This is a genomic window from Paenibacillus sp. FSL K6-3182, from assembly GCF_037976325.1.
In the GTDB taxonomy this organism is placed as follows: Bacteria; Bacillota; Bacilli; order Paenibacillales; family Paenibacillaceae; genus Pristimantibacillus.
The window spans coordinates 5864044-5979386 of sequence record NZ_CP150265.1; the positions used below are offsets into that span (position 1 = coordinate 5864044).

97 protein-coding genes and 8 tRNA genes (2 of these 105 only partly in view) are annotated in these 115343 nt (G+C 42.5%); 24 read left to right on the plus strand and 81 right to left on the minus strand.

All coding sequences use genetic code 11. The features are described from left to right. Positions 1-330 carry the 3' end of a class I SAM-dependent methyltransferase gene (locus MHH56_RS25870; protein ID WP_339204522.1) on the plus strand. 351 nt of this gene lie to the left of the window's left edge, so only the last 330 of its 681 coding nucleotides appear in the window; the start codon falls outside the window, past its left edge; the stop codon is at positions 328-330. A 63-nt stretch (positions 331-393) separates the two neighbouring features. On the opposite strand, the gene MHH56_RS25875 is transcribed toward MHH56_RS25870, so the two are convergent. The 3 genes from MHH56_RS25875 to rbsK all read right to left on the minus strand — a co-directional run bounded on the left by MHH56_RS25875 (position 394) and on the right by rbsK (position 2696). Continuing rightward, positions 394-960: a WHG domain-containing protein gene (locus tag MHH56_RS25875; protein ID WP_339204523.1), complete on the minus strand. Its 567-nt coding sequence runs from the start codon at positions 958-960 to the stop codon at positions 394-396. Positions 961-979: 19 nt separating this feature from the next. Next, complete coding sequence (locus MHH56_RS25880) at positions 980-1690, minus strand: MBL fold metallo-hydrolase (protein ID WP_339204524.1); 711 nt, start codon at positions 1688-1690, stop codon at positions 980-982. A 79-nt stretch (positions 1691-1769) separates the two neighbouring features. Next, on the minus strand, positions 1770-2696 hold the full coding sequence (gene rbsK / locus MHH56_RS25885) for a ribokinase (RefSeq protein WP_339204525.1): 927 nt from the start codon (positions 2694-2696) through the stop codon (positions 1770-1772). Positions 2697-2783: 87 nt separating this feature from the next. Between rbsK and MHH56_RS25890 the strand changes: the two genes are divergently transcribed. Beyond that, positions 2784-3329, plus strand: a complete 546-nt coding sequence (locus MHH56_RS25890; RefSeq protein WP_339204526.1) for a hypothetical protein — start codon at positions 2784-2786, stop codon at positions 3327-3329. 23 nt (positions 3330-3352) lie between these two features. Here the strand turns inward: MHH56_RS25890 and MHH56_RS25895 are convergent, their stop codons facing one another. After that, positions 3353-4633, minus strand: coding sequence for an adenylosuccinate synthase (locus tag MHH56_RS25895; protein WP_339204527.1), 1281 nt, complete (start codon positions 4631-4633; stop codon positions 3353-3355). 110 nt (positions 4634-4743) lie between these two features. Between MHH56_RS25895 and MHH56_RS25900 the strand changes: the two genes are divergently transcribed. After that, a complete protein-coding gene (locus MHH56_RS25900) occupies positions 4744-5622 on the plus strand; it encodes a LysR family transcriptional regulator (protein WP_339204528.1) in 879 nt (292 codons plus the stop codon). Positions 5623-5664: 42 nt separating this feature from the next. Here MHH56_RS25900 and MHH56_RS25905 read toward each other — a convergent pair whose 3' ends face one another. The 6 genes from MHH56_RS25905 to MHH56_RS25930 form a co-directional block, all read right to left on the minus strand. Then, positions 5665-7443: a sensor histidine kinase gene (locus MHH56_RS25905; protein WP_339204529.1), complete on the minus strand. Its 1779-nt coding sequence runs from the start codon at positions 7441-7443 to the stop codon at positions 5665-5667. Further along, positions 7440-8981, minus strand: a complete 1542-nt coding sequence (locus MHH56_RS25910; protein WP_339204531.1) for a response regulator — start codon at positions 8979-8981, stop codon at positions 7440-7442. The genes MHH56_RS25905 and MHH56_RS25910 overlap by 4 nt, the downstream gene beginning before the upstream one ends. Positions 8982-9108: 127 nt before the next feature. Continuing rightward, positions 9109-10764: an extracellular solute-binding protein gene (locus MHH56_RS25915; RefSeq protein ID WP_339204532.1), complete on the minus strand. Its 1656-nt coding sequence runs from the start codon at positions 10762-10764 to the stop codon at positions 9109-9111. Positions 10765-10841: 77 nt separating this feature from the next. Continuing rightward, complete coding sequence (locus MHH56_RS25920; protein WP_076267455.1) at positions 10842-11738, minus strand: carbohydrate ABC transporter permease; 897 nt, start codon at positions 11736-11738, stop codon at positions 10842-10844. 34 nt (positions 11739-11772) lie between these two features. After that, positions 11773-12735, minus strand: coding sequence for an ABC transporter permease subunit (locus MHH56_RS25925; RefSeq protein WP_076267454.1), 963 nt, complete (start codon positions 12733-12735; stop codon positions 11773-11775). 176 nt (positions 12736-12911) lie between these two features. Then, positions 12912-13691: a YheC/YheD family protein gene (locus MHH56_RS25930; RefSeq protein WP_339204534.1), complete on the minus strand. Its 780-nt coding sequence runs from the start codon at positions 13689-13691 to the stop codon at positions 12912-12914. Positions 13692-13990: 299 nt separating this feature from the next. Here MHH56_RS25930 and MHH56_RS25935 point away from each other — a divergent pair, with 299 nt between their 5' ends. After that, complete coding sequence (locus tag MHH56_RS25935) at positions 13991-15292, plus strand: glycosyltransferase family 39 protein (protein WP_339204537.1); 1302 nt, start codon at positions 13991-13993, stop codon at positions 15290-15292. Positions 15293-15927: 635 nt separating this feature from the next. Here the strand turns inward: MHH56_RS25935 and MHH56_RS25940 are convergent. The 7 genes from MHH56_RS25940 to MHH56_RS25970 form a co-directional block, all read right to left on the minus strand. Beyond that, the gene (locus MHH56_RS25940) at positions 15928-16806 is read right to left on the minus strand and encodes a carbohydrate ABC transporter permease (RefSeq protein WP_076267451.1); all 879 of its coding nucleotides are present in this window, start codon (positions 16804-16806) and stop codon (positions 15928-15930) included. Between the two features lie 82 nt (positions 16807-16888). After that, positions 16889-17749, minus strand: a complete 861-nt coding sequence (locus MHH56_RS25945; RefSeq protein WP_076267739.1) for an ABC transporter permease subunit — start codon at positions 17747-17749, stop codon at positions 16889-16891. Between the two features lie 335 nt (positions 17750-18084). Beyond that, a complete protein-coding gene (locus tag MHH56_RS25950; protein ID WP_339204539.1) occupies positions 18085-19782 on the minus strand; it encodes a sugar ABC transporter in 1698 nt (565 codons plus the stop codon). A 103-nt stretch (positions 19783-19885) separates the two neighbouring features. Continuing rightward, positions 19886-21526, minus strand: coding sequence for a response regulator (locus MHH56_RS25955; protein WP_339204541.1), 1641 nt, complete (start codon positions 21524-21526; stop codon positions 19886-19888). Positions 21527-21547: 21 nt separating this feature from the next. Continuing rightward, positions 21548-23263, minus strand: coding sequence for a histidine kinase (locus MHH56_RS25960; protein ID WP_076267448.1), 1716 nt, complete (start codon positions 23261-23263; stop codon positions 21548-21550). Positions 23264-23641: 378 nt separating this feature from the next. Next, on the minus strand, positions 23642-24052 hold the full coding sequence (locus tag MHH56_RS25965) for a carboxypeptidase-like regulatory domain-containing protein (RefSeq protein ID WP_339209735.1): 411 nt from the start codon (positions 24050-24052) through the stop codon (positions 23642-23644). Between the two features lie 830 nt (positions 24053-24882). Continuing rightward, a complete protein-coding gene (locus MHH56_RS25970) occupies positions 24883-25734 on the minus strand; it encodes an AraC family transcriptional regulator (protein ID WP_339204543.1) in 852 nt (283 codons plus the stop codon). Positions 25735-25979: 245 nt separating this feature from the next. Here MHH56_RS25970 and MHH56_RS25975 point away from each other — a divergent pair, with 245 nt between their 5' ends. Beyond that, a complete protein-coding gene (locus MHH56_RS25975) occupies positions 25980-29459 on the plus strand; it encodes an Ig-like domain-containing protein (protein ID WP_339204544.1) in 3480 nt (1159 codons plus the stop codon). A gap of 391 nt (positions 29460-29850) precedes the next feature. On the opposite strand, the gene MHH56_RS25980 is transcribed toward MHH56_RS25975, so the two are convergent. From MHH56_RS25980 to MHH56_RS26015, 8 genes are all read right to left on the minus strand, one after another. After that, the gene (locus tag MHH56_RS25980) at positions 29851-30024 is read right to left on the minus strand and encodes a glycosyl hydrolase 53 family protein (RefSeq protein ID WP_339204545.1); all 174 of its coding nucleotides are present in this window, start codon (positions 30022-30024) and stop codon (positions 29851-29853) included. Between the two features lie 220 nt (positions 30025-30244). After that, a complete protein-coding gene (locus MHH56_RS25985; protein ID WP_339204546.1) occupies positions 30245-30517 on the minus strand; it encodes a hypothetical protein in 273 nt (90 codons plus the stop codon). Between the two features lie 230 nt (positions 30518-30747). Next, positions 30748-31614 (minus strand): protease modulator HflC, encoded by an 867-nt coding sequence (locus tag MHH56_RS25990; RefSeq protein WP_339204548.1) that lies wholly within the window; start codon positions 31612-31614, stop codon positions 30748-30750. Then, positions 31611-32681 carry an FtsH protease activity modulator HflK gene (gene hflK, locus MHH56_RS25995; protein WP_339204550.1) on the minus strand — a complete coding sequence of 357 codons (1071 nt, stop codon included), beginning with the start codon at positions 32679-32681 and terminating at the stop codon, positions 31611-31613. The genes MHH56_RS25990 and hflK overlap by 4 nt, the downstream gene beginning before the upstream one ends. Positions 32682-32833: 152 nt before the next feature. Then, positions 32834-34897, minus strand: coding sequence for an alpha-galactosidase (locus tag MHH56_RS26000; RefSeq protein WP_339204551.1), 2064 nt, complete (start codon positions 34895-34897; stop codon positions 32834-32836). A gap of 70 nt (positions 34898-34967) precedes the next feature. Next, complete coding sequence (locus MHH56_RS26005) at positions 34968-36584, minus strand: ABC transporter substrate-binding protein (RefSeq protein ID WP_339204552.1); 1617 nt, start codon at positions 36582-36584, stop codon at positions 34968-34970. A 94-nt stretch (positions 36585-36678) separates the two neighbouring features. Continuing rightward, positions 36679-37566 (minus strand): carbohydrate ABC transporter permease, encoded by an 888-nt coding sequence (locus tag MHH56_RS26010; RefSeq protein ID WP_076267442.1) that lies wholly within the window; start codon positions 37564-37566, stop codon positions 36679-36681. A gap of 26 nt (positions 37567-37592) precedes the next feature. Next, on the minus strand, positions 37593-38582 hold the full coding sequence (locus MHH56_RS26015) for an ABC transporter permease subunit (RefSeq protein ID WP_339204553.1): 990 nt from the start codon (positions 38580-38582) through the stop codon (positions 37593-37595). Positions 38583-38778: 196 nt separating this feature from the next. Here MHH56_RS26015 and MHH56_RS26020 point away from each other — a divergent pair, with 196 nt between their 5' ends. Together MHH56_RS26020 and MHH56_RS26025 are read left to right on the plus strand one after the other, a co-directional pair. Then, positions 38779-40353, plus strand: a complete 1575-nt coding sequence (locus tag MHH56_RS26020; protein ID WP_339204554.1) for a response regulator — start codon at positions 38779-38781, stop codon at positions 40351-40353. Positions 40354-40369: 16 nt separating this feature from the next. Further along, positions 40370-42127 (plus strand): sensor histidine kinase, encoded by a 1758-nt coding sequence (locus MHH56_RS26025; RefSeq protein WP_339204555.1) that lies wholly within the window; start codon positions 40370-40372, stop codon positions 42125-42127. A 95-nt stretch (positions 42128-42222) separates the two neighbouring features. Here MHH56_RS26025 and MHH56_RS26030 read toward each other — a convergent pair whose 3' ends face one another. The 3 genes from MHH56_RS26030 to MHH56_RS26040 all read right to left on the minus strand — a co-directional run bounded on the left by MHH56_RS26030 (position 42223) and on the right by MHH56_RS26040 (position 46824). After that, a complete protein-coding gene (locus MHH56_RS26030) occupies positions 42223-45255 on the minus strand; it encodes a carbohydrate-binding protein (RefSeq protein ID WP_339204556.1) in 3033 nt (1010 codons plus the stop codon). Between the two features lie 207 nt (positions 45256-45462). After that, on the minus strand, positions 45463-46389 hold the full coding sequence (locus MHH56_RS26035; protein WP_339204557.1) for an SPFH domain-containing protein: 927 nt from the start codon (positions 46387-46389) through the stop codon (positions 45463-45465). 6 nt (positions 46390-46395) lie between these two features. Further along, the gene (locus MHH56_RS26040; RefSeq protein WP_339204558.1) at positions 46396-46824 is read right to left on the minus strand and encodes an NfeD family protein; all 429 of its coding nucleotides are present in this window, start codon (positions 46822-46824) and stop codon (positions 46396-46398) included. Between the two features lie 141 nt (positions 46825-46965). Here MHH56_RS26040 and uraA point away from each other — a divergent pair, with 141 nt between their 5' ends. Next, a complete protein-coding gene (gene uraA, locus MHH56_RS26045; protein WP_339204559.1) occupies positions 46966-48267 on the plus strand; it encodes a uracil permease in 1302 nt (433 codons plus the stop codon). Positions 48268-48340: 73 nt separating this feature from the next. On the opposite strand, the gene MHH56_RS26050 is transcribed toward uraA, so the two are convergent. After that, positions 48341-48811, minus strand: coding sequence for a DUF523 domain-containing protein (locus tag MHH56_RS26050; RefSeq protein ID WP_339204560.1), 471 nt, complete (start codon positions 48809-48811; stop codon positions 48341-48343). Between the two features lie 358 nt (positions 48812-49169). Here MHH56_RS26050 and MHH56_RS26055 point away from each other — a divergent pair, with 358 nt between their 5' ends. Next, positions 49170-49508, plus strand: coding sequence for a L,D-transpeptidase (locus MHH56_RS26055; RefSeq protein WP_076267434.1), 339 nt, complete (start codon positions 49170-49172; stop codon positions 49506-49508). Positions 49509-49522: 14 nt separating this feature from the next. Here the strand turns inward: MHH56_RS26055 and MHH56_RS26060 are convergent, their stop codons facing one another. From MHH56_RS26060 to MHH56_RS26075, 4 genes are read right to left on the minus strand one after another with little or no spacing between them, the layout of a single operon-like run. Beyond that, positions 49523-50485, minus strand: a complete 963-nt coding sequence (locus tag MHH56_RS26060) for a DUF1861 family protein (protein WP_339204561.1) — start codon at positions 50483-50485, stop codon at positions 49523-49525. A gap of 26 nt (positions 50486-50511) precedes the next feature. Then, entirely contained in the window at positions 50512-51591 is a 1080-nt protein-coding gene (locus MHH56_RS26065; protein ID WP_339204562.1) for a mannose-1-phosphate guanylyltransferase, read from the minus strand. Continuing rightward, positions 51584-52681, minus strand: coding sequence for a glycosyltransferase (locus MHH56_RS26070; RefSeq protein ID WP_339204564.1), 1098 nt, complete (start codon positions 52679-52681; stop codon positions 51584-51586). The genes MHH56_RS26065 and MHH56_RS26070 overlap by 8 nt, the downstream gene beginning before the upstream one ends. Continuing rightward, a complete protein-coding gene (locus MHH56_RS26075) occupies positions 52681-53862 on the minus strand; it encodes a glycosyltransferase family 4 protein (RefSeq protein WP_339204565.1) in 1182 nt (393 codons plus the stop codon). Before MHH56_RS26075 ends, MHH56_RS26070 begins: the two co-directional genes overlap by 1 nt. Before the next feature lie 366 nt (positions 53863-54228). Here MHH56_RS26075 and MHH56_RS26080 point away from each other — a divergent pair, with 366 nt between their 5' ends. Continuing rightward, positions 54229-54804, plus strand: a complete 576-nt coding sequence (locus MHH56_RS26080) for a 50S ribosomal protein L25 (protein ID WP_339204566.1) — start codon at positions 54229-54231, stop codon at positions 54802-54804. A gap of 52 nt (positions 54805-54856) precedes the next feature. Here MHH56_RS26080 and MHH56_RS26085 read toward each other — a convergent pair whose 3' ends face one another. The 11 genes from MHH56_RS26085 to MHH56_RS26135 all read right to left on the minus strand — a co-directional run bounded on the left by MHH56_RS26085 (position 54857) and on the right by MHH56_RS26135 (position 57328). Beyond that, positions 54857-55096, minus strand: coding sequence for a helix-turn-helix transcriptional regulator (locus tag MHH56_RS26085; RefSeq protein WP_339204567.1), 240 nt, complete (start codon positions 55094-55096; stop codon positions 54857-54859). A gap of 165 nt (positions 55097-55261) precedes the next feature. Then, a tRNA-Leu gene (locus MHH56_RS26090) sits at positions 55262-55346 on the minus strand. A gap of 49 nt (positions 55347-55395) precedes the next feature. Beyond that, positions 55396-55471, minus strand: a tRNA-Lys gene (locus tag MHH56_RS26095). A gap of 49 nt (positions 55472-55520) precedes the next feature. Then, a tRNA-Glu gene (locus MHH56_RS26100) sits at positions 55521-55595 on the minus strand. A gap of 110 nt (positions 55596-55705) precedes the next feature. Continuing rightward, on the minus strand, positions 55706-56023 hold the full coding sequence (locus tag MHH56_RS26105; protein WP_076267429.1) for a hypothetical protein: 318 nt from the start codon (positions 56021-56023) through the stop codon (positions 55706-55708). A 180-nt stretch (positions 56024-56203) separates the two neighbouring features. Next, a tRNA-Leu gene (locus tag MHH56_RS26110) sits at positions 56204-56288 on the minus strand. A 49-nt stretch (positions 56289-56337) separates the two neighbouring features. Next, positions 56338-56413: transfer RNA gene (locus MHH56_RS26115), tRNA-Lys, on the minus strand. 56 nt (positions 56414-56469) lie between these two features. Continuing rightward, positions 56470-56544 (minus strand) — tRNA-Glu (locus MHH56_RS26120). 105 nt (positions 56545-56649) lie between these two features. After that, positions 56650-56740, minus strand: a tRNA-Ser gene (locus tag MHH56_RS26125). A gap of 5 nt (positions 56741-56745) precedes the next feature. Further along, a tRNA-Asn gene (locus MHH56_RS26130) sits at positions 56746-56821 on the minus strand. A 27-nt stretch (positions 56822-56848) separates the two neighbouring features. After that, entirely contained in the window at positions 56849-57328 is a 480-nt protein-coding gene (locus tag MHH56_RS26135; RefSeq protein ID WP_076271832.1) for a SprT family protein, read from the minus strand. 131 nt (positions 57329-57459) lie between these two features. Between MHH56_RS26135 and MHH56_RS26140 the strand changes: the two genes are divergently transcribed. Continuing rightward, positions 57460-57822: a hydrolase/acyltransferase gene (locus MHH56_RS26140; protein ID WP_339204568.1), complete on the plus strand. Its 363-nt coding sequence runs from the start codon at positions 57460-57462 to the stop codon at positions 57820-57822. 80 nt (positions 57823-57902) lie between these two features. Further along, positions 57903-58055 carry a cortex morphogenetic protein CmpA gene (cmpA, locus tag MHH56_RS26145; RefSeq protein ID WP_339204569.1) on the plus strand — a complete coding sequence of 51 codons (153 nt, stop codon included), beginning with the start codon at positions 57903-57905 and terminating at the stop codon, positions 58053-58055. A gap of 184 nt (positions 58056-58239) precedes the next feature. Here the strand turns inward: cmpA and MHH56_RS26150 are convergent, their stop codons facing one another. The 6 genes from MHH56_RS26150 to MHH56_RS26175 all read right to left on the minus strand — a co-directional run bounded on the left by MHH56_RS26150 (position 58240) and on the right by MHH56_RS26175 (position 63834). Further along, on the minus strand, positions 58240-58911 hold the full coding sequence (locus tag MHH56_RS26150; protein ID WP_076271830.1) for a nitroreductase family protein: 672 nt from the start codon (positions 58909-58911) through the stop codon (positions 58240-58242). Between the two features lie 178 nt (positions 58912-59089). After that, positions 59090-59536 (minus strand): Rrf2 family transcriptional regulator, encoded by a 447-nt coding sequence (locus tag MHH56_RS26155; protein ID WP_339204571.1) that lies wholly within the window; start codon positions 59534-59536, stop codon positions 59090-59092. A gap of 103 nt (positions 59537-59639) precedes the next feature. Then, entirely contained in the window at positions 59640-61898 is a 2259-nt protein-coding gene (locus MHH56_RS26160) for a Tex family protein (RefSeq protein WP_339204572.1), read from the minus strand. A 23-nt stretch (positions 61899-61921) separates the two neighbouring features. Then, positions 61922-62575, minus strand: a complete 654-nt coding sequence (locus tag MHH56_RS26165) for an MBL fold metallo-hydrolase (RefSeq protein WP_339209736.1) — start codon at positions 62573-62575, stop codon at positions 61922-61924. 18 nt (positions 62576-62593) lie between these two features. Further along, the gene (locus MHH56_RS26170; protein ID WP_339204573.1) at positions 62594-63160 is read right to left on the minus strand and encodes a thioredoxin family protein; all 567 of its coding nucleotides are present in this window, start codon (positions 63158-63160) and stop codon (positions 62594-62596) included. A gap of 65 nt (positions 63161-63225) precedes the next feature. Further along, positions 63226-63834 carry a DedA family protein gene (locus MHH56_RS26175; protein ID WP_076271826.1) on the minus strand — a complete coding sequence of 203 codons (609 nt, stop codon included), beginning with the start codon at positions 63832-63834 and terminating at the stop codon, positions 63226-63228. A gap of 167 nt (positions 63835-64001) precedes the next feature. Between MHH56_RS26175 and MHH56_RS26180 the strand changes: the two genes are divergently transcribed. Then, a complete protein-coding gene (locus MHH56_RS26180; protein ID WP_339204574.1) occupies positions 64002-64448 on the plus strand; it encodes a cupredoxin domain-containing protein in 447 nt (148 codons plus the stop codon). A 75-nt stretch (positions 64449-64523) separates the two neighbouring features. Beyond that, on the plus strand, positions 64524-64835 hold the full coding sequence (locus tag MHH56_RS26185; protein WP_339204575.1) for a dehydrogenase: 312 nt from the start codon (positions 64524-64526) through the stop codon (positions 64833-64835). Positions 64836-64929: 94 nt separating this feature from the next. On the opposite strand, the gene MHH56_RS26190 is transcribed toward MHH56_RS26185, so the two are convergent. The 18 genes from MHH56_RS26190 to MHH56_RS26275 form a co-directional block, all read right to left on the minus strand. Then, positions 64930-65112 carry an H-type small acid-soluble spore protein gene (locus MHH56_RS26190; protein WP_339204576.1) on the minus strand — a complete coding sequence of 61 codons (183 nt, stop codon included), beginning with the start codon at positions 65110-65112 and terminating at the stop codon, positions 64930-64932. A 41-nt stretch (positions 65113-65153) separates the two neighbouring features. After that, a complete protein-coding gene (locus tag MHH56_RS26195; RefSeq protein WP_076271822.1) occupies positions 65154-65336 on the minus strand; it encodes a hypothetical protein in 183 nt (60 codons plus the stop codon). A gap of 130 nt (positions 65337-65466) precedes the next feature. Next, positions 65467-66891 carry a cardiolipin synthase gene (gene cls / locus MHH56_RS26200; RefSeq protein WP_339204577.1) on the minus strand — a complete coding sequence of 475 codons (1425 nt, stop codon included), beginning with the start codon at positions 66889-66891 and terminating at the stop codon, positions 65467-65469. Between the two features lie 196 nt (positions 66892-67087). Further along, positions 67088-68059, minus strand: coding sequence for a glycosyltransferase (locus MHH56_RS26205; RefSeq protein WP_339204578.1), 972 nt, complete (start codon positions 68057-68059; stop codon positions 67088-67090). Further along, positions 68049-69455, minus strand: coding sequence for an undecaprenyl-phosphate glucose phosphotransferase (locus tag MHH56_RS26210; protein WP_339204579.1), 1407 nt, complete (start codon positions 69453-69455; stop codon positions 68049-68051). Before MHH56_RS26210 ends, MHH56_RS26205 begins: the two co-directional genes overlap by 11 nt. Positions 69456-69555: 100 nt before the next feature. Then, a complete protein-coding gene (locus MHH56_RS26215; protein WP_339204580.1) occupies positions 69556-70506 on the minus strand; it encodes a glycosyltransferase family 2 protein in 951 nt (316 codons plus the stop codon). Beyond that, positions 70503-71351 carry a dTDP-4-dehydrorhamnose reductase gene (gene rfbD, locus MHH56_RS26220; protein ID WP_339204581.1) on the minus strand — a complete coding sequence of 283 codons (849 nt, stop codon included), beginning with the start codon at positions 71349-71351 and terminating at the stop codon, positions 70503-70505. Before rfbD ends, MHH56_RS26215 begins: the two co-directional genes overlap by 4 nt. Before the next feature lies 1 nt (position 71352). Then, on the minus strand, positions 71353-72375 hold the full coding sequence (rfbB, locus tag MHH56_RS26225; protein ID WP_339204582.1) for a dTDP-glucose 4,6-dehydratase: 1023 nt from the start codon (positions 72373-72375) through the stop codon (positions 71353-71355). A gap of 9 nt (positions 72376-72384) precedes the next feature. Next, positions 72385-72942, minus strand: a complete 558-nt coding sequence (gene rfbC, locus MHH56_RS26230) for a dTDP-4-dehydrorhamnose 3,5-epimerase (protein WP_339204584.1) — start codon at positions 72940-72942, stop codon at positions 72385-72387. Between the two features lie 16 nt (positions 72943-72958). After that, positions 72959-73702, minus strand: coding sequence for a sugar phosphate nucleotidyltransferase (locus MHH56_RS26235; protein WP_339204585.1), 744 nt, complete (start codon positions 73700-73702; stop codon positions 72959-72961). 163 nt (positions 73703-73865) lie between these two features. Next, positions 73866-74903, minus strand: coding sequence for an acyltransferase (locus MHH56_RS26240; RefSeq protein WP_339204586.1), 1038 nt, complete (start codon positions 74901-74903; stop codon positions 73866-73868). Positions 74904-75305: 402 nt separating this feature from the next. Continuing rightward, on the minus strand, positions 75306-76301 hold the full coding sequence (locus tag MHH56_RS26245; RefSeq protein ID WP_339204587.1) for a glycosyltransferase family 2 protein: 996 nt from the start codon (positions 76299-76301) through the stop codon (positions 75306-75308). 52 nt (positions 76302-76353) lie between these two features. Further along, positions 76354-77646 (minus strand): glycosyltransferase family 39 protein, encoded by a 1293-nt coding sequence (locus MHH56_RS26250; protein WP_339204588.1) that lies wholly within the window; start codon positions 77644-77646, stop codon positions 76354-76356. 66 nt (positions 77647-77712) lie between these two features. Then, positions 77713-78807, minus strand: coding sequence for a hypothetical protein (locus tag MHH56_RS26255; protein WP_339204589.1), 1095 nt, complete (start codon positions 78805-78807; stop codon positions 77713-77715). 11 nt (positions 78808-78818) lie between these two features. After that, the gene (locus MHH56_RS26260; protein WP_339204590.1) at positions 78819-79841 is read right to left on the minus strand and encodes a glycosyltransferase family 4 protein; all 1023 of its coding nucleotides are present in this window, start codon (positions 79839-79841) and stop codon (positions 78819-78821) included. Continuing rightward, complete coding sequence (locus tag MHH56_RS26265; protein WP_339204591.1) at positions 79841-82285, minus strand: methyltransferase domain-containing protein; 2445 nt, start codon at positions 82283-82285, stop codon at positions 79841-79843. Before MHH56_RS26265 ends, MHH56_RS26260 begins: the two co-directional genes overlap by 1 nt. 12 nt (positions 82286-82297) lie before the next feature. Then, on the minus strand, positions 82298-83551 hold the full coding sequence (locus tag MHH56_RS26270; protein ID WP_339204592.1) for an ABC transporter ATP-binding protein: 1254 nt from the start codon (positions 83549-83551) through the stop codon (positions 82298-82300). Between the two features lie 12 nt (positions 83552-83563). Next, entirely contained in the window at positions 83564-84361 is a 798-nt protein-coding gene (locus MHH56_RS26275) for an ABC transporter permease (RefSeq protein WP_339204593.1), read from the minus strand. Between the two features lie 444 nt (positions 84362-84805). Between MHH56_RS26275 and MHH56_RS26280 the strand changes: the two genes are divergently transcribed. The 3 genes from MHH56_RS26280 (at position 84806) to MHH56_RS26290 (ending at position 88740) form a co-directional block, all read left to right on the plus strand. Then, entirely contained in the window at positions 84806-87067 is a 2262-nt protein-coding gene (locus tag MHH56_RS26280) for an O-antigen ligase family protein (protein ID WP_339204594.1), read from the plus strand. A 207-nt stretch (positions 87068-87274) separates the two neighbouring features. After that, the gene (locus tag MHH56_RS26285) at positions 87275-88288 is read left to right on the plus strand and encodes a peptidoglycan DD-metalloendopeptidase family protein (RefSeq protein WP_339204595.1); all 1014 of its coding nucleotides are present in this window, start codon (positions 87275-87277) and stop codon (positions 88286-88288) included. 5 nt (positions 88289-88293) lie between these two features. Continuing rightward, on the plus strand, positions 88294-88740 hold the full coding sequence (locus MHH56_RS26290) for a polymer-forming cytoskeletal protein (RefSeq protein ID WP_339204596.1): 447 nt from the start codon (positions 88294-88296) through the stop codon (positions 88738-88740). 83 nt (positions 88741-88823) lie between these two features. On the opposite strand, the gene MHH56_RS26295 is transcribed toward MHH56_RS26290, so the two are convergent. The 5 genes from MHH56_RS26295 to gltB all read right to left on the minus strand — a co-directional run bounded on the left by MHH56_RS26295 (position 88824) and on the right by gltB (position 97914). Further along, on the minus strand, positions 88824-89618 hold the full coding sequence (locus MHH56_RS26295; protein ID WP_339204597.1) for a DUF2705 family protein: 795 nt from the start codon (positions 89616-89618) through the stop codon (positions 88824-88826). Then, a complete protein-coding gene (locus tag MHH56_RS26300) occupies positions 89611-90531 on the minus strand; it encodes an ABC transporter ATP-binding protein (protein WP_339204598.1) in 921 nt (306 codons plus the stop codon). The genes MHH56_RS26295 and MHH56_RS26300 overlap by 8 nt, the downstream gene beginning before the upstream one ends. A gap of 519 nt (positions 90532-91050) precedes the next feature. Further along, positions 91051-92433, minus strand: a complete 1383-nt coding sequence (locus MHH56_RS26305; protein ID WP_339204599.1) for a sugar phosphate nucleotidyltransferase — start codon at positions 92431-92433, stop codon at positions 91051-91053. Positions 92434-92483: 50 nt separating this feature from the next. Next, positions 92484-92924 carry a PilZ domain-containing protein gene (locus MHH56_RS26310; protein ID WP_076268921.1) on the minus strand — a complete coding sequence of 147 codons (441 nt, stop codon included), beginning with the start codon at positions 92922-92924 and terminating at the stop codon, positions 92484-92486. A gap of 385 nt (positions 92925-93309) precedes the next feature. After that, positions 93310-97914: a glutamate synthase large subunit gene (gltB, locus tag MHH56_RS26315; protein ID WP_076268922.1), complete on the minus strand. Its 4605-nt coding sequence runs from the start codon at positions 97912-97914 to the stop codon at positions 93310-93312. Positions 97915-98333: 419 nt separating this feature from the next. Here gltB and MHH56_RS26320 point away from each other — a divergent pair, with 419 nt between their 5' ends. Next, positions 98334-99680: a stalk domain-containing protein gene (locus MHH56_RS26320; protein WP_339204600.1), complete on the plus strand. Its 1347-nt coding sequence runs from the start codon at positions 98334-98336 to the stop codon at positions 99678-99680. Positions 99681-99687: 7 nt separating this feature from the next. Here the strand turns inward: MHH56_RS26320 and kapB are convergent, their stop codons facing one another. Next, positions 99688-100083 carry a sporulation phosphorelay system protein KapB gene (gene kapB / locus MHH56_RS26325; RefSeq protein ID WP_339204601.1) on the minus strand — a complete coding sequence of 132 codons (396 nt, stop codon included), beginning with the start codon at positions 100081-100083 and terminating at the stop codon, positions 99688-99690. A 204-nt stretch (positions 100084-100287) separates the two neighbouring features. On the opposite strand from kapB, the gene MHH56_RS26330 reads away from it, so the two are divergent. From MHH56_RS26330 to MHH56_RS26340, 3 genes are all read left to right on the plus strand, one after another. Then, complete coding sequence (locus MHH56_RS26330) at positions 100288-101403, plus strand: glycosyltransferase (protein WP_076268925.1); 1116 nt, start codon at positions 100288-100290, stop codon at positions 101401-101403. An 83-nt stretch (positions 101404-101486) separates the two neighbouring features. Beyond that, on the plus strand, positions 101487-102902 hold the full coding sequence (locus tag MHH56_RS26335) for an NAD-dependent malic enzyme (RefSeq protein ID WP_339204602.1): 1416 nt from the start codon (positions 101487-101489) through the stop codon (positions 102900-102902). A gap of 402 nt (positions 102903-103304) precedes the next feature. Then, positions 103305-103949, plus strand: coding sequence for a VTT domain-containing protein (locus tag MHH56_RS26340; protein WP_076268927.1), 645 nt, complete (start codon positions 103305-103307; stop codon positions 103947-103949). 61 nt (positions 103950-104010) lie between these two features. On the opposite strand, the gene MHH56_RS26345 is transcribed toward MHH56_RS26340, so the two are convergent. From MHH56_RS26345 to MHH56_RS26355, 3 genes are all read right to left on the minus strand, one after another. Beyond that, positions 104011-105039, minus strand: a complete 1029-nt coding sequence (locus MHH56_RS26345) for an SH3 domain-containing C40 family peptidase (RefSeq protein WP_339204603.1) — start codon at positions 105037-105039, stop codon at positions 104011-104013. A gap of 337 nt (positions 105040-105376) precedes the next feature. After that, the gene (locus MHH56_RS26350) at positions 105377-106282 is read right to left on the minus strand and encodes a cation diffusion facilitator family transporter (RefSeq protein ID WP_339209737.1); all 906 of its coding nucleotides are present in this window, start codon (positions 106280-106282) and stop codon (positions 105377-105379) included. A 154-nt stretch (positions 106283-106436) separates the two neighbouring features. Continuing rightward, positions 106437-107435 carry an iron-siderophore ABC transporter substrate-binding protein gene (locus tag MHH56_RS26355; RefSeq protein WP_339204604.1) on the minus strand — a complete coding sequence of 333 codons (999 nt, stop codon included), beginning with the start codon at positions 107433-107435 and terminating at the stop codon, positions 106437-106439. A gap of 197 nt (positions 107436-107632) precedes the next feature. On the opposite strand from MHH56_RS26355, the gene MHH56_RS26360 reads away from it, so the two are divergent. The 3 genes from MHH56_RS26360 to MHH56_RS26370 are packed head-to-tail and all read left to right on the plus strand — an operon-like array spanning position 107633 to position 110555. Next, the gene (locus tag MHH56_RS26360) at positions 107633-108640 is read left to right on the plus strand and encodes an iron ABC transporter permease (RefSeq protein ID WP_339204605.1); all 1008 of its coding nucleotides are present in this window, start codon (positions 107633-107635) and stop codon (positions 108638-108640) included. Between the two features lies 1 nt (position 108641). Continuing rightward, entirely contained in the window at positions 108642-109688 is a 1047-nt protein-coding gene (locus MHH56_RS26365; protein ID WP_339204606.1) for an iron ABC transporter permease, read from the plus strand. 51 nt (positions 109689-109739) lie between these two features. Beyond that, entirely contained in the window at positions 109740-110555 is an 816-nt protein-coding gene (locus MHH56_RS26370; RefSeq protein WP_339204607.1) for an ABC transporter ATP-binding protein, read from the plus strand. Positions 110556-110631: 76 nt separating this feature from the next. Here the strand turns inward: MHH56_RS26370 and MHH56_RS26375 are convergent, their stop codons facing one another. From MHH56_RS26375 to MHH56_RS26390, 4 genes are all read right to left on the minus strand, one after another. Next, the gene (locus MHH56_RS26375) at positions 110632-112287 is read right to left on the minus strand and encodes an alpha-glucosidase (protein WP_339209738.1); all 1656 of its coding nucleotides are present in this window, start codon (positions 112285-112287) and stop codon (positions 110632-110634) included. 89 nt (positions 112288-112376) lie between these two features. Continuing rightward, entirely contained in the window at positions 112377-113468 is a 1092-nt protein-coding gene (locus MHH56_RS26380) for a carbohydrate ABC transporter permease (RefSeq protein WP_339204608.1), read from the minus strand. 1 nt (position 113469) lies between these two features. Continuing rightward, a complete protein-coding gene (locus MHH56_RS26385) occupies positions 113470-114552 on the minus strand; it encodes a sugar ABC transporter permease (RefSeq protein ID WP_076268933.1) in 1083 nt (360 codons plus the stop codon). 164 nt (positions 114553-114716) lie between these two features. Then, positions 114717-115343 carry the final stretch of an ABC transporter substrate-binding protein gene (locus MHH56_RS26390; protein ID WP_339204609.1) on the minus strand. Its footprint extends 765 nt past the window's final position, so only the last 627 of its 1392 coding nucleotides appear in the window; its start codon lies beyond the right edge, outside the window; it ends in the stop codon at positions 114717-114719.

Sequence of the window (115343 nt, forward strand, 5' to 3'; positions counted from 1 at the left end):
CGCGGACCAACGTCCATTTTGAATCATAGCAGAATACTACGCTCGGGAGGTACGATATTTGGTATACACTCAGGCGCGCTAGAAATGGTCAAAGAAAGATTACACAGTAATGGATTTATAAATATTCAAATTGAAGAGTTTGATCAAGCTGTTTTCTATTTTCCAGACACAATTGAATTTGCTAAGTTTCTCACAGGCATTCCCGGGAATCCTGACTATACCGATCCTTCATTAAGCAAGGATTTCGACGCCAAAGTTGCAGAGAATCAAATTAATGGAAAACTAGGCGTAAAAGAATACAAATATATTTGGAAAGCTAACAAACCTTAAATTACTATCGTAGCGGGAGCCAAGGCACTCCATTAAGCATCTCTGGCTCCTGCTTCTTTTCTATCATGATTTAACACGGAGACCGTTCAAATACGTTTGGATGACAATTTTTAAGCTTTCGTCGATAGCCTGCGGCATGCCAAATCCATTCTTTTGTTCAATCGAAGCGAATCCGTGCAGCAAGCTGCGCAATCCCCGTACACTGTGAATGGCCTTCTCATACCCAAGTTCATAATAGCTTAGCGTCTTAACGAGCAAATCCACAAGCTGCTCTCCAATTGCTGCATATTCTGCTTCATCCGCATCTGGCGAGCGCAGCGTCAGCTCATACACGCCTGGATGTTTTCTTGCAAAAGAAATGTAGGCAGAAGCAATGGCATGAACCGCTTCATCGCCTTCTTTATTTTGTAACGATTCATTTATCGCTGCAAGCAGCTTCTGTAAACCGTAGATAGCCAGCTGGATGCGCAAAGCGTTTAATCCATCCACATGGTTATATAATGAAGGAGAACGCACGCCAAGCTTCTTGGCAAGCGTCGCCAGCGTAACCTCTTCGATGCCTAGCTCATCTGCTATGGCAGCTGCTTCCTCTACAATAGTCGCCAAATCAAGCCCTCTTCTAGGTGACATAGAATCCCCCCTCTCCTATTTATTTAACCAAAGAGCGTTCCGCTGTGGCAATCGCCTTATCCAATAAACGTTTTGGCTGCAGCACCATGTTGCCATGGCCAGCAGCGAGCAACGATGGTTTCAAATCTCTTAATCTTCGAGCCGTCTCCAAGCTCGTTTGTTTATCCCAAGTAGCCATTGCTGGAAAAGGAAACAGCAGCTTTATCTGTCCTGATACTGCAACGCCTGCTCTAGTTTGAAAAGCATCCCCTACGATGAGAATGTCATTCCTCGTATCTAGAAATGCCATCGAACCAGGCGTGTGCCCCGGTGCAGCTACCGCAAGCAAAGAGCCCACGCGATCACCATCCACGAGCAAAACATCAGGTTTTGTTCGAACGTTTTTAGGCAAACCGCCACGAATCGGCAAGCTGCTCTCATTAGGATCTAACGTATGGTCACCGCCAAGCAGTCTTGCATCTCTCTTGGATATAAACACCTGTGCATTTGGAAGCCTTTCTTTTAGCCCGTCGAGCGAACCGATGTGATCCGCATGAGCATGAGTCAAAACAATACGGGTAATCGGCTTGCCTAGCTGCTCCGCTGCCCTCAGAATGGCATTGACGTTGTTTGGAAGTGCGGCATCCACTAACGTCAATCCTTCCGCCTCCTCCACCAAGTAACAATTTACTGGAAATACCTTAGGTAAATAGGTCAGCTGTACAACCGTTTTCTCGCGTGTCATTCTCATTCCAAATGGCCTCCTCAACAAAAACTAATGATATTAGTTTCATAATAAACTAATACCATTAGTTTTAGCAAGCCTATTTTTATTTTTTCTGTTCGCTTTGAAGAAAAGCTTCAATTTCTGCTTTAGTTGGGATCGATGCTTGGGCACCTTCCTTCGTAACGGCTAGTGCTGCTGCTGCTGCTGCAAAGATCAAAGCCTGCTCAGCCTGGCAGCCATCGGCGCTTGCAGCGGCGAATGCACCGAAGAAAGTATCGCCCGCTGCCGTCGTATCAACAGGTTTTACTTTGAATGCAGGAATCGTAGCTTTGTCGCCTTGCTTATTTTGATAGAAACAGCCTTTCTCCCCTAATGTAATAATGACGTTTTTTGTTCCTTTGCCCATGACTACTTCTGCTGCCGCTTGCGCTGAGGAAGCATCGTTTACCGTTAAGCCCGTAACAACAGCCGCCTCGGTTTCATTTATAATAAGAGTATCAATAAGCGGAAAAACATGCTCAGGAATAGCCCTTGCCGGGGCAGGGTTATAAAATACTTTACTGCCGCCGCTGCTAGCACTATTCATGACGGATAGCGTCGTCTCCCACGGTATTTCATTTTGAAGCAGCACGGCATAAATATCCGACCACTCTCCATAACCCGCGGCTGCATCCTTGTCTGTCAGTTGACCATTCGCACCTTCAGATAAAACAATATGATTCTCGCCTTCACCGTTCACGGTAATAATAGCGAAACCTGATGTTCCTTGCTTGCGTAATACTTGACTAGTGGAAATTCCATTATCTTGTAATGATGTGATCAATGTCTGAGCAAAAGGATCCTCGCCAACTGCGCCGATCATCACACATTCCGCACCTGCGCGAGCCGCTGCAACCGCTTGATTTGCCCCTTTGCCGCCCGGAAAAAACGAGGTGGCTGCACTAGAGATTGTTTCACCCGGGAGTGGGAATTTTTCGACCTGACTAACGATATCCATATTTATGCTTCCAACAACGAGTATTTTTTTCATAGTTTGTTCATACCCTTCCCTAATTAACGATTCAGTTCATTCTTTTGAATGCATGTACCTATTTTAACAGAAGGAGTAGATCTTCACATGATTACCGCTTTTATTATCGGCTGCGAGATAGGATTTTGGTTATTTGTACTTATCGGCTTATTATGCCGCTATATTTTCCGTTTAAAAAAGCTTGGCGCTATATTCTTGATTGCAACACCTCTCATCGATTTGGCATTGGTTATTGCTACTATTTATGATCTCCGCGGCGGCGCAACAGCTACCTTCGCACATAGCTTGGCTGCAATATATATCGGGGTTTCCATCGCTTGGGGTCATCGAATGATCAAATGGGCTGATGAAAGGTTCGCTCATCGCTTTGCCGGCGGACCTGCTCCTGCTCGGAAGCCGAAATATGGCAAAGATCATGCTCGCTACGAGCGAAATGGCTGGCTGCATCACTTGCTCGCATGGGTGATAGGCGCTGCCATTTTGTATGGCATGATTTTAATGGTCGGCGATGCGTTGCGAACGGAGGTTTTATTTAACACGCTTCGTTTATGGTCGATCATACTCGTCATTGATTTTGTTATCAGCTTTAGCTATAGCTTATGGCCACGCGCCAAAAAAGCAGAATCCAATTAGGATTCTGCTTTTCTTTTACAAAATTATCGTGTAATTAGCTGCTCACGACGCGGTCCTACCGATACGCTTGCAACTTTTACGCCAATGGCTTCTTCCACAAACTGAACGTATTGCTGAGCTGCTTCAGGCAACTGCTCAAAAGTTGTAGCTTGCGAAATATCGCAGTTCCAGCCTGGCAAGCGCTTAAGCACTGGCTTAGCAGAAGCAAGCGCTGCTGTCACTGGGAATGAATCCTTAATGATTTGTCCACCCAATTCATAACCGATGCATACTGGAATTTCATCTAAGTATCCTAGAACATCAAGATTGGTCAGCGCAACCTCCGTAGCCCCTTGCAGCATGCAGCCATAACGCGTAGCCACCGCATCAAACCACCCCATTCGGCGCGGGCGCCCTGTATTCACGCCAAATTCTCCTGCGTCGCCTCCCAAACGGCGAAGCTCATCAGCCTCCGCACCTGTCAGTTCACTGACGAACGGTCCGGCTCCAACACAGCTGGAATACGCCTTAACTACCGCAATAATTCTCGTAATTGCATAAGGTGGAAGACCCGCGCCTACTGGTGCAAAACCCGCCAGCGTAGACGATGATGTAGAGTAAGGATAGATGCCGTGATCCGGATCACGCAGCGCCCCAAGCTGTCCTTCTAGCAATATCGACTTTCCAGCTCGATACGCATCATTTAACAGCTTCGTTGTATCACAAACGAAAGGCCGCAGCTTCTCCGCTTGCTCAAGCAGCACAGTCAGAAGCTCCTCCGCTTTGATCGGCTTTTTGTTGTACAACTGCTCAAGCAGTACATTCTTGGCTGCCAAGGATTGCTCTAAACGCTGCAGCAATCGCTGCTCATCATACAGATCCGCAACTTGTACGCCAAGCTTTGCATATTTATCTGAATAAAATGGAGCAATGCCTCTTTTCGTCGATCCGAAGCCGTTTGAGCCAAGCCTTTCCTCCTCCAGCTCGTCAAATAAGCGGTGAATAGGCAGTACAACCTGTGCTCGTTCGGATATTCGAATTTGCGGCTCCGGTACTCCTCGTGCTATCAGCTCATTCCTCTCCCGCAGCAGCACTTCAATATCAAGAGCTGTGCCTGGGCCAATGACGTTCGTAATCTCTGGATAAAAGACGCCAGACGGCAGCATATTCATCGCGAATTTACCGTAGCTGTTAATAATCGTATGCCCAGCATTGCTGCCTCCTTGATAACGTACGACAAATGAGGATTTGGCAGCTAACGCATCTGTCATTTTCCCCTTGCCTTCATCTCCCCAATTCGCTCCCACTATAGCGGTTACCGTCAATTCAATCGCCTCCTAATGTTGTTATTGCCCTTTAAGGTTTATTATAATGAATGATGTGACATTAAAATAATTGATATAACTAATAGTTCATATTAGGTGGGATTATAGCTGTGATCGTAAACATGGAGTGGTATCGCGTCTTTTATTGGACGGCTAAGACAGGAAGCTTATCGCGCGCTGCAGAACAGCTTTATATTACACAGCCAGCCGTCACGCATACGATTAAGCAATTAGAGGCAAAGCTAGGCGGCCAGCTTTTTTTCCGTATGGCCAAGGGGGTCAAGCTTACGACTGAAGGCGAGGTCCTCTTTCGATATATCGAGCAAGCGTATAGCTTTATTGAGACAGGGGAAAAAATGCTCGCAGAAATGCACAACCTGCAAAGCGGTGAAATTAGTATCGGTGCGAGCGACACGTTATGCAAGCATTATTTGATGCCGTATTTGGAGCAGTTTCATACGGAATATCCAGAGATTCGCATTCGTGTGACGAATCGAACAACCCCTGAAACTATCCAGCTTCTAAAGGAAGGAAAAATTGATTTTGGCATCGTACATATGCCTGCTTCAGACAGTCAGCTAGACTTTCGGTTAAGCGTGCCCTTGCAGGATATACTCGTCGGTGGTCCTGCTTATTCATCTCTTGGTGATACCGCCATCGAGCTTGAGGATATTAGCAAGTACCCGTTATTGCTTCTAGAAAAAGGGGCGGGCACAAGAGAGTTCCTTGACGAGTATGCCGCAGCGCATGGTACAAAGCTCACGCCAGAGCTTGAGCTTGGCAGCATGGATCTGCTTGCAAAGTTCGCACGAAGTGGCTTTGGGCTGGCCTTCCTCGTTCGCAGCTATGCTGCTGATGAGCTTGCTTCTGGCGAGCTCGTCGAAATTCCGCTGATCCCGCCCATCCCCGCACGCAGCATCGGTATCGCAACGCTTCGCGGTGTGCCGCAATCCGCAGCATCCAAACGATTTTTGGAGCTGCTGCCTTAGCCGCTTGGCAAAAAACTAAATGCATAAAAAAAACGTCCTATTCTAAATAGGACGTTCTGGTTCGATATCTTTTTTTCTAGCTGGAATCGTAATCGTAATGGATGTGCCCATTCCTCTTTTGCTCACGATCCGCACGCCGTATTCCGCTCCAAAATGAAGCTTGATCCGCTCGTCCACATTCCGTACCCCGTAGCCCACATTCACTCTCTCAATAGGATCGGACATTTGGCGTAAAATCTCAGGATTAATGCCAACACCGTCATCAATGACTTGGAAGGTTATTAAATCTCCCTCCATCTTGCCTACTATTCGAATGTTAATCTGTGCTCCATACCAAGCATGCTCAAGCGCATTTTCGATAAAGGGCTGTAAAATAAGCTTTACGGTCGTAAATCTTAAAATATCAGGATCAATGTCAAACCAGATTTGCATACCGTCTTCGAATTTCGTCTTCTGAATATTGATATATGCATTAATCTGCTCCAGCTCATTCCGAATCGGAATAACGGTTCTACCTTCATTCAGAGATAACCGGTAAAATTTCGCTAAATCAAGCACCATTCGCTGCAGCTTATCTACCTGTCCAAACTTAGCCAATCTACTGATCGAGGACAATGTGTTATATAAGAAATGCGGATTGATTTGCGCTTGCAGCGATTCCAGCTCCGCTTCCTTTTTCTTCATATTTGTCATATAGACTTCTTGAATTAATCCGTCAATATTATGACCCATATCGTTTAAAGCGAAGGAAATGCGCGTAAATTCATCCTTCCCTTTAAAATGAATCTTTTTCTTGAAATTCCCTTCTTGAAAGGCATCCAGCACACGAACGATTTTGATAACCTTACGGGAATAAAAGCGAGAAATATACAAGCCTGCAAGTGAAAATACAACAAAGCAAGCCAAGCAAATTAAGAAGGTCCAAAGCTTTACCTTGTCAGTAGCCTTCTCCATAATATCGGTTGGAACGAGTGCGAGCAGCTTCCAATTCAGCTGTGGAATCTTTTCCTCTACGGCCCAATAGTTCGCCATTTCCGCTTCACTCAGCGATTCACCAATTTTAAAATGGGTATCACCGGAGGAGAACATAATTCTTCCATTCTCGTTGAGTGCAAAAATTTTCGTTCCTTGACCGATTTTCTCAGAATCAACGCTCTCGAGCAGATCGGTAAGTCTCAAGCTAATACGAACGAAACCAATTTCCTCAAGCGTAATGGGATCATTCATATTAACAAGTCTTCTGAGCAAGGAAATATGCCCGAATTTCGTATCCCCTTCGACCTGCTTCCACTGCATAGTCTCGCCATACCGCTCCACAGGGTAATCTATATACCATGACCTGTCCTTAATTCTAGAAATATGGTACAAATCAAATAATGGCCCCTCCGCATTCAGCGGATCGGTATTATTATAATTGTGATAGATTTCCGGCAATGTATTGTTATGTAGATAGACTGCAAGGCGCATTTTATTGCTTGCTGCCTCCACCGTTGTTTGCATTTTTGGAAGGAGCTGCTTCGTCGTGGCTTCGTAGCTAACCCAGCCTTCTTCATAATGACGCAAATAGGATGCAAGATTACTGTCAAAATAAAGCATGCCGGATATACGTGACACATCCTCCATTTTGTACATAATATTGTCCTTCATCTGAGCCAGCGTACCAAGATTAATCTCGCGGGTTCGCTCTTGAATGGAGCTTGTAAAAATAACATTCGCTGCATAGCCAATTAGGATCACCGGCACCATGATAAACAAGCTGTAGGTGAGCATAATTTTAATCCCAAACGGAATATAACGATGCTCCTTCTTATGTTTGGTCATTTTCGTCTAAACTCCAACGGCGTCATACCGTACATTTCTTTAAATTGTTTGCTGAAATATGGCAAGTGACGATAGCCTACTTGATCTGCTATCTCATAAATTTTCATGTTTGTTGTTTTGAGCAGCTCGCACGATTTCTCCATGCGCAGCTGAATAAAATATTCGCTGAAGTTTTTACCTGTCTCCTCTTTAAAAATAAGGCCAAGGTAGTTCGGCGATAATGAAAATTGCTCCGCCAAATCACGTAATGTAATGTTATCATGTGTACGTTCTTTCATATAATCAATCATTTGTTTAATAAGCTTCCAATTTTTTTTGTGCTTGTTTGCCTGCAAAGTTTCGGATATTTCGTAAACCCTACGTCTCAGCCACACATGAATATCGTTGATCGTCTCAAACTGCATAATGATATCGTAATTATTCAGCTCCATGCCAAGCAGCTGAAAGACATTTTCATTCGTTCTTTGCAAATAATTATCAAGCTTCATTACGATATAAAGCGCATAGTTGCGCAGCGTAAACTTTGACTTTAAGTTTTTGGCAACCTGAAATAAGTCATCCAGCTCATCATGAATGCGAACGAGCTCATAACCCGACATCGCAACAAACAATGCTTCCAGCTTTGCATCGAGATGCTTAACATCCTCTTTCTCTGCCGGCCTAACCTCACCGTGACCAATGACCTTTCCTTTGCCGTAAAACATTTTCAAATCCAAAGCTTCAACGGCCTGACGATAGGAGGCCGAGAATACGTTGATTGAATCACATAATTCACCAACGCCTGCGGTAATGGAGAAGGTATGCTGTTCGTTGACTCTATTAACGATCTTGAGTGGCAAAACATCTTTATCCGATTGCTCAATGAGAATCGCAACCCGGAATTTGCTAATTTTACAAATATGCGAAATGCCAAACTCCTTACAGATCGATACCACTTGCTGAATCTCATCCTGCTCTGCCCGCGTCTCATCGTTCAGTTTCCAAGACAAATCATCCACTTCAATTACGGCTACTAAGCCAGGATAGAGAAAACGATTCATCTCATATTCTTGACTCAATACCTCAATGGTTTTGTCATCGCTGGTTCCTTCAAGCAATTGCAGCATATATTCATTTTTTACGATCGGAACCATTTGGCCATATGTATTTTGCCGCTCTTGCTCATGGTCCAAGACATCTCGAACCTTAAGCAGAGAATCAATCAGCTCCTGATCATCCATCGGCTTTAAAACATAATTGACAGCATTAAGCGACAATGCCTGCTTAACATAGCTAAAATCTTGATATCCGCTTACGAAAATAATTTTAATATCCTTCGACATCTCGAGCGCGCGTCTAGCCAGCTCAAGCCCCGTCATATTAGGCATACGGACATCTGTTACAAGAATATCTATTTTTTCCGTATCCAGCACTTTACAAGCATCAAATCCGTTCATCACACCCGCTACGATTTCCATACCGAGATCTGTCCAAGGAATAAAGGCACGCATACCTTCCAAATCTAGCTTTTCGTCGTCCGCCAGCAATACTTTATACATGATGTTATCAGCTCCAATTAGGCAAAGGCTTTACGTACATCGAACATCTCATCGTTCTATTAAAACGAAAAAACTCGGGTACACTAAATAACTTAGTATACCCGTCGTTTTTAAGAAAAGCTATGGCTTATTCAGCTTTCATTTTTGCAAGGTTCGCTTGCCATTTTTCTGTTTTGAATGCCAGCAATTTATCATAACCAGCAGCTTGAGCATCTTTTTCGCCTTTATCAAGAACAGCTAGTACTTCAGCATCATTTTTCGCGAACAATGCTTTTGCTCTAACTTCTAGGAACAAGTCCTCAATACGTTGACGGATGATACCTTCTTCTGTATCCGGTTGTGGATCGATGTTAATGAATTCTGTTGCATTGGATTGCGTTTTCCACGTAATTTCACGTTGGTAACGAGTAGACCAGTTTTGTTGCTCAACTGGCAACGACTCTTCAAATTTAGCTTTTGTAGTATCTAGGAATACTGTGTTACCAACCCAGTTAAGGTTCGTTGTAATCGCTTGAAGCTTACCAAGACCGCCTGCATCAGAAGTGTATTTTTCTGTGAACTTCGGAGTTTCGCCGTCAGCTTCTACGCCATCCCAATAGATTCCTGGAGGTCCCCACATCAAAGCGCTTTGTCCTTCAGGACCAGTCAACCAGTCATAGAAAGCGAAGATTGCTTCTGGGTTTTTAGCGCTTTTCGTAATAACCGTTACGTTCCAGCCTAACATACCATACGTACCAGGGAATACTTTGTTTTTGTCAACGCCTTCTTTGTGAATCGGCCAGATCATGAAATATCCAGCTTCTGGATCGTTTTTCGTAAGCTCAGCATGTGCTTGCATTGCAATTTCAGTTGGGCTTGCTGATGCAAATACTGCTACACGGCCAGTCATTACTTTTTCAGTAATTTGGTCAACCGTTTGTGTCATTGCATCTTGCGTAATCAATTTTTCACGGAACAGCTTGGAAGTGTATTGCATTGCTTCACGGTACTCAGGGTCAAGGAAGATCGAAGTCAGCTTGTCGCCGTTAGGTACAGCACGCATACCTGGGAACTTCTGATCGTTTTCTTTGAATGCAGAGTACAATACGTCAAGTCCTTGTCCATCTTTTGCTAAATGCGGCTCGTAAGGAACAACATTCGGATATTTTTCTTTAACCAGCTTCAAGTAGCTGTACAGATCGTCTGTTGTTTCAAGCTTAGGTGAACCAAGCTCTGTGTAGATCTTTTTGTTTACAACATAACCAGAGTTGCCGTTAGGTTGTTTTGTATACCAGTTAGGGAATTGATAAAGCTTGCCATCTTCTGAACGAAGCATGTTGATGCCTTCATCGCCCAACCATTTTTTCAAGTTCGGATATTTATCAAGATAGTCGTCGAATGGAACAAGCAGATCAGCTGTGCGCAATTTCTCAACATCAACGCGCTCTAGCCAGATCGCATCAGGAAGCTCGCCAGTCGCGATCATCGTATTCAGCTTTTGTGGAGCCGCACCACCGGAGTGGATTGGTTTTACGTTTACTTTCTTTGTATCTCTAATCCAAGTACTCGTAATGTCGCCGCCCCATGCTGGCATAGTGTACCAGTCATAATGCCCATAAAGGGTGAAATCAAGCTGCTCCTTGCCAAGTTCATAAACCGATGCCGGCTTATTGCCGCTATTTTCCTCCGGCTTGCTTCCTGTTTCTCCGTTTTCTGTTTTACCGGAATTACCGCTACAGCCTGCCATTAAAGAAACGGCCATAAATGCAGAGACGATTGGGACGAGTAGTTTTCTTTTTTTCATCTGTTTATTATCCCCTTTCAAGCTCATTTTTATATGTTCAAAGCTTTCGCTCTAAACCACATGTCTTAAACTGCCTGCTACTCTTTCAATGATCCAACAAGAACACCTTTAACGAAATATTTCTGGACGAATGGATACACCATAATGATAGGAATCGTGGCAACCATCATCGTTGCCATAGACAACGATTTGCTCGTTACCGTTCTCATTTTGGCTAACTGCCCTTGCGCAGCAGAATCTAGCTGTGACATTTGATCCGATACGATATTAGAGTTCAAAATCTGCTTAAGCATCGTTTGTATAGGAAGCAGCTTCTCATTGGTGATGTAGATACTTGGACCAAACCAATCATTCCAATGAAAAACAGCCGTGAAAAGCGACAACGTTGCAATAACGGGACCAGAGAGCGGAACAACAATGCGGAAGAAGATACCCCAGTTGCCGCTTCCATCGATTTTCGCCGATTCCTCAAGCCCTGCAGGCAAGCCTTGGAAGAATGTTCGGAAGATGATCATGTTCCAAACGCTGACTAGTGTTGGAATAATGAATACCCAGAATGTATTCATGAGGTGAAGCTCACGAATGAGCAAGAAAGAAGGAATAAGTCCACCACTGAAGTACATCGTAATGATACACAAGATCATGTAAAACTTGCGGCCCATCAATTCTTTCTTCGAGAGGCCATAGGCGAATAATGCCGTTATAAATATGGATGCGATTGTACCGACAACCGTCCGACTGATCGAAACCAGAAACGCAGTTACCAATCGTTCATCCTTGAATACGATACCATAGTTTTCTAAAGTCCAATCACGCGGCCAAAAGGTTACGCCCCCCATGGAGGTGTCTATTCCGCTGTTGAAGGATATGACAAGTGCATTCCAGAATGGATAAAAGGTCATAAAAGCTAATAACGTTAGTAAGATGTAGATGGTCACCGTCATCACGCGGTCTCCAAAACTGAGCCTGATCACTGCATCATCCGCCTTTCCGGGCTAATTGTATAGTTTACCACAAGCTGCTGCCGGCCCTGCGTGCCAGAAAGTTCGCCATTGTCAAAAGTCCTACGCTGATAACGGCTTTGAACAATCCAACCGCTGTTGCGTATGAGTATCTAGAGCTTTGTATCCCGACTCGATAAACGTACGTATCGATAACATCTGACACGTCCCTGAGTACAGGGTTTACAGCAAGCAATAGAATGTCTTCGAAACCTGCATTGAGTAGATTACCAATCGCCAGAATCATGAAGATAAGGACAACCGGCATGATCGAAGGCAATGTGATCAAAAAGATTTGTTTGAATTTACTCGCACCATCCATAGATGCTGCTTCATACATGCTTGGATCAATACTTGCTATTGCTGCTAGATAGACGATGGAGCCAAATCCAATTTCCTTCCATACCCCAGTCGAAACGAGGATGGACCAGAATAATTCTGGAAGTGATAGAAAGTTGATCGGTTCATCGATAAAGTTCATTTTCTCAAGTACGATGTTAATACTTCCATTGTCCGTGGACAGCATCGACATAATCAGACCCGCAACGATTACCCATGACATAAAGTGAGGCAGGTAACTTACCGTTTGAACCAGCCGCTTAAACATTAGGTTTTTCACTTCGTTAAGCATAAGCGCCAGCAAAATCGGTGCCGGGAATCCAATGAAAAATTTCAACAAGCTGATAATAACCGTATTTCGCATGACCTTGAAAAACTCCGGGGAGCTGAAGAACATGTCAAAATGTTTTAATCCAACCCATTCGCTTGCCATAAAACCTTTGAAGATGCTGTAGTCTTGAAATGCCATCAATATACCGTACATTGGGATGTAACTAAACACGATGATTAGTAACAATGCCGGCAATACCATCATTTGAATGTCCCATTGTTTTGCGAAACGCAGAAACGCATTTTTAGTTTTAGGTTTTGGTTTTTTTAATAGTTCTTCATTAACCGATAGTTGCGCCACTACTCAATCCCCCTTGCTCTAGTTGTTCTACTAGTATTCTATCGCGATCATAAACGCACTAATAGCTATCTGAACAACTAAAAATGATACTTTTCAATCATTGGAGTAAGCGCAATCATTAATAAGTATAAAAAAAGCAGATCGAGAAATCGTCTCGATCTGCTTTACATTTTTTTTCATTTTGCATCGCGTCTTCCGTAGCTGGCAGCAAAATGTTTCATTTTTTTATAGGCCGAAGGATCAAGCTTTTTAAGGGGATGAAATTGCGGATGATTGGAATTCACCTCAAGAACCCATAACTGCTGCTTCTGATCATATGCAAAGTCGATGCCAAGCTCGTGCATACCCGATCGTTTTTTACTTAATGTCCGTGATATTCGCAGGGCCACCTTGCTTAGTCTGCTGATCCGCTTATCCGTTGCTTCAATAGAAAGTCCTTGCCTTTCTCCAAGTTTTTTCATCGAATAGATTGCTCCGTCTTGATAATAGTTCGTTACGATTTTATGGCGAGCTCCTACCTTTACCATTAAACCCGTACAAACCCACTTACCTTCCGGCTTCCGCTGAACCATCGCTCGAATATCGTAGGGACATCCATCCACGCGATCTAATGATATTCCTTTTTGAATAATAAGCTTACTCGATTTCATTTTCTTTATTTGCGAATAAGCTTCGGAAACGGAATTATAAAAATTTTTTATTTGTTTTTTCTTAACGATTGAATAAAGCTCATAACCCGAATTCACCCGTTTCAGCTTAAATATGCCCAAACCGAGTGAGCCAATATCTGGCTTGACATAAACGGTGTCATGACGGTTTAGCATCATCTGCAAGTGCTCACGGCTGAATGATACCGTATTCGGTACATACCGCTTCAATTTTTTATTCGCACATAAGTATTTGCAGACCCGCAGTTTTCCTCTTATATTGCGACTTGCATACTTTTTCTTATACACAAAAGTTCACCTCAGCTTACTTTATGACAGGATGAACAAGTGCAACTGTACGAACGTTTATAGACAGCAAATATACTAAATCCATTTTTCTTCCAACGGATTGGAACATTTTTCATATGATACACGTTATAATGGAGTTAATATAAGCGAAAGGTGAGCAGCAGAATAAAAACTAGGAATGATAGGAATGGTTGTAACTTGAAAGAACTCGTTTAACCCAAATAGACCCATTAGACACAAAGCTTGAGGTCACATTATTATTTATAAGTGTTATAAATCATGAAAAGCGGGGCAATGAAATGAAAATTTTTCAAAAAGTAGGCAATGAAGCACTTTTATACCGTATTATTTTAGCAGCTGTTGTTGTGTTTTTCATTGCAATAGGAACATTCATAACGTTTCAGCAAGGCAGCGATATGTATTTAGGCAATTTCGAAGAATATAATAACGATGATGTAAAATATATACGAAGTGCCGAGACATTGCTTAATGAAGGTACATTTACTTATCACAAAGTAGAAGATTCGACTGTATTTATTATGCCTGCCCTTACGATGGTGTTGGCATTTTGTATGAAGATATTTGGATATTGGAACGGAATTACCGCATTCCGCATTCTTCAAGTTTTAATGATGGCAGGAACGATGATTCTTCTTTATCAAGTTTGTCGACGATTTTTCCATGAACGAATTGGTGTCATAGCAATCCTACTGTTCGCGCTATATGCACCTAACTATATGGCAGCAAATTTGATTTTAACGGAGGCCTTTGGGCAGTTATTTTTATGGCTGTTTATTTATACCGGAATTGTAGCTGTAGATAAAAAGAAGTTGAGTTGGTTCGCCATTGCAGCAGTATGTTTAAGTATCGGGATATATGCAAGGCCAAACTTTGCACTCCTTCCGGTCGTATTTTTAATCTACATGCTAGTTAGAGGATATAAAATAAAAGAGATTATTAAACCTGCGATTGTAGTATCTGCTGTAATATTAATTTGCATTTCCCCTTGGTGGATAAGAAATGCTATCGTATTTGATAAGTTTATTCCGCTCACGCTCTCGTCCGGCAATCCATCTGTATTAGGAGCTATGATCGATTGGAGATATCCTGCTGGTGCAGAAGAGAAATTCAAAGAGGATTTTACGCGGTTAGGCGAGGCGAAAGATGCCATCGAATCCAATGAAATTCAAGCTGAGCTTGCCAAAAAAATTAGAAATTATGGATTTGAAACGGATCGCAATCGTTATATTAAACATTACACCGTTGATCGGGTAGTCGATATGGTCAAAGTACCTTATTATTGGAAGCCCGTACTTCATATTTCGAAACCCATCGTGGGCGTTTACCACTACGTGCTGCTATTGCTCGGAGTAATTGGATTGCTCATGACCGTTATTTTTAAAAGCAAACGCAAAGAACTATCTATATTGATAATAACCATTTTATATTTCATATTTACTTCGCTGCCATTTATTACATTTGAACGATACGGTTACTTCATTATGGCGTTTATCACGATATATGCAGCCTATCTCATTCATGAGCTAGTTGAAGCTGTGCGTTCGAAGAAGAGAAGTTCTTTGAGACAACCAAACCATTAGAGGGAGGAACCAACCTTTAAAGGCTTCTACCAAACCTTCAAAGGCTTTTCCAGACCTTATAGGATTAATACCGGACCTTCAAAGGACAAACACTTAAAGGATTACTACCAAACCTTCAAGGGCGTTTCGAACCCACCCAAACCCTCCCTTCCAAGGGAGGGCCCCAAGGGCTGCGCCCTCTGGACACCCGCAATTGGACTAACGTTAAAGCTAACCATGCGCTCGTTTGATCCATTTGTGTTGGAACGCTTTCGTCCCTTTGGGACACGCTTTACTTTGGGTGCATAATTCGCTGATTACTTCTATAAGGAACTGTATGATGCTTATTTTGCTGAAAACTACTTTGCTAAAGTTCTAACGAATCCTAGGGACGTTATCTCATGTTATTTGGGGTGATATGTGTTACTTTTCCCGAAATAACGATCCTGGGGTTCGTTAGATTGTTAATCTAATACGAAACGCTTGAATAAGAACTGCTCGGTTCGTTAGAGTTGGCAATCGCGTCGCTCTGCCTAAACTTCATCCATAAAACACAGAAATACAGAAGGGGCTGTTCCTAGCGTAGATAAATCTACGTTTGGAACAGCCCCTGTTTATTCGTTGGATATGAGTGAGTGCGTGCTGCGTTTACTCGATTACTCTTTGACCGAACCCATTACCAAGCCTTTAACAAAAAACTTTTGGAGGAATGGATATACGATAAGTATCGGGAGAGCGCCGATGAAGATTTGGGCTGATTTTACTGTTTTTTGTGAGATTAGCGCTAAATCAGCTGGGTTCATGCTCATCGAGCTCATATCGCGCTGGATGATGACCGTTTGAAGGAATGTGGCCAGCGGATAACGCTTTGGATCTCCGATATAAAGCAAGCCGTCAAACCATGAATTCCAATGAAAGACCATGCTGAACAAAGCGAGCGTTGCAATGGCCGGTAAAGAAACGGGTAGATAGATGCTGAACAATGTACGGAAATGTCCTGCTCCATCAATGAGCGCTGCTTCCTCCAGCTCCTTGGGTACTCCGCGGAAAAAGTTGAGCATGAGGATGGTTAAGAAGACATTAACCGCTCCTGGAAGCACGAGCACCCAAAAGTTGTCCATAAGGCCAATCTTTTGAATGACCATATAAAACGGGACAAGTCCCCCATTAAAGAGCATCGTGAATACGAACAGCCATGCATAAATATTTCTCCCGCGGAATGCGGTGTTTTCTTTGGATAGCGGATAAGCAGCCAAGAAAGCTAACAATAAAGTCAACAGCGTACCGATTACCGTCCTCTGAACGGCGATCCACATCGAGTTTAGAAAGATTGGATTGCTTGTCGTTTTTCGGTAAGCATCCAACGTAAAATCGACCGGCCATAGACCGACGATATTGGCATCCGCTGCCGCCTTTGCACTTAGCGAAACGGCAAGCACATGTAGCAGCGGAATCACACATAGCAGGGCAAGAACGATCAATAGGATCGTATTAAACGTGTTGAAAACGCGATAGGATGGTGATTTATGATACATTCGGCAGGTCCTCCTTTGGCTAGCGTAAACGGCCATCGCGTCCTCAGACGGCTAACTCGTTTCGCGATCTTGCTTATATTTTTTAAAAAATTCTGTAATTGGCTAGTTTGTAAGCAAGGCGATAGGAGATAACGACTAAGACAAAGCTGATCACCGATTTAAACAATCCGATTGCCGTACCAAAGCCCATTTCGCCGCTTAAAATAGCTGTGCGGTATACAAACGTATCAATAATATCGCCCTTCGCGTAAACCAAGGAATTATAAAGGTTGAAAATTTGATCGAAGCCCGCATTCAGCACGTTTCCGAGCGCCAGTGTACCGACTACAATAGCAATCGGAATCATCGACGGAACCGTAATATGAAGCGTCTGCTTCCAGCGGCTTGCGCCATCCACCTCTGCCGCCTCATAAAGCGATGGGTTTACGTTGGCAAGCGCTGCAAGGAATACAACGGTACCAAAACCAAACTCTTTCCACACATCAGAGAGGATAACGGTGAAGCGGAACCAGTCGCCATCGCCTAGGAAGAAGATCGGCTCAATTCCGAATATTCCTGTTAGGAGACGGTTCACCAGCCCGCCTTCCGTCGATAGAAGATCTGTAAGAATACCGCCCAAGATGACCCAAGATAAAAAATGCGGCAGATAGACTAACGTCTGTACAAAACGTTTGACAAGCTGTTTTCTAATTTCATTTAAAAGAATAGCGAATACGAATGGAGCAAAAAGATTCAGTACCATTTTGAAAATAGCGATGATTAGCGTGTTCCAGATCACCTGCAAGCTGTCTTGCCTCTCGAACAAATAGCGGAACTGATCCAGTCCAACCCATTCCGAGCCTGTCAGGCCTAGCCATGGTTTATAATCCTGAAAAGCCATTACAAGTCCACCCATTGGCAAGTATGCGAAGATGATTAGAAAGACGAGGGATGGAAGCACCATAAGATGGAATGGCCATTGCTTTATGAGGTAATAAAACAGCGGTTTTCCTTTTGATTTGACAACAGATACCGAAATGTCATCTTGTTGAATTGTTTGCTGCTGAGACATGTTTTGTTCCTCCCGCTGGATGAAATGCAGAACGCAATCAGCCTTTCACGGCACGTATGCATCGCGTTCCTTATATAAAAATTATATCAGCGACGGAAAAATTGAAGTAGCTAACAAACCCAACATTCATGGCACAAATGCAACCACTTTTGCGATCCAACATGTGAATTTAGCTTGCTGCATAACACAAAAAAATGCGGCCCCTCAGGGACCGCATTTCGTCAAGCTTATTTCGTTAAACTAGCATACCACTCATTAACTTCTTTCGTCATATCGTCGCCGCCGGATGACTTCCAGCTTTTCACGAATTCATCGAAAGCTTCAGCCGGTTTAGCGCCATAAATGATTTCGTTAAACGTTTGAGCTTCAATTTTTTTCAAATAGTCCATGCGTGATTTCATTGTTTTGGTAGGAGGTCCTACAAACATATCCTTCTTGGAAATCGCATCTTGCTCCATAACGACAGTTGCCGCAAGTGCCGTTTCCGGTCCATACTGTGCAACAACTTCCTTCTCGCGATAAGTTTTTGCTTCTTTACCGTCAGCTAGGTTAAGCAATGCTTTAAACTGTGCATCAGGAATACGCGCACCATCGCGTACAATGAAATAACGTAGTGGAGCCGTAATGGCACCGCCTGGAACATCATCCAAGTACAGCGGTTTGCCGCTAGCATCAAGAGCGTAATCATAACCTTCAAAAGCGCCTAGCTCGAACGGGCTTCCTTCTTGCGGGTCCGCTAGGTTGTCGAATAGATAGTTCTCGTAAGTGAAGAAAGCTTCTGGATTTTTCATATCTTTATTGATCAGAATAACGCCATTTACAAAGGAAGTGCCGTGACGCATTGCTTTACCGTCTTCACCAGTTGGAATCGCATAAGGCTTCCATACTGCGCCTTCAGCATTTTTTGCTGTATCCAGCAGCGGCCAGCCGCTCATCCAGTAAGGTCCAGGGATAATGCCTGCTGTTCCAGCTACAGCTGGTTCAGACGTTTTATTCTCATCCCACAGTGCTGCTTCTTTCGGAATATAACCTTTGTCGCGCCATTCTTTAAGCTTAATTAGGCCTTGCTTCATTCCTGCGTTCGTAGAACCGTATTCCAAAGTTCCATCCGCTGCCACATTCCATTGTGCAGGAAGTGTGCCATATGCGCCAAATACCCATGATGGATCACCCATCCAAGTGTTCATCGACGTTTTAAAGCCAACGCTTAGTGGAACAACTTTTTCTGGCGACAATCCTTGTGGATTATTGTTTTTAAAAGCTTCCATTACCGTTTCCAGCTCAGCAATCGTTTTTGGAGCTTTCAAATTAAGCTTATCCATCCAGTCTTGACGAATCCAGAGCACATAGTCGTTGTTGTAAGCATAATCAAGTAAAGGGATACCGATTCGTTTTCCATCACGCATGTAAGCATTCCATACGCTGGTATCAAGATTCATTGCCGCTTTCCATTTCTCGCCGGCATATTTATCGAACAGCTCGCCTGCGTCTTGGAACATGCCGGAGTCAATTAGATCTTGTGCCAGCAGCTTGTCGCCAACGACAGCAACATCCGGCATTTTTTGCCCTGAAGACATCGCAAGGCGCATTTTTGTTGCAAATGCTCCATTTGTATCTGTCACAGACCAAAGGGAATCTACTTTAATACCAAGCGTATCGAGCGCCCATTTTGTTGCCACGTTGTTTTCAATCGTTTCTCCCTCACGGAAGGTTAGCGCAGGGTCGACTCCCCATACAGTGGAAATCGTAACCGGCGGATCGTATTTCTCTTTGTAAGGGTTTTCCTCATTGCCCGCGGTAGTGTTATCGCTTGGCTTATTCGACGGCTCTGCCTTGTTGCCGCTGTTCGAGCAGCCAATGATGGCTGATACGATTAGAAGCATACAAAGCATGAACGTGAACCGTTTCTTTGTTTTCATATTCATTGTAATCCCCCTCATGATTATGTTCTACATGCTTAATTATAGGCTTAGGGGCAATTTCAGCCTATGACACAAAGCGAACATATCAGCACCTTTTACAACCACTTTACTGTTCGCGAAACTCCTGAGGTGTCATACCATAATATTTTTTGAACGTTTTGCTAAAATATTGCGGATTCTGATAACCAAGCTCACTCGTTATTTCATATATTTTTTTGTTCGTATTTTTCAGCAAATAAAGCGCCCGCTCCATCTTCATTCCGATGATCCATTCACTTAAGCTTTCTCCCGTTTCCGCTTTAAATACTTTCGAGAGATAGACCGGATGAAGAAACACGCGATCAGCAATCGTTTTTACAGTCGTATCTAAGCTAAGGTTGTTCGCAACAATTTCCTGCACCTGCTTAACGATAAAGCTTTTGGAGCTCTCCTCTTTCACTGAGAGCACGCTTTGCAGCTTATGCAATACACCAATTGACCAATCTTCCAGCCGATCAGGCGATAGTACAACCGTTTGATCCAAAATAAAATCGATACCCAGCTCATTGATTTGGGATACGTATTGGCCCTGTCTATGCGTAATATACATAAAAGCATTGGTAAGCGCTAAGTATACCTCGTATAGATGCTCTCTTGAGAATCTTGTATTTTTCAAATCGGCAAAAACATCTTTAATTTTCTGCTCTACCGCATCCCAGCGCTTCGACTCCAGCAAGGTTATCATCGTAGGCGGCTTATATAAGCTTTCCATCGATTTAACAAAAGTGTTGTCCTTGCCCGAGCGATCCTCCAAATAATGAATAGAGTGCTGTTCTTCATTTGCAATCATGAACATCGCCCCTAGACCTGAACGATACGCAGTCGTAATCGCACTTGGAAACTCGAACCAATCCGTAACGACAATGGAGATATCTCCTTTGAGATAGTTGCTCACATTTGTACGAAGCTTCTTGGTTGCTTCGGCAAGTATCGTTTTACGTAAATTGCGGCTTTCCACACTATATTCTGACTTCTCGCCTGCTTCCGTTTTAGGCTGCGCCATAATAAGCAAATATTCATGTGGCGCTTTGCAATGCCATACATGGAAATGCTGAGCAAACGACTCCTCCGCTATATTCCCTACGGCAAACTCCATAAGTGAGGAAGAGCTATAATCCAGATGTGAAAATTGTTTGCCCAGTTGGACGAGCATCATGACGGTTGGACGTTCTATCTCAAGAGAAATTTCGTATTGCGTCAGCTTCTCTTTAATCGTCTTTGGCGAAAGCTGTCTGCCTAATACCAAGTCGACCATAAAATTGGCGCGCAGCACCTTGAAATCAGATTTGCGATCATACAGCAGCTGCTGATATTTCTCTGCCTGCTCCCATTCATCCTTTAACGCTTCGATTGCTCCCGATATCGTTTTCACAAATTCATCGTCATTTACCGGCTTTAATATATAATCAAATGCTTGAAGCTGAACGGCCTTTTTGGCGTATTGAAAATCAGAATGCCCTGTAAGCAAAATGCATTTGATGTTAGGCCAGCGCTGGCTGATCTCTTGAACAAGCTCAAGCCCGTTCATTTCCGGCATCGCAATATCGGTTACGACAATATCTATCGAGTTTTCTTCAAGAAGCTCCAACGCTTCAAAGGCAGATGTCGCTTGATACACGCTTTTCACGCCAATCGAGAGCCAGGGAATGGTCTTCTCCAAGCTTCCTGTAACATACGACTCATCATCAATCAATAAAATTTCAATCATTTGAAAACCCCTTTTTTTTATCTAGCTTGGTGACCAAGTAATCGTGACTTTTAGACCTCCAAGATTTGAGGATGAGAAGCTGACCCCTGCTGATCCGCGAAATCTTAAGTGCATGCGCTGATGAACATTCCATAGCCCGCAGCCCATTTGCTCATCCATTTGATTTTGCATTTTGTGCTGAAGAATAAGAATATCCTCCATGCTCATCCCCTTGCCGTCATCCTCTACGACAAGCCGTGCTCCTTCTTCATGCCACTCTCCCGTTATTTGAATAATAGATGCATCCGTCCATGCCTCAATACCATGAATAACTGCATTCTCAACGAGCGGCTGCAGCATCAGCGGCGGTATTTCAAGATGGCGCATATCCGCAGGCAAGCTGATCGAATACTGCAGTCGCGGCATGCGCATTTTTTGAATTTCCAAATAGCTGGTCACAAAATTAATTTCCTCTGACATCGCAACAAGATCGCGTTCCTGCCTTGTCGTATAACGGTAATAGTTGGACAAATGATGCGACATGGCAACGACTGCTTCATTCTTTTCAAGCTTGGCCATACTCGAGATGAACGAGAAGCAATTATAGAAGAAATGCGGATTAATTTGTGATTGCAGCTGTTTTAAACGTGCTTCCCGCACATGAATTTTTTCCAAATATACCGTTTCAAACAGCTCTTGAATTTGAGCGACCATTAAGTTGAAGCGCGTATAAAGAAAACCAAACTCGCTCCTGCCGCGCGGCTTCATTCGAACCGAATAATCACCATTTTTCAGCTTCTGAAAACCAACGATGAGATGCTTAATAGGAACCTGTACCTGCGCATATAAAAGATAAGCAGCGATGCAGCATAACAGCAATAAACCTGCCAAAGATACATAAAATAATTGATTAGTTTTTTGAATAGGCCGAATGATTTCGGAAATCGGAATATAATCAATCAAATGCCAACCAATCGTTTCTGACTTCACGATATTGACCAAATATTTTTCCCCGCCCAAATCAATCGTACGGCTTTCCAAGTCCTGAAGCGGCTGTTGCTTCAACAAATGGATCACGTTGTTCGTCAGTTCCTTATCTGCCGAGCGATTATAAATAACGCCGACGCCTTCCAAATAATAAAATGGCTCTCGGCGGCCATCGCTCTTGAACTTGTCCAGCATATCTTTAATGTTCGAGCTGTCGAACTGCACCTCAATGACCAGGTTCGAGCTGCTTGGGTCCAAGTAACTGGAATACGGTGTTACCGCATAACGAGAGAAAACAAATTCATTATTTTCAGCAGCCTTCACTTGCCAGCCAGGCTTTAATCTTTTTTTCAAATCGGCGTCATCATAAAGCACAACGTCATTATCCGAAATATCTCTATGGAGAATCGGTGAATAGATATGAAGGCTGCTTCGCCACTTCGATGAATTTTGCTGAATGGCCAGCTTCGTTTGAATTCGTTTGATCAAAGTAATCATGCCCAGACTCAGCTCCGGCATTTCCGTAAAAATATCGCGAAGCGACGAAATATCTGGGTCCTGTATCAATAAATCAGGCCAAAGGGCCATCGAATCGATGCTTGTATTGACTTGATTCTGAAAGAATAGGAGCTGATTCGTGTTCGACTTGTTAAGCTCCTCGCCAAGAATGTCGGTGCTGGTCTTATTAGAGTAGAAATAGAGCAGCATAATCGGAACCAGCATAATAATGATTAAAGCGACGATTTTAGTAAATAAATTAATTTTAGGCATATTGCTTTGCACCTCTGCTGGATGTCATTTGGGCTGCTGCTTAAAAATCATTTTCTTCCTCTTCACCATACGTGGACATTCCATTCAATTCAACCCGTAAAATCGAAATGTATGTTATGTTTTTACAACCACTTTATTGCACAACATTTCTATTCTTTCAAAAAAAGAACCGGATTATCGGTTTTTACTCCGACATCCCAGTTCTTTCGTTTACGTTAATTGTTATATTTGTACGCAAACATGGAGGGCAGCGCGTTTCCTTCAAAATCAAACAGCGTCGTGTTTATGCTGGGCTTATATACTCCTTAAATAGATTAGGTGCTAGCGAAATCGTTGTAATACCCGTATTGAAGATAATGGATTGCAGGTCCTCTTTGGCTAGATCGGCAATCTGTTTGCTTCAATATTGGCTACAATACCAGTAGCTCCCGCTGTCGGCAGCGCGTTAACCGTGATCGTGTGATCTTTATCGTTCATCGCTCCCTGCTTCAAATCCACCTTTACAACCTGCGTTGTTGGCGTAGGTTGTGGCGTCACTGGCGTAGCCAGCGTCGTTGGTGTTGGCTCTGGCTCAACCTCTTCTGCCAGAACTATCGTCACTCCCGATGTAGTCTGTTTATCGGTCACAACGATCCCAGCTGCTGTATTTGATTGATAACCTGCTTTGCTCGCTTCAATCGCATAACCTGTTCCTTGCGGCATATCTGATAAAGTGAATTCACCTGATGCATTGGTCACTGCCGCATATTTCACTCCGTTAACTACGGTTCTCACGACAGCATTCGCCAGCTTATTGCCCCTTCGCCTTTTACCTCACCGCTAATCGCTCCGGTTCCTTCACCTAGGAATCCTAAGGCAACAGCATCAATTAATGCCCAGTTTACAGTATAGGCATCAGCGTAGAAGCCAATAGTAAGCTCTCCATGCTCTGAGGTGAGCTCGTATCTGCTGAATATGGTCCATTATCGTTCAGTTAACCGCACGCATTTGGTCGAGACGCTTACGTTCCTTCTCAGATAGTTCATTCATATTTTGAAAAGACCTGAATGTGGTATCGAATACGACATTGTTTGATTTTGAGGGTAAAGTATTGCCTGCTCATGATGCATACAAGCTGAATACTGAAGGATCTACCGTTAATTTTGAAGGAGCGACAGTCAAAGGTAACTGAAATATTGATTTGGCTGATAAAGCGAAAATGAGCGGTCAAGGTATAGTCGATATTAATGCCATTCAATCCGGAAATTCACAACAAGACGGACATACAAAAGATCAGATTATTTGAATGTTGCAGCAAACCCTGAAGCGACTTTCACGGTCAAATCCTTCGAGAATTTTCCTATGGAATGAAAAGAAGGAACGAAAGCAACCTATACGATGAATGGATCAATTACTTTACGAGGAATATCGAAGTCGTGACTTTTGAAACAGAAGCATTATATAGCGATCACTTAAATTAGAAGGTAAAACGGTAGTGACCTTTAATGATTTCAATATGAAAAATCCACATACCATCGTACTTGATACGGAGAATGATGTAACCGTTCAGTTCCAGCTCAATTTAAAGAATAGAATTTTGACTCCACGCCAGCTGTAATCACAGCTGTTTTTTTGTGTGATTAAGTTTTCTCACTGGTTCGGCTCAATTTTCGATATTGAAGTGGTGAGATTCCAACCGTACATTTAAATATCCGTCCAAAATGAGTCAAGTTTTCAAATCCTACACGAGTAGCTATGTCTAACACAGATAATTTGGATTCCTGTAGAAGAGAACGAGCTTCTTTCATGCGAATGTTATTTAAGTACTCAATACATGTAAATCCAGTAACTTTCTTAAACGTTCGACTTAAATGAGAAGAACTTATACAAAAGCTTTGAGACAAATCAACTAATGATAAACGCTTATCATAGTTAAGATTAATAAACTCCAAAATCCGATAAATTTTGTTATTTGCTCGATTCGACTCAATCTGGTAGTCGTTTAAACCCATATCTACTTTTCGTTTGAGAAACAGTAGAAGTTCCGTCAATAAGATTTTTTGGTAATAATCATAACCAGGTAATTTATTCTTATCTTCCTGAATCATTTTATTAAAATGATTTTCAATAAAGCTTTGGTCATATCCCCCTAGTTTAATTGCATTGGAATGGGAATGAAAATAGGAGAAAAGATTGCATCCTTCGTTTTCAATAATAAAGGTACTAAGAAAGTCTTTTTTAAAAACTAAAGTTACTCTTTCGAAGGCAGCACCATTTAAATTAACCAGCTTGTGTAAGTCATTCATGTTGATAAACAATAAAACTCCACTCACAATTTGGTAGGTTCTATTTTCGATATAATAGTAAATTTGACCTGAGATTAAATAGATAATTTCATAGGCATCGTGATAATGAGCAGAGGATATGCTGGAGTGAGTTTTCTTCTCACGGCTAATGTAAAACGGTAGAGATTCATAAAAATTGATTGCCATAGACAACCACTCCCTTTTTCAGTTGAGAGTAATATTCGAGGGGAAATCAAGTTTTGAAAACATTACATTTAGATCTACTGTTCATAGTATAACATCTTTCTCATTTCAAAAAAGGTTGTGCAAAGAAAATAGCAGTATACGTAGAAAATTAACTTTTTACGGAAAATAGGAAGAGATTGTATGTTCTATACTGCGATATATTGCAAATGAGACTTTCAAATAAAAATGGAAAAGAGGTAATACGGATGAAAATTAAAATTTTTTTGAAAAGGAGATTACATTACGTCCTATCCGTTCTACTTGTTCTTGTTTTGATGCCATTCCATGCAATAGGAGCTGCAGTCGCATATGAACAACCAGTTGAGATGGGAATATCATCGCTTCCTGAAGTCATTGCGGAGTGGAACTTTACCAGCGCGGGATCGCAAGGGATAATACCAGCATCGTCTGGTGTGAAACAACAAGTCTCTACCATTCAGGCAATTGGAGGTCCTACCTTCGAGGCACTTGTATCAACGGACAATAGTATTAAATATCAAGGCTGGAACAATGGTGCAAACACGAAATATTGGTTAGCTACGCTATCTACGAAAGATTATGAGAACATTACTTTATCCTCTGAGCAAACGTCATCAGGGTCAGGCCCTCGTGATTTTAAAGTTCAAATGAGTACGGATAAACAATCATGGACGGATGTAACAGGTGGTGGGCTAACTTTAATAACGAGCAGTTTTAACTGTACAACATGTAAACTACAGGATACACCTTTTCAGGCAAGCAATCAGAATTTATTATATATCCGCTGGCTGGTTACTTCTACTCAAGCCACGAACCCAAGTAATCCAGCTGTTGGTGCTTTCGGTTCAAGCTTACTAAAAGGTGTAATTGTTAAAGGTACTCGGATCGATGTCGGTACTGAAACACCAACAAACGATGTAAACAGAACACCTGTAGAAAACGCTAGCGGTCAAACAGAAGATGCGCTCGTCTCAATTAAATTTAACAAAGGCATTAGCCTCAACACAGGATATAACCCAACAATTATCGATAACCAAGGAACGGCATTAAATGGCCTAACGACAGCTGTGACTAATGATACTTTGATCATTAATCATCCTAATTTTGTGAATGGAATGACCTATACCGTAACGGTTCCTAAGGAACTTGTGAAAGGCGTTGATGGTGTAGCCCTTACATCCAACATTACGTGGAACTTTTCAATTAGAAATAATGCTACCAATGAGCCAATTGCTCTAGCAGAATGGATATTTGCAAACGGAGGGACCAACGGTAGTTTTCCAGCTACGAGTGGTCTAAACAAATCAACATCCACATTTACAAACGTAGGTGGCGTATTTGAAGCTTACGATAGTGTCAATAAAGCGGTCAGCTATCAAGGCTGGAACGGCAGTGGAAGTAAATATTGGCTTGCAGCCGTTTCTACATTGGGTTATGAGAACATCACTTTATCATCCATACAAAACTCTTCAGGAACGGGACCACGCGATTTCAAAGTCCAGACGAGTACAAACAATCAGACATGGCAGGATGTACCAAATGCAAATCTAAAGATGGTAATCTCAAGTTTTGATTGTGGCGGTAATACATGCAAACTATTAAACGTTCCGATTCCAAATGCAGCAAATCAGAATATGTTGTACATTCGTTGGTTAGTAAGTTCAAATGTAAATACCAAAGGTGAAGTGGGTTCTATAGGCAGCTTTGGTTCCAGCAGAATTAAAGATATTCGCGTAAAGGGGAGTCTAATCTCAGGAACTAATCCAGGGACTCCAACCATAGATGAAGTTGTCCAACCTGTAAACGGTGCAGTAAATGTCCCAATTGGTAGTCCAGTTACTGTAAAATTCAATAAACCAATTAGCCTTGTTCAAGGGTACTCGGCAATAATTAAAGACAGTAGCAGCATCCCATTAAGCAACGTAACTTTTGAAATCACAAATAACAACACTCTAAAAATGAATCATCCCAACTTTGCAAGTGGTAAGACATATACAGTATCAGTACCTAAAGAACTTATCAAAGGACAAGATAATTTACCTCTGATTCGAGATGTATCTTGGAGTTTTACCGTTCAGAGTTCGACTACTACACCAGTTATTCCGAAGTTAATCAATATGACATTTAATGGAGATCCGAAAACAAGTGTTGCACTTGCCTGGTATACGGATGTAATGACGGACACGGTCGTTCAAGTGATGCCAGCTTCTGCAGTACAGGGCGGTGTGTTCCCAGAGGTTGGTGCAACTACTTATCAAGGAAACTCGGAGAAAATTGAAACTTATGTGATCAAAGCAGACAGAACTACAAAGAAGAAAACAAATTATTACGCTCATAAAGCTATCGCAAACAACTTAACCCCAGGAACTGCTTACAAATATCGTGTAGGTAATGGATCTTCGAACAGCTGGAGTCAGATCGGCTCATTCACAACTGATACTTTAGCAAATCAACCCTATCATTTCATAGCAGGCTCAGATTCTCAAGCCTCTAGTCGATCCGGTTTTGAACCATGGGCAGATACTTTCAAGAAAGCGAAATTACAAATAGGCGATCCTAAATTTATTATTAACGCAGGTGATTTGGTAGACAATGGGGATTTGGAGGAGCAATGGCAATGGATGCTCGGTCTAGCACAGAATGAACTTACAACTGTGCCAATAGTTCCAGTGCTCGGAGGCCATGAAGTCGAGGATTATACTGGAGATGAGACCACACCAAACAATAACTTCTATAATCATTTTAACTTACCTAAACAGGTTATTACTGGTACTGACGATGGTTCTGTTTACTCTTTTGAATATGGAGATGCACTATATATCATATTTAATTCACAATATGAAGGAGGACTTAACAGTAACGGAACAGTGAAGTGGGTAGATCAACAATATTTGGATCAAGTGAAATGGATGAAAAATGTCGTTGCAAAAAGTGATAAGAAGTGGAAATTCGTTACATTCCACAAAGGTCCTTATGGAGCAGGAGATAATTCTGGACAATATGAAGACGAAAGGGTTCAATTTTACAAGAAACATCTTGTACCTGCCTTTGATGAGATGGGAATTGATATGGTGTTTGAAGCTCACGATCATATGTATATGAGATCTTTCCAAATGTATAATGATCTAGTTGTTCCACCATCACAAATTACAAAAGATAGTGAAGGAAATGCAATTAATCCTAAAGGCACAATCTATCTGATGTCGAATGCATTTGGAAATAAATTTTACACGAAGTATCCAGGTTATAATGATTATTTCGCAGCCAAAAATTTACAACCTAACAAAAAAATGTTCACCGATGTTTATGTATCCGATCAAGTGCTTAAATTTACAGCTTATACAGCTGCAGTAGCAGATGAAGGATCGGGCAATAATGGCGTAAAGGCATATGATAATTATGGGATTAGAAGAACAGATGTTAAGCCAACGGTCGTTACGAATGCTAGTGTTGTACGAAATGATACTAACGCCGTTATTTCATGGAGCCCTCCTGTAGGAAGTACAGAACCTGTTAGAGGTTTTAGAATCTATGAAAAAAATGACAAGGCGTCCAAACACTGGAGTGAGTATATCCCGGTAATAGCAGGTAGAACGCAGTACAGTTTTACTGTAAACAACGTGAATTCGACTACGAAATACGATTTTATCATTAAAGCAGTGGGTTCGAGATTAAATTCAGATCCTGTCGAGGTAAGCACAAATTAACGAAAGGCAAGGAAAGCTACGATGATTACTTCGAATCGAAATCATACTGATAAATAATTTCTCAAAAAATGGTCGATGGGAAGCATTAAAGCTTACTTTTAGTGAATAAGATTAACTGAGTCACTTTAATATTGAGTGGCTCTTTTTTTTGTATTATTCATTGATCCAGCAGATGATCAAAAGCTGCCAAAGCAAACTACTATGGGCGAAAATGAGCGCCATGCGTGAAGCAAATTTCAAATAACTTTACTTCACAGAATACAGGTTCTATGAAGTGAAAAAAATAGACCGTAAAGACAACGGTCCTTGCATAACCAAGTATATATCGATGTAACAGAATGTTACAAATCAAATAAGATTCTCATTATTTCTTCATCACATTTTCGTTGCTTTATATCAGGAATATCTGATGTTCCTTCTCTATGTACAAGGTATAAATATACTTTTGTATCATCCAAAGCTTAGCGCCATTCGTCCAGTAATCGCTATAGTGGAAGGACAATTGAATTTGCAGACCTGCAGTTCTAGTGCGCTTCGCAAGCTTCAATATGTCCGATTGATCCATAATGCCTGCTGGGCGATAATAACTCCCGTCGCCGTGCCTTGCGATTCAACATAAGTAAGCTCTGAGACGTCGTCGCCCTTGCCTCTGAGGAACCCATATAACGGGCCAAAAATATAATTGGCATGCTGACCGCCGCTTTTTTTGCGACCATACTGTTAACGTGTAATAACCGTTCTCTAGTCCAGAAATCGTCTGTGAGCTTGTTACCTTATAATCTCGCTCAGAGGCAAGAGCCGATCTCCAGTGTTGGCCCTTCCGTTTGTAAGCTCCAATTGCCAATCGCTACTCCAACAGGCTGCAGCTCAACTAACTCCTCTTTAACAAGTGTAATCAGATCGATGCCGAGCCATTTGTCTGCCGCTCGATCTGCGTAGAAACCGATCGTTACCTGATTGTTTTCAATAACGACATGCATGCTAATTTTTGTCCACGAGGATGAGCTGACCGGAATATTAACCTTCGCTTCCGATCTTCCCGATCTTACTCTACTCAAAATCTTCGCCCCTTCATTCCAGTTATTGATCCTTGTGTCATGTACAGCCTAAATAAGGCGCTGTCATTTTCTAAAAGAATTAATCGCTCTACTGAAGGTGCATCTATAACTTTAAAGCAAATGAATCTTTTTAGTAGCAACACAAATGCAATATTTAAGCAGGTTTCATAGCCAATTCGGCATCTTCCAACAAAAAAATCCCCCCTCGCTTCAACGAAGGGGGATAACTGCTATTGACCTAATAGTATTTTTGCATAAGGTGAATCGATAGGCATCATAATAACTGGCTCGTTTTTCAACGTCGTTGCATAGCTCTCCAACGTCCGATAGAAATTGTAGAACTGCGGGTCGCTGCCGTATGCTTTATTATAAATCACGGCTGCTTCACGCTCGCCTTCAGCGACGATTTTTTTGGCATCAGCCTGCGCTTGCGCTAATAGTTCCGTAGCTGTACGATCCGCTTTGGAAGTAATCTTTCGCGACTCCTCATCACCTTCGGACAAGTAGCGTGCTGCGATCGATTGACGATCTGAAATCATCCGGTTGTAAACGCTTTGCTTGTTTTCTTCCGGCAAATCGGTACGTTTAATGCGAACATCGATAACTTCAATACCATAATTATCACGAGTCAACGCAGACACAACATCCTTCGTAATCTCATCGTTTATATTGCCGCGCGCTGTGTTCTCACTAATGATATTATCGTAGTTGACCTCTGAGAGCTTACGGCGAACAGAGTTGTACACGGCCTCATCGATCCGCTGTATACCGCCGCTGACCGACTGCACCGTTCTTAAAAACTGTGATGCATTTGTAATGCGCCATACCGTATAGTTGTCTACTACGATAGGCTTCTGATCCTTCGTTAGAATCGTCGTCGGCGTGCTTTCATATGTCATTTGATATTTCGGCAGCGTCGATACGTTCTCAATAAACGGAAGCTTAAATTTAAGGCCCGGCTCTGGCACAGCTCTCATCGCTTCACCAAATCGAAGCACAACCTTATATTCGCCTTCCTTCACGATATACATCGAGCCTGAGCCCAATATGACAACAATCAGTACAACTATAATTGTTAACCATTGGTTTCTTTTCATTGTGCGTCACCTCCTTGCGGAGCTTCTGTGACTGGCGGCGGCGTTGTTGCCGGCGGAGTCGTCGTGCTGCCGCTACCGCTGCGCAGCAATTCATTTAGTGGCAAATAATTTACGGTATCGCTGTTCGAATTCGTAATAAAGATTTTCGCGTTCGGCAATATTTTTTCAAGCGTCTCCAGCACCAAACGACTTTGGGTAACATTCGGATTTTTTTTGTACTCGCCGAATATTGCATTAAACTTGGCAACGTCACCCTCGGCATTCAGAATCCGAGATTTCTTCTGTCCTTCGGCATTTTCAAGAAGCGCTTGCGCCTCGCCGCGCGCTTTCGGAATACGGTCATTCTCATACTTCGCAGCGTTATTAATTTTGGTATTTTTCTCCTCGCGTGCATTCGTTACCTCACGGAAGGCCTCAGCCACTTGACCGCTTGGCGGCTCGATATCCTGGAACTTGATATCAATGATTTGTATGCCGGTTTTGTACTTGGACTGCAGCTCAATCAGCTTCTCCCGAACCTTGTCTTGGATCACTGTCTTACCGTCAGTAATGGCGTAATCAAGCTTCTCCGAGCCGATTACTGCACGAATCGAGGAGCTTGCTGCATTTCGCAGAAACTGCTCCGCATCGGAAATATTGTATAAGTAATCATGAATGTTGCTTATCTTCCATTGTACAACTGCATCCGCGGAAACAATGTTTTCATCACCCGTGATCATCATCGCTTCTTCATCATTTGGAATGGCTTCTGAGCCCACTTGTCGATAACCGATATGAATCCGCTGTGTCAGCTCCGCTTTTACAATTTTGACATCTTGAATCGGATAAGGCCATTTAAAATGCAAACCTGCTGAAGTTTCATTCGAATACTTGCCAAAGGTTAAAATGGCTGCCCGTTCCTGCTCCTGTACTGTGTAAAAGGAGGTTGTTCCTAAATAAATGACAATAACTGCGGCGACGATACCGAATACGATTTTTTTAACCGTACTTGGCTTTAGCTCTGGCGGCCTTCGACCGCTCATGCTGTGATTCTCGCCTAGGTTCTGATTTTGATCTGTAAAGCTCAAAGAAATCTCCCCTTCCAAGCATCTTTTATATGGCTATAGGGGATAATACGCGAAAACGATGAAAAAGTAACCGATTTTGTCATATTTTTCTTAGCTTTCGTATTAAATAGCTCATTTCCTGCATTTTACTTGCTATTAATCCATTTTAGTCGCTATTGCGCCTGTACATAGAGCAGCAGCTTAGACTCCGATGGTGCCAGCTCAATGCGATGTCCATCGCCCGCTGTCACGGCTTGCCCCTCCTGTCCACTCCACAAATCCCGAACGACTATCCCCTTAGAGGAATCTATGCCCATTCTTTCAAATGATGCGTGCAACAAGCTTTCCTTCTCTACTTCGAAATTAAAAGCAGCGACGTAAGTCCCTTCCACAGCACGCAGCATGAACAGATTTTCACTTTTGTTCCCACTGCTGCACTCAACGGGACGGAAGGTTACACCTCGCTTAGCTAACGCCATGATTTCTGGATTTGTCATCCATTCTTTGGCTCGCCGCGCTGCCTCCTCCATTCGGTAATCATCGCCGAGCAGTAGCGAGGTACCCGCAATCACTGCACTGTTCAAACGGCTTCTCCCTTCATGCTCGCTAATCGCACGCTGGTTGTCGCTTTTATAGAGGACAACATGATCGGGGTCGTTGAAACGATACAAGCTATCGTTAATCCACCAGCCATACGTTAACGCGTTAAGCATATATTCGGTATCATCGATCGTTCCGAATGCATCACAGGATACACGGCGGCTGTGTGCATAGCCATGCGGAAATAACGGAGCAATAGACAGATTAATTAAGAACGGTCTGCCAATTTTCTCAGGATTCAGTGTCTCACGTACACAAGCCATACCTTTGTTGTACGCCTGTATTCCTGTTCTTATATTGGGGTCATAGAAAACGCCTTCCATTGCGCCATGCGTCAGAAAATCCAGCTTAACATAATCAAAGCCCTGCTCTACAAAGCTCTCCAGCCTTTTTCTAATTCGCTCCAGCGCGACTGGATGCGATGGATCTATCGCAAAAGCGCCATCCAGCTTCGGCAGCGGCTGTCCGGCTGCATCCTTGATCAGAATCTCACGGTAAAGCACTGTCCCATCTGTTCCTTCTACGGGCGTATCCGGATCGTTGCCCCAGAAAGCGAATGGCGTATAATAAGTGCCCGGCTTTTGACCGTTCGCCTTTACCCGTCTTAGTGCGTCCTTTAGCTGCTCTTCCGATAAATTGTCCCAGAAGGAGTCGAAGTTGACGTAAAGGCTTCCCTGATCGTCAGCAAAGCTGTTTTGCTGCAAATGTTTGGAGAAAAAATCAGATGTATACGTATACACATCATAATCAAGCTTGCCCATGACGGCTGACCAGCTGTTCCAGCCCATCGGTACGCCGCCTTCCCAACGAAGTGCTGGTGTCAATACGGCATTCGCCTTGCCATACACTTCAAGCCCATCGCGGTAATCCGAGAACGCACCGACAAAAATCGTCGGAGAAACAATGCTTTTACCGCGAATTGTTCCGTGTGCAATTGTATCTCTTGTCTGCATATCAGCGGCTCCGCCATAAACGCGCAGCCTGCCCAGATCCTCAGGGAACGTCCCTTCCACAATAACGCCTGTTTTCCAAGTATCATGTGTGACTGATCCAATAACAAATCCGTTTCTGCTTTGCGCACGATAAATGGCGGTTGTCTCATAGCTGTGTACGCTGCAAGGAATAGCATGTGAGGCAAAACGAACCCATTTGTCATTATCGAATGGAACGAATAACGCCCTGATTTCCTCGCTGGCACCTGCATCTGCTCCAAATTGTGCAATACTTCCATCATTTAAATATGCGGCTAGCGGCGTGATTTCATTCGTTTCCCATTCGAGCTCGCTTTCCACTTCAAGCTCCATCAACAAATAAGGCAGCTGCTCGTACATACGGAAATGCTGACGCATGAATGGCTTGCCAAGCTCTTCATGCTCAAAGCTCCAGTGCAGCCCTTTGCCAAATCCATCCTCAATGGCGTGGGTAGACGTTTCGTTTACAACATGCTTGCTGTAAAAAGTAGAGCGAAGCTGCTCCAAACCATAACGTGCTTCGGCATAAAGGCCAACCAGCGCCGCGCCGCTGCTCCACTTCAGCGATACATGCCCATCCGTCAAATGTACGGTTGCCTGAATGACTCCGTTATCAACAACATATTCCTCCATGCGCTGCTCCAGCTCGAATTGCCCAATCTTCATCTCTCATCCGCTCCTCTTTTATAATGGAAGAAGGCCGGCAGCGCCGGCCTCCTTTATGCTTGCATTATGTTTATTTCCAAAGCTCAACACGATTTTTGAAGTTGGTTGTATAAATCGCTTCAACCTTTGCATCTCCAGCAGCCTTCATGTCACTAAGCATTTTATCAAAAATGCTGTTTGCTTCTTCAGGAGACTTCGCCATAATCGCTTTCGTCAGCCCCTGCTTCACAATATCATTAACCTTCTGCTCATTTAGTGCTTCAGGCGTTCCTCCCTGCGGTCCAAGACCATCGTAGAGTACGGAGTCATACACCGAGTCAGACAAGTTTTTGAGTGCCATCTTATCGACAGCGCCACGTTCGAAGCGGCCCGCTAAGTCATAAGGTGTACCGTCGGAACCATTTCCGTTTTTGATAAACCAAGTCCATTTGCGAATGCCAGATTCCTTGGTATAGGCATTCCAATCGTCTTTAAAGCTTTGCAGCACTTCTGGACGCGGCGTATGCTTGCCATCCTTCATATCCCAGTGCTGGCCTTCAATTCCCCACATCAACAAATATTGTCCTTCTTCGCTCGCGAGGAAGTTCATAAATTTCATCGTGCGTTCCGGGTTTTTATTTTTCTTAGTAATCGTAATCGCATCCCAGCCCAGTGAGCTGCGTCCGCCGTATGTCGTTTTTGCAGGATCTATGCCATCTGCTACAACCTTGTAAGGAAACAGCTGTGATTCTTCACCACGATCCTTCTTCAGAATCGTGTTTGCTCCTCCAGCATCCCAATACGCGCCTGTTGAAGCAAATACAGAGCCTGTCGCTAGTTTTTGTTCCCAAGCTTGCTTCTTGTTAATCGCCCATTCCTTATCGATCAGGCCTGTGCTGTACAAATCATTCATGTACATAATCATTTTGCGGTATTGCGGGTCTTTCACATCAAACTTCAGCTCACCATTCTCATCATAGAAAGGCAGCATGCCGAACATCCCTTTGAAAGTGCCTAGCGTACCGCCAAAGTTTTCTCCATCCATCGATAGAGCGATCGTTTCTTTACCGTCCATCGTAGGATATTTCGCTTTAAAATCAAGCAATAGCTGCTTGAATTCCGTTTCCGTGAAAGGCACTCCGCCTTCTGCTTTATCAGGAGCCAGCTCCTTCAAAATATCTTTACGCATATTGAAGCCAAATACAGGCTCATTCTCAAACCCATACCAGTTGGAAAGGTAATAGTTTTTACCGTCTTTATAACGCGTTTTGTTAAGCACATCGCCATACATTTTTGCTACATCTGGGCCGTTTTTTTCAATTAAATCATTTAGTGGAATGATAGCACCCGACTCAATGTATTTGTTAACCAAATCACTGCTTCTCTCAAACATGATGAGATCCGGCAGATCATCACTTGCAAGCATCAGATTCAGCTTTTCCGCAGGATTGCCGGTTGGCTGCTGAATTTCTACTGTGATTCCTGTCCGCTTCGTAATTTCTGCCGCTACCGCGTTGCTGAATTTATCTCCCGTATTTTTATCGAAAAAGGTTATGGTCAGCGGTTCGTTAGACTTGTCATTTCCAGCGCTATTCTCGCCAGCACTTGAGTTGCCGTTTTCTTTAGCATTATTGGAGCCGCAAGCTGATAAAACGGAAATGACAACGATCATGCTTAAAAATAATACGATCCATTTTTTAGTACGCATAGTATAAATCCCCCTCGTAAGTGATTCTATTATAGTACATTTTCATCCCTATTTAAGCGTGATCGGCATCACCTCCAACAAAGTTCCCGCTTCATTAGCTTTTTACTGCACCAAGGGTCATGCCTTTAACAAAATATTTTTGTAAAAATGGATAAACCATTAATATCGGAAGCGTTGCTACCATAGTTGCCGCCATCCGAATCGTATCCGGAGACACGGCCAGTCGTTTCGAAGCATCAGCGAGCTGCTGTGCATCGCCAACCATGGAGCTGGTTTGATACTGATTCAAGATTTTTACGAGCACGGCCTGAAGCGTCTTAAGATCAGAGTTATACGTGAACACATAGGAATCGAACCAAGCGTTCCAGTGGCCAATGGCCGTAAACATGCCGATCGTCGCGAGCACTGGTGTCGTTAGCGGCAATATAATTTTGAAGAAAATTTGCATGTAATTAGCGCCGTCTATTTTTGCTGATTCATCCAGCTCCTGCGGAAGCTGCTGCATGAAGGTTCGTACAATAATCATATAAAAGACATTCATCATGCCCGGTAAAATAAACACCATAAAGCTGTCAATGAGATGCAAGCTTTTGAGCACCATGTAATATGGAATGAGCCCGCCGCCAAAGTACATCGTGAACACAAAATACAGTGACCAGAACCGATTTCCAACGAGCTCGCGTTTACTTAGTGAATAGGAAAGCATACTAATGACAATAACCGCGAGTGGCGTTCCGATTAGCGTCCGCAGCACCGTAACTTTAATGGCTGTCCAAATCTCGCTATCGGATAAAATTTGCTTGTAGCTGGCTAGGCTGAAATCTCTTGGCCACAAATACAGATTTCCTCGCAGCGTATCTTCAGCACTATTAAACGAAATGATAAATATGTTCCAGAAAGGATAAAAGGTTACGATAAACACCGCGATGATGAATAAGTAGACAATCGACATAAACAGAAAATCATTTTTAAATTTTGCCATGAAGTGTTCTCCTTTTCTTGTTTGTCCTAGAACAACGACTGTTCATTCATTTTTTTGGCCATCTTATTGACGCTTAGTACAAGGATAAACGCGACGACCGATTTGAATAATCCAACAGCTGCTCCGTAAGAGAACATTCCGTTTTGCAAACCATATTTGTACGTGTACGTGTCAATAACTTCCGAATATTGGAGCACCGTATTATTTTGCATCAAAAATTGCTGATCAAAACCTGCATTCAATATTCCGCCTACCGCTAAAATGGCAAGAATGATAATGGTCGGTTTAATAGACGGTAGCGTGATGTGCAGCATTTGCTTTAATCGGCTTGCCCCGTCTACCTTCGCCACCTCGTACAGCTCCGGGTTAATAGCTGAGATAGCGGCCAAATACATAATGGCGTTAAAGCCCATGTCCTTCCATGTGTTGGAGAAAGCGATAATCCACCAGAACAGCGGACCATTTTGCATAAACTGAATCGGCTCATCGATAATTCCAAGCCCCGTCAACAAATTGTTGATGACACCGCTTGAAGAAAGTACCGTGATAATAATATTTGCGGCAATGACCCAAGAAATAAAATGAGGCATGTAAGATACCGTTTGAAACGTCCGTTTGAACCAGCCATTTCGCATTTCATTAATCATTAAGGCAAGAATAATCGGCATTGGGAAACCGAATAACAGAGATAGAAAGCTTTGTGCCAGCGTATTTCGCATTACTCTAACGAAATCGCCATTCGTAAAGAAGTAGTTAAACCACTCCAGCCCTACAAACTCTGTTGTAAAAAACTGTCCGAAAAATGATCCTCCGCCTGGCGAGTAATTAATGAAAGCCATGTATAAGCCAAACATGGGAACGTATGAAAATATGAGTGTGACGATTAAAGCCGGAAGCATGAGTACAAATAACAGCCGCTGTTCCTTCAATCTCCCCCATACATTTGAATTTCCAATGCTGCGCTTCTTTTGGGGTGGAACAGATTTACTTGATTCCGCTTTCATTATGGATTCCATTTAATAACCTCCTGCCAATCTTGCGTTGCTTAGTGACTTCATTATAGGTCGGCCGCCCTGCCCATTCTATACAAGCATTTACCGATTTGTAACGCAAAACGACACACTTCCATATGCTCCATTGTTGAAATGCGGTATTGCAGATAAACTAAATAAACATTCAAAAACAGATACATGATAAAAGGTGGGAACAAGCATGTACAGCATTTTGATAGTGGATGATGAAGCCATTGAGCTCGAAACGATGGAGCATTATGTGCCATGGGACAAAATCGGCATTACGGTCGTGGGGACGGCGCGAAATGGCAAGGAAGCGCTTAGCAAGCTGGCTGAATTAAAGCCTGACATTATTTTGACAGATGTCCGTATGCCCATTATGGACGGGCTGGAATTCGGAAGAAGAGCAAAGCAAATCGATAAGAACGTAAAAATCATATTTTTGAGCGGACATAACGAGTTTCAGTATATTAAGGCAGCGCTGAACATTGAGGCGACTGGCTACTTGTTAAAACCGATAGATATGGAGGAGCTGATCGCGTTAATTGAGAAGGTTAAGAAAAAGTGCGAGGAGGAACAGTTATCAGATCAGGGCGGAGAATGGCTGCGTGAAAAATGGATGACCCGTATTATACGCGAGCCAAATGAAGAGAAGCGAAAGGATTGGATTCGGAAATGGGAGCTTAGCTCATCTGATTTCAGTGCAAGCAGGGAGTTTACAGCCTTTTATGCAACGATAGATGCGCCGGCAGACTATCCGATTTCGGCGCAGCCAGCAAGCGAAGCCTCTCCCGATAGAGTGGAGCTATTGCGGACTATTGCCCGGCAGTACCTCGATTCCTTTATTGTTGTTGAAAGCGAGCCACATGCTTTATTCGTTCTCTTTCAATGGCGAAATGAGCAGAGAGCCGCAATAGCTACAATGGGTTTCTGGGAAAAGTTCCGAGAGGAGCTCTCCCTCTCCTTCGGCGCACAAATTACGATAGGATTGTCCGCGCCGCATACCGGGTTTCATCTTATTTGGGATGCCTACTTGCAGGCGCGAGCTTGCAATGAGGAGAAGTTTTTCAAGCTCGGCGGAGCCGTCATAACGCCGGATGATTTATTGCCTACCAAACAAACGGATGATGATGGCGAGCAGCTTGCAGCTCGGCTTGCTTCCGCCTTGCAGTCAGGAGACGCCAAGCAGGTAACCATGCAGTTAGAAGCGCTCTTCTCAACGATTCGCGTAGAACGTATCCATCGAAATTTTACTATTCGAGCCATTATTAGGCTAATGGCTGCATTAGAGCAGCATTTCTCCATGCTGCTTGCAGGCTCGCTCAAGGACTTGCTGCTTGTGGACCATTGGAAGGAAATCTCGTCGATGAGCTCATCCTCACAGATTCAAGCTTATGTCATGCACTTCTGTGAAGAAATAAGAAAGGCTTTAAGCGAAAGAGATGTTGACCGCAATCAAGCCGTAGCCGACCAAATCGTTAAGCTTATTAGTGAACGGTATCATTTGCCGCTTACGGTCGAGGAGATTGCCAAGGAGGTCTACTTATCACCCAACTATATTCGAAGCATTTTTAAAGAAAAAATGGGTGAGACGATTCTTGATTATATAACGAAGGTTCGTATGAACCGGGCAGCTGACTTGTTAAAGGACAAATCCCTTAAGGTGCGTGAGGTCGCTCACAGCGTCGGGTATGAGAACGTCTCTTATTTTTGCTCCATCTTCCATAGGCACAAAGGCAGTACACCTAATGAGTTTCGGAAAATGTATCTATAGGCTGGAGTGAGAGCGCATGAAAAAGGTAACAGGCTGGCTGACGAGGCCTTTTAACAATTTGCGGCTAAGAGAAAAGCTGTTTGTCATGTTTTTACTCGGGGCCATTATTCCTTTAGTGTTTTTTGTTCTATATTCTTATCAGACGATTAAGAGCGAGCTTTCTGACCAAATGTACACGAACTCCGTTGCGTCTGTTGCTCAAATCAATTCAAATTTAGAAAATAAGCTGGATACGTACACAAAGCTTTCAGCAAATCTTTATTTAAACAATTCGCTGCGCGCTTACTTAACGAATAACTATACAGAGGAGCCCTCTCTGTTTGTTGATGCCTATCAATACATTAATAACACCTTTTCGAATATGCTGACTACAAATCCAGATATTCATTCCATGTCTATTTATATTAATAACGATTCGCTACCAGCTGACGGCATTTACATTAAACGAATGGATGATGCGTTCAAACGGTCGACTACGTACCGCTCATTGCTTAACAGCTACGGAAATGTTCGGTTTGTAGCAACGCCCCCTGTTGTTGACCAGCCTTCCATGTTTACGCTGACACGCATGCTTAATATTAGCAATCTAGACAATGCCTATGGAATTTTGACCATCAACATTTTGGAATCGGATATTTTCCGTTTGATGGAGAAAGAGACTTCAGAGAAAACGATATTAATCGTCAATGATAGCGGCCTTATTATGTCCGCTAAGGACAAAAACATGTTAAATCGTCCGCTTAATCAATTTGTGAAGGAGAAATTTCCGAGCGCCAGAGAAGGAAGATTCGACAGCAGCTTTAATGGAGAAAAAATGCTAGTCGTCTATAATACGACCAAATTCGGTTGGAAAAGCATCTCGCTGGTCCCTTACAGCAGCTTCCTTACCAAAGCAAATAAAACAGCTAAGCGGATTTTAATTTTTGCATTAATCAGCTTTGGGCTTATGACGCTGTTCATCTACGCCACAGCCAGACAATTTACGAAACGCGTCGATTATTTAGTCGGCATGATCCGGCGTATCGAAAGAGAGGAGTTCGATCTCTTCGACATAAGGCCGCTTGGACGCGATGAAATTGGCCAAATCGGAAATGTGCTGCGGAAGATGGCGCAGCGGCTCAGCAATTTAATTTCCGACGTATACAAGAAAGAAATCGATAAGCGAGAAGCCGAGATGAATGTGCTGCAAGCGCAAATTAATCCGCATTTTTTGTACAATACACTCGCCTCCATATCGTCGCTTGCCATTCGAAATTCAGATCAGCGAATGAACAAAATGGTTACAGATCTAGCAAAGTTTTACCGGATCTCGCTCAACAAAGGGAAAAACAAACTTTCAATCCATGAAGAAATTCAGCTTACCCGCTACTACGTTGCCATCCAGCAGGTGAGATTCGGCGAACTCATTCGCGTGCATTATCAAATCGAGGAATCCGTACTGCCCTGCCCAATCGTAAAGCTAACGCTGCAGCCATTCGTTGAAAACGCGATGAACCATGCCATTTGGGACGACACGCTCGGAATTAACATTATGATAAAGGCTTATCGCGACGGCCATGATATCATTCTCAAAGTTATCGATGACGGCATGGGCATGCATATGCGCGGCCATAGCGGAGAAGAGCTGCCGGTTAGCAGCGACAACTTGTCTGGTTATGGCATTCGCAACGTCGACAATCGAATTAAACTTTTGTACGGCGAATCCTATGGCGTCTCTATTTACAGCAGGCTTGGAATTGGCACAACGGTAACGATAAGAATTCCTGGACGTTAACATGCTAGACAATAAAAAATCCCTCAAGCACTATTGCTTGAGGGATTTTTCGGTTTCACAGCCATAGCTGCTTAGTCATGATTCTTGCTTCTGGTTTATTTTACGGTGATTTTGTAAAGCTTCGATTGCGCGCCATTCAAGTCCACTCTAAGTTTACCTGCTGCCTGACTGGATGCATTCGTCCATAGGTCCGTAATTTTTACTTTGGAGGACGATGGAATGCCAACACGCGCAAAATCTACCGTTTTCGACACTGGGGCATTCGTGTAGTTAAATACAGCAAGATAGTAATCCTTCCCTTCTTGCATGATGAATGTATCCGCAGCCCCTGTACCTGTGTTGCCCTCGACAGGCTTGAACGCCTGACCTTTAAGTGCAACCTCATTCACTTGCTTGTTAGTGAGCAGCTTCTTCATCAATTCTTGTGCTGCCGGATTGCTGACATCGTCTGAGCTTAGAAATACAGTACCGGAAATTGCCGCTGAATTGACCCGAGACTGTGCAGCATCAAACGAACCGCCCTTCACAAGCGTCATATAATCTGGATCGGTATACGGATAGATCGTTCCGTTCTGCCACCAGCCATAGGTAAGATTGTTTAGCTGATATTCCGTACGGCTCAGTGAGCCGTCAATATCACATGAGATCCGTCTAGCGTGGGCGTATTGACTCGGAAATAAAGGAGCAATAGAGGCGCTGATGAACATTTTTCCGTCAAGCACCTTATTGATATGAGCCATGCCTTGATTGTAAGCCTGAATGCCTGTTTGGACATTAGGGTCATAATGTTTGCCCTCGAAGGAGCCATGGCTTAAGAAATCGATTTTAATATACTCATATCCGTAATCAAGAAACCGTTTGAAATAATATTCGATCCGCTGCTTAGAGCCGGGATGAGTCGGATCGATCGCGTAGGCGCCGTCTACTTTCGGCAGCGGGCTTCCGCTTTGATCCCGCAAAATAATATCTCCATACGTGTATTTCCCGTCTGTACCCTCTACGACCTGACTCATGTTATCGCCCCAATAAACAAAAGGGCCATAATAAATGCCGGCTTTTTGCCCGTTTTTGTTAATAACCTTAACTGCTTGCTTCAGCTGCTCCTCGGACAGATTATCCCAATAGGAGTCCAAATTAATATAAACATTGCCTTTGTTCGAGAAGGAATTTTTCTGCAAATTTTTCTTGAAGAAATCAGACACAGCGACTACTTTATCGTAGCTTAAATCACTTTCGTATGCGCCCCAGCTGTTCCAGCCCACAGGCACACCCTTTGGCACACCGTGCTTAAATGCAAGCGGCGGAGCAACTGCAGCGTTCGCTTGACCGAAGCTCTCAAGGCCCTGGCGGTAGTCGGAATAGTAACCAACGAGAATTTGCGGTGAAGTAATCGTCGTTCCCGTTACCTTTCCATGTGGAATCGTATCATGCGTCGAGGTAGGGGAAGAGAAACCGCCGTATACCTTGAGCTTGTTTAAACGATTATCAGAACCGCTCCAATAGATTCCTGTTTTCCATTTATCATGTGTGACTGAACCAATAACCAATCCATTTCGGCTAGTATTATCATAAATAGCTGTCAATTCTGAGCTGACATAATTATTGTTGTTCAGACTTGTATTTATCGTCCGCGCTTGATATCTAGACCACGCGTCATTATCGAACGGAGCCACCAGCACCTTATTATCCGAGTAGCTTCCAAAATCAATTCCACCCTTGGCATTAAGTACAAGAGGAGCCATATCATTTGTGCTGAGTGTGTCTTTCCCCGTAACTTGTTGACTAATTAGAAAATAAGGCAAACGCTCATAAATTTGATAAATTTGCTTCATCGTTGGCAGACCGGACTCACGATTCTCAATCGTTAACCGAATGCCTTTGCCATGACCGTCATTTATTTTTTCAACTTTTTTCATGGAGAACAAATGCTCAGCGTAGTTTTTGCTGTCGAGCTGCTTGTCCAATTGGATACTGCTGTACAACCCTTTGGCGATCGTCTTATTGTTCCATTCGAACGCTGAAAGTCCAGACTCCGTGTTATAAATGATTTTGTAGACGCCGTTTGTTAAAGTGACGCCTGACTTATGCTGCTCCACTTTAATCGAGCCAAATTTACTGGAATCGATTTGCTTGCCAATATTGCCGATCCCATCCACATCACCCGGATTTTCGCCTGGTGCCTGCGAGCTGATGATTTCGATTTTATCAATATCCGGCGACCATCCGCCATTATCGTCAAATAAAATAGTATTGCTGCCCGCTTGCAGCTGTACCTCAATACTGAACACGCCAACCGTATCCCAGTTCGCAGTCGCAGGCGGGGAATAGGTCTCTTTCTCGCTATTGTTCACACGAATGGAAAATGACCGAGGATCGCCGGAAATATAGCTCACCTTCAAGGTATAGATCCCCTCTGCTGGAGCAGCAACCTTCTGGAAAAGCAGCGTTGAGCCGCCCCAAATGTCGCCGACCTTTTTTCCACCGGAGCATTCCGTCTCCGCTTTGCAGGAGCGTACGGCAGAATTGCCGGTTAGCTTATTGTCCTGCCCTTCCGCTTCATACACTTGTCCGCTTCCAGCAGGCGGCTCATTCGGATCTGTACCCGGACCTGCATTCAGCAATTTCAGCTCGATCTTGTCAATATCCGGCGCGTATCCGCCTTCATCATCGAAACGAATGACGTTCTCGCCTTGACGGAGCTCCAGCTGGATCTCGTAAGTCCCTCGCGTGCTCCAATCTGCCGTTTTCGGCAAATCATAATGATCGGTTCCGCCGCCGTTCACACTGACGGCTAACGATCTCGGATCGCCCGATATGTAATGCACCGTCATCGTATAGATCCCTTTAGTATCCACATTCACTGCGTTGAATTGCAAAGCAGAGCCGCCCCACAGACTGCCTACCAGCTTATTGCCTGAGCAGCCAACCGCAAGCTCACAGTCCTTAACCTCTGCTTTACCGCTAAGCTGATTAACGGCTGCCTCAGCCTCATAGGATTGGCTGTTTACAGCAGCACCCGGCGTCTGAGCCTCAGCAACTATCGTATTCGCACCGACCGCCGTTTGGAATAACACAAGCAATGCAAAAATAATGGACCAACCTTTCTTGAATTTAAAACTACTCAACATTATTTCCTCCTCTTACTCGTTTAATATAAAGCGCTTTCTTTTTAAGTTTAAGGGTGAATCTCATGTTGAACTATCCAAGAATATTATGATTCGTACTGCAAACCCACTGACTTTAGAAAAATATAATATCGGATATTTACGATTGCAAAAAAATATCCCAAAAGCAGAATACACTGCTCCTGAGACATTTTTTTGCAATCACTATATTTATTTGCTCGCTTTAAGCATTTCCCCAATGGCCCCAATGCTGCCAAGTGTATCGATTGCCCGTGTTGGAATGAACACTTTATTCGCAGCTCCCTGAGCGATATCGGATAATGCCTCGAGTGAGCGGTACGTCAGTACATTCTCATCTAGTCCTGCAGAGCGTATAAGCTCAATTCGATTTTTCTCAGCTTCAGCGATGGATTGAATGGCCTTCGCTTCACCAAGCGCTTCCAGCTCCTGCGCATGGCGTTGACCCTCCGCTTGACGGATTCTAGCTTCCTTATCGCCTTCAGCCTTCAATATTTTACTTTGCTTGTCGCCCTCTGCCCGCAAGATCATATCCTGCTTCGCCGCCTCAGCATCAAGCACCATTGCTCGTTTGCTTCGCTCCGCCTTCATTTGCTTATCCATTGCATCTTGGATGTCCGCTGGCGGCTGAATATCAATAACCTCTACGCGCTCGATGCGCACGCCCCACTTCTCTGTCGCTTCATCAAGGGCGATTCGAATGTCGGTCGATATTTTCTCACGGCCTGATAATGTTTCATCAAGCTCCATTTTACCAATAATTTGCCTCATTGTAGCTGTGCTTATATTTCGCACCCCGTATACATAATCAGATATGCCATATGTAGCCTGTTCTGGGCCGGTCACTTGATAAAAAATAATCGTATCGATTTTGACTTGTACGTTATCCTTCGTTATGACCGTTTGCGGCGGAACGTTCGCCTGCTGAATACGCAAATCATGATACGTTCGTACATGATCAATAATCGGAATTAGAATATTAACCCCCGGCGTAAGCAGCCGATTAAACTTCCCTAGACGCTCGACAACGCCTATCCTTTGCTGCGGTACGATTTTGATCGATAATGATACAAAAACGACAACGATAACCAATAAAATAATCGCAATAATATAACCCATATCTAGTTAGCCTCCCCATTTCTCAACTTGAAGCACTGCACTTCCGCGACTGACAACCCTAACTGTATCACCCTTCAATAACCGTTCATTCGATGCTGCACTCCACGTTTCATTTCCCACCTTGACGATACCGGGTACATCTGCCGCAATATCCTCAAGCACAATTCCTTGTTTGCCGACGAGCTCGTCCACGGCATCCTTAAAACCTTTTGAGGAATGGAAACGACGAGTAATTGGACCTGTGAAGATAGTCAAGATAAGGACAATGATACACCCAGCCACCAGCTCCACGACAAATGAGCCCGGCCAAAACCAATCAATGACGGCAGCGACTATAGCACCAATCGCAAGCCAAAGCAAATAAAATGTAAGCGTCAGCATTTCCACGACGATCAGTATGCCAGCGAGAATAAGCCATATCACCCACAATTCCATCCTTTCACCTCCCCTTCTTCATTAATGTATTCGTATATGACCAGCGTATGATAAGAAAACACTTGTCAAACCCCGCTTCACTATGTAGAATCAACAAGGGTCAAAAATAGACAACCTATTAAATTGAAGGAGCTTATTCTCATGAAAAAAGCAATTGGGGTTCATGAAAGACCGCCTGCCCTGCAAAGCGCACTGCTAAGCTTGCAGCATTTATTTGCTATGTTCGGCTCTACCGTGCTCGTACCGAATATTCTCGGTGTTGATCCGGCAATTTGTTTGCTTATGAACGGAATCGGAACACTTCTTTATCTCTGGATATGCAACAATAAGATTCCAGCATATCTCGGATCCAGCTTTGCATTTCTCGCTCCAGCAGGCGCCGTAATCGGCGATCAAGTGGGCGGAGGCAGCTATGCAGCCGCATTAGGCGGATTTATTATTTCAGGCGTTATCTTTACGATTGTCGCTCTCATCATTCAAGCAGCAGGCACCGGCTGGATCAATGTTGTATTTCCTCCAGCAGCGATGGGGGCAATCGTCGCGATTATAGGTTTAGAGCTCATTCCAGTTGCTGCTCGGATGGCAGGCTGGATTATTCCGACTGATGCCGATCCTGCCGTCGTATGGAGCCCGGATCCAAAGATCGTAATCCTATCTACCGTCACCCTTGCCGTAACGGTGCTAGGTTCCGTCTTATTCCGCGGATTCATGCGCATTATTCCGATTCTGATCGGTATTACTACAGGTTATGTACTCGCTCATTTCATGGGCTTCACTGATTTCAGCAAACTCGCTGAGAATAGCTTTGTTCAATTGCCGCATTTCACATTCCCTGAGTTCCACTGGTCGGCGATTATTGCGATTGCACCTGCGTCGCTTGTCGTCATTGCCGAGCATATTGGGCATTTGGTTGTTACAGGCAATATCGTAGACAAAGACCTATCGAAGGACCCAGGTCTGCACCGCTCTATGCTGGGCAACGGTATTTCCACCATTCTATCAGGTTTTGTAGGCTCTACGCCGAACACGACCTATGGCGAAAATATTGGTGTGCTAGCGATCACAAAGGTTTACTCCACCTTTGTCATTGGCGGCGCGGCTGTCATTGCGATCGTCCTTTCCTTCTCTGGTAAATTCTCTGCACTTATTTCCGGAATTCCAACGCCAGTTATGGGCGGTGTATCCTTGCTGCTGTTCGGTGTTATTGCTGCTTCCGGCTTCCGGATGCTCGTTGAGTCCAAAGTGGATTACAGCAAACCGACCAACCTGTTTTTGACAACCGTCGTTCTTGTGACTGGACTTAGCGGCGTAAAGCTTACAATCGGAGACTTCTCGCTTACTGGGATGGCGCTTGCAACTGTAGTAGCTATTATACTTAGTCTATTGTTCAAAGTATTTGACGTACTTAAGCTATCCAACGACCACGAATCATCAGGTCACTAAACACGAAAGACGGGGCCTCCTAAGAGGCTCCTTTTTATTTATGGCTCTATTATTTTTCAAAAATTTATTTCTGCTAGAAACTCATTTCCACCAAAAATCCCCCAAGCTGCTCTTCGGATATCACTCTAATGCCGTTTCTTCTAAGCAGGGCGGTCGTAACCCCATTTCCAGTCCTCTTATTGCCTTTAAACTCTCCATTATAAATCATGGCGCTGCCGCAAGAAGGGCTGTATTCCTTAAGTACAATCACTTCCGCATTTACTTCCTTCGCTTTTTTGAGCGTAATGTGTGCACCTTCCACATACATCGCCGTTACGTCCCTGCCCGATTTCTCTACTACTCTAGCTGTACCGTTCAACACATCATCGCCGTCGCCGCCAACAATTTCGGCTGACTCTCTTGGAGTAGAGAAACCGCCCAGCAATTCAGGACATACAGCAACGGCTTTCTTTTGCTGCACCAATTGTTGAATGATTTCATTTACACTATGCGTAGCATTATATCTTACCTCATATCCAGCTAAACAAGAGCTTACTAGGATCATAAACTGCACCTCTTTAAGAAAAATCATGATGTTCATTCATCTATTACTTTTATTGTACCATAGAAGCTGAGCAAGCTAATCTTAAGGAATCGTTACGATCCGCAAAAAAGTGCCTGCTTGCTTCCTTAATAGCATCAAGGTACATTTAACTTCTCTAGCAGATGTAAAACAAGCGCATAAACAATGTGAGGGAAAACGAGGGCGAGGCAGAATATTGCTAGAGTTATTGACTATAAAATAAAATGACCAAAGAGCCCTAGGAGACATCCTTAGGCTCTCTTTTTTTTGGTGCGCCTAAATCCTTTGAAGCAAACCGCTGCCGCTCTACATAACATAGGAGAAAAGGAGTGAGTCCCCCATGCCCGACTACCGTATTATCATCGATCTTTCCGATCGTCAGCTCTATCTGCTGGACGGCGACGTCGTCACTCAAGCTTTTCCCGTTGGCATCGGCAAAATGGTAACTCAAACGCCTACAGGTGAATTTACGATTATTAATAAGCAGCCCAATCCCGGCGGACCGTTCGGCGCCTTTTGGATGGGGCTCTCGAAGCCGCATTATGGCATCCATGGCACAAACGATCCTTCTTCCATCGGACATATCGTCTCACACGGCTGCATCCGAATGTTTAACGATGATGTACTCGCCTTGTCCAAAATAGTGCCTATTGGCACGCGTGTTACCATTCGCCCTTAGCCTAGCAGCCAGCTTTAGCTTTCAGCTTCATCTTGCTTCATCGCTTCGTACTCCGTGAACGGGTCTGCAATATCGATGTAATGCGCCTCCGTGTCACTAGCTCCCACAAAGAGCTCCGCACGGTTGTTAGCCTTGCGGACCAGTCCACCGCTGAAGATTACATCAACTAAATTCGGGCGTTTAGCCGGGCCCTCAGGGAAGTCGCTTCTTGTTGCTATGATTTTGACCGGTGACTTCTCTCTCGTCCAAGGATTGAGAACAAATGACATCGCATGATAATGTAGATTGGACTCCTCATCCGTATAAGAGATGTGGCCTAATACGCCGAGATACCCATTTTTGAGCAAATGAATTTCATTTGCCCCTCCCCATTCATCCTTTAGAAATTGATCACGAAACAATGGAGCGTTAATAATAGCTGTTTCGGACAACTCCTCAAAGGAATCAATAATGCTGAAGCCGATTACAGCTCTCGTGCCTTCAATCCCAAATGGTCTCGAAAAAATACCGATCTTCCCATCAGATAATTGTGTTAAGCGAATATCCTTCATGTTCCAAGGGCCTGTTGCAGCATGTACAAGCTCATGCAATTTTTCTCCTCGGTAAAGCACGGTTTTCCAGCCTATGATCGACCTCGATGTTTCAGAGTCAAAATAAAGATGGACACCGCCGAAGATCCATTCGCCGTTAATTTTCGTAATAAAGGGATCCTGCAGCTGAAACTTAGGCAAATCCAGCTTCGGAGTCCAGATTCCATCTTTGCATGTAAAAAAGATAATCTCGGATTCCTCCGAATGGCGATCTTCCACACGGCCGGCAATATAAAGCTCCCCCTCATTCAAGAATGGAGCAGTAATATTGTAAACATCGCGGTCCCCAACGCCAGCAAAATAAAGCTTCGTGCCTTGTTTTTGAGCAGGCTCATATTCTAGCAGCAGCTCTTTGCATGTTTTCGTTATCCATTCGAGCTTCATCATGGGGTTCATTTGAATGTGAGCCTTTCTTAGGCGTATTCGTGCATTCCCTTATCCTTCAAAATTCTAACGATTTCCTTTACCTCTTGCGCCTTGTCTTTGGCACATATCAGCAGCGCATCCTTGGTATCCGCAATAATCAGACCATCAATTCCAATTGTAGTGATGAGCCGGTCATCACCGTAGATGATGGAGTTCTGTGTGTCGATGCCTACGTAGTTCGCTTTGACAATGTTTCCATGCTCATCTGGAGGAAATATCGCGCCGAGCGCATCCCAGCTTCCAATATCATTCCATCCAAAATCGCCTTCAATAACGACAACCTCGTCACTGCGTTCTAAAATACCATAGTCGATTGAAATGTTTTGCAGCAAAGGATAAATCTCATTAATCATTTCTTCTTCGCGCTCCGTCCCCATATACGCAATTAAAGGGAGCATTGTTTTAAAGAGTCTTGGAAGAAACCTTTTGAAATTATCAATGATGCAAGAGGTTTTCCAAATAAACATACCGCTGTTCCACAAGTAATGACCGGATTGAAGATAGGATTGTGCTTTTGCGAAATTAGGTTTTTCGACAAATTCGGCTGCCTCATAAACATGACAAGGCTCCTTAATGAAAGAGTCTTTCTTGCAAGAAATATAGCCATAGCCAGTTGAAGGAAAGGTAGGCTTGATGCCAATCGTAACAATCTTGTTTGTCTCCATAGCCACGATGCAAGCATCATTCAATGTTTTCTTAAAGTTATCCGATTCGGTAATATGATGATCGGATGGAAATACGACCATAAGAGAATCACCATGGTTTTTCTCAATAAATAAAGCCGCAAGGAGTATGCTCGCTGCCGTATTTTTGGCAACCGGCTCTACCAGAATGTTAACGTGCTGAACACTCTTATGCATGATCCTCTCGAGCAGCACCGCTTGGGTGCGATTCGTTACTACGATCGTGTTTTCCATCGGAATAACGCCGTTAAAGCGTTCAATCGTATCATTGAGCATAATGTCGGTGCCGCTTATATTGATTAGCTGCTTCGGCAGCTCCTGCCGGGATAAAGGCCAGAAACGTGTTCCGCCTCCGCCTGCGAGAATCGTAGCAAATTTATTCATTGTGCATCACCTCATGAGCCATGCAGTATGAAACAATGTTCTCCGAGCCTTGATTTAAATTCAGGCCGCTTGCATGTATGCCATCATAACAGCCGCCGGTCTCTGCATCTATTAACGATTCTTTACGGGAGTTCCGCCCATGAAACCATTCATAACATAAGGAAGCTTGCTCGCGATAGGCTTCCTTCCCTAACGTCTTGTATGCCTCTAAGCAGGCTAACAGCATCTCGCAAGCTTCTATCGGCTGCTCGTCATATAACGCTGCTTCTCCGCCTCTATCAAGCCAGCCATGACTGCCCACGGGTTTGAAATAACCTTCTTTTGCAAAAGTTATTGAGGCTAGAAAGTCCAAGCTTTCTTTAGCGGTTTGTCTGAATGCTTCTTTATGCGAAAAATGTGATGCTTTGAAAAGCGCCCAAGGCAGCATCGCATTGCCGTAAGCAATACGATCCTCAAACCACGGCCAGCCCTCTCCTTTATTGCTTTGATACTGCGTATGCAGCCTCATCGCTAATTCCTCAATTATCGAAACGATTTGAGCCTCTGGAAGAAAGGCTGGGTCATCGCTTTCCATATTCGGATATGGGAACTTATAACGGAGCGCGTTCTCCGTCTGCATCATGGAAGTTAAGCCGATAATTGCATAAGCCATCGCTCTTGGCGATCTCAAGCTCCGCACATGCGGCAGCGCCTGATTGATCATATATTTACATGTATTTTGCACATTATGCGGGACGGATGGCTCCGAAAGTGTAAATCCGAGCGCCCACAAACAGCGCCCCAAACAATCCTCCGAGCCTGTTTTTTCTATGAACAAACGGTTGTAGTCCATAAAGTTTCGAAAGCTGCCGTCTTCATTTTGAGCATGATGAATAAAGGCCAAATACGTATTTATAAGGTTCAAGGAATCCTTGTCTCTAATGCGCTTATTGAGCATAACTGCCGCAATCAAAGCCCTTGCATTATCATCGGAGGTATAACCTTTGGAACGGTCTGGAATGCCGAATTTAGTATGCTGGAAGATGCCTGTATCATCTGTTAATGAGCGTAAATAATTCATGGATAACGGCTTGATCATACTTACTCCCATTAAACCGCACTCCCTTTTAACACATAATGACGTGCCATCGTTTCACGGAAAAGTACCGCGTAAGATTTGGCGACTTCATTCCACATCATTGTACTGCCTAAAGCGAGCGTCTTGCTCTCCATCTCCGCTTTTAGATCCGGATCGTCCAATATCGTTACAATATGGTTTTCTAATGATGCGGAATTGTGGAAATCTGCGAGCAATCCTCTTCCGTCAGCCAGCATCTCAACAGCGTAGCGATATGGAGTCGAAATAATCACCCTGCCGTAACCAATTCCGAATGCTAGCGTTCCACTTACAGCTTGATCCTTGCCAAGATAAGGCGTCATATAAATATCCGACAATACAAGAGATTGAACAACCTCCTCCTGCGTCAGATGCTTATCAACAAACGTAACATGATGCTGAAGGCCAAGCTTCTCTACTAGGTCTGTCAGCTTCTTTCTGTACACTTCTCCAACCTCTTGTTTCACAACAGGATGCGTTTTGCCTAAAATCATATAAAGTGCTTCCGGATGCCTCTTCACTACGCCGCTCATGGCCTCTATGGCATATTCAATTCCTTTGCCTGGGCTTAAAAAACCGAATGTTGAAATGATTTGCCGATTCGTATACCCTAACCTTTCTTTAAGCTCATTTCTAGATTCGGTCGCAACGACCGGAACTCCATGATGGAACATCTCTATCTTTTCAAGCGCTATGCCGTAAACCTCATGCAAATCCTGTATTTTGTTATGGGCCATCGTAATGACCTTATAGCTTAGCTCCGCCAGCTGCTTCATAATTAAACGCTGCTTCTCGCTCGGTTCAGACAATACGGTATGAAAAATAACGATAAACGGAATTTTGAGCTTCGCTGCCAAATCCAAAACATATTCTCCGCTTTCCCCGCCGTAAATACCGAACTCATGCTGAATGACTAATATATCGATATTAGATTGATTTAGATCAATTGCTATTTTGCTATAATCTGCACGATTGTGCTGTCCAATCTGAGCCATCACTTGATTACCGTACGCATAGGACTTATTGTTGTTAACGGCAATCATGCGTGGTGCATTAAAATCTTGAATTTGTTCGATCTCATTCATCAGATCCTGAGAAAAAGTAGCTAATCCGCATTCTCTAGGCAAGCTCGTTCCCAAAAATGCTATATTCCGCTTGATTAAAACCTTTTTCAATGAAATCTCTCCCTTATTTTAAAAATATTTACAAATGAAAATAAAAAAAAGAAATAAAGATGTCTTTATTTCCGAGATTAAACGATATGCTTTTGGTTTTTAGCTATCCCAGTGTTACCACTTAACAGCTTTCAGTTGCTGCCTTTTCTTGCAATTCCGCTCCTATCTGCTGTTTAAACCTTAACACGACCATATTTTCTTGTCAATCGAACGGGATTTGTGCTGATTTGACAAGTAGAGAACTTGTGATAAAATTAACATATGACAAGAAAATATGGTCGTTAGCGGGCTGATTAGACATTCTATTGCTAATCAGTCTTTTTTATTGTCGGTTTGACAGTACCCCATTCGATTAGGAGGCAACAAATGATGAGCAATACTATCCAGTTAAACGAACGGGTCGATTTAAGCAAATCTAAGATTAATCTATTAAGAAAGCAAGGACAGGTACCAGCTATTGTATACGGCAAGGATGTCGGCAGCATTTCTGTTATCGTCGCTGAGAAAGAAATATTATCAGTCATAAAGCACAACCCGCGCGCCATTTTAAATGCAGCTATTCCGGAAAAAGGGAATAAGCCAGTATTAATTCAAAATATACAAAGAGATCCGCTAAGCAATAAAATTGTTCACGTTGATTTCTATCAATTGAATATGAATGTGAGTTTAGATTCGAAAGTAACGATTCATTTCTCCGGAGAACCAGCAGGTGTCAAAGAAGGCGGAATGCTTCAAGTTGAGATGTACGAAGTAGAGGTTCGCTGCATGCCAGACAATCTGCTCAGCGCATTCGAGGTAGATATTAGCGGCCTTAAAATAGGAGATCATTTACTAGTGTCTGACCTCTCCTTCCATGAAGGCATCGAGGTTTTGTCCGATCCTGGTGCGATGTTAGTTAAAATCTCGCAAGCACAAGCCGAAGAAACAGTCGCTTCCGCATAATTATCATATAAATAGTAAAGGGAACCCTATACAATATGTACAGGGTTCCCTTTTATTTATCCGGATCTATATCTTTATCATCATGAACGACTACAATAAACTGTCCAGGACTTACATCAAAATATTTGCATAACCTCCATAGCAGATCCCGCGGATATTGAACCATCTCATCCTTATACATCTTCCGAACAGAATCAAAATGATAATCAATATCTTTGGCAAGCTGCCTTATCGATAGGTTTGGATCTTTAGCTCTCATGATTTCTTTTAAATTACTATGAACCCCCGGCATTTGTACACCCCCACTTCGATAAATATATAACGGTCAGAATATATAATCAACTATTCCAACCTCTAGTATTCCCACTTTTTAAATATGACGATAAGTAGAGCTTTTTTTTTGTTAGAACACACAAAAAAACGGCTCTATCTCTAGAGCCGTACGATTTATATACTTTGGTGCGGTAGACAGGATTTGAACCTGCACGTCCATTGGACACTACCCCCTCAAGATAGCGTGTCTGCCGTTCCACCACTACCGCACATTGTAAATTGTACGATCCTTCACTCACATCTTCTTACTCTAGAAAATGGTGAGCCATGAAGGACTCGAACCTTCGACACCCTGATTAAAAGTCAGGTGCTCTACCAACTGAGCTAATGGCTCTCGTGTGATTGCAACGAGCTCCATAGAGCTGGTACACTTTGAGGATTAATGGTGACCCGTAGGGGACTCGAACCCCTGTTACCTCCGTGAAAGGGAGGTGTCTTAACCACTTGACCAACGGGCCGTCTGGAACTAAGAGAACAAATATGCTTGAGACAACAAAAATGATTATATCAGCTTATCATCAGAAGTTCAAGCATTTTTTCTCAAGTTTTTTAAAATATAATTTTAGCCTTACGATTCAATCGTTTCAGCCTTAAATACATTGTCTAACTTGTCTTCAGGCGTAAGTCTTTTCTTAAGCGGCACCTTAACGTCTCTTCCCAATTCTTTGAAGAAGGTTTCAACGTCACATTCGATTTTGTCCACAAATACGGACAATTTGCCTCTTTCGATAATCGCTTCATTGCCTTCTGCAGGTACAGTTACTTCGATTGAGTATTTTTTCATTAAGGTATTGCTGTACCGTGCGAAAATCTCAAGCAATTCCTCGTTGTTAAATTTGCTAATCGCTGCTTGTCCCTTGTTCGTAAAGTTTAAGTTTATTTTCATGTTTACAGCTCCTCATCTCTAATGATGCATCTGTTTTCACGGCTCGAGCAACTTATAACGAAAAAACCACTCTCTAGTCAGATTTATGATCTGAATATAAAGTGGCATCATCTATCAGAAAAGTGCATGCAAAATGACACCTTCTAAGTTCACCTATATACATCGGCAAAGAGTAAGTTATGGTGCGGTAGACAGGATTTGAACCTGCACGTCCATGGGACACTACCCCCTCAAGATAGCGTGTCTGCCGTTCCACCACTACCGCACATTTATAAGTCGAACGTTCATCGCTCTCATCTTCTTAATCAAGAAAATGGTGAGCCATGAAGGACTCGAACCTTCGACACCCTGATTAAAAGTCAGGTGCTCTACCAACTGAGCTAATGGCTCTCGCTGTAATTGTAAACGAGCTCCGAAGAGCTAGTACATTTTTTTGTGTGAATAATTGGTGACCCGTAGGGGACTCGAACCCCTGTTACCTCCGTGAAAGGGAGGTGTCTTAACCACTTGACCAACGGGCCATACAGAACACTTCAAATGAGATTTCCACGATGCTGCAACCACTGTGGCAAATAAAAAAGACCGGATGAACGGTCTTCCCGTTGCAAACACTTGTGAGAAAAATGTGGCGGAGAGAGAGGGATTCGAACCCTCGCACCACTTACGCAGTCTAACCCCTTAGCAGAGGGTCCCCTTGAGCCACTTGGGTATCTCTCCAAATCTGGCTCCCCGAACAGGACTCGAACCTGTGACAACTCGATTAACAGTCGAGTGCTCTACCAACTGAGCTATCAGGGAAAAGTAAAAGTGACAAGTAATAATATATCATGTACTACTTTGATTGTCAATCACTTTTAACACTAATTTTCCGCGACATTTTCCACAAGCGTATTTAGCCGGATCAATCTTCCTTTTGCGCAGATACTCCATCCCGCATTTGGTACAAATAAGCTTGTACCGAAATGGCTGCTGCTTACGCTGCGCGCGTTCAGGCAAGGACTGACAATAGCGTGAGCCGCCTACCTGAGCCAGCAGCTGTTTGAATTCAATATCGCGATGCTGGTACCCCCGCTTCAATATATGCAAGTGATAATGGCAAAGCTCATGCTTAATAATTTTCTCGGTTTCTTCATGCCCGAAAGCCGAAAGCTGATGAGGACTGATCTCAATATTATGGGACCTTGTGAAGTAGCGTCCTCCTGTTGCTTTAAGTCGGCTGTTGAATGTAGCTTGATGTAAAAACGGACGATTAAAAAAGGTTATCGAAATATGCTCAACCCATTGCTGAAGCGCCTCATTATTCATTCATTATTCTCCCCCAACTACTTGAATTTTAAAGCTGGCATAGGCTACACTGTCAAGTAGGAATTATTAAATGTGCAGAAAATTTACAGTATATCTACGGTAACAAACTAAAGGGGAGATCAATAATTATTATGGCAACTATGCGCTACGTCCTATTGAAACAAAATGACATCATCTTTTTCGTGGAAATGCCTGAATCGCACGCTTATCAGCTAAGCGCGCTTAACCTCCGGCTTCATAAAGAAATTGACAAGCTAACGGCAGAGCATGTTCCAGTATTGCCTTATGCTGTAGCTGAGTGCAACGATGTTGAGCTTCACGACAATTCCATTAATATCGTCTCGGGCCTGGATTACATCAACAGCCTTGAGAAGGATTTTGCCGGCGTTCAAGAGAAGTCCTATCCGCTTATTTCGCTTTTAACAGAAATTCGCGCTCTGCAAGCTCAGCTTGAACAGTGGTACGAAGAGTATGAAGAAGAACAGAGTATATAGGTAGGACCTGCACGGACACACGCCCTTCCCCATATTGTAGTATTACAACAAGTTAGGCCTGGGGAAGGAGAACGATAGGTATGCCACAGTGGCTGTGCAATCAAATGATGCGTGCATTTCAAAAGAAAGACCGCAGACAAATTAAGCTGCTTAATGACTGCTGGTATTTTTACCGCAACAAACAAGGTTCAAAGGAAGAAGGCACCGGAACCGAATTCACCGAATTTCAGTAATGAATCTCTGCCCAACCACATAACCGTATACGGCTGTTGCCATACTTTGAAGGGATTAGCTCGTTTAAACGGTGAATTAAAGCAGAATGCAATGGCGAACTCCTAATTACTTATCGTTAGAATAACAAAAGCGACCCCCACTATCTGAGGGTCGCTTTTTTGTTATTGTTTGGTTATCGATAAATTAAAATTTGTTGAAAAATGTAACATCATCAACCGATAGACGAGTTGTTTCACGGCCTTCTACTGCTGCTTTGCCAATTGGAAGCATCAATGTCGGCAAATAACGATCCGAAATATTAAACAGTTCCATCACTTGATCACGGTTATATCCGCCCATAGGAACGGAATCATACCCTTTAGCACGAGCTGTCAGCATAAGCTGCATCGCCACTAGGCCTGTGTCAAATACAACGATTTCTTTCAAGCGCTCTGCTGGCAAAGCTGAGTACATTTTCGTAGAATTCGCAATAAAGTTGTTGCCCACTTCTTCAGTCATGAAACCTGCTTCAATCGCAGATCCATAAATTTTTTCGGACAACGTGTACATTTCCAAATCAGCTAGAACAATAACAATCGCTGATGCAGCAGCTACCTGCTTTTGGTTAAATGCGATGGGAAGCAGCTTTTGCTTCAGTTCAGGATCAGTTACAACGAGAAAACGCCAAGGCTGCATATTCGATGAAGATGGCGCTTTGATCGCAGTTGCAAGAATGTCTCTGATTTCTTCCTCAGAAATTACTGCACTGCTGTCGTATTCACGTACAGAACGACGGCTATTTAAAACATCAAAGAAAGTTGCATTCAATTGTTCATTCGTTTGAGTTTCTTGTGAATTGCTTTGAGTTGTTGTCATATGGTTCCCTCCAAAGGAAAATTTTTATCTGTGCAAGATTCTACTCAGTTAATCTCGCGAATATACTGTGCTTCGCAGGGCACAGTTAATGAAAGATGAACTGTATCATTTATATACACAGTATAGGTCGTGTCAATACTTTTGTCAATCGACTAACTTTAGTAAATTTAATTACTTTTTAAGAAGAATTAGGCAATGTTTTTTGAGCAAGCTGCGCAATTGTAAACTGCTGCAGTGTTTCGATCGTATTCTGTTCAATCTCATTTGCAATATCCATGAATGCTGATTTCATATTCAATCCAGCATCATGCAGGCTGATTGTATCCAGCATGCCGCTGCAGAGAGGTTCTCCTACTTTGAGAGCAATGTACACCTCAGCGAGCGATATCGCCTCTGGAGGGCGTTTCAGCCTATAACCTCCATCACGGCCTTCTCTTGTTTCAATTAATTGCCCAGCAGCCAGCTTAGCCAGCACTTTCCGCAATTGTGTTGCTTCCGAGTTCAAGCAGCCGGCAATAGCCGCACTAGGATAACATTCTGATTTGTGCGATAAAATAACGAGTGCCTGCAAAGCGAGTCCAAACCATTTTGAATGGGTCGATCCGCTTGCCTTTTCTGTCTTCATCGTCATCTCACTCCTTTTGTAGGGTAGTAGGCGATGCCCATGCACTTGTTAAATTATAAAGGGCTTGCCTCCAAACAGGCAAGCCCTTTATATATGGAAACCGTTAGTTAGGCTTGCGCATCGTCAAGCTTACTCGGCCTTTTTTCGAATCGACACTAAGCACCCATACCGTAACCGTATCACCAACAGATACAACATCCATCGGACGTTTAACGAATTTATCGCTGAGCTGCGAAATATGAACGAGCCCATCATTTTTGATGCCGATATCGACAAACGCACCAAAATCGATGACATTGCGCACAGTCCCGTGAAGTTCCATTCCTGGTGCCAGATCCTCGATATTGAGTACATCAGTATGGAAAATCGGGGGAGGAAGCTCTTCACGCGGGTCGCGACCCGGACGAAGTAAGCTATCCATGATGTCCCGCAAAGTAGGTACGCCCACGCCAAGCGTTGGCGCGATACGATCTGCGTCTAGCTCCGCAAGCTTCGTTCTTAGCTCCTCAGAGCCTAACTGTTTAAGGCTAAGGCCCATCTCACTAAACAGCTTGTCTACAACCTCATAAGATTCCGGATGAATCGGCGTGCTGTCTAGAGGATTGACTGGTTCGGCAATTCTCAAGAAACCAATACATTGCTCATATGATTTTGCGCCAAGACGCGGTACCTTCTGCAGCTGGTTTCGTTTAATGAAGCGTCCGTTTTCGTCACGGTATTTCACGATATTTTTAGCGATGGTAGCATTAATGCCCGCCACGTAGGATAACAAGGATGCTGATGCGGTGTTCACATCGACGCCAACATGGTTAACCGCTGATTCAACTACACCGCCAAGCGTCTCATCGAGGCGCTTCTGACTAACGTCATGCTGATATTGTCCAACTCCGATTGCTTTAGGCTCGATTTTAACGAGCTCTGCAAGCGGGTCTTGCAATCTGCGGGCAATCGACACTGCGCTGCGCTCTGCGACGTCTAGCGCGGGAAACTCCTCCTGAGCGAGCTTAGAGGCCGAATAAACGCTTGCCCCTGCTTCATTGACAATTATGTACTTAAGCTCAGCGCCGCCCGCTCCGGCCGCCTTGCGCTTGCCTATTAAGTCGGCAATAAATTGCTCCGTCTCACGTGAGGCTGTTCCGTTGCCTATAACGATCAATTCTACTTTGTATTTATCAATTAAACCATTGATGAGCTTCTCAGCCTCAGCCACTTTGTTGTTCGGAGGAGTTGGATAAGATACCGCAACCTCCAGCAATTTGCCAATATCATCAATGACTGCTAGTTTGCACCCGGTACGGAAAGCCGGATCAACTCCGAGCACGATATTTCCGCGAACGGGCGGTTGAAGCAGCAGATTGCGCAAGTTTTCAGAGAAAATGGAAATAGCATGCTCCTCTGCCTTTTCTGTCAGCTCGCCACGAACCTCACGCTCAATGGATGGGGAGATAAGACGCTTATACGAGTCTTCAATGACCGATACTAGCACCTCGCGTACAGACTGCGCAGTTCCGTTTCTAAGCAGCTTTCTCTGGATATGCTCATGAATGCGTTCCGTAGGAACATCAAAGGCAACACGCAGCACATCCTCGCGTTCAGCACGATTAATCGCAAGAACACGATGTGGAGGAAGCTTTCGAACCGGCTCCTGATAGCTGTAATACATCTCGTATACCGTTTCCTCAGCAGCATTTTTTGCTTCTGTCTTGATTAGCGCTTGATCAAATGTAAATTTGCGAACCCAAGCACGAATAGATGCATCATCGGCAATATTTTCGGCAATGATGTCCGAAGCTCCATTTAAAGCATCCTGAGCAGTCGGTACACCTTTTTCCTCGTTCACATAACGAGCAGCTTCAACAAGCGGATCACCGCTGCGCGGCTGTGACCACAGCCATTCTGATAGCGGCTCCAGTCCTCTTTCCTTCGCGACGCTCGCACGAGTCTTCCGCTTTTGCCGATATGGCCGGTATAGATCTTCTATCTCTTGCAGCTTCACCGATTGGGTAATCGAAGCGCGCAGCTCTTCAGTCAGTTTGCCTTGCTCATCAATTAGACGAATAACCTCGCGTTTGCGCTCTTCCAGGTTCCGCATATATTGCAGCTTCTCTTCGATTGCTCTTAGATCATTTTCATCTAGCTCACCTGTCATCTCTTTGCGATAACGCGCGATAAATGGAATGGTGTTGCCCTCATCAAGCAAGCCTACTGCAGATTTCACTTTTGTTACCGGGATCGATAACTGTGCAGCTATTCCAGTAATGATTCGCTGACTTTCGGCAGCTTTCTGTTCCACTGTCAATTTCGATTTTCCCGCATTTTCTTCTACATCATCTGTAAAATGCTGTACCTTTGTATCCGCCAAACGTCATGCCCCTTCCTCATGCTTCATGCACCCGTATATGGGTTGTTCGCCATTTCAAAACCAATCGTCGTACGTCCGCCATGTCCTGGATATACAATGACTTCTGGGTTTAGTTTGTACAGCTTCAAGCGAATGGAGTCATATAAATCACGTTCACGTCCACCTGGCAGGTCCGTTCGGCCAACTGACATTTTGAATAGCACATCGCCTGAGAACAGATGGTTGCCGTGCAGGAAGCTTACGCTGCCGGGAGAATGCCCCGGTGTATGCATGACTCGGAAAGATAATCCAAGCAGCGATAAGGTTTGACCTTCCGCGAGCGCATATTCAGCGAGATCCGTTGAGAGCGGAGGCGTTACATCCTGCCATCTCATTGAACCATTTTTACGCGGATCCGTTAGCCAGTCTGCCTCCAAGTCATGTATGTACACAGGACAGTCAGCGAGCTTTCGCACTTCATCCACTCCGCCCATATGATCGAAATGAGCGTGAGTCAATAGAATTGCCTCCACCTTCACACCTTTAAGGCGCTCAATCAGCTTGCGCGGATTCATTCCTGGATCAATCACGATGCCGCGTTCCTGCGCCTCTTCACCATTTACTGTTGCAGGCTCCTTCACCGTAATGAGATAAGCATTCGTTTGCAGGGGACCTAATGTAAATGTTTCAATCTTCATATTCTCACTCATATTCGTTTAAAATGACTCCAACAAAGTGCGGAGCTCTTTCACAATAACGGATTGATATTCAGTTCCTTCTCCATAACGACGGCCAATTTCCTGTCTTGTAATCGCCAGCTTCTCTTGATAGTCGGCTGCTTCACGGTCAGGATTTTCTTTTTTGAACGCGAGCATAGCTTCCTGAACATGAGTAGGACGCGGTCCCCACTTACCTAGCACTGCTCCGCCTGTATCCGCAACAATAACGACAGGTACAGAACGGCCGCCAAGTGTCAAAAATTGATCCATCGTGTCGAGATGCTCTTCCATAATGAGCACGTCAATCGGAACGCCGCTGTTCTCAAGCGCTTTGAATACAACAGGAATATTGCGTACAACATCGCCACACCAATCAGCCATCAAGATCAATACACGTAGATCATCACGATTGTTAAGCGAATCAAAATATTCCTTATCGCTCTCGTCGGTCCAAACGAACTTTTCCGACCAATCCAAAAACTGCTCTTTATTTTTGGTCATGCCGTCAATAAATTGTTGCGGGCTAATCCCTTTGCCCAGTTTATCTGCAATGCTTTTGCTCATATGAATCCCTCTTTCGTCTATTTAATGGTTGCTCATCAGAAAAAAATGCAAGGTTGACTGTTCTATTATACCGATTTGCGGCGTGAGCGTACAAATTTGAAAAGGACATAAATAATAAGGAGTGCAATTGCGATAAGAATAGCAGGCTGTACATAAGGCGCAGCTTTCTCATCGATTTTATCCCAGTTCTCACCAAGTGATTTGCCTAGATAAATAAACAATATAGACCATGGCAGAGATGCAAGTGCAGTCAGCAATGTAAATAATCCAAAATTCATTCTTGCCATACCGGCTGGAATTGAAATAACCTGTCTCATTACTGGGACAAAACGTGCAGTGAACACGATGCCTACGCCATACTTGTTAAACCAATTTTCAGAAATATCTACATGTTTTTGTTTGATCTTTATATATTTACCGTATTTCTCGACGATTGGCCGTCCGCCATATCTGCCAATCCAATATAAAATCCAGTTTTGTCCAATTGCACCTAACGTACCGAACAACACTGCCCCCCAGAAGGAAATATCCCCTTTGTATACGAGATAACCTCCAAAGCCGAGCACAATTTCACTTGGTATAACTTCAATCAATAGTCCGATCAAAATACCAAAGTACCCTAGACTCTCTACCCATTGCAATACATTGTCCAATACTTCATGAATAAAATCCATTCCTGTTCTCAATCCGCCTTCCTGCATAAAATATGGCTTTCGCTTGCTTTTGCTGCGCTGAAGCTATTCTAACATACGATACAGACAACCTTCCACTTTTGTCATGTGCTGACAAGCCCCTGCATAGACTAGCCTTAAATGATACGAATGGATGAGGTGAGCGTTTCATGTCAAAGGTCTTTATTGTAAGTAAACGACAAATTCAACTGTTTATTGTAGTTGCAGTCCTTATCGTATTCACCGGCGTTTACTTAAGCTGGGACAGATCAAAAGAGGTAGATGGCCAGCCGTCAGAGCCGCGAATTTTCCAGATTGTTACGGTTGAATACAAGTCACAAACTGCTGACGGCAAAGAGCATGAAATGTATCGCTGGGATCCGGGTCAAATTGTTGTCCAAAAGGATGAACTAACTGAGCTGCATATTAGTGGTGTAAGTGGGGCAAGCCATCCCTTTGTCATTGAAGGCCTTGACATAAAGGGTGAAGTACTAAAAGGCAAAACGACGGTTGTACGATTCACTGCCAAAAAAGAGGGGACTTATCCTATTTTATGCTTGACCCATACTGATATGCGCCACGGCGGACCAATGGTTGGTTATATCACAGTAGATTAGCAGGCAAACAGCTGTAACGAGTGACCTCCTTCTCCCCGGGCGCATACATATGGGGTAGAGAGGAGTCGGTCTATAATGAAAGCTAACGCGCCAAAACATACAGCCGGCTTACCGACTGCGCGTAAAATCCGCAGAGCCTGCAGCAACGAGCTATACCGCACCGTGAAGCGTTTGAAAGTTTGGGTGTCCAAAGAGAAAATGGAGCAAGCAGAAAAACTTTATTTTAAAAAGGTTATTGTCAACCTGATCTGGGTTCACGAAAATAAAGACAATCGGAAGATCCAATGCGACTGGTGGGAAGAGAATGTCAGCGCTGAAATTGCCGAGTTATGGGAAGTCGATCGCAATCAGCTTTGTATCGCGTTTAGAGAAGCTTTTGGCGGTTAAGATGGTTATTGGATAAACAAAAAAGAGGCTTTCCCATATATTATTGGGATTGCCTCTTTTTCTGTGCAGCTGCTTGTTGCTTAGCTTGTAACCATTAACCTTCTTCCTTCAATCGGTCACAGGATACCGTCTTTGTGTTCACAGGATTGTTGCCGACCATAACGGTTGCCATCCCATTCGCCTCGTCGACATTTTCAATCCAGACCGAATCCTCATCCAGATGAACTTTAACTGTCTGTTCTGATTCGTATATTTGCTTCGCGCGTGCTACGTCCATACTGCTTACCCCTCCTTTTTTATAAATTCTTTGAACAATTGTTATCTGGATTCACGTTCCATCGTATCTGTTGTTGACTCGTCAATAAGGCCGTTTTGCAGCGTTACATTGCCGCCGCCCAATCCTTCATTAACCATCCTGTCGATATCCATAAAATAATCCTCTCGACCCTCATGCTTCGGATCTGCCGCCTCTTGTTTTTGCTCGTCGTTTGTATCAGTCATAGTTATACCCTCCCATTTGTTTTGGCGAATACGTATACCGTGTAGGCCTGATTTCGCATTCGCGGCGGTAATAACAAGGTTTATCCACCTTCGAAAAATATGCCCGAAAACGCAGTCAAGCATGCATCGTTCACAGCAGCGGCGATAACATGCGCAGTAATGCTTCTGCTGCCTTTTGTCGATTCGGGCGATTCATAAAGGTCTTTTTGTCCAATTCTCGGCTATGCTTCAAATCCTCCATAAAATCCGTTTCCAGCTTCTTAATCGTCCCCTCGTCAAATAGCACCGCGTTCAGCTCAAAATTACTTAGCAAGCTGCGCATATCTACATTTGCTGTTCCAACAGTGGCCAGCATGTGATCTACAATCATCACCTTCGAGTGAATAAAGCCTTTCTCATAACGATAAACCTTCACTCCCGCTTCCAGCATCTCTTGCATATAGGATAGTGTGGCAAGCAACACGAGCTTGGAGTCCGCAATGCCCGGTATAATCAATCTCACATCTACCCCGCTGAGTGCAGCCGTTCTGAGGCCCATAAGCAGGCTGGAATCTGGTATAAAATAGGGTGTCGTTATATATATTCTCGTCAAAGCCGATGTTATCGCAGCAAACATGACCTCGTCGATCTTATGAGCATGCTGTCCTGGTTTACTTGAGACCATCAGCACCCTTTCATTTCCTAGGCAATGATGCTGCGTCATATACGCTTTACCATCCAGCTCTTCTTTTGCCGCGAAAGCCCAGTCGTTCATGAACAGCTCCTGCAGGTAATAAACGGAGTCCCCTTTTAAACGCAAATGGGTATCCCGCCAGAAGCCCAGCTTCGGGTTCTTTCCTAAGTATTCATCACCGATATTGATACCACCGATAAATCCTACGGCCCCATCTACTACAACGATTTTGCGATGATTGCGATAATTTAATTTTCTGTCAAAAAAGGCGATACGCGGCGGTAAAAAGCAGCTTGTCCGAACTCCTGCAAGGTGAAGCTCTTCGATATACTTATCACTTAAATGCAGGCTTCCTATCCCATCATATACGACTCGGACCTGGACTCCTTCCCTCGCCTTACTCGTTAACACCTGCAAAAAACGTTGGCCAATTTCATCATCTCTAATCGTGTAATAATCCATATGTATATGATGGGTCGCTCGCCTCAGCTCTCTCAATATCTCCTCGTATGTGTCATCACCGTTATTCAGAACGAATGCTTCATTATTACGGGTAATCGGAAACGGAGCTAAGCCAGTAAGCATGGCAAACAGTTTCTTTTGTGTCTCAACCTGCTCATTTTCCACATCCGCTGCCTCTGTAACCTGCTGGGATAATTGATTCGCATAGCGTATAGTCTCCTGCTTAAATCGTTCCAAACGCCTGCGCCTGACAAAGCCTTTCCCAAGCACGATATAGGCTATAAAACCTATGAACGGGAACATAAATGTAATGAGAAGCCATGCAGTCAACTGTACTTGACGACGATGCTCCATCACAAAAACCGCAGCGAGCTGAATAATATATACGATTAATATTGCCGACAGCCAAATGAACCCCATAGTTAAAATAACACCTCGTTTTCTCCTTACCGTGCAGAATCTTACAAGTCCCTCTAGTTTGAACGCATCCTTACATACCTATTCTTATAAAATTTTATAACATGAAAAAAAGCCCGCCGATTATTGCTAATCGGACGAGCTTTAGAATTTGAAGTATTGCAGATTAATGTTTAGTTCTGATGATTGGATGATTGGATTATTGCTTCATTGTCACGCCAGCATTATTATTTTCGATATGAGTAAGGATAAGGCGATGCATGCTAAGCCTTCTAGTTACAAACTGCGGCAAAAGGCGATAATTCATGCCCAGCTTATAGCCGATCAGCTTAGCTGCGGATTCAGCGATCAGCTTGGGAATCAAATACCATTTGCGGGTTCGATTGAGCTCATTCAGCTGCAGCTTAACGAGCTTTGAGCCTGCCTTGCCAACCGAGCTGTAAGGCGTGATCCATGTATTGCATCGCATAGAAATTCCATTATCGAAGTAACGCTTGAATTGCTGCTTTATCGAATAGTCATGCGAATGGAACACTAGAGCCTCTGCGCAGTAAGCAACCTTATAGCCAGTCAAAATGCATTTGGCAGCCATAAACAAGTCCTCATTAAAGATGACAGGCTCCTGAAACCGTCCCATCGTCTCAAACGTCTCACGCCAAATCGCTGAGCATACGTTGGAGCAAAAAAATGTTTTAATGCCAAGCTCCTTAATATCCTCATATGCTTTCAATTGCGACTGTGCCGGATAGTTATGTTCCCTTGCCAGTCGTTCCAGCACATTAGCTTCTGGTCTCGGCAGTTGCCTTGCATAGGCATACGCGACATTATTTCCAGATAAAAGTGGTCGAGTCAGCTCTTCAATGAGCTTATCGTTGCAAGGGAGAGCATCTTGCGTCATAAATAGCAAAATATCGCCGCGCGCTTGCATCGCTGCAACGTTGCGCGTACCACCGTGATCGAAGTCTCGGCGTTCAACGCGCATCACTTGGGCACCAGCCTTGAGCGCTCGCTCCTGCGTCCCATCGTCCGAGCAGGAATCCATGATGATGATTTCATATGGAGGAAGCGACTGTTGCTTCAATCGCTCTAATAGCTCTTCCAGCTCTGGTCCTGCATTTAATGTAGGAATAATAATCGATACTCGGCATGCTGAATCGCTGTTAGTAAGCATTTTTGTTAATCAAGCCCTTCAGTACCGTTTTGAAAATAATTTTGATATCAAAGAAAAAAGTCCAGTTTTCAATATAAAAAATATCAAACATAATACGGTCTTGTATGGAAGTGTCGCCTCTTAAGCCATTGGTTTGTGCCCAGCCTGTTATCCCAGGTCTAATCTGATGCTTAACCATATATTTTGGAATTTCCTCTTTGAACTGATTCACAAAATAAGGACGTTCTGGCCGCGGGCCAACTACGCTCATATGACCAAGCAGGACGTTAAAGAACTGCGGCAGCTCATCCAGACTCGTGCGACGAAGGAAGCTGCCAAACTTGGTGCGCCTTGGATCGTTCTCTACCGTCCACTGTGTATCTGATACTTTATCCGTCGATACACGCATCGAGCGGAATTTAAACATATGGAACGTTTTGCGATCGAGCCCCATCCGCTCCTGCTTAAACAATACGGGTCCAGGCGATGTCAGCTTAAGCCCTATGATAGCGAACAACATGATTGGAGACGTTATAACAATCGCTACTAATGAGAAGGCGATATCAAACCAGCGCTTTAATATCCGATTGCTCAGCTCATCGAGCGGAATATCCCTTACATTAATAAGCGGGATGCCCGCAAAATTATCAAAAAATGGCCTAGCCGGCAGTAGATCAAAGAAATCAGGAATGATTAGCGTCTTCACGCCTGTTCGTTCACACATTTCAATAATTTCCGCATACTTCGCATGCGCTTCAAGCGGCAGTGCAATGATGACTTCATCAATAGGCATCATATCCAGCTTTTGCTTCAAAGCATCAAGCCTTCCGATAATCGGCTTCATATACTGATGCTCAGGCGCATGCTCATCTTGATAATCATCCAAAAAGCCGACTACCTCATAACCAAGATCCGGGTGCTGCTGCAGATTCGTATAGAAACTGCGTCCCACGGAACCCGCCCCAACGATAAGTACAAAACGTTTATTAAAGCCTTTGCGACGAAATGAAGCGAGGATCGATTTGACCCAGTATCGGTATGACGCAATGGCGATAAAATTCATGAAAAAGAAAATGGCTAGAAATTCACGAGAGATATGTACTTCACGGGTAAAGAAGAACAAGCTAAGTAAACCTAAAAAGCTAATCGTTTGAATCTGTAAAATACGAAGCACTTCGTAGGAATAGTTTTTGCGTCGTTTGGGCGAATAAAACTGAAAGTAAAAACCGATCAGCACTGCTGAAAAGGAATAAATCGTTCCCCATAGTAAATAAGTAGAGAACGCTACCGAGTTAAAGCTTGGCAGCAAACCACTATAAAATTTAAGCCAATACGCGGCCATAAAGACGACCAATGTGCAGGATAAATCCGCCAGCATATATAATTGCGTCAAAAACCGTTGGTTTTGCCTTAGCATTCGCCGTGTTCACCCGCATTCTCTTAAATTTCGACTCTATCTGCATTGTACCAAAAATAGGATAGGAGGAGAACCCCATATTTTCCCATTTAAAATTAATTTAATGTTTAGTGTGCCGTTTATGAACTGCCTTTTCCTGAATCCATTTACGTTTTTGAAGCATGTTCGGAAGCGATTTGAAAATAGTTGACCAACAGCGTAACAATCCTGGCTCACGTAAAATGATATAACCAAGCTTCACCGCTTCCGTTGCTAGGATCAACGGCCCTATTAATAGAGAGTGCCAACCGATAGGTTCATTTTTTATAAGGGTGAAAAAACGGTTCTGATAGGAATGCTGACGTACAAACAGCGGAACGCTGCTCCTGCTTCCCTTTTTCCAGCCTCGATGGTGTACTGCGTTTGCTTCAGGTATGTAATATGAGGTCCAGCCCAGCTTCTGCGCTCGCCATGCTACATCTACGTCTTCCTTATAGGCAAAAAAGCGTTCATCAAAAAATTCACCATCAAATTCGATATCACGAATCATAGCCTTTCGATATACCGCTGCTGCACCAGATACGCCAAATACGGCTCTTTTTGTACTCCAGTCCGCTGCTTGGTCGCCTGCGGCTAGATCATATGCATTTCGAGTTCGTTTCATTCCAAGTCCTGCACTATCCATTACTTCAATATTAGACGCAAAAACAAGCCGTCCGGTTGCACTTCCAACCTCCGGCTTTTGTTCCATAAAACCAATAATTTCTTGTAAATAATTCGGGTCTAGCGTAACATCCGGATTCAACACAAGAACATAATCGGAGGATGTCTCACGTATAGCCTGGTTTTGGCCGCCGGCAAACCCATTATTGATCGTGTTCGCTATGAAATGGACATGCTCTGCAAAAGGTTTCACTTGATCAGCCGTTCCATCAGTTGACGCATTGTCGATGACGACAATGCGTTCAACAGGGAAGCTTTGTTTTAAAACAGCTTGCAAGCAGTTCTGAATGTCTTTCGCACTGTTATAAGTTACTATACAAACGCTTACTGTTGGCATTACATATATCACTCACTGTCTTTAAGATAGTGGTTAAGCGCTTCTCTCCACGGCCGCAGCATATTAAGGCCATTACTGCGGATAGCAGTATGATCCATAACTGAATATGCGGGTCTCGGTGCTGGTCGCGGAAAATCTGCTGTCGTACAAGGCTCAACAAGAATAGTTGTGCCGCTGTCTTCAAATATAGCATTTGCGAACTCAAACCAAGAGCAAACTCCGCTATTGGATGCATGATAAATACCATAATAATCAGTTTGCACTAGCTCTAGCAAAAAAGCTGCAAGATCATAGGTGTAGGTAGGCGAACCGATTTGATCTGCAACTACTTTGAGCATATCACGCTCACCAGCCATTTTCAGCATCGTCTTCACAAAGTTATTGCCATACTTCCCGTACACCCATGAGGTCCGAACAATATAGAAGCGATCATGTAGTGTCTGTACTGCTTGTTCGCCAGCATATTTCGATTTACCATATACCGTTTGAGGATTAATCTGATCATATTCATTGTAAGGAAGAGTGCTGCTCCCATCAAAAACATAATCGGTGCTTATATAACAAAGCTTTGCACCGATCTCACGAGCAGCTACCGCAACATTACGTGTTGCAGCTGCATTCACACGAAAAGCCTCGTCCGGCTCGGACTCGGCTTTATCTACAGCAGTATAGGCGGCGCAGTGTATGACAACATCAGGACGATGCAGTGCAAATAAATTCCGGCAGGCTGGGAGACTCGTAATATCAAGCTCACTACGGCTTAATCCAATAATTTCAGCTGTATCCGTCGTCCATTGCGACAATTCTCGGCCTAGCTGCCCATTCGCACCAGTAACTACGATTTTTAAAGTAGCCATATTATTCTTTCGCCTCCAGGCGATCTTTGTACTGGGTGTCATAATATTGTTGATAAGAGCCTGATGCAACCTGCTCCATCCACTCTGTATTGCTGAGGTACCATCGAATCGTTTCCTTGATTCCGTCCTCATAGTTAAATTTCGGCTGCCAGCCTAATTCATTACGAATCTTGTCAGCATCAATTGCATATCTGCGATCATGGCCAAGACGATCCTTCACGTAGGAGATCAGCGACTCAGGCTTGCCAAGCTCTTCAAGAATCGTGCGAACAACCTGCAGATTGTTCCGCTCGTTACGTCCACCAACGTTGTATACTTCACCATTAACACCTTTATGCAGTACAAGATCTATTGCGCTGCAGTGATCCTCAACATAAAGCCAATCACGGACATTAAGGCCATCCCCGTATACAGGAAGCGGCTTATCTTGAAGCGCATTCTGAATCATCAATGGAATAAGCTTCTCTGGAAACTGGTATGGACCATAGTTATTAGAGCAGCGTGTTATGTTGACGTTTAGTCCGAACGTTTCATGATAAGCTCTAACAAGGAGATCCGCCCCGGCCTTGCTCGCCGAATATGGACTGTTTGGCGCAATCGGCGTATCTTCCGTGAAAAGCCCCGTCTCACCCAGCGTTCCGTACACTTCATCCGTAGAAACTTGAACGAATTTAGTTACGTTATATTGCTTTGTAAGATCAAGAAGCGTCTGAGTACCAAGAATGTTTGTCTGTACGAAAATCTCTGGATGCAAAATGCTGCGATCTACATGAGATTCTGCTGCAAAGTTAATAACAGCGTCGATGCCTTGTTGGAATAACGGCTCCAATTCTGAACGTTTAGCAATATCTGCTTTCACGAATGAATAGTTTGAATGCAGCTCAATCGATCGCAGGTTTTCAAGATTGCCTGCATATGTGAGTGCATCAACATTAATGATTTCGTAATTTGGATAGTTTTTAATCATATACAATACAAAATTGCTGCCTATAAAGCCGGCACCGCCGGTAACTAGTAATTTCATGAGTCTAACTCACCCTTCATATACAAAGTTGATTTCCGCATCGGCAAGCACCGGATGCTTGCCATCCTTATCCGATAAAATCGGAGTAGAAGTCGGCCAATCGATTGCTAGTGCCGGATCGTTCCAGGCGATGCCACGGTCGTGTTCGGGGGAATATAGGGCATCAACTTTGTATTGAACTTCACAATTGTGAGTTAGAGTGCAAAAACCATGAGCGAATCCTTGTGGAACCAAAAGTTGAAGTTTATTGTCTGCAGATAATTCAAAGCCTTGCCATTGTCCAAAAGTAGGTGAGCCCTGTCTTATATCGATGACAACATCATAGATCCTACCCGCAGAAACTCTTACAAGCTTTGTTTGTGCCTTTGATCCAAGCTGATAATGCATACCTCTTAGAACATGCAATTCTACTGAAAGGGAATGATTATCTTGTATAAAGTCATAATTAAGCCCAAGCTCAGCAAATGTTTTAGCATTATAGCTCTCCATAAAGAAGCCACGATGATCACCAAACACTGCGGGTTCTAGCAATTTCACTCCAGGAAGATCAGTCTCTCTTACTATCAATATCAATCACCGCCTATTACAATTTGAATCTTCCAAATTCGTCACCGTAAATGAGGTCCTTTGAAAGTTCATTCGCTTTGCTATATGATACATGAGTCCCTGCGTCCGTCCACCAGTTACTTAATACATCATATGACAGCTCATTGGAAGTGATATAGGCATTGTTAACATCAGTAATCTCTAATTCTCCCCGGTTCGACGGCTTTAAGGAACGAATAATATCAAATACACGGCTATCGTACATATATATTCCGGTTACAGCATAATTACTTTTAGGGTTCTTGGGTTTCTCCTCAATCGATACAATCTTTTCTCCTGCAAGCTCCGGCACACCATACCGCTGTGGATCTGGCACCTCTTGAATGAGAATTTTTGCTCCGGACTGCTGATCTTCAAAACCTTCAACAAATGATACGATTGAATTACTAAAAACATTATCGCCAAGAATGACAACCATTCGTTCGTTGTTGACGAATCGTTCTGCCATACCTAACGCCTGAGCTATCCCACCTGCTTCATCCTGAACCTTATATGTAAAAGAAAGCCCAAACTCTTTACCACTCCCTAAAAGGTTCACAACATCACCCATATGTTCTTTCCCTGTTACTATAAGTATGTCTTCAATAGCTGCTTCTTTCAACTTAGCTATTGCGTGGAAGATCATAGGGTAACGTCCAACTGGAAGTAAGTGCTTGTTTGTTACTTTCGTCAAGGGAAATAGGCGTGAACCAGTTCCACCTGCTAGAATGATTCCTTTCATTTATAAACCCTCCTTTCTGTTATCCGTACTCGTCAATCCAAATATTATTAGTAAAAATTACATGTTACTCTGAAAAGACATCGAATGGTATATGAGTAAATAGACTTTGTTACTACTAACTAATCGAGACTTTATTAATAATCAGTCTTTAGTAGTTAATTTATTATTGCTTGCGTTTAATTCCACCAAACATCCATGTAAACGGTATTTTTGAAAATAATATCGCTAAAAATAGAGTCAGAACAATTGTTGCTATATATAGAATCGTCATTCCTTTAAGTCCATCAAGTACTATTAGAAGATCTGGATATTCAATTGAAATTATATCTTTATGAAGAAGCACTATTGGGTGCATTAAATATAAAAGAAATGAATATTTACAAACATATGCCACAATACTTTTAAATCGAGAATTTAATTCATAAGTCTGAATTCCTATTCCTATTAGTAAGAAGAAAGAAACAATGGAATAGAATGCCTTTAAATACAAATCGTTGAATTGAGCTAGTAGTGCCACATTGTTTTGTTGATAAAAAAACATAAACACAATTAGCCATACCAACATAACAAATATTTCTTTTCTATATATAATGCTACGTATTAAATTATATCTTTGATATGTAATCATACCTAAAACTAAATATACTAACCAGTTAAGAGGTTGATAGAAACCAAATATCCCTAACTTATTGAATATCAACGTAGAATAAATGTTGCTAAGAAAAAAAAGGACAATGGAGGACAAAAAGGTAATTAACGGATTCTTTATGACAACAAGTTTAATTAGTGGAAATAATAAGTATAGAAAAATCAATATTACCAAGAAGTATACATGGTATATGGTATTACCATATATTAAACCATTTAGTAATCTGTAAAAAGATTCCCCGAGACTTTCAACAGTAGGATGATAGAATTTATATATAAGGAAATAAAACACACTCCAAAATACATAGGGTAATACAATTTTAGGTAACCTCTTCTTTTGAAAAATTAAGTAATTAGTTTGTTTTCCTGATTCAGATGCCATTAAGCCAAATCCCGATAACATTATAAAAATAGGAACTGCAAATGACATTGAACTATTCCAAACTGCTGCTATAGATTCAGATGTCACATATCCTGCCGATACATGTATACCAATGACACTCAAAGTAACTATAAATCTAACTAGATCAATTTCATTTATTCGTACTCCCAAGCAGTCCCTCTCCTATCAATTTGTATTGAACCTGAAATTCAAAATAAATCCTCAAACAAAAGGAATAGGGCCTCGCATCATTAATAGAATGATGTTTGCAAATACAACATCATCCTAATAAAGGAGCACCTTTAGATGAATACTAATCTACCCCCAAATCTGATGTAAGAAACGACTGCTATTTTGCATTTCTAAAGCTTACTACTGTATACTTTCGAAATTCAGCTTGAAGATTGCATTTAAGATAATGATAACAGCTAGAGTATTATTATAGTAAACCAACTACAAAAAATATTTTAAATACAAGCATTTTCAATAAAGCCAACTTAGAATAGTATAGATCATGTATGCTTTCATTTTTCGTGATAGTTTAACAACGAATACAAAGTCCTCTAAATAGCGTTAAAAACTCCTAATGATAGACCTTAACTTTATTAAAATAAAACTAAATATAGGAAATTGCAAATAGAATATCCACCATAAATTCCTACTTAATCCTTGGCTAGGAAAATGAAGTTTAGTATATAACATACTTAAGGAGCAATTAAAATACTTTATTTTTCCTGACAATCTATAAATTTTTGATAGCTGTTCAGAACTTACTTTAAATTCATTATTGCTAATATGTTTGGCGTATGATAATAATTGCGTTTCCTTTTCAATTAGAAATGCACTTCTAAGTTGAAGAAAATCGTTATATTTTTTTGATTCATATAATTTATTTTTATTAACGATACCAATATAATTATTTTGATGTTGACGGTACATTAGTAAAGATTCATCAATAAAATCAATTCCATCTGACGTGGATGCCGCTAAAGCTAACCACGAATCATGCATTTCCACGTGATTTGGGAATGGTAGAACTAAGTTTTTTAACTCTCTCCTTGCTATAATTGTACAACCAGTCACAATATTTAGACTCAATAACAATCTCCATTGTTCCCCTTTTATTGGTTTAATCTTCTTTCTTCTCCAATACGAATCTGCTTGAGTTACTAACTGAGAATTCACGATTTCTAGATCAGAATACATTAATAATACTTCGTTATTTGAAATTGCTGTTAAAGATTTTTCAATTTTATTAGGATACCAAACATCATCTTGATCGCATAACATAAAATGTTTAGAATTTGAAAGACCTATTAACTTTTCAAAGTTTTTGATAACTCCAATATTAGAACTATTAGTTTGATATATTATTCTACTGTCTAATTTTGAATAATGTTGAATGATCTCTAAAGTATTATCATTAGAACAATCATCTGAAATAATTAATTTAAAACTTTTATATGTTTGATTCAATATTGATTCTATTTGTTCAGCTATATATTTTTCACCATTATAAGTAGCCATTAGTACATCAACATTATTCTCATCCACTTTACACAACTTCATTGTCCCTCCTTACTTTTAAGGATTTTCATGAGGTAATGAGGTAATTTAATAATTAATCCCACTTTAATCGTGCTTTAAAATGTTTTGACAAAGAAGATATGAAATCTTTGTAATGTTTAACAGATATATATATCATATATGAACCAAGCAAGATGAAGATCGGCATGATAAAAAAACCATATCTATCATTAACGATAAATACATTTGAAACTGCTATATACATGATTATCATTAAAGAAAGACAGAACACACTTCCTCTTTTTCTAAAGATAACGGTTGCGAATATTGCAGAGATGATTGTCATGTAGTGATATAAATATATTGGTTTAACAAAGAATGAATTGTTATTCATATATAATGAGATAGCTGATGGCCTTTGGAACAAATATATCGTTTTACCGAATACATACCAACTTATCCACAATGCTGGATGACTACGGAATCCTTCTTCTATGCGCAAATGTGCCGCTTCTTTTTGAGAAATTCCCATTTCATTTGCTTTGTTCATCATTTCACCATAATCCTCTAATTCGAATGGGTTAGTACCCGCAAATAAAGGATTTTCTTGACTTGAAAATAGAATAAACTCATTAAGTACTATCAAATTTCTCACTACCCAGGGTGCAATAATTAATATGGGCCCAATCAACCAAAGAATAGCTATTCTCAAACTGTTTTTAACACTATTATTATATACAATAATACCTATACCAATTAATACAAGTGGAGCAGGACTTGGTCTAAACATAAGCAATATTGAGAAGATTATTCCAAACAGAATGTGATATTTAGCATTATTTTTCTTAATTGCTAAAACAAACAAGAGTAACGATAAACAAAACAAAAAAATAGCAGGAATTTCCGTTAACAATGCTCTAAAATAATGATACTGGGGGAAATATAACATGTATCCAAATCCAGAAAGAAATCCTACCCATATTTTCCCGAAAATATTAAAACCGATGTAAAACATTAATACTGAAGTTGCAATACTAAGTAACATATTCGCTATTTTTGCAAATAATAAATGATCACCTCCTGTTAAGTCAGCGATTCCAAATATGATTGCAAGATAAACTGGTTGACCAGGAGTTACATACGCATTCGGTGCTGTAGAAGCAAAACCAAGAAACCCTTTAGATAGAAGTTGTTCCGCTGTTATTGAGTAATAAACAGCATCAAAAGAACCATACTTAAGAACTTTATCACCATATACTTCAGTTAAAGAAGCATCATATACTTCAGGATTATTAAAACTTTGTCCAGGATTATGATATAAAAAATACATATGAAGATAGCATGATAAAAAAATCATAATCACAAAAACATATTTCACCTTACTCATAGAGTTTTGCCTCATCTCTTAAATCCCCTTCAGAACTAGCTGTTTAATCACAAAAATATTTTTGTATTATATGCTATCAAATATTCCCTTTATTATTTGCGATCTTTTTTCCCAAGTGTTCATCTCAAGAAATCTTCTTATTTCGATTCTCTTTTTTTCATCAATTATTTGACTTTCGATATTATTAATAATTCCAAATAATTCTTCGTCTGTTGAATATAAATGTATAAAGTTTTCAAATTGATTCATTTCATCATACTTAATACTGATAACTGGTTTATAAAAACTTAAATATTCATATATTTTAACTGGATTAACGGATAAAATTAAATCATTTAAAATAAATGGCATAATAAAAGCATCTGCTTTTTTAGCATACTCAGGTAATAAATGATGTTCAACAGGTCCAATAACCACTAACCTCTCATGTGTAGGTATATTGAGTTCTATGGGACCAACTAATGTAATTATTATATTCGCAAATCTATCCAATAATCTCATTATTAAATTAATATCTACCCATCGAGCAACGGTACCGATATACATAATATTTAAAAAGGAATGATCATGGGTATCTGGCAAATTCATTATGTTTTGATTAATAAATATGTTTGAGATTCCATTATTGATAACTATTGGTTCACTACGTAAATATTGCCCGTATGAATTAATTAATACTTGTTTCAAGAAATTCGATGAAACAAGAACAACACTAGATTTCATAATAAGATCGATTTCGTATTTTATATTTACATGATAATTTTCCTTATTAATATCAAAAGCCATAAAGTTATCCATACAATCATATATAACTATTTTATTATCAAGAAATCCATCTGGTATTAATTGCATTATCACTGGCGATGTAATCCATATATAGTTATACTCTTTTATTCCACTAAAACTTCTGCTATTAATACTTTTTTCTAAAAATCTTATTCCGTTCGACCTTGATGAATAAGGTAATTTATATAATTCATTAACTGTATATTCATTATAACCTTTACGTTCATTATTAATTTTGTTTTTGTGGAATACTCTGTTCACATAATATAAATCAACAGAATAATGCTTTGTCATCTCTTCAAACAAAAAATGAGGTCTTTGCTTTATCCAATTCCAATGAACATGCATTAGATACAACATTTTAGGAGGATTCAAAAATATACCCCTTATGAAATTATTTTTTTGAATTCAATCATAAATTCGTCTTGAAGCATTAACGAATACTTTTCTACTATTCCACTACTAACTTCATAGTTTTCAATGATATTAAATAATTTCCCAACAGTTTTCTCTTTACTATTTCTGTCAAATAGAAATTCATCATTATGTTTTACTAAATTACTATGAGCAACGTTATTAAATAATAAAACTGGTATTTCAAACGCCATAGCTTCTGCTACAGAAAGACCAAAACTTTCATGTAATGAAGCTGACATAAATACTCCTCTTTGACTTTTTACAAATTTCAATAAATCCCAAACCTTATCGAAGTTTAAAGGAGGTAAATATATTGTTCTATCTTGTATGCCATATTTCATTAATAGTGTTTCTAGATCAATCTCATGTTCAATCACATTGCCTGCTAGTATAAGTATTAGTTGATCACCATGAATTTCATTATATTGCACAAATATTTTTAATATATCTTCAACATTTTTCAATCTATCAATTCTCCCTACATAAAGTATAGGTGTCTTCATGTATATTTTAGAATGTTGCGTACTATTACTTTGTGTATAGACGTTATTTGAGAGAACTCTAACCTTTGATTTCAAATCTAAATTCACTTCAGAAATAATACTTTGTTTAAAGTGTTCTGAAGGTACCAGTATACCTCTAATATTGGATGGAAGAGTTTTTAAATATGTTCTGTTTTTCTCATAAGATGTATGACATTCAATAAAAGTTTTACTTGCATCAACTATGTCTAATATTTCAGGCGTATCAATAGAAAATATAACGTCATAATCTTGGTTAATAACCTCTACTACATTAACTATAGAGTCCAGTCCATTGTTTGTTATGTATTCTCGAAACTTCTCTTTCCCACCACTATCATGAAAAAAAAACACATCATATTGAATATTCAAATCAGCTTCCTGTATTGCATGTGCCCTATTTAGAAGTACTCTTTCCACTCCACCCATAGTTGCCCATTTATAAACACTTAGAACTCGCTTTATACCCATTATTTATATAACCTCGCATATATATTATCCTTTGTGGATGCTAATAGTTCATTAAAACGCTCATCCCATGTAGATTCTATCAAAAATTCTGAGAGTTGATTATAATCATAATCTTCACCAGTACTTAATTCATACATTTCATTAATTAAATATCTGAATTTAAGAACATCATTTTCTGACACTTTAACTAATGGTATAGAATTTAAGTGACTAATGCCGGTTACGACAGTCGGCAAACCAAAATAAAGATATTCATAAATTTTTATTGGGTCAACTGCCTGTGATAAAGGACTGTTAATGAACGGGATAATCCCTACATGCCAATACTTCACGTAATTTTCTAATTCATTAGGTTTTATTTTTCCATAGTATTTCACATTCGAAAATGTCTTTAACTTCAAAATAGTCTCTTCGCTAGCACCATACCCTATAAGATGTAGGAATACACTTTTATCCTCTAATAAATTAAATATCAAATTCCAATCGAACCATGATTCAGTCAAATGGCCAAAATACCCTACATGCATTATGCTGTGCTTGTTCTTTTTCTTATTTACGATATTAGATTTTCCAATGAGATTTTCATAATAGCCATTACCAATACAGATTATGTCTTTACGTAAATAACTAAACTTTTCTACCAGAGGTTGTGATACTGCTACTACTTTGTCAGCTTGTAACAACATACTTTCCTCGGCAATTTTGTTATACCAAGGCGCTTGCCCAACTAATGCAAACTGCTCCCATTCGTCCATAATGTCATATACTATGCTAAAACCATTCATTCTAAGATCTTTAATAATATGAACATAATTATTTGAGGGAATATTTAAAAAAGCATACTTTTCTTTAATTACTTTGACTTCATTAAGATCAGCTAAGGAATCCATAAACGAATACATAGGAATTGTAAAAACATGAGGATAAACCTCATCATATGATTGATCAACTACCTCGTCACGTTCCCATTGCCAAACTATAAACAAGGTTGCAATTTTATTACTTGATAAATATTTAGCTAAATTAATAGTTCTTTGGTTATAAAGCTCATCAAATGGAAACGCAGATGGAATGATTGCTATCCCACGAATATCATTTTTTTCCTCACTAATAACCAATTGTTTGTAAACTTCAAGTAAACGTATCCTATCATCAGGGTTAATCTGTTGTTCATTGAGCTGTTTTTTCATTTTGTGTTTTACAAGTTGAAAATAGGATTTCATTCCATTGTTTTTTATTATTTTTAAAGATTTAAATATATGTTTTATGATTGGTGTCTTATCTCTAAAAGAATAGTATTTTCTGGAAATTTTCCAAAAATCAGATCGATATAAATTATTTAGATCCATTGACAAGTTATAATTCTCACTTTTTAGCCATTCTTCTTGTCTCTTAAAATATTCATTTTCTTCAATTAGACTCTTTCGTTCCTGAAGCAACTCTCTTGCCTTATTATTCAGGTCAACACACTCAATTTGGGCATCATTAAACAGACCAAGATTGTGTGTTAATTGGTTGGAAAGAGTTACCTTCTCTTGTTTTAGTTCTTCTATCAATAATTGTTGTTGTTCTAGCAAGCTAATTAAACGATTTGTCTCATCCTTTTCAGTTATCATTTTTTCGATTATTTGATTGTTTTGATTTATTATTCCTATCAAATCGTTGTTATGTTTTTCTGAATTTCCAATTCTAATTTCTTGTTGCTCATTTCTTTTTTTCAACTCTTTAATCATTAATTCTTTTTGTTTATTCAATTCTTTTATCTCATCATAATCTTCAGAAAGACCACCAATAAGTTGGCTCATCTTAACTTGATAACTCGGTTCAAAATCACATCGCTTGTATATTAATAAAATTTGTTTACCTAACCAAAAAATATTATCTTTTTTTGAACAATCATATTCATATGAATAAACCAACTCAAAATTTCCACGTTTCAATTCAAAATCGGAGTATTCAAATGTATAAAAGTGTTCATCAAATCTATCTCGTTCTTGAAATGGTAATAATAAAATCACATATTGTTTCGAACATTTAAGTAAATAGTCTAACATTTCAAATGGATCATAGAAGTGTTCCAATGTATTTGAACTAAATACAACATCATACTCTTCAGTGATATCTTTAATATCCTTAGCGAAAAATTTATTATTTGGAAACTGTTCAATGGCTTTTTTTATTGCTTCTTTAGAAAAATCCAATCCAACAAAATTGCTTTTTTGGTATTTTTTTGAAAATAAATCAACACCATCTCCCTCAGCACATCCAATGTCTGCTAAAGTAATTCCACTATTTAATTGTACATGCATCCAGTCCGGAATTAATTGCAATGCTATATTATAAAAATATAGTGTCTGTAATTTACCTGCATTTTCTTCCCAATTATGAATAAACCTATTATCCCAATAGTCCACACTATTAATATTAGAGCCTGTAAATTTCATTTCCATCACTCTCTACTTTCGCAATTGTTTCCTAACTGGAGTATGTATTATACCAAATAACTGTTTATCTGAAATTGATTTAATATAAGCAGCGCCCTCGATATAATCAAAATATTGCGGTTGTATATGACTTCTATCCTCAATTGCAACTACTAGTACAAAATCACCATTAACAAAAAAATTCACAAATTCAAAAGTGATTTCACCATTCACATCTACTTCAGAAATTGATATTTCATCATCATCTTTAGTTGTAAATACAAGTAGATCCAATCCCATTGTATTTTTTATGGAAAGAGCAACACTCACATTCGTGAGATCCGCTATATCTGGCAATTTAAACTTGACTTTTATCCGGATAGTTTCACCATGTTTAATTACACTCGTTTCTCGACCTTTTTCGTTAATAACCTGTACTGATTTTAATAGATTAGGTTGGCTTCCCCATCTATTGATGATTTGTTCAAATATATTAGCTTCTGCTTCTGCTTCTTCTATTTTCAGATTTTCTATTTGTAGTTTATTTACAGGTTCACTTTCATCTTCTGTATTCATAAATTCCATGTACTCTGCTGTTACACTAAGAGTATCACCAAAAGCAATTAATTTGCCTTGATGCAGCCAAATTGTTCTGTCACAAAACTTTCTAATGCTGGATACATCATGTCCTACAAAGAGAATCGTAACTCCCTGATTTTTCAGCTCTTCAAACTTTTTAAAACATTTTGTTTGAAACTTCATATCTCCCACAGCTAATGCTTCATCTACAATTAGAATATCTGGATTTACATTTATCGCTACTGCAAATGCCAACCTGGCAAACATCCCACTTGAATACGTTTTTACTGGTTGATAAATAAATTCACCTATTTCAGCAAACTCTAATATTTTGGGAAGTATGTTGTCTATCTCTTTTCTTGATTTCCCTTGGAGTGTACCATTAAGATAAATATTCTCCATTCCACTATATTCAACATTAAAACCGGCACCTAATTCTAAAATCGCCGAAATTTTACCATTTACAACTACATTACCGCTTGTATGATTGAGAACTCCTGTTAAAATTTTTAATAGAGTAGATTTCCCCGAACCATTCTTACCTACTATCCCTATTGTTTCTCCCTCTTTAATTTCAAAACCAACATCTTTCAACGCATGAAATTCTTTGTGTAATTGTTTGATATTTCCAAAAACAACTTCTTTTAGACGATGTGTTGGTGAATCATATATTTTGTATATCTTTGATAGATTCTGAACTGTAATCATATATTAGCTCCTTTAAAGTACGTCTGAAAAATGTGGGGTTAATTTTTTAAATAACCTTGCACCGACCAGCAATAATATTATTGTAATCAACCAGTAATAAGGAGTAATTTTATAATGCTCCCAAAACCATACTTTATTAATAAAGGAATCGCGATATCCTTGAACAATATAAAAAATAGGATTTAATTTAAATATCAGATCGTATTTTGAAGGAACCATTGAATATGACCAGAATATTGGTGTTAACCAAAATCCAAATTGTAATATAATCGCAATCACTTGACCAACATCTTTTAAAAAAACATTTAATGCTGAGGATAGCCAGGTTAGACCGATAACTAGTAGAAATAGGGCACCGGTGTAATAGACTACTTGTAAAAGATATAAATCCACTCCAACACCATAAAAAATAAACACTAACAAAGTAATACTTAAAAAAACGATATGTATAAAAAATGCAGATACCACTTTAACAACTGGAAGCAAATGTACTTTAAACACAATTTTTTTGACTAAGAAACTATTCTGCTCTATTGCAGATGTAGCAGACGAAACACTCTCCGAAAAGAAAAACCATGGAACTATACCAGCTAATAACCATAATATAAAAGGAAATTCACCTATTGGGAAAGATCTAAAACCTATCTGAAAAACAAACCAGTAAGTTATAATTAATAATAAAGGATGAGCGAAAGCCCAAAAGGCTCCAAGAGTTGAACCCAGATAACGTGAAGAAATGTCTTTTTTTGATAATTCGAATACAGTTCTTCTGTCTTTGTAAATATCTTTAAAGTACCTTAAAAAAGTCATATTATATCCCCTTTTTAAAAACTCATTTGAATTATTCTCAACATGATAAAAATAGTTAATGAATTAATTTATTGTTTTATATTATTAATAAAATATTTTCACATGTTTATAAGGAATTTCTTATATTTATAAAAATCTTCTTTTCACACTTCTAAAATAATCATCGTTTAAACTAAATGTACTATTCAAAAAAAACTCCGAATCCACCCCTGCTATCTTACCAAAATTCCTCCCACATTAACACCTTATTCTACCTTTACACCGAATAAATTGTAGAATTTTTCCGATTTCCTCTCTATTTCGACAAAACCTCATATTCTACAAATTTGTAAACTACATACAAATCACATCTCCTAATATAGTAATCTACTCCCCCATTTGTTAAAATACAAATAAAGCTAATTGTTTCATATCTACATAACGATGGATGAGGAGTACATACGAATGAGTGCACGAAACAAATCAAAAAGGAATACGAACACTTTAAATGCTGATTTTGCGCTTTTGAGGTGGATTGGGGCTATTGGAATCGCTCTATTTCTAGTCATCTTCCCCTATGAGAGAGCATTGTTTAACGGTTACGAATTAAGCTTTGAAGGCCCAATTTATGTAGCACTCATCTTCGCTTACGTGATGCTTGCCTTTACTGCATTTTATGTGTATCGCAACTCACAGATGAACAGTTATCGTGGAATTTTGTCGATTGCCGTCATGCTGCTTCCATTCATTTATTGGTTGTCATCATTACAGGCGGTTTCAACCTATTATGCGAAGTTTATGACTCTCGTATTTTTCCTACTTGCTGCTTTATTCATAGGCGCTCTGTATTTTGCAGAAAATAAGCTAACCCGCAAAACAATTGAATACGCGGTTATGCTCTCTTCTTATTTAATCGTTCTATTTGGTTTACTCAACCTTTTTGGTCAACTCTATTATAAGGATGCGCTATGGCTTGCACATGATGGCTACCGCCTTTCGTCGGTATTCCAATACTCAAACTCATACGCCGGCTTCCTAGTCGCTTTATTTCTAGTTAGTTTGTATTATGCAGTTCACTGCGTGCGTCCATCTGCAAGAATCATTCATGCTGCCATGCTTGTACCGATTTGGATTTCATTCATGCTCACTTATTCACGCGGTGCAATTGTTATTATTCCAGTTATGCTGCTTATTGTGCTGCCTTTCTTACGCTTAACGAAGCAAATTACATACATCGTGTTTATGGGCGTATCTGTAGTGGTTTCCATGGCTGTCCTTGGAAAACTAACAACGATTGCTGATAAAATAGCTACACTAGTTCAACCTACTGAAACGAAAGCGCCAAGTACAATTTCCTTGTTCAGCTCACTGCCTATGCAGGGCTGGGGATTACTTCTGCTCGGCCTGCTCATTGTTACTGGCCTTATTATGCTTTATCATGCCAAAGCTGCTGATTTCCTAGAAACGAAGCTTGCCAAGCTTTCTTCGTACAAATGGTCTTTTGCGGCTGTGCCTGTCATTACAATCGTACTTACTGCTGTAGCAGCGGTCAGCCTTCTTGGCAGCAGCGCTATTCGCGGCTTGCTTCCTGACAAAATTGCTGCACGCTTTGAAAATATTAACCTCCAACAGCACAGCGTTTTGGAACGTTTAACCTTTTACAAAGACGGTCTTCGTGTAGCTGAGGATTACCCGCTGCTTGGAGGCGGTGGCGGCGCTTGGCAAGCCATGTTTGAGCAATATCAGAATAACCCTTATTGGAGCAGACAAGCACATAGCTTCTTTGTACAAGTTCTTGTGGAGAGCGGTTGGCTTGGTCTACTAGCAGTCGTCGGACTGCTCGCGTTTGTATATTTTTTATACATCCGATCCTTTATTCGTTATCCCGAGCTTAGAGGCAGCCATTTTGTCTTTTTCATTTTTTCTTTGGCGCTGCTAGTCCACAGTGTGATCGATTTTGATATGAGCTATATTTATATTATCTCTCTCGTCTTTATTTCTCTCGGTTGTATGCTTGCTCCATATAGCCACAAGCTAATAATCGAACGTATGAATGGCAAGCTTAATAAATCTTGGCCAAAAATCGCATATCCAGCGGTTATGGCGTTATTGTCTATATTCCTTCTTGTCATTGCCATCCGAGAAACAAACGCAACTAGTAACTATAATAAAGCTATCGATTTGGCAGTTGGGCAGCAAACTTCTTTAGAACAACTTCTGCCTATACTTGATCGTGCCATTAAGTCTTCACCAACACAGCCTTATTATAAGCTAACGAAAGCTGACTGGCTGGAGCAGGCTTATAAGCAAACGAACACCGCTACATTCCTTGACCAAGCTCTTAGTACGGTTAAGGAAGGCAGAAAATATGATCCTTATAATCGAAGCCTTCTAATGTCGGAATATCGTTTTCTGCAAGAAAAAGGACTTTTTGAAGAGTCGCTCGCAACGATTAATGAAGGTGTCAAAAAATTCCCTTGGGATATCAATCTATATGAAGCTGCGATAACCTCATACGCTAAAGCAAATCAAACTGCACTTACAGAAAAGGATGAAGCTAAAGCAAAACAATATGCTCAGCAGGTTGTCGATCTCTCTAACGAAGTTAAAAGAAGAATCGGTCAGCTAGCTTCACTTCCAGCCGAGCAGCAGCAAGGACGTACATTTGCAATGACACCAGGTATTGAGGAAGCAGTAGCCCAAATCGAGCTTGCTTCGGCACAATAAAGTGTTGTAATGATCTCGTATTACAAAGACTGCCCGCTTGCACAATTCATGTGCGACGGGCAGTCTTTCTCGTTTCATACAAGTTTCACGCAAGTTTCTTGTATGTTTCACGCAAGTTTTATGGCATGTTTTACTTCGTTTAAGAATAAATAGCAATAGAACGTTCTGATCGTTTATAGCCAATCTTAAATAGAAAGGAGAAGTCTATTGAAACGAGTCAAGAAGCCAAAATGGTCTTTTGTCGTGCTGCGCGGCGCTGACAAAACCGTTAAACAGTTTCACGTTTCAAAGCGATCGGTCTTTGCCGCTCCAACGGCGGTAGTAATAGCGGTTACGGGCTGTATTGCGGGGCTCCAAATAAAGTCGGCCTATGAAATGAACCAATTGGAAGAACAGATGTCACAACAAGACGAACTATTTGCCCAAACCGTTTCCGATAAAAACGAAGCTATTGTCTCGCTGCAGCAAGAAATAATCGGATTGTCAGAGCAAGCAAATGAAATGAAAGAGAAAATCGATGATCTGCAGCAGCTCGAACTAAAGCTGAAGCAATTTATCGCAAACTATGGCAGTAAACTTGAAACCTCTACCTATGTGACGCCAATAGACAAAAGTGAGACAACTGTAAAAATTCTTTCCGATACTTCCTCAACAGGAAATCGGAGCTTTAACGATTCGAAGCAAAGCAAACAGTTTGTTTTGCTCGCACAGGAAACAGGACTTCATCTCGCCGATTTGCAGCGGATGGTCGAGACGATGGAGGATTCATTAACGTTGACGCTGCAGCTCGCACAAGCGACGCGAGTCTCCGTTGATGCTTATCCTTCCGGCTGGCCGACACGCTCCAAAATGCTGACCTCTGGATTTGGTTATCGAAGAGATCCTTTTACCGGACGAACGGCTTTCCACGCTGGACTAGACATCACTGGCAAGCTAGGAGATCCCATATTTAGCGCAGCAGACGGCACTGTATCGGACACTGGCTTCAATAACTCACTGGGCAAGTATATTATCATTGATCATCTCGGAGGCCTGCAAAGCGCTTATATGCACTTAAAGGAAATCGAAGCGAAAGAAGGCGACACCGTCGTTCGAGGCGAAAAGATCGGTTTGCTCGGATCGAGCGGCAGAAGCACTGGCCCGCATTTGCATTTTCAAATTATGCAGAAAAACGAGCCTGTTAACCCTTTACCATTTTTGTCATTAATAAAGGAGGATTAATGTTTATGTTCAAGGACCATAAGCGGCTGGCAGCCACTGATACATTAATTGGCCAAGGCACGATAAGCGAGGGCCGGCTAATTTGTGAAGCAAGTCTTCGCATTGAAGGGGAGCACCGAGGCGATATCGAATGCAAAGCTGACGTCATCATTGGAGAATGTGGTCTTGCTCGCTCGAATATTACGGCGCGTGATATTACCATTGCAGGAAAGGTTTTCGGAGATATCGTCACCAAGGGGAGGCTGATCATTACTTCCTCCGGCACGTTAACGGGGGCAATTACAACCCAAACACTGATCATTCAAGATGGCGGCAAGCTGAATGGTAACTGCTACATGGAGCAAGCAGCTGACAGCAAAAATCGTGTGCCAGTAGAATCCGATCCACCACACATCACCGGTAAAGAAACAGTAATTAAAGAATCCAAAGAGAAATCTCGACAAGCAGGATAATACAGCAAAAAAGCCGTTCTACACGTGCATGTCTTCCGAAGAAGCAGCATGTATAGAAACGGCTTTTTTAATTCATCTAAAGTCTAAGCTGCAACATCGCGTTTCTTAAAGGTATACCATGTAATGGCGATGAAAAGAGCATAATAAACACCGAGCACCACAAGCGAAAAGCCTAAGGTCATGCCCTCTCTCATCGGATTTCCATCCAAGTATTGCGTTAGATTCAAATGAATAAACAATAGATAATCGATCCAATTGTAATCGAGCATCGCAATTAAACCAATAAAGCTGTTCACGCCTAGAAGAAGAAACAATGCCATACCAATTGCTAAACCGCTGCTGCGGAATACAGTAGAGAGCATGAACGCAAGCGTTACGTTAACAACAAGCGAAATTAACGTTAAGCCATAATACTTAAGCATATACGAAAATGGATTTGTTCCTTCATCTCCAACGAAGGTTGGCTTTATATCCGGCGACGCATTAATGCCGAAGCAAATCCAGTTCACGAATATCGTCGTAGCAAACAGTACAATAGCAAGCAAAAGAGCGAATATCATGATCGAAATATATTTAGACAACAATATTTTCGAGCGTGACCAAGGTCTGATAAGCAGAAGCTTGATGGTGCCACTCGTAAATTCCTCAGCAACGCCGCCAGCAGCGATTACTACGGTAAAGATCGTAACGAGCAGAAACAAAATGGAGGATTCCATAAAAGCAACATCCCACATCGAGGCATCTCTTCCACCAAATATTACCCATAAAATAGAAATAGCCAGTACTAACAAAATCAATATGCCGGTCATCACCCATGTGCGAGGACGACGGTAAATTTTCATGTTCTCATTTTGAATAAGCGGCAAAAAATTACCCAATTCGTTCCCCTCCTGTCACTTCTAAAAATTGGTCTTCAAGTGTCTTAACCTGTACGCGAATGCCATAAACCTTGATTCCAGCATGAACGAGAGAAGCATTAATGGCAGCTGTGTTTTCCTTATCCGTTTCAACTGCTATGGCATCTTTGCCTTCAAGCACCGCAGTAAAGCCAGATGTGAACAGCACATCCATCGCTGCCTGCTGACTGTCCACTTCAATAATAACACGGTTATGTACTTTAGCTGCATGCTCGCCCTTAATGGTTCGCACGTCTATGAGCTTGCCATTTTGAATGATCGCGACACGATCACACATAAGCTCCATTTCAGATAATAAGTGGCTCGATACAAATACAGCAATACCTTCTTCTTTGGAAAGCATGCGCAAATAGTCACGTAGCTCTCTTATCCCTGCCGGATCCAAGCCATTTGTAGGTTCATCCAAAATAAGCAGCTGAGGTTTATGCAAAATAGCCTGTGCTACGCCAAGCCGCTGCCGCATGCCGAGCGAATAGGTTTTCACCTTATCCCGAATTCGCCCTTCAAGACCAACGAGCTTAACAACCTCATGAACACGATGCTCTGTAATGCCTGGAATCATTCGTGCATAATGAATTAAATTATCATAGCCGCTCAAGTATTTGTACATTTCAGGATTCTCAACAATCGCTCCAACATGGCGAATTGCCTTTTCGTATTCCTTCGTAATGCTATGTCCTCCAATAGTGATTTCACCATCTGTGAGCGACATTAAGCCAACCATCATTCGAATCGTAGTGGTTTTACCCGAGCCGTTGGGACCAAGGAAACCAAATACTTCCCCAAGTGGGATATCAAGCGTTAAGCGATCAATAATCGTTCTGCCGCCGATTTTTTTGGTTACATTTTTTAATTTAACAATAGGCTGATCCATATTTGTGCTCCTCCTTCAAAAATCCAAATCCTATTCATTATAAACGATTAAGGAAACAATTGGTAGTTTACAAAAAAATACACCTCCACTCTACAGTTAAACTGTAGGGCAGAGGCTCTCATTATCATTTGTGCGATAGGGCTGTATAACATGTTCGGCAACTTTCGCATCTGCACGAAGGAACATTTTATAGTCATAGTTACTGGTCTTACCCGGCGATCCTACTATAGCATCCAGCCTATCCTGCTCCACGCTGCATGTTAAGCAATAACCCATTGGATGTACCACTCGGAAAAATCCTGTTCGAAACAAAATATCTGCTTCAGGACTTAAAAGCATCTCCCCGCAACTAACACAATAAAAACGGTCCTTTGAACATATCATTCGATAGATCGCTCCCTCTCTCTTTCGTAATGATTGTATCAACCTCAACATTAAAAACGGCATTAAGCGTTAAATGGCAGAAGTTCTATCATAACGTCGATTTGCAATCCATCCCAAACATGCTTTAACAGCATATTATACACTATTTAATTGACTAGTGATTTCATCCCATGTCGTTCCAAGCCTTATAATGTCATCCTCATTAATCTGTTTGCCTGTTTGAACCTCAATTAGCTCAACGTCTGTAATTGCCCGTAGGCTGTGCCTCGTTCTCTCTGGAATCGATACGGTATCGCCTGGCTCAACGTGACGGTACAGATCATCCAGAATTAGCACTCCCTCTCCTGAGATAATGGTCCACGCTTCTCTTCGCTTAAAATGCATTTGATAGCTTATATTTTGGCCAGCTGCAACAAAAACCCGCTTTGTAACACAATGAGTTCCTGATGACAAGACAACGGAATCAACAATTTTGGAATGCCCCCACCTGCGCTCCTCATACTTTGGACGCTCATTCATGAGCTTAAGCTTCGCATCGAGCTCATTACTTGCATTTTTGCTAGTAACCAAAATGCCGTCGGGACTTGCCGCAACAATCACATTCGTAAGCCCAATAATGGAGATAGGAATGTCCAGTTCATTGATGAGCTGGGATTGCTCGCTGTCATCCGATATTTCGCCCATGCCTAGTCGTTCAAAGGCCAGCTCCTCGGATAATGTTTTCCATGTGCCAAGATCTTTCCACTCACCGTCGTAGCAAATAACTGAACGAGAGGTTTCTTTTTGCGATACTTCAATTTCGAAACTTGATTTAGGAATTTTCGTATACTGTTTATATAGTTCATCATAATGGATAGGCAGCCTGCGATTCATGAGCAAAGTAATCATATAATCAAGCTTGAAAGCGTAAATACCGCTATTCCATAACGCTCCGCCTTTTATTAATTGATTAGCTTCAGCCTCATACGGTTTCTCTTTGAATGAATGTACTCTACGTTCATAGCTGTCATCCTCATTACTGTGCCGATTGGCTTCTGGAACGATATATCCATATTGCTCTGACGGATAACTTGGCTTAGTCCCAACCATAAGCAGCTCAGATTTGCTTTCTCTGATCAGCTTTGGAAGTCCTCTTATACATGAGAAAAAATCACAGCTTACATAAGCATCAACTGGTATGACAATGACCGTTTCATTTAAAGATACGCCCGCGATTGAATACAAATAAGCAGCGGATAACGCTATCGCAGGAAACGTGTCACGCTGCTCAGGCTCAATGATAAGCGGTGCTTTTACACCAACCTGTCTTTGTAAAATCTCCACCTGCTCACGGCAAGTTGAAATGCGAGTATGCTCCTGCAAATCCGACTCTTCCAGCTGGCGCCATATGCGCTGCAGCATTGATTCCATGCCGCCGTTTGGGCTCTCCAATACAGTTAAATATTGTTTTGCTCGACTACTATTCGACAAAGGCCATAATCTCTTTCCAGATCCGCCTGATAACAAAATAATTTTCAAAGCATGTCCCCCTTCTAAGTTGTTATTGAATTCTACTTCCTATCAGATCGTTAACTACTGTAATACAGCCGTTTTGTATTCAATAATCTGCTGTATAAATAATGAATTTTTTTCTGCTGTGGCTGACTTTCTAATATTTCTTGGTTCATGACACCAATAATAAGAGAGCGAAGTGTATTCGAGCATTCAAATAACACGCCATGAGCGAATTGATTATCTTGTTTCAAATTCCAAACGATCCGACCGCGAATCATAATCTGTACATTCGAAATCGTCATTCGAAATTCAACAAGATAATTGGATTGAATCGGTAATTGCAAGCCGGATAAGAAGCATAAACCATTTTGGCTTAAATTAAGTAGAAGTACTGTAGTCGTAGATGGTGTCAACAATTGTCCATCTTTACTAATTAGCCGCAGCTCTGCCTTAACGCCTTCTGTGAAGCGTAGCCTAATGTGGTTGCGCGAGGCATCATTTGAATTCATCGCCATGCTTAATTCCTCCATCATACCTAATAGCAATAACAATCCTTGTTACAGCTCAAATACTGGACTACATTTCTATTCATGCCTATTTATCTAGCAAGAAATCTATTTCAAGTACAGTGACGGCTGCGTCCCAAGCTCCCTCTCCGCTATCCATCTCTACTTTATCTCTTAACCTCTGACCAACTACATATAAATTACTAATAATGATAGATATATTAACATCATTATACCCGAGTCCGCGGATGGAATATGTCGGTTAATGGGCGCGGCTTTCTTCTAATTTGGTGGCATTTTGTCGAAAAACAAAAGGGACTGTCGTCTGAAGTAATGAAGCTACTTCAGGGACAGTCCCTTTACTCGTATATACGATTTATAAAATAAGTCTGAATTACTTGCCGCCTGCGCGTGCAAGCTCTTTCTTGTTCGCTTCGAACGCTGCAAGAAGTGCTGCTTCGCCCACTAAGCCTGTATCTTCAACCTTGCGGATCTGTTCAAGCATACGCTTGTAGTCCTTAGGAATGACTTTAACGAATTTCGAAAGCGATGCTTCCCAATCATTCAATAGACGGGTACCAATCGCACTCTCTGTATACTTAACATGTGATTCAATCAAACCACGAAGTTCAGCAACATCTACAGAGTCTTCTAGGCGCTCCAGCAATACCATCTCCAGATTGCAATGATTGTAGAAATCGCCTTTCTCATCGTAGATATACGCGACTCCGCCAGACATACCTGCCGCAAAGTTACGACCTGTGAGGCCAAGAATAACGACGCGTCCGCCTGTCATATACTCACAACCGTGATCGCCGACACCTTCTACAACTACATTTGCGCCGCTGTTCCGAACAGCGAAACGTTCGCCAGCTGCACCGCGGATATACGCTTGACCGCTAGTAGCACCATACAGCGCTGTGTTACCGATAATAACATTGTCCTCAGCCACAAAAGTTGCCTTTGGTGACGGTGCTACAATGATTTTACCGCCGGATAGCCCTTTTCCTACATAGTCATTCGAATCGCCTTCGATTGACAACGTGATTCCTTTAGGCACGAATGCACCAAAGCTTTGGCCAGCCGTTCCGACAAAATGGTAAGAAATCGTATCTTCCGGCAAACCTGCTGCACCGTATTTACGCGTAACTTCGCTGCCAAGAATCGTACCAACAACACGGTTCGTGTTCAAAATAGGGAATGTGCCGCGTACGCGCTCGCCATTCTCAATCGCAGCCTTTGCAAGTGGAACGAGCTGCTGCATATCAAGCGACAACTCAAGACCATGGTTTTGCTCTTGAACATTGTAGCGAACTGCATCCTGTGGTAGATCAGCTTCGTACAGCAAGCCAGAGAGATCAATACCTTTTGCTTTGTAATGCTCAAGCAGCTGCTTCGTTTCCAAAATATCGACACGTCCAACCATTTCTTGAATGGTACGGAAACCGAGCTCTGCCATAATCTCACGCAGCTCTTCAGCAATGAAGCGCAGGTAGTTAACAACATGGCTAGGATCGCCCATAAATTTTTTGCGAAGCTCAGGATTTTGTGTTGCTACGCCTACTGGGCAAGTATCCAATTGGCATACACGCATCATGATGCAGCCTAGCACGATAAGCGGAGCCGTCGAGAAGCCATATTCTTCTGCTCCAAGCAATACAGCAATCGCAACGTCACGGCCATTCATCATTTTGCCATCTGTCTCAAGAACGACACGGTCACGCAATTTGTTTAGCATTAGCGTTTGATGTGTTTCTGCAAGACCAAGCTCCCACGGCAAACCTGCGTGACGAATTGAGCCCATTGGAGAAGCTCCAGTTCCGCCATCATAACCGCTGACCATAATAACATCTGCGCGGCCCTTCGCAACGCCAGTCGCAATCGTACCAACGCCAACACCAGATACCAGCTTTACATTGATTCTTGCGCGTGGATTAGCATTTTTCAAGTCATGTACAAGCTCTGCCAAATCCTCAATAGAATAAATATCGTGATGCGGCGGCGGCGAGATCAGTCCTACGCCAGGCGTGGAACCACGAACCTCGGCTACCCAAGGATATACTTTAAGGCCAGGCAGTTGACCGCCTTCACCAGGCTTAGCGCCTTGAGCCATTTTAATTTGAATCTCATCTGCATTAACCAAGTAGTTGCTCGTTACGCCAAAACGTCCCGATGCTACTTGTTTAATCGCGCTGCGTCTGGAGTCGCCATTCGCATCTGGTATAAAGCGTGCTGGATCTTCTCCACCTTCGCCCGTATTCGATTTGCCGCCTAGGCGGTTCATCGCAATAGCCAGACTCTCATGGGCTTCTTTACTGATTGAACCAAATGACATCGCACCTGTTTTGAAGCGTTTTACGATGGATTCAAGCGATTCAACTTCCTCAAGCGGAACGGCTTGACGGCCTTCCTTAAACTTGAGCAAAGAACGAAGCGTAAGATGTTTTTTGTCCTCGCCCTGTACAAGCGCAGAGAACTTTTTGTATAGCTTGTAGTCATTCGCACGAGAAGCCATTTGCAGCGTATGAATTGTTTGCGGTGTAAACAAATGGTCTTCGCCATCTTTACGCCACTGGTAATCACCGCCAGAGTCAAGCTCTTTCTCTCCGCCTTCTTGCTCAGCGAAAGCGCGGTTATGGTGTTTCAACGTCTCTTCGGCAATAACATCTAAACCGATGCCGCCGATACGGGACGGTGTCCATGTGAAGTACTCGTTAATCACATCTTCTTTCAAGCCGAGCGCTTCAAAAATTTGAGCGCCACGGTAGGATTGAATAGTCGAGATACCCATTTTGGACAATATTTTAATAACGCCTTTAGTGGCTGCTTTAATATAATTTTTCACTGCTTTATCATGCGATACGCCGCGAAGCAAACCTTGCTTAATCATGTCGTCAAGCGATTCAAATGCAAGATAAGGGTTAACTGCGCTTACGCCGTAACCAAGCAGCAATGCATAGTGATGCACTTCACGTGGTTCGCCGGATTCCAGCAAAATAGCAACCTTTGTCCGTGTACCTTGGCGAATAAGATGATGATGCAGTGCCGCTACTGCCAGCAAAGCTGGAATTGCAGCATTTTCCTTGTCGACGCCACGATCGGATAGAATAAGCAAATTATGTCCCTTCGCAATAACACGATCAGCCGCTTCACACATTTGTGTAAGCGCAGCGCGCAAGCCCGTCTCACCTTCATTTGCAGGGAAGAAGATCGGGAGTGTAATGGAACGGAAGCCAGGACGGCGCACATGGCGCAGCTTGGCGAATTGCTCATTAGACAAAATAGGCGTATCCAATTTGATGTGTCGGCAGCTCTCTGGCTCCGGATTAAGCAGATTGCGTTCTGGGCCAATCGTAGTACCTGTCGCAGTAATAATCTCCTCACGAATCGCATCAATAGGCGGATTCGTAACTTGTGCAAACAACTGCTTGAAGTAATTGTACAAACGCTGCGGACGCTCTGACAACACCGCCAGCGGTGCATCATAACCCATTGAAGCGATAGGCTCCATGCCGCTGCCAGCCATCGGCTCAAGCACTTTGCGAATGTCCTCAAATGTGTATCCGAACGCTTGCTGTCTCATTTGAACAGTAGCATGGTTTGGTTCTGGCAGCTCAGGAGCTTCCGGCAAATCTTCCAAATCAACAAGATGCTCATTCAGCCATTCGCGATATGGATGCTCGGTCTCGATTTCCGCTTTCACTTCTTCATCAGAAATGATGCGGCCTTGCTCTGTATCTACAAGCAGCATGCGTCCTGGACGCAAGCGGTCTTTGTACAATATATCCTCTGGCGGAATCTCCACGGTTCCAGCCTCGGAGCCGAGAATAATATGATCGTCCTTCGTTACGTAATAACGAGCTGGACGAAGACCATTGCGGTCAAGCACCGCACCGATTTTTACGCCGTCAGTAAAACCAAGCGCAGCTGGGCCATCCCATGGCTCCATCAATGTGCTGTGGTATTCATAAAATGCTTTGCGCTCGTCGCTCATGCTCTCATGATTGGACCAAGGCTCTGGCACCATCATCATTGCGGCATGTGCCATTGAACGACCGGACAAGAATAGGAACTCCAGCGTGTTGTCGAACATTGCTGTATCCGATCCATCTGGGTTAATAACAGGTTTGATTTTCTCGATATCATCACCGAACAATTCAGAGGCAAACAAGGTTTGACGGGCATGCATCCAGTTCACATTGCCGCGAAGGGTATTAATTTCTCCGTTATGAATCATATAATGGAAAGGATGAGCGCGTTCCCAGCTTGGGAATGTATTCGTACTAAAACGGGAATGTACAAGCGCCATTGCCGAAACAACGGATTCATCGTTCAGCTCGGTATAGAACGAACGCACCTGCTCTGTCGTAAGCATTCCTTTATATACGATTTTTCTGGAGGATAGGCTAGAGAAGTAAAACATATTGCCGCCTTCTTTGCCGGCATAACGAATCGCAAGCTCAGCGCGCTTACGAATAACATATAATTTGCGTTCAAATGCCATATTGTCCTTCAGGCTGTCGTTCATGCCGATAAACAATTGACGAACATAAGGCTTAACAGCTAATGCGGATTCACCCAGTTTCTTATCATCCGTTGGAACCGTACGCCAACCGATAACCGATTGGTTCTCCTCTTGAACGATCGTTTCCACTTCACGCTCAATTGCACGGCGAGCTTCTTCATCCTGCGGCATAAAAATCATACCTACGGCATAGTGTCCTTCGGCGGGAAGTACAATTTCTTGCTTCTTTAATTCAGCCGCAAAAAATGTATGAGGAATTTGAAGTAAAATACCTGCTCCATCTCCCGTATTCGGTTCGCTGCCTTGACCACCGCGATGCTCCATATTCTCGAGCAGCATCAGCGCTTGGCGAATGACCTTGTGTGACTTGATTCCCTTGATGTTGGCCACAAAGCCCATGCCGCATGCGTCTTTCTCAAACTGCGGATCATAGAGCCCCTGCTTCGGCGGCAATCCCAAAATATGTTCTTTCATTGTGAGCAACCTTTCTATGAGAAGATTTTTGGGTAAGCGTGAACGTGTTGAAATTAAGCACCGATGAATACGCATTACGCTTCATTTTTGGCTTGTTTTATCATAGAATGGTAGTCAGCGAGGCACACCGGCCTGCTCCTTGACATTCCTAAGCTAAACGGAAACGTCTCTTATAGAGCGTTAACGTTTAATTGACCACACCCGGCCTTTACCGCGTCATAGCGATTATCTTGTTATTTTATCATTAGGCCAAAGCGGAATCAATTTAATATTTTCATAATAGTTTGCACTATTTTACTACAAATTCAATTATCGAAGATGGTTTTGGAAGGCGTTAGCTTCGATTATCTGCGGAGTATCATCATAGCATACCCTACAGTTTTTATTTCCTTTTATTTTAACAGAGGAGTGTGTACTTATTGTATAGCAAGTTTAGGAAAGCGGCGTTTCGCGCTGCATCGTCAGTATTGATCGCTATCGTGCTTGCAACCGGTATCTCTCCACTAAGTATAAGCACTGCCGGGAATAACGCTCCTGCTGCTCATGCTGCCTCTGTAGTTGACAAAAAGAAAGATGATCACACTTACCGCATCGTCGCGGTTGGTGATTCATTAACTGCCGGCTACGAATATGGCTTTACCGAACAATCCATTCCATATGGCTTCGTAGAGCATGTATACGAACAAGCTCTATTCCATGGACTTCGTGCAGAGTACATCAATTATGGGGTGCTAGGGCTCCAAACATCAGGATTAAAGCGATGGATTGAAGCCGTTGTGAGCGGAGTCAGCGTAAAAAGCTCTGATATTCAGAGTGGACTGCCCGATCCACGCGCAGAGCGAATATTTGCTGAAACATCGCTGCTCCGCTCTGCCTTAAGTGAAGCTGATCTAACCGTAATGACAATAGGCGGCAACGACTTGTATGCTGTTCTCGACAAGCTAAATAAGGGTGCCGATCGTGCCGAGACGACTGCTGTGCTGGACAAGGCTTTGGACAATTACGAGACGGAGCTTGAGCCTGCTCTAAGATTGCTGCTTTCTCAGCAGCCAAATGCCCAAATCATTATTGCAGATCAATATCTGCCAATACCTCCTCCATTAAAGGTAGGATCACTCATCTTTCCTCTTTACCCTGAGGCTGACCGGTTGTTTCTGAAGGATAGCATCAAGCAGCTGCGGGAACGCTTAAATCAGATAATCGAACGGCTTGTAAAAGAAGGATTTAATGTTAAAATCGCAAATGTCTCATCTTCCTTCATAGATAATGAGCTAAGCTATACTTCAATTGCAAAAGGGGACATACATCCTAGCAGGGCGGGTTATGCTGCAATGGGGAAATCCTTTTCGAAGGCCATTTGGGGAGATTATCGTACCATTAAGTCAAGAGCAAAGGATAGTGAGGCTGCTCTTGCTATTGTCGTTAATGGAAAAGAAATGATTAGCGCAAATAAACCAATGGTTGTTCAAAATCGCACTTTCGTACCGCTTCGGAGCATTGCAGATGCATTAGGCGCTGCCACCAAATGGAATGCCGCTGCTCAGACGGCAACTATAAAAGTTGCCGATCGAGCGGTGGATATAACGGTAGGACAATCCTCTTTCCGTGAAAACGGTACAGTTAAAGCACTGAATGCACCGCCTGCTTTTATCCATACCGTTGGCAAAGCAAGCACGTTATATGTTCCGCTTGCCGCATTATCAGAAGGATTGCAATTCCAAGTGATTTATCGCGATACTCTAAAAACCGTCTTGATTAATAAATAATATAAAGCTATTTATATTCCTTTAAGAGCTGCTGCATTTGCTCCAAGCTTTTGGCCGCCCAGCGCTGCAGTCGATCCATTGAAGCAATTTCGGCTTCTGCGGCAGCTCTTAAAGAATCGTTATACTCTGGAATAATGCCTGTATGCCGCTTTACGTCACGCAGCAAAACATTTGTTTTTTCTGTAAAGCTTAGTGCACGACGCTCATGAAACATAGGCACGTCTGGATTATAAGGATTATGCAGGTCTCCTTGCTCAGGATGCTTTAACACAGCTAAAACCTTGACGAGAGCACGAGGCCCGTTAATTTCAACAAGCTCACCTAGATAATGACCGGAGCGGATTTCAGCTCTAACGTTATCCCCTATTTTCAAACTATCGTCAACCTGGTTATTTCGTTCCATATCGAACCATCCTCACTTTATTATGTTATATTTGCTTGTAAAATATATGTAAATATAGTTGACTACTTAGTTACATATAATAATAATGTGTACATCTTCATTCTAGGATAATTTATCCACCACATTATTCGCAACCCTAGCGGATAAAACTTGTGTTAGTCGCACTTGCATCGTAATATGGAATTAGAAAAGTAGGTGGAATGAATGCGTAAGAAAAGAGTGCTTCTGCTCTCTGAAGGCTTTGGCTCTGGTCATACCCAAGCTGCCTATGCGCTCGCTGTCGGACTCAAGCAATTAAGTCCGGGGATTCAGACCCGCGTCATCGAGTTAGGAAATTTCCTTAATCCGGTGCTTGGTCCGTGGATTATATCTGCATATCGCAAAACGGTAAGCAAACAACCAAAGATGGTCGGTCTTATGTACCGCAGCAACTATAAGAAGTCGCTTAACCGCTTTACACAGCTTGCGCTTCATCGTGTGTTTTATACCCAAACGTCACAGGTCATATCCCAGCTGAAGCCAGAACTAATCGTATGCACCCATCCTGTACCGAATGCTGTCGTTGCTCGGCTCAAACGTCTAGGACTAGACATACGGTTATATACGCTTATTACAGACTATGATGCACATGGGTCATGGGTAAACCAAGAAGTCAATAAATACCTCGTTTCAAGCGAGCTTGTGAAAGAGCGGCTCATGGAAAAAGGGGTTACAACAGACCGAATTGAAGTAACAGGAATCCCTGTTCACCCCAACTTCTGGCATACATACGAGAAAGAAGAGATTAGAGAGCAATTTGATTTAAAAAACATGCCGACCGTACTTATAATGGGCGGCGGTTGGGGAATTTTATACGAGGACAATGCCCTTGAATATATGACCAAATGGCGGGAAAGCACACAACTCATTTACTGCGTTGGCTCAAACGAGAAGATGAAGGAAAAAATGCTTGCCGATCCCCTTTTTCAGCATCCTAACATTCGTATACTTGGCTTCACTCGCGAGGTGAACAAGCTGATGGATGTCTCCGATCTTCTAATTACGAAGCCTGGCGGCATGACCTGCACAGAAGGAATGAGCAAAGGAATTCCAATGCTGTTTTATGAGCCGATTCCTGGACAAGAAGAAGAGAACTGCGAATATTTTATCAATAACGGATTTGGAGAAATGCTCGATTCGAACGATACTGTCGATAAGTGGTTCAAGCTTATCCATGAGCCCTACGCTTCAGGCCAGTTTAGAGACAGCCTGCTTACCAAACGCAATCAACAATACGACCCCACGAGTTGTCCGAACGCCGTCCTGCGACTGATGCAGTGACGGTTTTCTTTTTAAAATAAGAATGAAGCATAAATTGTATGCCCTTATCCAAATAGTATAACTGATGAAGGGAGCTGTTTATAATGAGTTCGAAGATGACAGACGGAAAAACGATTATTTTGAGGTTGGAAATTGATACGAATCTTGCGCAGTTTGGCCGAGCAGCTACAGCAATCGAACAAGCCAAAGGCGATATTATCGCCATAGACGTCATACATACAGACAAAAACAAAAGCTTGCGCGATTTAACTGTGAAAATATCGGAGCATGGCGCAGCAGAACGGCTTACGACAGCGCTGAAATCATTAGAAGGCATTCGGCTCGTTCATATATCCGACCGTACCTTCCTGCTTCATCTTGGAGGTAAAATTTCAATTCAGCCGAAAACGCCGATCCAAAACCGCGATGACTTGTCCCGTGTCTATACACCGGATGTGGCTAGAGTATGCCAAGCAATCGCCGAAGAACCGTCCAAAGCTTATACGCTCACCATAAAAAGAAATATGGTTGCCGTCGTTTCCGACGGAAGCGCGGTGCTTGGCCTCGGCAATATCGGTCCGTATGCAGCTATGCCTGTCATGGAAGGCAAAGCGATGCTGTTCAAGCAATTTGCCGATGTCGATGCGTTCCCGATCTGCCTCGACACGCAGGATACCGAAACCATCATTGCAACGATCAAAAACATTGCGCCTGCCTTTGGCGGCATTAATTTAGAGGATATTTCCTCCCCTCGCTGCTTTGAAATTGAACAAAGGTTAAAGCAGGAGCTTGATATTCCTGTCTTTCATGATGATCAGCATGGTACTGCGGTCGTATTATACGCAGGGCTGCTAAATGCGCTGAAGCTGACAAATCGAAGCCTCCAAGAGGCTCGCATCGTTATTTGTGGAATCGGGGCAGCAGGAACCGCTTGTACAAAAATGCTGATCGCCGGAGGAGCAAAACATATTATCGGTGTGGACCGGGCTGGGATATTGTCCGCTGACTGTGTTTATGACAACCCTATGTGGCAGTGGTATGCTAATCATACTAATGAAGAGCGAATCACAGGCGGTTTAGCTGAGGCGCTAAGCGGCGCTGATGTTTTTATAGGCGTTTCGGCCGGCGGCATATTGACGCGAGAGCATATTACAACGATGGCAAAAGATCCAATCGTTTTCGCAATGGCGAATCCAGAGCCCGAAATACGCCCTGAACTAGCTGAGGATATCGTCGCTGTTTTTGCTACGGGGAGATCGGATTATCCTAATCAGATTAACAATGTTCTCTGCTTTCCGGGAATTTTCCGTGGAGCGCTCGATAGCCGCGCTGCTACAATTAATGAAGAAATGAAGCTTGCGGCAGCAGAAGCTATTGCCTCCGTTATAAGCGATGAAGAGCTGAGCCCAATGTATATAGTTCCTAGCGTCTTCAACACGAGAGTCGTTGAGGAAGTACGGCGACGCGTCATACAGGCTGCACAGCAAAGCGGTGTCTCTCGCCGTCAAATTCGGGAGTAGCTGCTGCCGCTCTATATTTTGTAGTAATTTCCGCTCGTTTACGGCCCCCGTAACGAGCTTTTTTTTATTTCTAGCAACGTTAATTTTTCTAAATCATCAATAATCATAAGAATTGAAAATGCTTGGGGGGAATATTCTGAAAAAGACGTTGAAACCTGTAAGCAGGTTATCACGTATTCGTTCTTAAGCACTTGGTCTAGAGGAACTAGAGAAGCGGAAATGAAACACATGACAAGTATCATCTTCTTAAGCGAAAAAATTATGCTATAATTAAAATATCAAGCGCTAAAGCGCTTTTTCAACAAGCTGCAGCATATGTTAGCATAAGTGGAATTTACACACGGTATATTTCGTAAAAGCAGGCTTTATGTGCAGGTTAGTTGATGGAAAGGGAGCCTGGTAATGTTTCAAGCCGTAGTCGATTTTTTAAAGGATTTCGGTCCACTCGGATTGTTTATTCATTCGTTTCTAGACGCAGTTATATTTCCCATTCCTGCTTTTTTTCTTCAAGTTTCATTAAGCATACTTAATCCATCTACAGCATTATGGCTGGCCACTGTGGGCTATATCGCCTGCCTCCTAGGTACACCTGTCGGGTATTATTTGGGAAAGATTATGGGCAAATCCGTTCTATATAAATTTCTAAAAAAAGAATGGATCGATGCCGCTACGGATAAGTTTCAGAAAAATGGCGAAGCAGCCATTCTTATCGGCTCTTTCACACCTATTCCATTCAAAGTATTTACAATATTGTCTGGTTGCTTAAATTTCCCTCTTTGGAGATTAATCGGTTACGCAGCAATTGGCCGGGGCTTAAAGTTCTATATTGTTGGATCATTATTTTATTTCTACGGACGCGCTGCGGAAAGCATGGTTAAGGATGTTTCCTTGTATATTTTTTTAGGAGCCGTGCCTATTCTCATTGTTTATCTTTTACTTCGCAAGAGACGTAACAAGAAGAAAGCGCTCGAGGACAAAGAAGCTGAAGCAGTCCAGAACGAACAAATTAAACATAACGATAATGCAAAAATTCAAATAGATTCATAAGCAATTTCATACAGATGTAAAAAAGCCAGTTAGGATTAAATCCTAACTGGCTTTTTTGAGGTTACAACGCGCTTCCACCGAACAGAATACGATACTCCCAATGTGTACCTTCAATACTGCTGACGGTAACGCCGCCCCCCTCTTTCGAATACGTATGCAATACTTTGCCGTCTCCCAAATAAATCCCGTCATGAGTAATCGTAGCTTTAGATTTATCAATTCCATTATAGGCTGATGCCTTCGTTCCTTTATAGGACATAAAGAATACGATATCACCGCGTTTCAACTGCTTCCAGTTGGTCGTAATCGAACCTTTATCCTTTACGTACTGACCTTGCTGACGAGAGTCAGCCGGGAGCTTCAGAGAGACGCCATCAAGAAAGGCTTGTCTCACGAAATCGGAGCAATCAAAAGTTGTCGTCGTGTTGCGATCAGAACTGTATTCATAAGGGGTGCCTAAATACTTCATCCCTGCAGCTATGATTTTCTCAACCTGCTTATCTTTTGATACATCAGGATTCGTAACTGTTCCGCCGCCATTGCCGCCCGTGTTCCCCCCCGTATTCCCACCAGGAATAGTCCCAGTTACTTTCAAGTAGGAAGAATCTGTGCTTACATAGCCGCGAACACCGCTGCCATCCTTCACTTCATACCAATAGCTGTTTGTCTTTTCTACGATAGTTACCTGCTCACCTTTCTTCAAATATCGAATGCGTTCACCCGATGTCGATGCCGCCTTTCGGAAAGAAACAGAAGATAGAGCGACTGCATTGCCGTCTTGTGCAGGAACCGAGGTTTGAAGCTCAATATACTGTGATGAGGTTGATATGTAACCTTGCTTACCCGAAGAATCTGCTACTTTATACCAATATGAATTAACCTTCTCCATCACCGTAATTTGTTCGCCTTTCTTTAAACTGCGAATAATGGATGCTGATGTCGAAGGTGATGTGCGCATATTTACGCTCGATTGTACCTCTGCTGCTTGTGTTGTCTGAGCCGCCAGCGCTGCTGGAACTGAAAGTGAACTAAACAATAATGCTGCCGTTAACGTTGCTGTTGCCATCCTTTTTTTCATGCTGTGTTGCAATCCTTACGCCTCCTTGGTGTGTAAACAGTTTAAGTTTCACGGTTCTGCTTCATTGTAAATTCGATTAGATTAGACAAGTATCGACCAAAAAGCCTATTTAACCCCTCTTTGTAATAGGTTTTAAGAACCATAAAATCGTCGTATGCACACAAAAAAAAGACATCCCAATTAAGAGAATGCCTTAGTACCTAAATTAACTTGAAATTTACTCCATCACTGCAACTAAATTGTATGATTTTCATGTAAAGAGTAGGTCTTTTGGCAGAATCATCCTTTCATGCCATTTGAACCATGAATTATGGTTTTGAACTCATTTGGCAACAATTACCGATTGGATTTAATGATTTTCTGGCTTGTTTGCCCCTGTATTCTCGATTAGCTCATCGGGCTCAACGTGAACATGTATGCTCATTATGTTATGCTTCCTGCTCATTCGACGCTCGATTTCGTCACTTATTTGATGGCTTTCGATCAATGTAAGCTCGGGATCAACCTGAACGATTACATCGACAAGTACATGACTGCCATGTACTCTAGCTTTAATATCCTTAATCGATTTAACGCCTTTCGTTTTGGCAATTGTTGAACTTAGAGAGGACAGCTCATTCTCATCAAAGCCGTCCGTAAGCGCATGCGTGGAGCTATAAAAGATTTCCCAAGCCGTTTTACATATGATAATACCTACAGCTATTGCCGCTACAGGATCAAGCCATGGCAAGCCAAATTGTGATCCTATAATACCGATAGCTGCCCCTATGCTCACAAGAGCATCTGACAAGTTATCCTTAGCCGCCGCTAATAAAGCTTGATTGTTAATTCGGAGGGCCAGCCTTCGATTATATATATAAACCCCGCCCATACATGCCGCAGCAAATAAAGCAATCCATGCTGTCATTAGATTAGGTATATGATGATTAGCAGCAAACAAGGATTTTACCGCACTGATCAATACTTGGATGCCCACCGTCGCCATAATGAACGAAGCGATAAGTGCTGCAATGGTCTCCGCTCGAAAATGTCCGTATGGATGATCCTTATCCGGCGGCTTCTGTGAAATTCGCAATCCAATCAGTACGGCTACTGACGCAACAATATCCGTAAGGTTGTTATAGCCGTCTGCAACGAGTGCTCCAGATACGAACCAGTAGCCTGCTCCGAGTTTGATGGCGGATAATCCCAAATAGGCGCCTATACTGACCCAAGCACCCTTCTCGCCCTGTTTAATCTCATCATACTGATTCAGCTTAAATACCCCCCAAGCAATAAAATATGTATTTTAAAACCATCCAACTAACCTATCGGTATCATTTTCGAACGATCATATCCTAATTAACTTACCCGTTATTATAAGAAAAAAACAGCCGGTATAAGAACCGACTGCTTTAAAAAGCGACTATTTAGTTAATTTCATAAATCTTATAAATTTCATCAAGCATTAGATTAGCTGCAATGACGCCGCCGGCTGTATTCCAGATCGCATCGCTCACTCTAATCGCTTTATTATTTTTTACAACTTGAAGGCTTTGCCACAATGGATCCTTCAACATCTCTTCTTCCATCTTCGTTCCTTTGCCATCACCTGTTTCATAAGTGAAGTAGAACAACATGTCAGCATCTACTTCCGGCAAACGTTCTTTCGTAATTTCCTCAACGAATGTATCTTTATATTTTTGATTGTCTGGACGTGTAATTCCAAGCTTCGAGAATGCAATCCCTGTAAAAGTATCCTCTAAGTAAATGCGCGTTTTTCCCGCCATAAACCGAACGACTGACACCTTCTGGTTGAGCTTGTCGCCAGCTTTACTTTTAAAGTCTGCTGCACGGTTGTCATAGTCGGCAATGATTTTTTCGCCATCAGCTTTCTTGCCGATCGCATCAGCATATAGCATGAAATTAGACTGCCAAGCACCACGAAGCGTTTCAGAAAACACAGTAGGTGCAATAGCCTTAAGCTGATCATAAACTTTCTCTTGGCGCAATTTATTACCAATAATAAGATCAGGTTTTAGGCTTGCAATCAGCTCGATGTTAGGCTGACTCTCTTCACCTACAACGGTAACACCTTCCATATCCGCTTTGATGTGGTCATACCATGGGTCGCCTGTCCAAGATTTCACCGCGCCTACCGGTTTAATGCCAAGTGCCAGCAACGCTTCTGTTCCTTCGTTAGATAATACGACGATACGAGTTGGATTACCTTCTATTTTGGTCTCGCCCATAGCATGCGTAATTACTCTCATGTCTTCTTTCTTCGACGCGTTCGTTCCTTCTGTCGCCGATGAATTGCCTTCGTTATTTTTTGAACCGGATTGTCCGCATCCCGAAACAATTACGGCTAGTGCAAGCAATAGGGCGGATGCTGTCCAAGTAAATTTCTTCTTTAATGCATAAGACATTTTTTTCTCCCCTTCATGTTGAAAATCATTCTCAGTTTTATTACAAACGAAACTATACCAGCCATCTAAAACAAAGTCAATAACTGTTGATAATGATTTTCAACTTCATTGACACTATGTACATGATCCCCTAAAATGTTTTAGTAGTCCTAAATCATGAATACCCTTCACAATTGACATCAAGGAAAGAGGAAATTATGAGTACATTATTACATACACGAGCCCAGAAAATAATAGGGCTGATAACCGGCTTGCTCCTCTTTGCTGCTGGTATCGTTTGCAGCATCGCTTTTGGAGTAACGAATATTAGCTGGCGCACGATTTTAGCTTCATTTACCGCATTTGATGGCTCTCAGGAGCAGCTCATCATTCAAACGGCTAGAGTGCCGCGCGCGTTTATCGCAGCCGCAGTCGGAGCGAGTCTAGCTGTAGCTGGCTCACTCATGCAGGGAATTACCCGCAATCAGCTTGCTTCTCCGAGCATATTTGGCGTGAATTCAGGAGCCGCTTTCTTCATCGTCATCGGCTCTGCCTTTTTCGGAGCTAGCGGCATGACGACTTTTGCAACGCTAGCGTTTGTAGGAGCAGCCTTTACAGTGACTCTCGTTTACTCGCTTGGCTCGATCGGCAACGATGGTTTGACACCGCTGAAGGTTACGCTTGCCGGCGCTGCTATGACTGCTTTCTTCTCTTCGCTCACGCTGGGAGTATTGCTTACAAGCGGCCAAACATTTGATCAGGTGCTTTATTGGTTTGTCGGATCCGTCTCAGGACGCGACATGAACATCTTTACAGCCGCTGCTCCATATATGGGTATTGCCCTGATAGCGGCCATCGTGCTTGCAAGACATATGAACGTGCTGGCGCTTGGAGAAGACGTCGCTGTAGGATTAGGCCAAAAAACCGTCTATATTAAATTAGCAGCTGGAATTATTATCGTTCTGCTCGCAGGCGGCTCGGTCTCTATGGCTGGTCCTATTGCTTTCGTTGGCATTATTATTCCTCATCTAATGCGTTATTTAGTTGGCATTGACTACCGCTGGGTTATTCCATACTGCGCGGTGTTTGGCGGCATATTGCTGCTTGCTGCTGATATCGGATCAAGATATATTTCATTTCCGAAGGAAGTGCCCGTCGGCATTATGACTGCAATTATTGGTGTTCCTTTCTTCGTGTTTATCGCTAGAAGAGGAGGCCAATCCTAATATGAATAAATGGATCACACTCAGGGGCCGCAAACACTCCTTTCAACTTGACCGCCGAACGTTAATGGTGATCGTTATGCTTCTAATTGCCAATTTAGCAGCAGTCGTCATTTGTGTTGGGCTTGGCAGCAAAACCATTAATCCTATCGATGTCTTACTTACTTTTGTGGGACAAGGTGATTCGTCTGATGCGATGATTATTTTTTCACTTCGTCTGCCACGCGTGTTGATTGCTGTAATGGTAGGCTCAGCACTCGCTGTTTCAGGGGCGCTGCTGCAAGGTATTGTGCGCAATCCTTTGACATCTCCCGACATTATCGGCATTACGGGCGGAGCCTCTCTTGGCACCGTTATATTCATTTTGTATTTTTCGCATATAAGCATCCGGTTCATGCCGATCAGTGCTGTTATTGGAGCTTTTGCCGCTTCGTTCCTTATTTATTTATTTGCTTACCGAAAAGGAATCACGCCGCTCAGGCTCGTCCTAATTGGTATCGGAATGGCTACCGCACTAACTGCGGTTACCTACATGCTTATCCTTACGTCATCCTTCACGCCTACTGCGGTAGCCGTCAAAGCCTTTACTTTTATGACTGGCAGCATCTACGGCGTATCATGGGACAGAGACTTTTGGACTTTGCTTCCTTGGCTTGTCGTTTTGTTTCCAATTGCGCTTATCTACGCTCGGCATCTTAATGTCCAAGAGCTTGGCGATGAGGTTGCTGCAAGCGTAGGCAGCTCCGTCCAAATGAAAAGAACGATTCTGCTCATCATCAGCGTTGCGCTCGCAGGTGTTGCGGTTGCTATAGGTGGTGCCATTAATTTCATCGGGCTTATGGCGCCACATATTGCCCGGAAGCTTGTTGGCCCGTCTTATGGAGGCGTAATACCTGTGTCCGCTTTAATAGGGTCGCTCGTATTGCTGCTCTCTGACCTTATCGCAAGAACTGCGTTCCTTCCGCTAGATATTCCAGCAGGTGTCTTCACTGCAGCGATAGGCGCACCGTTCTTTATCTATTTATTATATCGCCATCGCAACCGATCATAACGCACTGCGCGTTTATAATTAAACAATAATAAGCAAAGGGGAGAGATTATCGTGTCCTCCATTCAAGCGAAAAATCTTACGTTATCCTACGGACAAAAAGCGATTTTCAATAATCTTGATTTGCTGATCCCTCCCGGCAAGATCACAGTATTCATTGGCAGCAACGGCTGCGGCAAGTCAACGCTGCTCCGTTCCCTTGCCCGCCTTTTAAAGCCGCAAGAAGGCTCTATTCTAATTGATGGCCATGAGATTGCCAAACTCTCAAGCAAGGAAATCGCAAGGCGCCTAGCGATCTTGCCTCAAGGTCCAATCGCACCGGAAGGCTTAACCGTCCATCAGCTCGTCAAGCAAGGTCGTTATCCTTATCAAAGCTGGCTGCAGCAATGGTCGCATGAAGACGAGAAGATGGTCAAAAAGGCGCTTGAAGTGACGCATATGGACGAGCTGTCCTCGCGCTCACTGGACTCGCTATCCGGCGGTCAACGTCAACGTGCCTGGATAGCAATGACGCTAGCCCAAAACACGCCGACTATTTTGCTAGATGAGCCGACAACCTATTTGGATATGGCCCATCAGATCGAAATTCTTGATTTGCTTTTTGATTTAAACGAGCAGGAGAATCGTACGATTGTGATGGTGCTGCATGACATTAACCTAGCTTGCCGTTATGCTGACCATATTGTAGCTGTGAAAGACGGCCAAATACATGCGCAGGGCAAACCGGAAGCCATTATGAACGAACAGCTTATACGCACCGTGTTTGATATGGAATGCCAAATCACAGCAGACCCCATATTTGGCACTCCCCTTTGCATCCCTTACGGGAAAGGCCGCAAGCTGCCATTAAAGCAAGAAAGCGTACGTTAAGCGCATAACAAAAAAAATGGTGGGGCAGGGTTTATTCTGCTCCACCATTTCTTTATAATCGCACGCTCACGCTGAGTTAGGTGATTACTTCATAGATTCTCGCTTCAAATGGCCTCAGCTCGATGCTTCGCCCTTCGTCATTCCAAGTGCTTAATGTATTCTCATACGTACCAAGCACCAGCTTCAGCTTCAAAGCTTCCTCTCCAAAAAACGAATCCGAGAACGTAAAGGTTTGGGCTTCTTCTCCGTGATTCAAAAGCACAACCCATTCGGTTCCCTCCAGCTCTCGAACATAAACATAAAGATTCGGATCATCTTCACTTATATCTGTAAAGTCGCCATAAACCATGACTGGATTGCTCTTTCTAAGCGCAATGAGCTTCCGATAAAAAGCTAATACCGAATTTGGATCTTTTTCCGCTTGTTCTACATTAATCTCTTCATAATTTGGATTAACCTTTATCCATGGCTCGGCGCTGCCAAAACCTGCATTCAGCTCCGTATTCCATTGCATTGGCGTTCTGGAGTTATCACGGCTAAGCGCCTGCAATGAACGAAACACTGCGGCAGGATCTTTACCTTTGCCGACTTCCTCCACATATCTGTTAATCATCGCAATATCTTTATAATCGCCGATCGTTTCATACCTTACGCCTGTCATACCGATTTCTTCGCCTTGATAAATGTATGGAATGCCTGGAAGCGTATGGACCATCGTAGCAAGCAGCTTAGCTGATTCCTCTCGGAATTCCTTATCATTCCCATAACGTGATACTTGCCGCGTATGATCATGGTTATTTAGAAACTGCGAGCCAAACCCTCGGCCAGCCAAAGCCTCCGCCCACTGCTTCTGGATGCGCTTGTAACGAACCATATCCCATTCTGGCATTTCATCCGCAACTTCAAAATGGAACAGCGTATTCAGCTCCATACGCTCCTCTTCAACGAACAAAGGACCTGTCTCCGGTGTTGCGAACGCAATTTCGCCAACGGTCATCATATCGTAATGCCGGAAAACCTCACGGTTCATTTCCTGCAAATAATCATGCAGTCCCGGATTATGTGTTAAATACCTGATGTCATGTGGATCTTCTACATCGCTGAAGCTGTTTGGCTTAGCCAGCAATGCCAGAGCGTCGAGCCTCAGCCCGTCTACTCCTTTATCCAACCAGAAACGCAGCATGTTGTAGATTTCCATTCTCATTTCTTTGTTTGCCCAGTTTAAATCCGGCTGCTCGATCGCAAATGAATGCATATAATATTGCTTTGTCGTCTCATCAAATTCCCAGCTTGAAGGGTTAAAATAAGAACGCCAGTTGGTAGGCGGCTCGCCCTCTCTACCATCCTGCCAAATATACCAATCTCGCTTCGGATTATTGATCGAGGAACGAGATTCGATGAACCAAGGATGATGATTCGATGTATGATTAACGACGACGTCCATCATCAGCTTCATGCCTCTTGCATGCGTCTCCGCAACGATCTGATCAAAGTCTTCCATCGTACCTGCCTTTTTCATTACCGTATAATAGTCGGACACATCGTAACCATTGTCCTTGTCTGGGGATTCATTAAATGGATTAATCCAGACCATTGTCACACCTAACGATTGAATATAATCCAGCTTTTCAATAACACCTCGAAGATCACCAATACCATCCCCATTTGTATCTTTAAAGCTGCGCCAATAAACCTGATAAACAACTGATTCCTTCCACCAAGCCGGTTTTATCTGCACTCTAATCTCTCCTTCTCTCTATACAAACAAATGGCGCGCGAGGGGACACCGTGTCCAGACGCTGCGCCATTCTTTTGCTGCTGTTAACCTTTGATGGAGCCGCCAAGCATCCCGCGAACAAAGTATTTTTGAAGTGCAAAAAATACGGTGAGCGGCATGAGCATCGAAACAAATGCTGCTGCTGTAAGCAAATGCCAGTCATTTCCTCTGGAGCCTACCATGTTTGCAATATTCATTGACAATACTTGCACTTCAGGCTGGCTTCCGAGAAATATAAGGGATATCAAATAATCATTCCATACCCATAAAAATTGGAATATGCTGATCGATGCTAGTGCTGGGACGGATAGCGGCAGGATGAGCCTGCTGAAAATTGTAAAATTCGTTGCCCCGTCCATAAATGCCGATTCGAACAAATCCTTGGGCAGCTGACTAATTGATGTGTACATGAAATATGTGATCAATGGCAAACCAAACGCCGTATGCGCAAGCCAGATCCCAAAGTATGTGCCGTTCAGTCCAAGCGATGTATAATCGCGCAAAATCGGAATGAGCGCTACCTGTAAAGGCACGACAAGCAAAGCGATAACAATGACAAACAATGTCTTTCTCCCTGGGAACTTTAGCCAAGCAAAAGCATAAGCTGCAAAGGATGCGATGAAAATCGGAATTACGGTAGCTGGTATTGTAACCGCAATCGTATTCCAGAAGGAACGCGACATACCGCTGCCCTTCTCTGTCTTGGTCGTACCATCTGGCATCGTGATGGAATATGTTTTTCCACCCAGCACCGTCTCATAGTTCTGAGTCGTAAAATTAGATATGATCGTCCACTGCTTATCCTGTACGTTCAGAAGTCTAGCTCTCCGGTTTTCCCAGATCAATCGTTCGCCGTTAAGCTCCACACCCGCACGCAGCTGATCATCGGTAAACGTTGTTCCATTCACCTTAATTGGCTCACGAAGATCGGTGTCCTTGGGCAGCTGAATTTGCTCTGTTGTGCTCCAATCTCGATGAGGCAGTATATTCCACCAGCCAGTAGATAATATATCTGCTGCAGGCCGGAAAGAGGAAACGAGCAGACCGAGCGTCGGGATAGTCCAAATGAGACATATGACAGCTAGCACTGTATTCACGAGCCACTTGGACTTACGGGATTTTTTGTTCCTGCTCATATTAGAACCCTCCTTCTCTACGGAACTGCCGCAGATTGATTATGATGACTGGAATGACTGCAACGAGAAGCACAATGGCTAAGGTTGAACCATAACCTGCATTTTGGTACATAAACAACTGGCGATAGAACTGTGTTGCCACAACGTCCGTCTCATATTGTCCGCCTGTCATGATCATAACAACGTCGAAGATTTTGAGTGTAAACACAATAATCGTTGTTGTAACGGATAACAAAGTTCCCGCAATGTAAGGAATCATGATTTTGAAAAAAATGCGAACCTCGCCTGCGCCATCCATACGAGCGGCCTCCAGCATATCCTCTGGGATGCTCTTAATCGCAGCTGAGAATATAACCATCGCAAAACCTGTTTGCATCCAAATGAGAATAACGATAAGAAACAGGTTATTCCACGGCTGAATCATACTGAGCCATGCCTGCGGTTCCCCCCCAAATTTCACGACGATCGCATTCAGCAGTCCAATTTGCTCCTGGCCTGGCTGATAGTAATAAATAAATTTCCAGATAACACCTGCCGCTACGAACGAAATCGCCATCGGCATAAATATGAGACCCTTAGCCAGCTTCTCGAAGCTGCTTCGATCGGCAAGTATCGCAATAAGAAGACCTAAACCAACACAAGCCAGTGTGCCAAAGAACACCCAAAGCAAGTTGTTGCGCAGCGCCATGATGAGCAGGCGGTCCGTAAATACAGCTACATAGTTGGCGAAACCGACAAAATTGACCGAGCCGGCATCAAAAAAGCTTAAGTATAGCGTCCGCAATGTCGGAAAGACAAGCAGCCAACCAAGCAGCAGCACCGCTGGGCCAACAAATACAAAAGGCAATATTCTCCGCTTCCATTGATCCGGATACTTTTCAACTACCCAGTTAAACGAATAGTAAATCGAATAAATACCAACTGCTCCCCATATGACTGCAAACACCGCATTGAGGATAGGCGGAAGGTTGGAGTCGCGAAAAAGTATAAATATGCCCCCGTGAATGACAATATTGATAACTGGCACGAGTATGGATAACAACAGTAGCCGCAGAGCATTGCCTTTCCTAGCCTGTAATTCCATATGAATCCTCCTTCAAGGTTTGCGCAGCAAACCTATCTTCGTAAGCATAAACTTAGGTTTGCGTAGCAAACCTTTCTTCGTAAAAGCCACCATTTACTGTACTGATTATAGAGGGGCTTTCACCTTGCGGCGAGAAGCCCCCGAATCACTCAAGCAGCAGTCAATTATTTTTTCCAGCCGGCTTGAATTTCTTTTAGTGCTGTATCCAAATCTACTGTTCCACTTACCCAGTCTGTCATACCTTTCCAGAATGTACCTGCACCAACTGCGCCTGGCATAAGGTCAGAACCGTCAAAACGAATCGTTTCTGCTGTTTTCACGAATTCTGCCATTCTGCGTTCTTGATCGTTCGGGTACCATGATGGATCAGCATCATTCATAGGAGCTGTTACGCCGCCTGTTTGAATCCAAGCTTTGAGCGACTCGCCCGTTGTGAAGAATTCCATTACAGCGCGAACCTCTGGACGATCATTAAACATAGCATAAATATCTCCAGAGATTAGAGCTGGTTGACCATATTTCTCATCAATGGCTGGAAGTGGGAACCAATCGTAATCATCAGCTGTCAAGCCTTCTGGGAAGAAGCTTGTAATAAAGCCGGCTTGACGGTGAAGCCATGCTTTTGGCGGATTATCGAACAGCGGCTTAACTGCATCACCAAACGATGTTGTAGCGATCGATTTTTTACCACCGTATACATAGTCCTCGTTGAACCAGATTTCAGCCATTTTTTCGGCTGCATTTTTGACTACAGGGTCTGTGAATGGAAGCTCACCCGATACCCATTTGTC

What these genes read in the sequence shown, in the direction of transcription:
- MHH56_RS26250 (WP_339204588.1), bottom strand. Translation starts at nt 77,646, where the DNA reads ATGAGTAAGGTGAAATATGTTTTTGTGATTATGATTTTTTTATCATGC.
- MHH56_RS26035 (WP_339204557.1), bottom strand. Translation starts at nt 46,389, where the DNA reads ATGGGTTATATTATTGCGATTATTTTATTGGTTATCGTTGTCGTTTTT.
- MHH56_RS26190 (WP_339204576.1), bottom strand. Translation starts at nt 65,112, where the DNA reads ATGGACGTAGCACGCGCGAAGCAAATATACGAATCAGAACAGACAGTT.
- MHH56_RS26270 (WP_339204592.1), bottom strand. Translation starts at nt 83,551, where the DNA reads ATGATTACAGTTCAGAATCTATCAAAGATATACAAAATATATGATTCA.
- MHH56_RS26245 (WP_339204587.1), bottom strand. Translation starts at nt 76,301, where the DNA reads ATGAAGTTGTGTAAAGTGGATGAGAATAATGTTGATGTACTAATGGCT.
- MHH56_RS25975 (WP_339204544.1), top strand. Translation starts at nt 25,980, where the DNA reads ATGAAAATTAAAATTTTTTTGAAAAGGAGATTACATTACGTCCTATCC.
- MHH56_RS26070 (WP_339204564.1), bottom strand. Translation starts at nt 52,681, where the DNA reads ATGGGAGTAAGTATGATCAAGCCGTTATCCATGAATTATTTACGCTCA.
- MHH56_RS26380 (WP_339204608.1), bottom strand. Translation starts at nt 113,468, where the DNA reads ATGAGCAGGAACAAAAAATCCCGTAAGTCCAAGTGGCTCGTGAATACA.
- MHH56_RS26170 (WP_339204573.1), bottom strand. Translation starts at nt 63,160, where the DNA reads ATGAGCAAAAGCATTGCAGATAAACTGGGCAAAGGGATTAGCCCGCAA.
- MHH56_RS25990 (WP_339204548.1), bottom strand. Translation starts at nt 31,614, where the DNA reads ATGAAAAGAAACCAATGGTTAACAATTATAGTTGTACTGATTGTTGTC.
- MHH56_RS26140 (WP_339204568.1), top strand. Translation starts at nt 57,460, where the DNA reads ATGGCAACTATGCGCTACGTCCTATTGAAACAAAATGACATCATCTTT.
- MHH56_RS26135 (WP_076271832.1), bottom strand. Translation starts at nt 57,328, where the DNA reads ATGAATAATGAGGCGCTTCAGCAATGGGTTGAGCATATTTCGATAACC.
- cmpA (WP_339204569.1), top strand. Translation starts at nt 57,903, where the DNA reads ATGCCACAGTGGCTGTGCAATCAAATGATGCGTGCATTTCAAAAGAAA.
- MHH56_RS26355 (WP_339204604.1), bottom strand. Translation starts at nt 107,435, where the DNA reads ATGTCTTATGCATTAAAGAAGAAATTTACTTGGACAGCATCCGCCCTA.
- MHH56_RS26020 (WP_339204554.1), top strand. Translation starts at nt 38,779, where the DNA reads ATGTACAGCATTTTGATAGTGGATGATGAAGCCATTGAGCTCGAAACG.
- MHH56_RS26015 (WP_339204553.1), bottom strand. Translation starts at nt 38,582, where the DNA reads ATGGAATCCATAATGAAAGCGGAATCAAGTAAATCTGTTCCACCCCAA.
- MHH56_RS26030 (WP_339204556.1), bottom strand. Translation starts at nt 45,255, where the DNA reads ATGTTGAGTAGTTTTAAATTCAAGAAAGGTTGGTCCATTATTTTTGCA.
- MHH56_RS26340 (WP_076268927.1), top strand. Translation starts at nt 103,305, where the DNA reads ATGTTTCAAGCCGTAGTCGATTTTTTAAAGGATTTCGGTCCACTCGGA.
- MHH56_RS26235 (WP_339204585.1), bottom strand. Translation starts at nt 73,702, where the DNA reads ATGAAAGGAATCATTCTAGCAGGTGGAACTGGTTCACGCCTATTTCCC.
- MHH56_RS26335 (WP_339204602.1), top strand. Translation starts at nt 101,487, where the DNA reads ATGAGTTCGAAGATGACAGACGGAAAAACGATTATTTTGAGGTTGGAA.
- MHH56_RS26055 (WP_076267434.1), top strand. Translation starts at nt 49,170, where the DNA reads ATGCCCGACTACCGTATTATCATCGATCTTTCCGATCGTCAGCTCTAT.
- rfbB (WP_339204582.1), bottom strand. Translation starts at nt 72,375, where the DNA reads ATGAAATTACTAGTTACCGGCGGTGCCGGCTTTATAGGCAGCAATTTT.
- MHH56_RS25875 (WP_339204523.1), bottom strand. Translation starts at nt 960, where the DNA reads ATGTCACCTAGAAGAGGGCTTGATTTGGCGACTATTGTAGAGGAAGCA.
- uraA (WP_339204559.1), top strand. Translation starts at nt 46,966, where the DNA reads ATGAAAAAAGCAATTGGGGTTCATGAAAGACCGCCTGCCCTGCAAAGC.
- MHH56_RS25950 (WP_339204539.1), bottom strand. Translation starts at nt 19,782, where the DNA reads ATGAATATGAAAACAAAGAAACGGTTCACGTTCATGCTTTGTATGCTT.
- MHH56_RS26050 (WP_339204560.1), bottom strand. Translation starts at nt 48,811, where the DNA reads ATGATCCTAGTAAGCTCTTGTTTAGCTGGATATGAGGTAAGATATAAT.
- MHH56_RS26205 (WP_339204578.1), bottom strand. Translation starts at nt 68,059, where the DNA reads ATGCTTACTAACAGCGATTCAGCATGCCGAGTATCGATTATTATTCCT.
- MHH56_RS26330 (WP_076268925.1), top strand. Translation starts at nt 100,288, where the DNA reads ATGCGTAAGAAAAGAGTGCTTCTGCTCTCTGAAGGCTTTGGCTCTGGT.
- MHH56_RS26175 (WP_076271826.1), bottom strand. Translation starts at nt 63,834, where the DNA reads ATGGATTTTATTCATGAAGTATTGGACAATGTATTGCAATGGGTAGAG.
- MHH56_RS26265 (WP_339204591.1), bottom strand. Translation starts at nt 82,285, where the DNA reads ATGAAATTTACAGGCTCTAATATTAATAGTGTGGACTATTGGGATAAT.
- MHH56_RS25880 (WP_339204524.1), bottom strand. Translation starts at nt 1,690, where the DNA reads ATGAGAATGACACGCGAGAAAACGGTTGTACAGCTGACCTATTTACCT.
- rbsK (WP_339204525.1), bottom strand. Translation starts at nt 2,696, where the DNA reads ATGAAAAAAATACTCGTTGTTGGAAGCATAAATATGGATATCGTTAGT.
- MHH56_RS26085 (WP_339204567.1), bottom strand. Translation starts at nt 55,096, where the DNA reads ATGCCGGGGGTTCATAGTAATTTAAAAGAAATCATGAGAGCTAAAGAT.
- MHH56_RS26195 (WP_076271822.1), bottom strand. Translation starts at nt 65,336, where the DNA reads ATGACTGATACAAACGACGAGCAAAAACAAGAGGCGGCAGATCCGAAG.
- MHH56_RS26280 (WP_339204594.1), top strand. Translation starts at nt 84,806, where the DNA reads ATGAGTGCACGAAACAAATCAAAAAGGAATACGAACACTTTAAATGCT.
- rfbD (WP_339204581.1), bottom strand. Translation starts at nt 71,351, where the DNA reads ATGGCTACTTTAAAAATCGTAGTTACTGGTGCGAATGGGCAGCTAGGC.
- MHH56_RS26180 (WP_339204574.1), top strand. Translation starts at nt 64,002, where the DNA reads ATGTCAAAGGTCTTTATTGTAAGTAAACGACAAATTCAACTGTTTATT.
- MHH56_RS26290 (WP_339204596.1), top strand. Translation starts at nt 88,294, where the DNA reads ATGTTCAAGGACCATAAGCGGCTGGCAGCCACTGATACATTAATTGGC.
- MHH56_RS26260 (WP_339204590.1), bottom strand. Translation starts at nt 79,841, where the DNA reads ATGGGTATAAAGCGAGTTCTAAGTGTTTATAAATGGGCAACTATGGGT.
- MHH56_RS25960 (WP_076267448.1), bottom strand. Translation starts at nt 23,263, where the DNA reads ATGCCTAAAATTAATTTATTTACTAAAATCGTCGCTTTAATCATTATT.
- MHH56_RS25970 (WP_339204543.1), bottom strand. Translation starts at nt 25,734, where the DNA reads ATGGCAATCAATTTTTATGAATCTCTACCGTTTTACATTAGCCGTGAG.
- MHH56_RS26165 (WP_339209736.1), bottom strand. Translation starts at nt 62,575, where the DNA reads ATGAAGATTGAAACATTTACATTAGGTCCCCTGCAAACGAATGCTTAT.
- MHH56_RS26155 (WP_339204571.1), bottom strand. Translation starts at nt 59,536, where the DNA reads ATGAAGACAGAAAAGGCAAGCGGATCGACCCATTCAAAATGGTTTGGA.
- MHH56_RS25935 (WP_339204537.1), top strand. Translation starts at nt 13,991, where the DNA reads ATGAAAATTTTTCAAAAAGTAGGCAATGAAGCACTTTTATACCGTATT.
- MHH56_RS26080 (WP_339204566.1), top strand. Translation starts at nt 54,229, where the DNA reads ATGATGAGCAATACTATCCAGTTAAACGAACGGGTCGATTTAAGCAAA.
- MHH56_RS26365 (WP_339204606.1), top strand. Translation starts at nt 108,642, where the DNA reads ATGAATAAATGGATCACACTCAGGGGCCGCAAACACTCCTTTCAACTT.
- MHH56_RS26005 (WP_339204552.1), bottom strand. Translation starts at nt 36,584, where the DNA reads ATGCGTACTAAAAAATGGATCGTATTATTTTTAAGCATGATCGTTGTC.
- MHH56_RS26150 (WP_076271830.1), bottom strand. Translation starts at nt 58,911, where the DNA reads ATGACAACAACTCAAAGCAATTCACAAGAAACTCAAACGAATGAACAA.
- MHH56_RS25910 (WP_339204531.1), bottom strand. Translation starts at nt 8,981, where the DNA reads ATGTATAAAGTATTGCTGGCGGACGACGAAAAGCTAGATTTGGAAGGT.
- MHH56_RS26040 (WP_339204558.1), bottom strand. Translation starts at nt 46,824, where the DNA reads ATGGAATTGTGGGTGATATGGCTTATTCTCGCTGGCATACTGATCGTC.
- MHH56_RS25915 (WP_339204532.1), bottom strand. Translation starts at nt 10,764, where the DNA reads ATGAAAAAAAGAAAACTACTCGTCCCAATCGTCTCTGCATTTATGGCC.
- kapB (WP_339204601.1), bottom strand. Translation starts at nt 100,083, where the DNA reads ATGGAACGAAATAACCAGGTTGACGATAGTTTGAAAATAGGGGATAAC.
- MHH56_RS26000 (WP_339204551.1), bottom strand. Translation starts at nt 34,897, where the DNA reads ATGAAGATTGGGCAATTCGAGCTGGAGCAGCGCATGGAGGAATATGTT.
- MHH56_RS26310 (WP_076268921.1), bottom strand. Translation starts at nt 92,924, where the DNA reads ATGGCGATGAATTCAAATGATGCCTCGCGCAACCACATTAGGCTACGC.
- MHH56_RS25980 (WP_339204545.1), bottom strand. Translation starts at nt 30,024, where the DNA reads ATGGATCAATCGGACATATTGAAGCTTGCGAAGCGCACTAGAACTGCA.
- cls (WP_339204577.1), bottom strand. Translation starts at nt 66,891, where the DNA reads ATGGGGTTCATTTGGCTGTCGGCAATATTAATCGTATATATTATTCAG.
- MHH56_RS26060 (WP_339204561.1), bottom strand. Translation starts at nt 50,485, where the DNA reads ATGATGAAGCTCGAATGGATAACGAAAACATGCAAAGAGCTGCTGCTA.
- MHH56_RS26185 (WP_339204575.1), top strand. Translation starts at nt 64,524, where the DNA reads ATGAAAGCTAACGCGCCAAAACATACAGCCGGCTTACCGACTGCGCGT.
- MHH56_RS25940 (WP_076267451.1), bottom strand. Translation starts at nt 16,806, where the DNA reads ATGTATCATAAATCACCATCCTATCGCGTTTTCAACACGTTTAATACG.
- MHH56_RS25890 (WP_339204526.1), top strand. Translation starts at nt 2,784, where the DNA reads ATGATTACCGCTTTTATTATCGGCTGCGAGATAGGATTTTGGTTATTT.
- gltB (WP_076268922.1), bottom strand. Translation starts at nt 97,914, where the DNA reads ATGAAAGAACATATTTTGGGATTGCCGCCGAAGCAGGGGCTCTATGAT.
- MHH56_RS26210 (WP_339204579.1), bottom strand. Translation starts at nt 69,455, where the DNA reads ATGCTAAGGCAAAACCAACGGTTTTTGACGCAATTATATATGCTGGCG.
- MHH56_RS26105 (WP_076267429.1), bottom strand. Translation starts at nt 56,023, where the DNA reads ATGAAAATAAACTTAAACTTTACGAACAAGGGACAAGCAGCGATTAGC.
- MHH56_RS26065 (WP_339204562.1), bottom strand. Translation starts at nt 51,591, where the DNA reads ATGAATAAATTTGCTACGATTCTCGCAGGCGGAGGCGGAACACGTTTC.
- MHH56_RS26385 (WP_076268933.1), bottom strand. Translation starts at nt 114,552, where the DNA reads ATGGAATTACAGGCTAGGAAAGGCAATGCTCTGCGGCTACTGTTGTTA.
- MHH56_RS26025 (WP_339204555.1), top strand. Translation starts at nt 40,370, where the DNA reads ATGAAAAAGGTAACAGGCTGGCTGACGAGGCCTTTTAACAATTTGCGG.
- MHH56_RS26300 (WP_339204598.1), bottom strand. Translation starts at nt 90,531, where the DNA reads ATGGATCAGCCTATTGTTAAATTAAAAAATGTAACCAAAAAAATCGGC.
- MHH56_RS25955 (WP_339204541.1), bottom strand. Translation starts at nt 21,526, where the DNA reads ATGATTGAAATTTTATTGATTGATGATGAGTCGTATGTTACAGGAAGC.
- MHH56_RS26360 (WP_339204605.1), top strand. Translation starts at nt 107,633, where the DNA reads ATGAGTACATTATTACATACACGAGCCCAGAAAATAATAGGGCTGATA.
- MHH56_RS26275 (WP_339204593.1), bottom strand. Translation starts at nt 84,361, where the DNA reads ATGACTTTTTTAAGGTACTTTAAAGATATTTACAAAGACAGAAGAACT.
- MHH56_RS26010 (WP_076267442.1), bottom strand. Translation starts at nt 37,566, where the DNA reads ATGGCAAAATTTAAAAATGATTTTCTGTTTATGTCGATTGTCTACTTA.
- MHH56_RS25905 (WP_339204529.1), bottom strand. Translation starts at nt 7,443, where the DNA reads ATGACCAAACATAAGAAGGAGCATCGTTATATTCCGTTTGGGATTAAA.
- MHH56_RS25945 (WP_076267739.1), bottom strand. Translation starts at nt 17,749, where the DNA reads ATGGTGCTTCCATCCCTCGTCTTTCTAATCATCTTCGCATACTTGCCA.